We start from the raw sequence: 99656 nt of genomic DNA on the forward strand, positions 1-99656 counted from the left end.
AGTCGTCTGACCCATGACTGACGCTTCAACGGCTGAGGGTATAAATACCCGCCCGAAAGTGAAAGTATAACCGCCAGCAGTCGACGGGGTCGGTTCAGTACCCCCTCGATAAACAGCGGGATCGCTGGCGTCTGTCGGCACTCACTGGCGGACGTCGGCCCTGAGGTCGGCGATCACGTCGAACTCTTCGTTTGTGTCGCCGAGGATCAAGAGGGTGTAGAGCCGCAGGAACGTCTGCAGCGGGACCTGCACGAGCGCCAGGAGCGCAACGAGGAGCGCGACGTACAGCAGCGCGAGCACGACGAGGACGGCACCGACCGCCAGCGAGAGGTGGGCACCGCCGGCGACGAAGGCGATCCCGCCGACGAGAGCGAACGGAATCAACAGGGAGACAGCACCGATACCCATCGCAGTTGCGGCGATGAGGCTGATGGCGATGGTCAGGACGAACGCCACGACGACGTAGACGCCGAACTGTTTCAGCTGGCCGCGGAGGGTCGGCCAGAACCGACGCCAGCCGCCCAGGACGGTGCGGTCTTCGGCCAGCATGACGGGGACGACGAACGCGGTGGTGAACCCGTTGACGAGGGCGACGAGCGTGAAGACGACGATCATGACGGGGACGAGGACGAGGATCGCACCGAGAATCTGTGCCGGGATCGGATCGGTCGGAACCCCGCCGAAAAAGACGACGGCGATGGCCGCACCGACGAGGCCGACGGCCGCGAAGCCGAGCAGGGAGACGCCGAGGCGGAAGCCGAACAACCTGAGTCCGGCCCGCCAGTGGCGGCCGAAGTAGCGCCTGATCTGCACCGCGTCACGGCTGAGCGATTCGACGAAGACGAACTCCATCACGGACCCGATGAACCCGAGGACGAGGCCGAGCAGGATCACGACGCCGATCACGACGCCGATCAGTAGCCAGACGTCGTCGGTCGGGATCGGATCGGGCAGGTCAGAGGGCACCTCGGTCGGTTCGAATCCCTCGTCGCTGGGGCCGGCTTCGGTGTCCGCGAAGTCCGAAGAGGACGTGCCGAAGTTCGCGGGGGATTGCAGTCCGAGACCGCCACCGACGAACAGGACGATGAGGGCCAGGCGGAGCCAGCGCGACCGATCGAACGGGAGAAGGAACGACTTCGTCGCCTCGATGGCGTCACCGACGTTCTCCACGGCGTAGAGAGACATGCCAGACAGTTCACATGCGATACGTAAATACACCCAGTGACAGCTTCTGACTCGGAAACCCTGGCCGCTCAGGACTGCACGTCGGCGACGGCCATCAGCGGGTAGCCGTCCTCCATCTCCATGCGCGCCAGGACCTCGACGCCTTCGTAGTCGATCAGCATCTCGACGTCGAGGAAGCGACCTGTGAGTTCCGTGTACTCGGCCGCGCCGTCGTCGATCGCGGCCGCGAGTTCGTCGGTCAGGACCTCGACGGTCACGGATTCGCAGAACGGTTGATTCTCGATGGACTCCTCCATGGCGCGCGCGAGTGAGTCGGCGCTGTCGGGGCTGACCGGCGTGCCCGCGAACTGGTGGTACAGCGAGCCGAACTTGATGCCCGCCTCGAAACAGGCGGTCTGGGGGTCTGTCGGATCCATGACGGAGGGACGTGGGCGCTTCAGAAAGTCGCTTCCGTTCGACCAACACCCGGCACGGTTTGCCGTGGAACGGTCAGACACGGAACTCCTATACGGAGTGACCGACTCGAGAAGGTATGGACTACGAAGCGCAGCTCGACCGTGCCTACGAGGAACTCCCCGAGCGCACGGCCAGCCAACAGCGGCTCCAGATCCCCGACCCGGAAGTCCAGGAAGACGGTGCGTTCACACGCCTGACGAACCTCAAAGAGATCGCGGACACGCTCTCGCGCGACGCCGAGCACGTCCACCGGTTCGTCCAGCGGGAGTTCGGGACCAACGGCCAGTTCGACGGCGACCGGTCGCGATACAACGGCTCGTTCGACGAGGCCGACTTCGAGGCGGCGCTCGACCGCTACGCCGAAGAGTACGTCATCTGTTCGGAGTGTGGCCTGCCGGACACGAAACTCACCACCGAGGACCGCACGCAGATGCTGCGCTGTGAGGCCTGTGGTGCGTTCCGACCCGTCGAGAAGCGGGCCGGGAGCAGTAGCAAGTCCTCCTCGACGACGACCACGCTCGAAGAGGGCGAGACGTACCAGGTCAAGATCACGGGCATGGGCCGGAAAGGCGACGGCGTCGCCGAGAAAGGCAAGTACCGCATCTTCGTCCCCGGCACCAGCGAGGGCGACGAACTCCAGGTCTACATCGACAACATCAGCGGGACGCTGGCGTTCGCCCGGCCGGTGCAGTAACTGACAACGGATTTGCAGACCGCGAACCGTATCTTACTTACTGACGCCGCGGTTCAGAGTTACCTGAATGGACGACCCGGTTTTGCTCACGGGTGCGGGCGGTAACGTCGGCGAGGCGATCCTCGGAGGCATCGGCGACGAGTACGACTGGCGGCTCATGTTCCACAGCCCACCGGCGGACGAGCCCGACCACGAGTACCTCGTCGGCGACGTCACTGACGACGAGACGGTCCAGGCGGCCGTCGACGGCGTCAGTGCCATCATCCACCTCGCCGGCGACCCGCGCCCCTCCGCACCGTGGAAGAGCGTGCTCTCGAACAACATCGACGGCACCCAGAAGATGTACGAGGCGGCCGTCGAACACGACGTCGAACGGTTCGTGTACGCCTCCTCGAACCACGCCGTCGGCGCCTACGAGACCGACGAGCGCACGCCCGAGATGTACCGCCCCAACGACGAGTTCCGCCTGGACGGAACGGAACTCCCCCGGCCTGGCAACCTCTACGGCGTCTCGAAGGCCACCGGCGAGGTCCTCGGCCGCTACTATCACGACGAACACGGCATCAAAGTCTGTAACGTCCGCATCGGCAACCTCACGGAAGGCCATCCCCCGATCGACTACGAGCGCGGCCAGGCGATGTGGCTCTCCTACCGCGACTGCGCCCACCTCCACGAGTGCACGCTCGAAGCCGACTACGACTTCGAGATCGTCTACGGGATCTCCGACAACGAGCGTAAGTACTACTCGCTTGAACGGGCCAAGGACGTGCTGGGCTACGAGCCCATGGACAACTCCGCCGAGTGGGACGGCGACGAGCGCGTCGACGCGAACTGATTTCTCCGTCCCGGTTACTCGAACAGCCCGTCGACGTCCGCTTCTCGCTGCTCGCGCCGCTGAACGTGTTCCGCCAGCCGCTGGTAGACGATACCGCGATGGGCCGCATCGCGCGCGAAGTCCAGCACGAAGGTGACGAACTCGCTCGTCTCCTGGCCCGCGTCGACGTCGGTTTCGGCGTAGCGAATCGCCTGTTCGACGACCGACTCGTCGTAGTGTCGGTCCTCGGCGTACACCTCGGCAGCGACGGCGGCCGCCTCGAACGACAGCTCCGCGAGTTCCACGACCGCGCCGTCGTGGGTGAGTGCGGGCGGCCCTCCCCGCTCGATCACCTCGGGGTCGTCCCCGAGCGCCCCCAGGAACGATCGGACGGCTGTGAGGTCCACGCCGCGGTACTGCTCGCCGAGGTCGACGAGGTACGCCGCGGCGCTGTCGGCCAGGCCGGTCGCGCCCGCCCAGTTGCGCTCGCTGGCGTGGTGGACGGCGGCGGTGAACTGGATGAGCCCGTGCAGGAACTGCTCGTCGTCGGTGTCCCGTTCCAGACCGAGCCAGTACTCCTCCCAGGCGTCGTGTGCGGCGTGAAAGTCGCCGGCGTTGTAGATCGCCAGTCCCGCCCGGAGGTTCGGCTCCATACGGGCAACCAGGAGCGCCGCCGAGAAATGGATTGGGACTTCCCCGTTAGAGCCGAGTGCGCACGTCCTGTTCGGCACCCGGTAGATCGCAGGGAGGACCCGTCGACACGTGTGAAAATAGATATCTGGGAGCCGGTCCGAGTAGCAAACGTGACGGACAGTCAGGAAGACTCGGGTGGGGAAAACGAGGACTCGACAGTGAGCCGTCGGGACGTACTGCGACGGGCTGCGATCGGGGCAGCAGCGCTGACGGGCGTGGCAGCGGTCGTCGGCGGTACCGAAGCGAAGAGTTGTCTCTCCCTGGCTGGCACCGATGCGCCGGACGACTTTCCGATGATCGAACACGGGAGTACCAGCGGGGACTTCCCAGCGGCCCCCGACGAACTGACGATCTTCGTCCACGGTTGGTTCGAACGCCTCGGCGGTGACGCGACGGGGCAGTCGTATCTCGCGAAGCAGGCGCTCCGCGATGCGGAGTACACCGGCGCAGTCGCCGGCTTCGAGTACGACGGAAACGACCCGTGGTGGTGGGCGGCCAAGGACGACGCCGAAGCGGACGGCCGAACCTTCGCCGACTGGCTCACGACCTACCAGTCCCAGCATCCGGCGACGGACGTCCACGTCATCTGCCACTCGCTCGGCGGGCGCGCATCACTGGCGTGCCTCGACGAGCTCCAACGGGACGACGCGCGCGTGACGTCGCTCTCCTTGCTCGGGGCTGCTGTCGACGCCGGGTCGGTCACCGAGGGCGCGGGGGAAACCGGCGACTGGTACGACGCCGTCGCCGACGGCGCCGACGACGTGTACAACTATCACAGCGCCAACGACGGCATTCTCGAATACGTCTACAGCGTCGGCGAGTTCGGTGACGAAGCGCTCGGCGAGGAAGGCGCCGACGGGACGCCGCCGGACAACTTCACCGACGTCGACGTGACCGACCAGATAGACGACCACTGCGAGTACTTCCAGCCCGACGTCGGCTGTCTCGGCGACGTCGGCAGCCGGCTCTAATCGGCGGGTTCGTCGCGTTTCGTCGTCCACTCGGCCACGCGCGCCAGCACCGTTTCGAGCGTCGTGAGCACCGGATCGACGCCGGGTTCGTCTTCGTACAGGTCAGCCACGATCCCCGTCGACTCGTGGTCGAGGATTGACTCGCGAGCTGCCATTCGATCACGACAGCGTCGTTCGATGTGGGTCACCCTGCTCCGCTCGTGCGCTGTCGCTGTGGCCGTCGCCGCCACCGCATCGAGCAGATCGAGCGCGAGCTGTTCGGTCCGGTCGAGCGTCGCCAGTTCGGCGTCGATGGTCCTGATTCGGTCGACGCGTCGCTCGTGGGCGGTACTCGCGGCATCGACGATGCGCGCCCGCAGCTCCGGGGTCAGCATCGTCGCCCGGCGGACCGTCCGGGCGAGTTGGCTCCCCAATTCCGCGGCGAGGTGAGTCGTGTACGGGTCGTCGTACGCGTCGCGGTAGTGCGGGACGGCCATGACCGTGGTTTCGTACGCACGCCGGACCGCCGCCAGTCCGTCGTCGTCGGGGCGCACGCTCGCCGCACAGGTCGGGTCGGGCGCAACGGTCGCGTGTGCGCCGTCGACGGAGAGCCGTTCGGCGCGCTTGCAGAACTGGTCGAACGCGGCCCGTTCGTCCACGAGTTCGCGACGGACGAGCCGCAACTGCGTTCGGGCTGCGTCGAGCGACGCCGTCGGTGGAATCTGCTGGGCCATCTCACTGCCCCGACGGTGCCATGTCGCCGCCGGACGCTGTCGCGGGTCCCGGCCGCTCGTCCACGAAGGGGAGCTCGGAGAGGAGGCCGCGATCGAGGCAGTCCGCGACGGCCTGCCCGTGTTCCCGCCCCTCGTTCGCGTGTGCGTACGCCTCCTCGAACCCCGCACGGTCGACCAGCGGCACGACGTCGATCGTCGTCCCCCGCGAATCCATCTCGACGTGGAGGAACGACGGCGGGAGCGAACAGATCGCCGGCGCGATGACCTCCCGGACGCCAGCCACGGTTGTGGTTGCCGGCCAGTGGATGTGCCCGGAGATCACGAGTTCGACGCCCCCGTCGGACAACACCGTCGCCAGTTCGCTCGCGTTCCCCATCTGGTAGAAGTCGGCGTTGGCGAACTCACCGGTGTGTTGGTCGGGGTGTGTCAGGTTGTGGTGACAGACGACGACCGGATTCGCGAGCCCTGGCAGGATGGATTCCAGCCAGTCCAACTGGGCCGTCGAAACGTGGCCCGCGTGATCGTCGGTCAGACGGTCGTCCGAGGTCGTCGCCGTGTCGATTCCGACGATATCGACGCCGCCGACGTGCTTGACGAACGGCAGTCGACCGGTCGCGTACGTCTCCGCGAACGTCTCCACGGGCGGCGTCTGGTGACTGTCGAACGCCTTTGGAACGTCGTGGTTGCCCGGCACCGCGACGTGCGGTGCGTCGAGTTCCTTCAGTAACGCGTCGACGCGAGTGAACTCGCGTGGAGCGCCGTCCTTGGTCAGGTCGCCGGCGAACACCACCGCGTCGACGTCGAGGCGATTGGCCTCGGTGATTGCCGTCCGAAGCCGCTGTTCTGTCCGGTGAAGTACCTTCCACGTCCCCGTTCCCCACGGCGTCACGTGTGCATCCGCGAACACCGCAAAACTGGTCGGCGTCGCCGTCTGCGGGCGACGAAGCCGCGCCACTGCCGGCCCCGGCGCACTCCGGTAGAGCATTACACGGTACTGATTCTTACCAGCAAATAAAAATATCGTAATTTTTATATTTTCGGCTACGTTCGGCACTTGGCACCTGCGAGCGGTATTGAGCGCTATTGAGACGACGGGTCACCTACGCTGGCGCCCCCGTGAGCAGCACTGGCAACGTCACGGCGGCCGTCAGACCCGTCGTGCGTGACCGACACCTGGCTCGGCAGCGACTCCGCGAAGGTAAACCGTGCTTCGTAATCGATTTCGACGATCGCCTGGGTACAGGCGTCGCTAGTGGGTACGTCGATCGTCTGGACCGTGACCGACAGGTGGTCGGCCTGTTCGTCGTAGGTCACCTCGCCCAGTTCGGCCGTCGTGCATCCGTCTGCACCGGGGATCGTCCCCGTCACGACGACCTCGGTTTTGTCGGCATCGAAGTCGACCGTCGCGTCGTGTCGCTCGGTGCCGGACCCGGTGTCGGTGACTGTGAACGACTGATTCACGAGGCCGTCCTCGACGGTGGTCGTCGGGTGGTCACCGGAGTCCGTCGTGGTCGTGTCGTCAGTTTCGGTGGTGTCGGTCGAGGGGTCGGTCGGCTGGCTGCCGGGGTCGTCCGAGTCATTCGTGTCGTCGTCGGTGCTGCGGTCACCGGACTGCGTACAGCCGGCGAGCGCGAGCAGGGCAGTCGTGGAGGCGGTTCCCGTCAGGAAACTGCGTCGGCGCATACTCGACGTGTTGGTAGACGTGAAAAAGGACTTTGGGAAGACACAAACGCTCGTTTGACACAGCGGCGACCCGCGAGCGCAGGTGGTCAGCGCGTCTTGACGGACCACTCGCCAGTCTCGTCGACTTCGACGACGGCGTCGAACAGCCCCTTGATCGTCGCGAGCGTCTGCTCGTCGTGGGCGTCGGGATCGAGGTGATAGTGCCCGACGCCGTGCGCGGACTTGACGCGGCCGGTGACGACGTGGAGGAACCGGAAGGCGCGTTTGAGGTCCGCGTACTGGAGGAGCGCAGTCAGCGAGTCGAAACAGAGTCGCGGCCGGTCGACGGCGTCGGCCTCGTAGGCGTACTCCAGGAACTCGCTGAGTTCGATCCCCAGGCCGGTGAGATCGGACGCGTTCTCGATCACCGAGACGGACCAGCGGTCCCCGGCGTCGGGGCTGCCATCCGACGAGAACCGGGGGTCGGCTCGGTCGCCGACGCTGATTACCATTCCGTGTGCAGGGGCAGTGCCAACGTGGGCCTGCCAGTCGTCGATCCATTCGGCCGGCGACTGGCGATAGGAGATGCCCAACACAGTCGCACTGGGAGGGTCCTCACCGGCCAGGAGATCCAGACAGACTCCACTGGTGGAGGTCCCGAACGACGGTTCCATGACGAGGATGTTCGCCGCCCCGCGCAACCGCTCAGAGAGGGAGTTTGTTTCTCGACTTGCGACCGGCTCAGCCATACCACTCATCCGTCACCGGGCAGTATAATATTGCTGATTCAGACAAGAAATTAACCAAAAGCTTGCCAGTGAACGTGAGTAAGTGCAGGCAAGCGAATGTGGCCGGCGAATCGTAACCCCTTTATCTACCACCCCGAAATGGATGAATGAGTCCTGATAGGGTAGTGGACTATCCTCTTGGCTTGCGGAGCCAGGGACCGGAGTTCAAATCTCCGTCAGGACGCTACACTTTCCGAGAACTAACCTGTGAGCGACTTCCATGTCGCTCACTTCGTTCTCGGTTATGCGACTCACGGAGATTTGAGCAGCGAACGAGCGCAGCGAAGTGAGTGAGTTCAAATCTCCGTCAGGACGTTCATTCCTTCGGAATGCTTCGCTTCGCTCAGCATTCGCTCAGTCATCATCGGGCGACTCTGTGAGTCGCCCGATTGTAAGCGAGACCAGAGGTCTCGCCCTATTCACGTCCTGACTTGCCCTACGCTCGCTTCGTCGCCGGCGCGTAGCGCCGGCTGCCAGAGGGACCAAAGGTCCCTCCCTGCTCGCGTAGGACTCCGTCAGGACGTTTCTGCCGACGCAATCCGCCGAGCGACGCTACTGTCGCTCACATCGTTCTCGGCTGTTCCACCGACACGAACAGCCAGTCAGCAACAGCAGTTCACGCTCCTCCCCAACCGCCTGACTCACTACGCTCGTCAGTTGAGCCTTCGCTCGCAGGATTCGCGAAGGCCTCTCGCAACTCCATCGCGGCATGGACGCCGCGACAGCGCGCGCCTCGTCCGGGATCGCGACCGGCCGCATGTTTAAATCGGAGAACGCAGCAGCTACGGGTATGCCTGGCAGGAGAGAGAACACGGAATCGACAGACGGCAGCGGCCCGGAGGAGCGACGACAACGCTTAAGCGGAGCCCAACCTTCCACTTGCACAGACAGATGGGTGCGATAGAGGATATCTACGCGGACGTCGAGGCCGACGACGTTTCTCTCGAGGAGTTCCGTGAGGCCGTCGAGCAGAAGGTCGAGCAGATGGGTGGTCTCGCCGACGAGGAGACGGCGGCGATGCTCCTCGCGCACGAACTCTCCGAGGGCGAGGTCAACGCCATCGCGGACATCGAACCGGGCATGGACGAAGTGAAGTTCATCGCGAAGGTGATGAGCGTCGGCGACCTCCGGACGTTCGAGCGGGACGGCGAGGACGAAGACGGTCGCGTCATCAACGTCGAGGTCGCCGACGAGACCGGCTCGGTGACGCTCTCCTTTTGGGACGAACAGGCAGTGAGCATCGACGAGGGCGAACTCGACGTCGGTCAGGTGCTCCGCATCGCGGGCCGACCGAAAGACGGCTACAACGGGCTGGAAGTGAGCGTCGACAAGGCCGAACCCGACGACGACGAGGAGGTCGACGTCCAGCCGGGCGGCACGACGGCGATCGAGGCGCTGACGCTTGGGCAGTCCGACGTCAACGTCCGCGGGCTCGTCCTCGATACGGAGGGCGTCAGGACCTTCGACCGCGACGACGGCTCCGAGGGGAAGGTCGCGAACCTGGCCATCGGGGACGAATCGGGCCGGGTTCGGGTGACGCTCTGGGACGAGCGCGCGGACAGGGCCGAGGAACTCGATCCGGGCGTGGCCGTCGAGGTCGTCGACGGCTACGTTCGCGACCGCGAGGGCGACCTCGAACTCCACGTCGGCGACCGCGGTGCCGTCGAGGAAGTCGACGACACCGTCGAGTTCACGCCGGAAACCGCACCGATCGACGCGGTCGAGATCGGCCAGACCGTCGACGTCGGCGGCGTGATCCGATCTGCGGACCCGAAGCGGACGTTCGACCGCGACGACGGCTCCGAAGGTCAGGTTCGGAACGTCCGCGTCCAGGACGAAACCGGCGACATCCGCGTGGCACTGTGGGGAGACAAGGCGGACAAGGACATCCAGCCGGGCGACGAGGTGTTCCTGGCGGACGTCGAGATTCAGGACGGCTGGCAGGACGAACTCGAGGCGTCCGCCGGCTGGCGCTCGACCGTCGTCGTCCTGGAAGACGGCGCGTCAGACGCCACGGCAGGGGGCTCGACGGCCGAGAGCGGCGACGGCGCGTCGGCGGACAGTGGCGCCGACACGGGGCTGGATGCGTTCGCCGACGGCGACGGTGCTGGCGGCGGTGCGGCGACAGCGGCGACGACCACACAGGACGACGCCGAGAGCGCGGAGGTCGTCGAGTTCACCGGGACGGTCGTCCAGACGGGCGAGCCGGTCGTATTGGACAACGGAGAGGAAACGATGAGCGTCGAGACGGACGCGACGCTCCAGTTGGGGCAAGAAGTCACAGCACGCGGACGGGTCGACGAGGGTCGCCTGGATGCCGAGGACGTGTTCTAGGGACTCAGCGGGCGCCAACGGCCTCACGGAAAGTCTTAAGAGCGCGACCGCCCCGGTATGGCGTATGAGCGTCGAGCTGCCGTTCGCCCCGGTCGACACGGTCATTCGACGGAACGCAGGGTCCCTTCGGGTGAGTGCAGAGGCGTCCGAGGAACTCGCCCGTCGGATTCAATCGCGAGGTGCGAGTCTCGCCATCGATGCCGCCGAGGAGGCGACGGCGGAGGGACGGAAGACGTTGATGGCCGACGACTTCGGCGTCGCGTCCGTGCCAGACAAGAGCACGCTCGAGCTTCCCATCGCGCCCGTCGACCGCATCGCCCGCCTCGACATCGACGACAGCTATCGGGTGTCGATGGACGCGCGCATCGCCCTGGCAGAGATTCTCGAAGCGTACGCGGACGACGTCGCCGCGGCCGCAGCGACGCTGGCCCACCACGCCGGTCGTCGAACGATCAAGGCCGAAGACATCGAGGCGTACTTCGAACTCGCCCAGTACTTTGAATGAAATTCGGCTATCACGAGGACTGTCTCGAACACACGACGGGCTATCGCCACCCGGAGAGTCCGGACAGGCTCCGCGCGATCCGGCAGTCCCTGGCGAAGAAACACGGCGTCGAGTACGTCGCGGCCGACCCCGCGTCGAAAGCTGCCGTCGATGCGGTCCACACCGACGACTACGTCGAGGACATCAAGGCGTTCTGTGCCGACGGCGGCGGGAACTGGGACGCAGACACCGTCGCCGTCGAGGCCACCTGGGACGCCGCCCTCGCGGCCGCCGGCCAGGCGATCTGGGCGGGCGAGCGCGCGCTCGCAGGTGACGACGGCCGCCAGACGCCGTTCGCGATCGGACGCCCCCCGGGCCATCACGCCGTCGCAGACGACGCGATGGGCTTCTGTTTCATCAACAACGCCGCCGTGGCCGCGCGCCACGCCATCGATCAGGGGGCGGCAGCGCGAGTCGCGATCTTCGACTGGGACGTCCACCACGGCAACGGCATCCAGGACATCTTCTACGACGACGACGACGTGTTCTACACGTCGATCCACGAACAAGGGCTCTACCCCGGCACCGGGAAAGTCGACGAAACCGGCGAGGACGAAGGCGAGGGACGAACGATGAACCTGCCGTTGCCGGCCGGGAGCGGCGACGCCGAGTACCTGACGGCGATCGACGAACTCATCGCACCCGAACTCCGGGCGTTCGATCCCGACCTCGTGCTCGTGAGCGCGGGGTTCGACGCACACCGGCACGACCCGATCTCGCGAATGAGCGTCTCGACCGAGGGGTACGGCGCGATGACGGACCGCTTCCGCGACATCAGCGACGAGATCGGCGCCGGGCTGGGATTCGTACTGGAAGGCGGTTACGGACTGGACACCCTGGCCGAAAGCGTCAGCATGGTCCACGAAGTGTTCGACGGCCGTGAGCCGATGGAACCGGACGACGAGCCGAAAGACCGAGCCATCGCCGTCCTCGACGACGTGCGCGATCAGGGCTTCGGCGAGAAGTAACGCGCCAGGTCCCGCCCGAACGCGGGACAGAGTGCAGTGATCTCCCCACCGACCAGCACCTCGTAGTCGTCTTCGAGTTCCGTCGCGACGTGTGCGCCCAGGCCGACGTCGAACAGCGCTTCGCTCCGAAGGAACTCGACGGCGGTCGCGAACTCGCGTTCGCGTTCGACCACGTAGCGACCGTCCTCGACGAACGGCCCGTACGCGTCCGTCGCCTCGTACTTCTCGTAGAAGCCCGTCGCGTGGTCGCGGACGTGGATCGGCGGACCGTCGTGGCGCTCGATCCGTGGCCGCTCCGGGACGGCGAGTTCGACGAGCAGCACCGCTTCGTCGCCGTCGTCGACGTCGGCAAAAGCCTCGGCGCGGAACACGTCGAAGCCACGGCGGTCGAGTTCGCTCGTCACCCCGTCGAGAGATTTGCGAAGTTGGGGCCAGAGCTGATCCGCGACGATGTCGGGTGCCTCGAACCTGAGTGCGACCGGCGTCGTGCCCCTGTCCTCGACGTACCCGCGGACTGCGTCGGGCGACAGCGGCTCGGGCTCGTCGGGGTCGAAGCGGTCCTCGCGAGGGGCGGCGAGAAAGTCTCGCGCGTAGTGTTGCAGGCGCGCGACGTTCGTCGCCGAGAGCGCGGCGGCGACGTTCCGAGTGGGATCGGTCGGATCGATGACGACCAGCGCGTCGTCAAAGGATTCCGCGCCGTGGGCTTCGGGATCGAGTTCGACCGGTGGATGCCAGTCGGCGGCGGCGTCGAGGAACTCGCGAAAGCCGCCGTGTTCGAGAACGAGCAGCTCCGTGAGATACCCCGAGAAGCCGCGGGTCTTGAGGTTGCTCCCATAGACGCCGATTCCCTTCAGGAACGCCTTGCAGACGCGGACGTCGCCGGCGATCTCGTCGTCTAGCCGCGCCTCCAGATACTCGGTGTGGAAGGGCGTGCGGTCGACGGCCGACTGGATGGCCGTCGCGTCCTCGACGTCGTAACACGGCACCAGATCCACGGTGAACCCCTCGAACTCGCCGACCGTGTACGGATGTTCGGCGTACTCCTCGTGCCCGTCCGGGAGGACCTCGCGACCGATCCGGAGACCGTACTCCTCTAAGCGCTCGCGGTCGAGGTCGTCGGGAAAGCGGACGAACAGGTCCACGTCCCGGTCGCCGGCCAGCCACGTCCCGCGGGCCGTGCTGCCGACGAGCAGCACGTCGGCGTCGACCGGCAACTCGGCGACAGCCGCTTCCGTGCGCTCGGTGAGGCGTTCGGTCGCCGCACGGAGGCGGTCTCGTTCGTCGTCGTCGGGCGTAACGCGCTCACGCACGCTGTCGACGACGGCTGCGAACTCGTCAGTCATACCCGCTCGTTTCCGGTGACCGCGTGAAAGCGTGTCGATGCAGGTCGAAAACGAAAGCCCTTTCAAATAACTCCGGCTACCCAGTAGTGCAGACAAACGGGCCGCCGTAGCTCAGTTGGTAGAGCACCACGCTGTTAACGTGGTTGTCCCAGGTTCGAACCCTGGCGGTGGCGCTTCTCTGATCTCAGTTCCCACGAGCGACGTTGCCGTGATCTCCGCTCGTGCATCCCGATAGGCTAAAGACGAGTGATGCAGAACCACGGCATGCACGGGCCCTTAGCTTAGTCTGGTTAGAGCACCCGGCTCATATCAACTGCTGACCTCGGTCAGAGTTGTGGGACACCGGGCGGTCGGTGGTTCAAATCCGCCAGGGCCCATAGAACCGCGCCGCATTGCGGCGCGTGTGAGATGCTGCACAAGGATTTGAAGCAGGGAGCAGCTTGCTGCGACCGAGGTTCAAAATCCGCCAGGGCCCTCCTGCTGAGGAACAGAACCCAGAGAGACCCATCGAGATGGGAGTATAGAAGGCGTTTAACCCGACAAAACGAGCGATTTGTTACACACCAGGGTCGGAGCGCTGCCGGGACGTGCCAAAGATGACGTTTGCAACGTGATGGTCACTGAGGAGCAGCTGCAGTGACCCCATAACAAATCGAAAGTCGACTATTGGTGTTCGCATGCCAGATGAAACGAACGGCACCGACAGCAGCCTCGATCGACGGAACGTCCTGAAGGGCCTCACTGTAAGTGGCGCGGCGATCGCCGGCTTGAGCGGGCTCTCCGCGAGTTCGGTCGCACAAGAAAGTACGCTTCCGGCACCGTTCTGCGAAGCCGCCTCGTTGCCCCCCGTGCGTCCACCTGGAGGACAGGCGGGTCAGTGTATCAACTGCGTACCGTGTGACAATCCCATCGCCGTCAAGTTGGTTAGCGGCCTTTCCGGCACGTCTTATACCATCGATTCAGATGAGATTCCAGAGAACGCCGAGCACGTCACGTTCAAAGCGGGGCAGAACTGTTTCCTGGGCGAAGTCCCAGAGAATCCAACGGGGGATGTCACGTGGCAACTCGAACAAGACAACGGGCAACCGCCGAAGTTGCAGGACATCAGCAACGCGACGTTCTACACGTGTGGGGGTCAGAACCCGCCGACAGTCGACGACGTGAAGGTTACCTGTGATAAGATTACTTTCACCACCTCGAACATAGAGGACGTTACGACACTGAACGTAGCGGTAAAGTTCTCGGATCAGCCGTCGGATGATCCGCCCGAAGACTTCACCCCGACCTTGGAAAATGGACAGGCAACCGTAAATCTACCAGGTAACCGCGATCCAATACATGTTACAATAACGGATCAAAATGGTCTGATCCTGTTCGACGAGGGAGTGACAGCATCTGACGCACCGTGTGGGGATGCCCCGGCAGTCACCGGTGTCACAGTCAGGTGTGCATCGATCACGATTCAGACCGCGAACATCCAAGAAGGCGAACCGTTGGACGTGACCGTTACCTTCAGCGACGACTCCCAAAAACCGTACACGCCGGAGGTGGACGCCAACGGCGTAGCAGAGGTCACGCTCCCAGGGTATCTCGATCCGGAGTTCCTCGAAGTGCAGTACGACGGGCAGACGCTGTTCGAGGGTTTTGTCGCTGCGGAAGACGCGCCGTGTGCGAAGTGTCCGCCAGACCTCAACATCGCGTTCAAGTACAAGTACGGGACGTGGTGGCCCGACACCTACGACGACATCGGTGAGGAGGTCGACCCCGACGTGTTCTCGATCGACGGAGGCCGGAAGGAAGTGACCATCTGTGGTCCCTTCCCGTTCGCGGTCAGCTACGCGACGCGGACGAAGAAACATCACGACGGCTGCGACGGCGGGAAACATCACGACGGCTGCGGCGACGGAAAACACCACGACAAGAAGAAAAAACACCACGACGACAAAGACGGCCACGACGAGTGGAACAGCTGCGGCGACGGGAAACACCACGAGAAAAAGAAGCGTCACAACGACTGCGACGGGAAGAAGAAACACCACAAGCACCACGACTGCAAGTCGTGTGGCTGCTTCAAGGACTGCGAGGAACAGGAGCCAGTCACCGCCGAAAAAGAAGACGGGCAGTACTGTGCTACGATTTCGGCCACCACGGACGGCAAGAAGAACGGGAAGATCTGCTGGTTCCGCCTGCACTGCCCGGAGAACGACGTCAACGGGTGAGAACCCACGGCACAGACGTCCGCTGGACAGACGTGTCTGAGTCGGCAGCAGCCACACGTCCCCTGACCGGGCCGGGCGCGACGAGGTGGGTTCAGCGGGGAACTTAACGCCGTCCGCGCCCTACTCGGTTCCATGAGCGAAGACCGCTACGAGCAGGCGACGATCGCCGGCGGCTGTTTCTGGTGTATCGAAGCAGCGATGAAGGAACTCGACGGCGTCGTCGCCGCGGTGTCGGGATACACCGGCGGCCACGTCGAGGACCCCAGTTACGAGGCGGTCTGTCGCGGCGAGACCGGGCACGCAGAGGCCGTCCAGGTGACCTACGACCCGGACCGACTCGAATACGCGGACCTGCTGGAGGTGTTTTTCAGCGTCCACACCCCGACGACGAAGGATCGAGAGGGACCGGACGTGGGAAGCCAGTACCGCTCTGCGGTGTACTATCACGACGAGGCCCAGCGCGAGACCGTCGAGCAGTTCGTCGACGAACTCGACCGTTCCGGGGCGTACGACGACCCGATCGTGACGGAAGTCGAGCCGCTGGAGACGTTCTGGGAGGCAGCGGAGTACCATCAGGACTACTTCGAGAAACACCCCAACAAGCCCTACTGTGCGGTCAACGTCCAGCCCAAAGTCGAGAAGGTGCGCCAGAAGTTCGCCGGGAAAGCCGCCGAGTGAGCCTAGCGTCGCCGTGCGAGCAGAGCGAATAGAACCAGCATCGCCGCGAGGGTGACGCCGGCGCTGAACCCGGGGCCGTTCGCGGCCGTGATGGTGTAGGGAGTGAAGCCAGTCGTGGTCCCGGTGGCGCTAGGCCGGCCGTCCGTCGGACCGGGGAACTCGGACGCAGTGGCCGACCGCTCCGATCCGCCGGACGCGGTCGTCGATGTGGTTGGCGCCCGTGTGGTCGTTGCCGGTGGACGGGTCGTCACCGCCGGCGTTCCGGACGTACCGCTCACGTCCACGGTCGCGGAGACGAGCGTACTGCCCGTCCGGTAGGGCCGGTCGGGGCCGCTCCGGTCGAAAATGCGGTCGGTGTCGACGTCGACGTAGGCACTCACGTGGAGCGCGTCCGCCTTGACCGGTTGGCTGAACTGGACGGTCAGTCCGTCGTAGGCCCCGGCCTCGAGGAATCGGTTGCCGACGATCGGGCCGTCGGGACCGCCGGCGCGAACGATCAGGAAGCCGTCATGCGAGAAGTTGGCGCGCTGGAGGCGGATGCGGTCTTTCGTGTCGATCCGATCCGGGACGGAGAGTGACGCGGTGAGATTGGGAATGCGTCCCTCGGCTTTTCCGACGTTCTGGTCGCCGTTCTTGACGACGAACAGGAGGGGGATGCCGTCGGGGGCGTCGACCAGATCGTAGGTGGCGGTGAACGCGGGTTGGTCGCGACCGGTCACGCGGACGGTCTTCGTTCGCTGGAACGGCTCCGCGCCCGTGCCGGTGAGTTCGATTCGCAGTTCCGTCCCGGGTGCGAGCGTCGTGTGTGCACGCACCTGCTGGTCGGGCATCGGGAACAGGACCGGGCTGTTGCCGCTCTCGCCGGCCTCGAAGTCGACGGCGACCGGGAACACCAGGATGCTGGCGTTGGTCGCGTACTCGTCGAGGGCGAACCGGACCTGGTACACGTCACCGGAGTCGATCGGGCGAGTCGCGCCGTCGTCGGGGCGGCCGTTCCGGTTCTTGTCGAGGACGGTGTCGACCGCCGAGAGGTTGACCACCAGTTGGTAGGTGCTGCCGTCGACGTGAGTGACGGCAGTGCTCTCGGGATCGGTCAGCGAGAACACCTTCGGCGTCGTGTCCGACGGCGTGAACGCCTCGGTGCCCGTCAGCGACGCTCGCTCGCCGTCCAGGAGGGAGAAGAACTTGGTCGTCGTCTCGTTGCCGGGCTGGGACCGCACTGCGTCGTCCAGTCCGGGGGCGCTCACCTGCAGGACGAGCGTATCGGACAACGTCACGTGCGAGCGGGCCGTGATCGTCACGTTCCCGTACTCGGCGACGGTGTCTGCGTCCTGCATCGCGTCGAGATGGCTCCCGGGTGCGACGAACACCGTCAGGTTTGCCCCCTCGTCGGCCGCTGTCGCGTCGGTTCCCCCAGCCGTCGTCGGTGCCCCTGCCGCGACCCCGCTGCCCACAGCGAGGGCGAGTCCAGCAAACAGGACCGCCACCACCAGTGTCCGAGCGCGCTGCATCTACCAGTGGTTCCGTAAGCGAACATATGAGTGCTGGGGTAAGAACGATATTCAGACAGGTCAACGCACTGTTCACTCCAGCGTGTGCTCCAGCGCAGCGGTGACGCGGGCTTCGAGCAGTCCGCTGGCGACCAGTGCAGCCACCCGATCGACGTCCGGACTCGGCGGCCGGTCGTCGGTGAGCGGGTCGACGACCTCGCGGACTGCCTCGTAGGCCGCGCCGGTCCCGACGCCGTGAGCGAGATCGTCGTCGACGTACTCGGCGGCCTCGCTGGCACAGAGCAGTTCGATGGCGACGACGGTCAGCGCGTTCTCGACGGCCGTCTCCGCCTCGAACAGCGACTGGGCGCTCATGCTGACGTGGTCCTCCTGGTTGCCGCTGACGGGGACGTTGTCCACGGACGGACGGCCGCGGGTCCGGGCTTCGTCGACCAGCGCGGCAGCGGCGTACTGGGCGAGCATGTAGCCCGAGCGCACGCCGCTGTCGGCCGCGAGAAACGGCGGGAGGTAGTCCTCCTGGACGTGGGGATTGAGCATCCGATCGACTCGGCGCTCACAGATGGCCGCGAGGTCGGCAACTGCCCCGGTGAGGTAGTCGAGCCGGTGAGCCAGCGGCGCGCCGTGGAAGTTGCCGCCGGAGAGCACGGCGACTTCGTCGGTACCGGTGGCGTAGTCGTTGACCTGGTCGCGCGGGTAGATCAGCGGGTTGTCCGTCGCGCTGTTGAGTTCGGTCGCGACGGCCTCGCGGCAGTGGGCGACGGCGTCCCGGACCGCGCCGTGGACCTGCGGGAGACACCGGATGGAGTAGGCGTCCTGGACGCGGTCGCAGTTGCGGTGGGACTCGACGACGTCGGAGTCGGCGGTCACGCGTTTGACGTTGCGGGCGCTCGCAGCCTGCCCGTCGTGCGGTCGAACCGCAGAAATCGCCGCGTCCGAGGACGCCGTCGACCCCATCGTGACCTCCGTGGTGAGCGCGCCGGCCAGATCGGCCATCCGGACGGCCCGCGCGGCGTCGTGAACGACCAGGGCACCGACGCCGCAGGTGAGCTGGGTGCCGTTGATGAGCGCCAGGCCCTCCTTCGGGGCGAGTTCGATCGGGTCGAGCCCGGCAGCGTCGAGGGCCTCGTCGCCTGGCACTCGCTCGGATCCCTCGCCATCGGGCACGTCCGCTTCGCCCTCGCCGATCAAGACGAGTGCCATGTGGGCAAGCGGGGCGAGGTCGCCGCTGGCCCCCAGACTCCCACGGGAGGGCACCACCGGATGGACGCCCTCGTTCAGCAACGTCGTGAGGTGGTCGACGACGACCTCGCGGACGCCCGAGTAGCCTTTGACGAGCGTGTTGCAGCGCGCGACCATCATCGCACGGACCTCCTCGCGGGTCAGTTCGCGCCCGACGCCGGCGGCGTGGCTGCGGACGAGGTTCACCTGGAGGTCGTCCAGGTCGTCCCGGGAGATGCGCTCGGTCACCAGGTCGCCGAAGCCGGTGTTGACGCCGTACACCGCCTCGTCGGTGTCGAGCAGCGATTCGACGCGCTCGCGGGAGGTCCGGACGGCCTCGCGTGCGTCGTCGTCGATCGAGACCGGCGCGTCCTCCCGAGCGACTGCAACCACGTCCGCGATCCCGAGCGTTTCGCCGTCGACGGTCACCTCGTCGGGCAGTCGGTCGTCAGCCGCGGCGTCGCTCACGCCGCTCCCTCCCGGTGGACGAGGGACCCCCGTTTGAGGACCGCGTCGACGACGTTCACGCCGACGTTGTACGGGACGTGGACGTGCGAGGGAGCGTCGAGCACGAGCAGGTCGGCGGGAGCGCCCTCGGTGAGGGTGCCCGTCCCGTCGTCGCGATTCAGCGCCGCTGCGCCCCGGCGCGTCGCCGCGAGCATCGCCTCGGCCGGAGCCATTCCCATGCCGGAACAGCCCAGCGCCACGGCAAAGCCCATGCTCTGTGAGTAGCAGTTCGGATTGCAGTCGGTCGCGATCGCGGGCGGTGCACCGGCGTCGGCGAACACGTCGGGGTCGGCGTAGTCGGCGCCCAGCGAGAACGCGGTCCCGGGAAGGAGGACGGGCGTCACGGCCGCGTCGGCCAGCGCAGCGGCGTCCGCGTCGGTCGCGTGCAGCAGGTGGTCGGCGCTGGCAGCCCCGAGGTCCGCTGCGAGTTGCGCACCGCCGAGTCGCGTGAACTCCTCGGCGTGGACCTTCGGCGTCAGCCCGTGGTCGCGACCGGCTTCGAGGACGCGTCGAGACTGCTCGACGGTGAACACGTCTTCCTCGCAGAACACGTCGCAGAACTCGGCGATCCCCTGGTCGGCGACCGCCGGGAGTTGCTCCTCGACGACCGCAGTGACGTAGTCGTCCACGTCGCGACCGTCTGGGACGGCGTGAGCGCCCATGAACGTCGGGACCACGTCGACCAGGTGCGCGTCGTCAGCGCGTGCGATCACGTCCAGCATTCGCAGTTCCGTCTCGCGATCCAGCCCGTACCCGGATTTCACCTCGACGGTCGTCGTCCCGTGGGCCAGCATGACGTCGAGTTCCCCGAGCAGGTTGTCGAGTAGCGTCTCGTCGCTGGCGTCTCTGACGGCGCGGACCGTTCGGAGGATGCCCCCGCCCTCGGCGAGGATTTCCTGGTAGGTCTTCCCCCGGAGTTTCGCGGCGAACTCGTCGGCGCGGTCGCCGGCGAAGAGCGCGTGCGTGTGCGAATCGACGAAGCCGGGGACGACAGCGCGGCCGTCGGCGTCGATGGCCGTCGCCGCGTTCGCCGGCGGATACTCGCGGGTCACCGCGTCCGTGGGACCGACGGCTGCAACGCGACCGTCGACGACGGCGACGGCTGCGTCCTCGTGAATGTCTGGGTCGGTCGGTCCGGAGGCAGTCACCACCTCGCCCGCGTCGTGGACGACGGCGGTCAGGTCAGTCATCCCCGGCCTCCCAGTCGTCACGGGCAGTGAGGGCAGACAGGAAGTGACCAATTGCACGTGCACCCGCCCGAGCAGTGCGGTCGCCCTCGTCGAGCGGGGGTGCACACTCGACCACCTCGAACCCGGCCACCCGGTCGTCGGTCGCCAGCAGCCGCAGGAGGCGGTACAGTTCCCGTGTGGTGAGCCCACCCGGCGTCGGGGCGCTCACGCCCGGGGCGGCCGCCGCGTCGAGTACGTCCACGTCGAGGCTCAGGTAGATCGCGTCGACGTCGGCCATGGCCTCGCGCAAGCGGTCGGCCGCCATCACGGTGTCCAGTCCCACTTCGTCGGCGGTGACGATGGTGCCACCGCGACTCGTGACGTACTCGGCGTAGGTCGTGCTCGTCTCGAAGTGACGCGCGCCGGCGACGGCGAAGGCGTCGAGACCGGCCTCGTGGAGCTGTCTGTAGGGGGTGCCGCTGGTCGGTTCGCCGCGCACTTCGCGGCAGTCCAGGTGGGCGTCGAAACTCACGACGCCGACCGACCCGCGGTCGAGGAGCGGCGCGACGTTGGCGTAGGTCAGCGAGTTGTCGCCGCCCAGGAACACCGGCAGCGCGCCCCGGTCGTAGACGCGCGCGGCCACGTCTCGAACCGTCTCCTGGACCTCGCTGGAGCGCATGGTCGTCCACTCGCCGGCGATGGCCGCGACGTTACCGAGGTCGCCCACCGAACTGACGGGGCCAGCGTCGAAGTGGTGGGTCTTCATCGCCGCCAGTTCCCGGCGGAGCGCCGACGGCCCCTCGCTGGCGCCCGGCCGTCCGATCACCGCGCCGTCGTACGGTTCGCCGACCAGCACCGCCGTCTCCTCGCTGGCCGTCGTCAGCGTCGCCGGGAAGACCACGTCGCCGAACTGCTCGTCGTTGGGATCGGTCGACGGCCCGTCCCACTCCGGCGGTTGCGTGAACGGGTGGTCCTCCCCGCTCATCGCTCGCGCTCCCGCATCGGAATCGGAACGCCCGACGCCTCGGCTTCGTCGAGTGCGGTCTCGTAGCCGGCGTCGGCGTGCCGGACGACGCCCATCCCGGGATCGGTCGTGAACACCCGGCGCGCTTTCTCGGCGGCCAGGTCCGACCCGTCGAGGACGACGTGGTTGTTCGTGTGCAGCGCGTTTCCGATGCCGACGCCGCCACCGTCGTGGACGCTGACGACGTCCGCGCCGGCCGCGCAGTTCAACAGCGCGTTCAGGATGGGCCAGTCGGCGATGGCGTCCGAACCGTCTTTCATCGCTTCCGTCTCGCGGTTGGGGGAGGCCACGCTCCCCGCGTCGAGGTGGTCGCGGGTGACGACGATCGGTGCCGCGATCTCCCCGTCCGCGACGAGGTCGTTGATGCGCAGGGCGAAGCGAGCGCGTTCGGTGAGACCGTCCGGGTCGTCGGCTGCTCGATAGCCGAGCCAGCAGACCCGCGACGGCAGCCCCTGGAACTCGACCTGCTCCTGTGCGAGGTCGATCCAGCGGTGGAGGGCGTCCTTCTCGGGGAACAGTTCCGTGACGGCCTCGTCGGTCCGGCGGATGTCGTCGGGGTCGCCCGAGAGCGCTACCCAGCGGAACGGTCCTTTCCCCCGGCAGAACAGCGGCCGGACGTACGCGGGGACGAACCCGGGGAAGTCGAACGCGGTCTCCATCCCGCGGTGTTCCCGGACCTGGCCGCGGATGTTGTTGCCGTACTCGAACGCCACCGCGCCCCGTTCCTGAAGGTCGAGGATGGCCTGGACGTGGCGTTCCATCGTGTCCAGCGATTCCGCGACGTACGTCTCGGGGTCTGCTTCGCGGCGGGCGTCCGCCGCCGCGACGGTGTAGCCCGACGGGTAGTACCCCTCTAACTCGTCGTGGGCGCTCGTCTGGTCGGTGACGACGTCGGGGATCTCGTTGCGGTCGACGAGTTCCGCCAGCATGTCCGCGGCGTTCATGTGGACGCCGACGCTGTACGGTTCGCCCCGGTCGGCGTACTCGGCAGCCTGCTGAAGAGCGACCTCCAGGTCGCTCGTTTTGTCCATCAGATAGCCGGTCTCGATGCGGCGGTCGATGCGGTCTTCGTCGACCTCCGCAGCGATGCAGACGCCGTGGTTCATCGTGACGGCGAGGGGTTGGGCACCCCCCATCCCGCCGAGGCCGCCCGTCGCCACGACCCTCCCTTCGAGGGAATTTTCCTCGAACTCCTGACGAGCGAGTTCCGCCAGCGTCTCGAACGTCCCCTGAATGATGCCCTGAGTACCGATGTACGCCCACGAGCCGGCGGTCATCTGGCCGTACATGATGAGGCCCCTCGCTTCGAGCTCGTGGAAGTGGTCCCAGTCGTCCCACTTCCCGACGAGGTTCGAGTTGGCGACGAGGACGCGGGGCGCGCGCTCGTGGGTCTCGAAGCGCCCGACGGGTTTGCCGGACTGGACCAGCAGCGTCTCGGCGTCGCCGAGGTCGCGGAGTTCGGCGAGGATGGCGTCGTAGGCGTCCCAGGAGCGAGCGGCCCGTCCGGTCCCGCCGTACACCACCAGCTCTTCGGGGTTCTCGGCGACCTCGGGGTCGAGGTTGTTGTTCAGCAGCCGGAGGGCCGCTTCCTGCCGCCAGCCCCGACACTCGATGTCGGTCCCCGTCGGCGCACCCCGGTACTCGCGCCACTGCTGGCTGGGTTCACCGACGTCGTGACCCGACTCCCCTGTTTGGTGTGCCATGACGTGCGTTAGGGGACGATCGGACGTAACTGTTGGGCGAGGCCGCTGACGGCCAGGCGTGGCCCCTACTCCGCGTCGAGGCCGTCGAGCAGGTAGCGGGCGCCGGTCTCCGTGGTGGCCAGTGGGACGTCGTGGACGTCACAGACGCGCAGGAGCGCGGAGATGTCCGGTTCGTGGGGCTGTGCGGTCAGCGGGTCGCGGAGGAAGACGATGCCGTCGACGGCGTCGTCGGCGACCTCGCTGGCGATCTGCACGTCGCCACCGAGCGGGCCGGAGGCCTTCCGCTCGACGGTCAGGTCGGTCTCTTCAGTGATCCGCTGACCGGTCGTCCCCGTGCCCAGGAGGTCGTAATCGGCGAGGGTCTCCTCGTACGCCTGGGCCATATCGATGATGTCGGGTTTCCGTTCGTCGTGGGCGATGAGCGCGACGCGCGTCATGGTACACCAGATGTGGCCGTGACACCGTATCCCTTCCGCCGCCGGTGAAAATCAGAATCTGAAACCTCGCCGCGAGCTTTATTCCCGGTGGGTTCGTCTCGCCGGTAGCTGACGTATGGGACGGAGCCGACGGGTTCTCGTGGTGGACCCGGACAGCGAGTGCAGGGAGTCGATAGTGACCGCGCTGGAGTCGCTCGACGAGACGACGGTCGAGACGGTCCAGGCCGACGGGATTCCCAGGGAGGTCACCGGTGACGACAGCCCCGCGTGTCTCGTCACCCGCCACGCGGCCGACGGACCGGACGTGCTGCCGGTGTTCGAGTCGGCCGACCACGACAGCGTCCCCGTGGTCGTCCTGCGCGACCCGGACAGCGAGGAGAGCGCCACCGATCTCCTCGACGCCGGCGCGCGGGAAGTCGTCGAGTACGAGGGAGAGTGGAAGCGCCTCCTTCAACGGAGGGTCGAGCGGGCGCTCGACGACGTGGGTCGACGGTCGGCCCTCGACACCTACGAGACGATCGTCGAGACGATGCGGGAGGGCGCGTTCGTGTTGGACGAGGACGGCGATCGGCTGTTCGTCGACGAGCGGACGAGCGAGGTGCTCGACCGGCCAGCGACCGAGTTGGTCGACGCGTCGGCGGAGAGTTACGCCGAGGCCGGGATCATCGACGAGGGGACGCTCACGCACTACCAGCAGCGCCGCGACGCGGTACTGTCGGGCGACAGCGAGAGCGAACAGATCGAAGTGGAGATGGACCTGCCGACCGCCGAGGAGTCGATCACGGCCGAAACCCGCCTCAGTCGGATCGACCGGAACGGCAGCGACGGGGCGGCCGTCGGCATCACCCGAGACATCTCCGAGCGGAAGGAACTGGAACGGCAGCTCCGAGACAGCGAACTCGCGCTCAGAGAGCTCACCGCGGTCTCCTCGCGGACGGACCTGACCTTCGAGGAGAAGGTCCAGCACGTCCTCGACATCGGCCGCGAGCGGGTCGGCCTCGAATCAGGGTTTCTCGCCGTCATCGACCCGAAAGTGAACCCCGAGCAGGCCGGCTTCCGGATCGTCGTCGACGACGGCAACGACGAGCAGTTCGCCGAGCGAACCGACCAGCCGCTGTCGAAGACGTACTGTCGGAAGACCATCGACGCGCACGGGCCGTTGGCGGTCACCGACGCCACCGAGGAAGGGTGGGAGGACGATCCCGCCTACGAGAAGTACGGACTGGGCTGCTATCTCGGCGGGACGGTGACCGTCGACGGCGAGCTGTACGGGACCCTCTGTTTCGCCGCACGCGAGGCGCGAACGGAGCCGTCCACCGAGAGCGAGCGCCAGTTCGTCGAACTACTCACCCAGTGGGTCAGCTTCGAACTCGAACGCCGCCGGCGCGAACACGAGCTCAGACAGTTGCTCGCCCGGATCAACGGCCTCATCCGCGACGTCATCGAGGTGCTCGTCGAGTCCGCGACCCACACGGAGATCAACGAGCGGGTGTGCGACCAGCTCGCGGCGGTCGACGGCTACGACCTCGCGTGGATCGGCGACGTCGGCGTCAGCGGCGGGTCGCTCGAACCGACCGCGTGGGCCGGCGAGACCGACCTCGACGTGGCCGACCTGTCGCTCCCGCTCGACGCCGACGAACCGGGGCCGAGCGTCCAGGCGCTCCGCGAGGGACGGACGCGACACCAGGAGTTCACCGCCGGTGCCGAGACCGGCGAGTTCGCGGCCGACTCGGAACACGGCCTCCGGGCAGCGATCGCCGTGCCGCTGACCTACAAGGACACCGAGTACGGCGTCATGACGGTCTACACGACCGATCCCGACGCGTTCGACGCACACGAGCAGGCCGTGCTCTCGACGCTGGGCCGCGCCATCGCGAACGCCTACAACGCCATCGAGACCGGGCGCATCCTCGGGACCGACCAGGTCGTCGAACTGCAGTTCACCGTCGGCGACGACGACCTGCTGTTCAACCGGGTCGCCGCCGCCGCGAACTGCCACCTGACCTACGCGGGCTCGGTCTACAAACCGGACGGCGCCCTGCGGCTGTTCGCCGAAGCGTCGGGAGCCGACGCCGAGGCAGTGCTGGCCGCCGCCGAAGAGGCGGGCGTCGAGAGCGCCGCCTGTCTCGCCGACGAGGACGAGCAGTTGTTCGAGTTCATCGTCACCGACGCGTTCGTCGAACTGCTGGCCGACCGCGGGGCAGTGATGCAGGCGTTGACGAGCGAAGCGGGGCAGGCGCGTGTGACGGTCGAACTGCCGGCGAAGGCCAGCGCCCGCGAGTTCTTCGAGTTCGTCGCCGACCGGTACGACGGAACGGACCTCGTCGGCTACCACGAACACGATCGCCCGGTCGAGACCCGCCAGGAGTTCCGGGCGGCGCTCGAAGACCGGTTGACCGACCGCCAGCAGACCGCGCTCCAGTCTGCGGTCCTCAGCGGCTTCTTCGAGTGGCCCCGCCCCGTCTCCGGCGACGAACTCGCCGAGTCGATGGACATCTCGCGCCCGACCTTCCACCAGCACCTCCGCGCGGCCGAGCGGAAGGTCTTCACGGAGTTGTTCGATCCCGAGTGACTCCCGCTGGCCAGCTACCTAACGAGATAGGCATATAGCATATACTGTTCCTCCCGATAACTAGTCGTGCGGTACCCGCCTGCTCGGGCGCTGCGTACCCAAGGCTCCGCTCCACACGCACCGAGTCGGCGACCGCACCGACGCAACGCCACCGTCACGGCGCCACCACACGACCCAGACCACCACACGGCTCCTGCTACCGCACGCCGGACGGACGGTACGAGCGTCTCTCTCGCAACCATCTTCTCAGAATCCCACACGTCGCGAGCGTCCACGCTGGCGAACCGGTCGCTCGATTAGTGCTGGTCGGCCAGATCCGGTTCCGACGCGCTCTGTCTGGTGAGGTCGCGGATCACGCCGGCCGTCCCCTGGTACGCCCCGTCGTCGTCCGCGAGGAGGCGAAACCGGACCTCACACGGGATCGACTCGCCATCGGCGGTCTGGACGTCGAGGGCGAGCGTGCCCACCTCCTGATCGGCGTCGCGGAGTTCGTCGCGCGCAGCGAGGGCGTTTTCGGTGTCCGCCTCGTCGAGGATGAGGCTGGCCGACGAACCCACGAGTTGCTCGCGACCGTACCCGGACAGGTCCGTCATCGCCTCGTTGACGGTCACGAAGCGGAAGTCGTTGTCGAGGACGTAGACGCCGTCGCCGACCGTCTCGACCATTGTCTCGTACTGTTCGAGTTCGCGCTCTCGTTCCTTGCGGTCGGTGACGTCGATCAGGGCACCGAGCAGTGCGGGCTCGCCTTCGTACTCGATGATGCCGCTGTGAACCTCGAAGACGAACTCCGTCCCGTCCTTCCGGACGCCGGTCAGTTCGTACTGCAACTCTCCGACGTCACCCTGCTCGCGGCGGTCGATGTTCTCCCGTAACAGGTCGTGGTCCTCCTCGGCGACGATGTCGAAGGCAGTCATGCCGTCAGTCATCTCCTCGGGCGTGTAGCCGAAGACGCTGGCCGCCTTGGGATTGACGTACTGGATGACGCCGTCCTGGATGATGTAGATCGCAAAGAGGTTCTGCTCGACGACGCGACGGTAGCGCTGTTTCGTCTGCCGGAGTTGGCCCTCGCGTTCCTTCTGTTCGGTGATGTCCGTGATGACGCCCTCCAGAACGGCAGTCCCGTCCGCGGTCGTCTCGACGGCGCGGCCCTGCTCCCAGACCCAGCGGGTCTCCCCCTGTTTCGTCTCGACGCGGTATTCCAGTTTGTACGGCACGCCGTCGTCGACCGCAGCCTGGACCGCCTCCCAGACGGCCTCCTGGTCCTCGGGATGAACGACGTCCTCGCCGTAGGAGACGTCGCCGCTCGTCAACTGGTCGGGCTCGTACCCAGTGACGTCGATCGACCCGTCGCTGACGAACGACATCGGCCAGTGCCGTTCGTTCCGAGCCCGGTAGACGATCCCCGGCAGGTTGCTCATCAGCGTCGAGAGCACCCGCTCGCTCTCTTCGAGCGCGTCGACGGTTCGCTGTTCGCCGACGGCCCGCTCGATTCGGTTGGCCAATAGGGTGTACTGATCGGTGCCGACCTCCTTCTGGAGGTAGTCGGTGACGCCCGCCGAGATCGCTTCGCTGGCGATCTCTTCGCTGCCTTTCCCGGTAAAGAGAATGAAGGGGAGGTCCGGGTGGGTCTCGCGAACGGCTTCGAGGAACTCCAGGCCGTTCATCCGCGGCATGTCGTAGTCACTGACGATGCAATCGACGTCGTCCTCGGCCAGTCGGTCGAGCGCGTCCTGCGCACTGGTTTCGGTCACGACCGAGAGCCGGTCGCCGACCTTCTCTAACCAGACTGCCGACGTTTCGACCAGGGTGGACTCGTCGTCGACGTGAAGGACGCGGATCTGGCGCTCACCAGTCACCGCGACTGGTTCACGATCCACCGGGTCACCCGCCGCGTCGCTCATTGGAGGAGGTTGGACAGGTCTACATATAAATAGTGCTTCAGTTTCGAAGCGGAAGTCGCGCAGAGTTACAGATGTTCGCCCTGGTACGACCCGTCGTAGGTCCCCTCGTGATCGGCACCGGCCAGCACCAACTGCGCGATGCGAGCACCGGGTTCGAGTTCGATCTCGTGGTGGACTTCAAGCAGCCCCTCGCCGCGACCCTCGTAGCCAGCGTCCCAGACGGCCGTATCGAGCATGCAGGAGTTACGTAACAGCGACGAGCGGGGGTAGAGGAAACCGACGTGTTCTTCCGGGATGGCGATGCGCTCGGCGTACCTGACGACGTACCCGCCCGGCTGCAGTCGGTAGAGTTCTCCGTCGTCGGTCTCCGCAGGGGTGAGTTCGCGGCGGTCGCCGATGGTCTTCCCGTCGCGTTCGATGCGGCCAGGACTCGTCTGCTCGAAGACGGCACCCAGCGTGAGGTCGACACCGTTGGGCTGTACCTGTTCGTCCCGGAGGTCGCCGAGTTGCTCGGCCAGAAAGGCCCCGCTTCTGAACATGCCTGGTGAGGTGGCGAGCGTGAGTAAAACACTGCCGGTCCGCGGCGCCTCGCAGGCGCGACGACGCATCCAGTCACCACTAACTGTTTATCTAGTATCTACCGCGTCAAAAAGCTGTCCGTGAAGGACCGAAAACAGGTCAAAGGGATACTAGTACTGTGGGATACAGTGGAATACACTAATTGAATTAACTCGCATGATTTATGGGCACGGACCCGTCACCGTCAGACGTTATGGGACAGACGCTTACTGAGAAGATTCTCGACGATCATCTCGTCGAAGGCGAACTCGAAACCGGTGAGGAGATCGGCATCGAGATCGACCAGGTCCTGACACAGGACACGACTGGCACGCTCGTATGGCTGCAGTTCGAGGCGCTCGGCCTGGACGAAGTCCAGACCGAACTCGCCGCACAGTACTGTGACCACCAGACCTACCAGTTCGACTTCAAGAACACGGACGACCACCGCTTCCTGCGCTCTGCGGCAGGCACGTTCGGTGCGTACTTCTCGCGCCCCGGCAACGGTATCTGCCACAACGTCCACAAGGAGAACTTCGCGGCCCCCGGCAAGACGCTGCTGGGCTCGGACTCCCACACGCCGACCCCCGGCGGGATGGGGCAGCTCGCCATCGGCTCCGGTGGCCTGGACGTCGCCGTCGCCATGGGTGGCGGTGCCTACTACATCGAGATGCCCGAAGTCGTCAACGTGCGTCTCGAAGGCGAACTCCCCGAGTGGGCGACCGCCAAGGACGTCATCCTCGAGATGCTGCGCCGCCTCTCCGTGAAAGGTGGCGTCGGCAAGATCTTCGAGTACACCGGGCCGGGCGTCGAGACGCTCACCGTGCCCGAGCGGACGACCATCACCAACATGGGCACCGAGCTCGGTGCTACCTCCTCGGTCTTCCCGACCGACGAGAAGACCAGAGACTTCCTCGAGCGCGTCGGCCGTGAGGACGAGTACGTCGAGATCGGCCCCGACGAGGACGCCGAGTACGACGACCAGATCACCATCGACCTCTCCGAGCTCGAGCCGCTCATCGCCGAGCCCTCGATGCCCGACAACGTCGTGCCCGTCCGCGAAGTCGAGGGGCAGGACGTCGAGCAGGTCATCGTCGGCTCCTGTACGAACGGCGGCTACGCGGACATCCTCCCGGCAGCGAAGATGCTGGAAGGCCGCGAAGTCGACATGAAGACCGAGATGATCGTCGCACCCGGCTCCAAGCAGGCCTCCGAGATCCTCGCCCGCCAGGGCTGGAGCGCCGAGATGATGGCCGCCGGTGTGAACTTCTCCGAGGCGACGTGCGGTGCCTGTATCGGCATCGGCCACGTGCCCGCCTCCGATTCGGTCTCGCTGCGTACCTTCAACCGCAACTTCGAGGGTCGCTCCGGGATCGAAGACGACAACGTCTACCTCTGTTCGCCCGAGGTTGCCACCGCGGCAGCCATCAAAGGCGAGATCGTCGACCCGCGTGACCTCGCGGACGAACTCGGCGACATGGAGGCACCCGGTCTGGAGCTGCCCGACAAGTTCGACGGCTCCAAGACGGACATCATCGAGCCCGAGGAGGCCGTCGACGACGACCTCGTCAAGGGCCCGAACATCGGCGACGTCCCGCTGAAGGACGAACTCGACGCCGACATCGAAGGGGAAGCGCTCCTGAAGATGGACGACAACATCACGACCGACCACATCATCCCTGCGACCCAGGACATCCTGATGTACCGGTCGAACATCCCGAAGCTCTCCGAGTTCACCCTCTCGCGCGTCGACGACACCTTCGCCGACCGCGCGCTCGACGCCGACGGCGGCTTCCTCGTCGCCGGCGAGAACTACGGCCAGGGCTCCTCGCGTGAGCACGCCGCACTGTGCCCGATGTACCTCGGTATCGAGGGCGTCCTCGCACAGAGCTTCGCCCGCATCCACAAGGCGAACCTGTTCAACTTCGGCATCATCCCGCTCTCGATCGACGCCGACGACTACGAGCAGATCGACCAGGGCGACGACATCGAGATCGTCGACGACGTCGCCGAGGCCGTTCGCTCGGGGCAGGAGGAGTTCACCGTCCGCGTCAACGACGACTGGGAACTCACCGCCACGCTCGACGCCTCCGAGCGCGAACGCGAGATCCTCGCCGACGGCGGGAAGCTCCCCCACACCAAAAAGCAGACCGAAGGCAGCGGCGCCGCGCCCGCCGACGACTAGATCGCTCCGTAACTCTCACGTTTTTTCGACTCGCTCGCCGCGTAGCCGCAGCTTGGCCAGCAGCGCAGTTCGCAGGCGAGTCGTTTCGACAGGACCTGGCGGTCCACTCCAACACCGGCTCGGACTACGGGCCGGGTAGTATCTCACCAGCCGACGCCACGGTGTTACCACTCGTCGATCGGTAGCAGAAAAATGTCCGTGGCCGGTATAACGAAAGAACAGCCGGATTAGGCGACGAAGCCGTTCCAGCCGCAGTCCACACACCCGAGCACTCCCTGCCCGTCGAGGACGCTGCTCTCACACTCGGGGCAGGTCGCCACGTGGCTCGGCACCGCATCGTAGTCCGCCGTTAGTCCGCCAGTCACCGTCTTCGTAGATTTGAGTTTGAGTGCCATCTGGGTCACACCTCCGGTCGGGTTACCACACCTGGCCCCAGACGGGGCCGTTCGACCGTACCTGAAAATTCGGCCCATCCGTATAAAGAGATGCCCGTTTATATACCCCCAAATCGCCAGACGGCAGGTTAGAGTGATGATGACCTAATATGCATAATAATATCACGACCAGTGACAGAACAGAGTCGACTGACGCTGTCGCTGGGCAGGCGTCGTGTTTGTATCAGGAGTGATGGTACGCCACGTTGAGAGTGGTGGCTCGGGTGAATTCCTCGTCACAAGGGGCTCAGAGGGGGTAACTGTTCGTCACGGCCACCAGCGAGAGATAGAGTGCCGTGTCGGAAAAACTCGTCTATCGAATCGGACGGACCGTCACTCGTACGCGAGTTCTTCGTAAATCTCTTCGTGCTCGTCGAGATCCTGTCTTCCGAGGAACCGAATCAGGTATCGCCTGGCCTCCTCGGGTGACAGATCGTCCGGCAGACTGGGTCCGTCGCTCTCAGCAGCCATATCTAGTTGTTACTACGCGAGTCTGAGTCATAATCGTTGGGTTCACCGCGGTTCTGGCTCTCGGACGGGTCGGGCTCGATATCATCCGGGATTCGTTCAGCGTCCATAATTTGTGCTAACCACAACTCGATTGTCGCTTTGTATTCCGGTTCGAGTGGCTCAGTGTGTTCGCGGAGATACGAAAGAACGACTTCTTTCTCGACGTTCGTTTCGTCCGTAGCCAACGTTTTCAGAATCTCCTTGATCTGACGGTCGTACGCGAACTCCAGTCCGTTCAACGCGCAGAAGACACGGACCGACATGAGTGCCGTTCGTTTGTTCCCGTCGACGAACGGATGGTTGACGTCGATGAGACGGAGTAGCTGGAACGCTTTCTCGTGGAACGACTCGGGGACGTGGCCAAAGTGACCCTCACGGATGTGCTCGACGGCGTATTCGATGTCGCCGGTCGAGGCGACGCCAGCCTCAGTATCCTCGTTCGACTCGACGATCAGCTCGTGGATCGCGAGGATGTCGTCTGTAGCGAGGTAGTTGAACGAGTCTGATCCCTCGGCCATCACTCTCGGCTATCGTCGGTAGACGTATCCAAGTACTGATTTCGGAAACTGACTGTTGCTTCCGACGGATCTATTAATAGAACCTGGCTCTCAGAGGGGGTAACTGTTCGTCACTGCCACCAGTCGCAAGTTGCAGTCCGTGGCCCAAAAGCAATCCGTTCTACCCTCTACCTGCAACCGCGTGTGGTCACACCGAAACCGGACTTCACGAAGGTTCGTCGGTCACGTCTATCTGCTACCCAGTCGGAGCAATCTCAGTATTCTTCCACATCAACGACTTTCTTGGTCTCTTCGTGCGTGAGATCTCCATCTGCCGAAACCACCGGCGCATCTAGCTCACGCCCGACGGCGGCGATAAGCGCGTCGAGACCGCCGAGGAACGGACCCTCGGGCCCGACCTCGTTTGCAATCTCACCTGCGAGGACAGCCGTGTGTTCGTCGACAGCGTGTTTCTCGCCCCACGCGAGGTCAGCACGGGCATCCTCCACATCGCCACCCGGGAAGTTCCCTTCCCCGACCAACACCTCGGCGTACGCCGGGACCGGAATCACCCACCGCTCGGAGTCCCCACCTTCGTCCTCGTAGAACTCCTTGGTCGCCACGACGCCGTTGAGGTAGTCGATGAGAAAACTCGCGTCGAGAACCTTCATGCGTCCGGGTCCTCGCCCTCGTCACCGCCCAGTCGCCGCATCCGCGCTTTCCGCTTCTCTTTGGCCTGCTCGCGCTGTTCGCGAACCCGCTCGGCCTTCTCGTCTGACCACCGGCCGAACCCGTCATAGAAGTCCCCGCCTTCTTCCTCTTCGAGAACACGCTCGAGGACATCGTTGTACGACTCACCCTCGTGCCGGCGTCGATCGAGGATACGCTTCACCCGGTCGCTGACTCGAATCTGCTCGTCGGCTGTTGCCATCGTTACGTTGACGTTGGCGTTGACATCGGTTAATTGTTTGCCCGGGCAGCCCCGTTCGGAATCTATTCATACTTCTGTTGACATTGGTCAGCAACCGATACATGTCGAGTATACAACACCTCCACAGAAACCTGTCACTGTTGGGGAAACCGTCGAGACAGCCAATCTATTAATAGAACCTGGCTCTCAGCGGGGGTAACATTTCGTCACTGCCACCAGTCGCAGGTTGCAGACCGTGGCTGAAAAGCAATCCGTTCCGGCACCGCCCCAGACCGCACAAATCAGCGTACCGTGATAAAAAGAGCGTGCTGACTACAGAACGCGTAGTCGGTAGAAACACTTCGGACAGAGGTATGCCTGCTATCGGACGAAACGACTATGCGTAAGACTAACGTATTACTTCTATATGTCTGAAGCAACTACAGGCGGTGACGACGGAGACGAAATCGTCACGGTGAACTTCAAGGCCACCGAGTCGTTCCTCGACGACATCGACGACACGTGGCAGGGCCGTGGCTTCAACAGCCGAAGTGAGTTCATTCGCTATACGCTCCGGGACGCGATCGAATTTCCGACGTTCGACCGCGACGAACTCATCGCACTGCTCAAAGCCGAGGAAGAGGTCCGCGAGGGGGAGACGATGAGTGCTGCCGAGGCACGCGAGCAGTTCGGCACGAACGATGAGTGACGACGGATGGGTGTGGGAACTCTCCTCGACAGCACAGGACGATATCGGTTCACTCGATCCTGCTGAACAGGATCAGATCCTCGACAAACTCGATGAGGTTGTCGACTCGCCGTGGCGTGATCCGCCCGACTACGGTGAACCGCTCCAGAACAGCCCATATAAGAAGATACGAATCGGTGAGTTTCGTCTCTCAGTAACGTTCAAACGGGGCGACCAGCGTCTCGTCGTCGCACGAATCAAACGTCGCGGCGGTGCATACACTGCCGATGATGATTAACCGGTCTCCCGGAATCCCGGATGTGGCCGATATACGCCTTGTATGCAGTACGACCACTGGAACCTGTAACTGTTGGAGAATTCGATAAGACCAACAATCTATTGATAGAAACTGGGGCTCAAAGGGAGTAACTGTTCGTCACGGCCACCAGCCGGAGGTCCCAGTCCGTGGCTGAAAAGCAATCCGTTCCAGAACCGGTCTCAGACCGCAAACCCGGGTATCGTGACAGAAAGACCGCGCTGACTACAGAGGAAACGCTCAGTGGCGGGCCACTGGTAGTGTGACCGCACACTACATTTTTCAAGGATGCTCTCCTTGTTTCGTCTATGAGCAGTGAGGGCGTCGACTCAGAGAGCAAGGTCTCGGGGAACCAGGCGAACATTCCCGCCCGCATCCGTAACGAGTTAGATATCGACGACGGTGACACACTCCGCTGGCACGTCGAGGACGACGGCACGCTTCGCGTTCAGGTCGTCCAACAGCGCAGCGGGACGTTCAGCGACTTCGACGGTTACGAAGGCGATCGGGAGACGAAGGTCACGGCCGAACACGACGCGTGGGGCGTCGACGCCAACTAAATGCCGCGCGCACTCGTCGATACGTCGGTTCTTTTCGCATCGGTGTACCGTCGGGACGAGGCACACGACGACGCCCTTCCCATCCTCACAGGGATCGACTCGGCGGACCTACCGGAAGCAGTGGTCCTCGATTACGTGCTCGCGGAGACGCTGAATGGCTTGACGACGCACGCTGGTCACGACGCCGGTGTCGATTTCCTCGACCGAGTCGAAGAGAACAGGCGCTTTCACATCGACTCCCTGACTGCGGACGCGTTCGCCACGGCGAAAGCGCTCTTCCGGCAGTACGAGCAGTTCTCGTTCGTCGATGCCGCGATTGTCGCGTATATGCAGGCAGACGGGCTCGGATATCTCTACGCGTTCGACGACGACTTCGATGCCGTCGAGGACGTCTACCGTCTCAACACCGCAACCAACCCCTATCGACCAGAGTGACCGTCCGACGACCGAGACACGTCCTGAGTACAGCACGGTCACTGAGACCTGGCACTGCTGGGGAGTCCACCAAGCCACCGATCTACTAATAGAAACTGGGTCTCAGAGGAGGTAGCTGTTCGTCACTGCCACCAGCCGACTGTATGGGACACGCGGCGAAAAGCCCATACATCTCGCCGCCCGCGGTCGGGCCGTCGGCAAGCAGCCGCCTTCATTGTCCTGCGGGACATACCTCCGGAAAATGACAGTCCGACACGACGGGCTCACCGCCGAGTGGCTGGGCTACGCCACCCTCCGGGTCGCCGGCGATGACACCGTCGTCTACATGGACCCCGGCCGCTACGGCGTCCTCACCGGCGAGTGGGAACCCGACGAGGACGGCGTCGGTCACCCACCGAGCCGCGACTATCGCCCGGAGGACGGCGACGTGATCTGCGTGACGCACGTCCACCACTACGACCCGGAGGGCATCGAGCGGGTCGCCAGCGACGACGCCACCATCGTTGCCTTCGAGGGCATCAGCGGTCGCGACGTCGACCGCGACCTCCCGCCGGTCGTCGATCTCCCGTACGACGTGGTCGAAGTGGGTATGAAAGAGAGCCGCACCGTCGACGGCGTGCCATTGTGGACGATCCCGGCGTACAACGAACCCGGCGGCCCGCACACGCGCCCCGACGGGACGCCGTACCATCCGCGGGGGTTCGGCTGCGGCTTCCTCGTCGACGTCGAGGGAACGAGAGTGCTCTGGACGGGCGACACGGACGTGCTGCCGGGACACAAACAGGTCGACGTCTCGCTGTTCTGTCCGCCGATCGGCCAGCGCTTTACGATGAACCGCCACGAGGCCGCCGCGCTCGCGGCCGTGATGGAGCCCGAACTCGTCCTGCCCGTCCACTACAACACGTTTTCGACCCTGGCGGCCGATTCCCGGGCCTTCGCCGCCGACGTGGCCCAGGCCGGGATTCCGGTCGTGCTGGACGAGTCCTGAATCCCGGGGTCAGTCCTGCCACGCCGCCCTGGCGCTGTGTTCGTCGGCGACGGCCCGGACCGCATCGCCGTCGAGCAGGCCGTCCTCGGTGACGACGCCGGCCAGCAGGTCCGGTGGCGTCACGTCGAACAGCGGGACCGACACGTCGAGGTCGGCGTCCCCGTCGTACACGTCGGTGGGGTCGGCGGTCTCGACGTCGACTGCCGAGTCCGGACTGATCTTGTCGCTGGCCGCGACCGCGTAGATCGGGACGTCCTCGTGGGCGCCCGCGAGGGCAGCAGCGCGCGTTCCGACCTTGTTGACGACGCGCCCGTCCGGGAGGACGGTGTCGGCCCCCACGAGCACAGCGTCGTACTCGCCGTTGGCGAGTTCCCACGCCAGCCCGGCGTCCGAAACGAGCGTCACGTCCGCGCCGTCGGCAGCGAGCGCTTCGGCGACGCCGACGCCCTCGCGACCCGGCCGGGACTCCGCGACCAGCACCGCCTCGGGGTCGGCGCGAGCGAGCGCAGTCGAAACGGTCCCCGACCGCGAGAGCGTCGCGATCCGCTGCCCCGCGAGTGTCTCCCCGGCGGCCTCGGCCGCCGCATCGTCAGCCTCCAGCGCGGCGTCGATCGCCTCGTGAGCGGCGTCCTCGACGGCACGAGCCGTGCGGTCCGCGACGGCGGCAGCCATCACCCTGTTGACGCGATTGGCGACGACCGTCATCGTCGGGCGAGCGGCAAGCAGTTCCCCGGCGAGCGACGCGAGCGAGTCCCAGTCGCCCGCGTCGCGGTCGGCGGCCAGCGCAGCCGCGTCCCGGAGGACCTCCAGCGCCCGGACCGAGATGTAGGCCGCGCCGTGCTCGCGGTCGTCGGCCACCGTCTCGACTGACGGCCGGACCCGATCGTAAGAGGTCCAGAGGTCGGGGACGGTCTCGCGGCGCAGCATCTCGGTCGGCGGGACCCACTCGTACTCGGTCGTCTCCTCGTTCGGCGTCACGTCGCGCGTCGCGCAATCGAACAGGTACGGATGGACGACCCAGCGTGTCCCCAGGTCGGCGTCCTCGACGGTGAAGGGGTCGCCGCGGCGCACGAGCGTGACGGCGTCGGCGAGGTCGGCCTCTTCGTCGATCTCCTGGCGGGCGGCCCAGTCAGGGTCGGGCTCGTCCGAACCGGGTTCGGCAGCGTGGCCCGCCACGGCGCCCCACTGGCCCGTGTAGGAGCCGACCTCTCCGCTCCGACGGAACAACAGGACGCGCCCGCGATTGCGCAGGAAGCAGGTGACGACGTGGGTTTCCTCCATGGCGAAGCCTGCGGCCGGTGCGACCAAAAGTCCCGTCCCGAGAGCGCCAGCAGGGACGACTTTTGTAGGTGGCAGCGAAACCACCGGCCATGAACGTCGCGATCATCAGCGACACCCACGTTCCGTCGCGCGCGAACCGCCTTCCGACCTGGGTTCGCGAGCGGGTCCGGGGCGCCGACCACGTCATCCACGCCGGGGACTTCGACGGGATGGACGTCCTGGCGACGATCGAGGACCTCGCCACCTCGTTGACGGCCGTCTCGGGGAACATGGACCGGGGGCTGGGTCTGCCGACGGTCGAGACCGTCGACCTCGGCGGCGTGGAGTTCGTCGTCACGCACGGCACCGGAAGCAAAACCGGGTACGAGGAGCGCGTCGCGACCACCGTCCGCGAGCACGCGGGCGACGGACCGACGGTCGGCGTCTCGGGTCACACCCACGAACTGCTGGACGCGACCGTCGGCGGCGTGCGACTGCTCAATCCGGGGAGCGCGACCGGCGCGGCGCCGGCGACGAGCACGTCGATGCTGACGGCCCACGTCGAGAACGGGGAGCTGTCCGTCACGGTTCACGAGCGGTGACGCGTCGGCAGTGCCGCCGGCTGAGTGAACGGGAGAGAGTGGAGCGTGGCGGGGAAAGGGGGAACCCCGCCGTGGGGGACGTCGCGGCGGGTAGGGGAGCGCCCCGCCGCGAGGGGAACGGATCCGGAGGGGAGTGGTGACCGGAGCCGCAGTGTGGGGGAACGAGAGTGAGCGGTGACCCGATCAGCCCGCAGCGCGACCGAGCGCCGTGTTTCCGGCAGACCGCAGCACGTAACCGACGATGACGACGTCGACCGGCGCCATGAACAGCCCGTAAAACAGCAGGAAGCTGTTCATCGGGGCCAGGAACATGAACGGGAGCAGGATGAACCGGCCGAAAAACAGGATCATCGCCACCTCACCGAGCGCCACCGTCTCGTCGACGGCGGCGACCAGCAGGAACAGATCCATCGGCGCCATCCAGATCAGCGGCAACACGACCGACTGCGTCTGCGTCGTCAGGAACCAGCCCTCGGCCGCGATCAACGCACACGTCGCTACCAGGAGCTTCAGATCGACCTCGGGAACGGCGAGTCGGGATCGAGTTGCGGTTGCCATCGGAGTCACCGTGCACTCGATAGTTCGCCAGTTCCGCCACTTCAATCTATTGTCCACACCTGATATATCCCCCCGCGACAATAGCCGGTCATTTTTATACAGAATATAAAAAGACCCACCCATATTCGGATTTAAGATACCTGAGAGTTACGGCCACAGATGTCCGGGTGTTTATGCCGTCGGCACCTCGGTGCCGGCGCCAGACCGGTCCGTCGAACCCACCGCGCGCACAGATCCGGAAATTGTTGCCTATTTTGGCCGACATTGCTCCTAACGCGGTCCTTTTTGGTGGCCACTCCGCAGTGAGGGTATGGAAGTGTTCGCGGTTCCGGGGCTCCCGGAGGTCGAGGCGGGCGACGACCTGGCCAGTCTCGTCGACGAGCGCGTCCGCCTCCGGTCTGACGACGTCGTCGTCGTGGCGAGTACGGTCGTCTCGAAGGCCGAGGGACGACGAGCGTCGCTCGACGACTTCGCCGCGGGCGACCGGGCCGAGGCCATCGCCGCCCGGCTGGAGCGCGTGACCGGCGAGTCGAAGGACCCGCGGTTCGCCCAGGCCGTGATCGAGGAGAGCGCGGACCTGCTGATGGAGGCTCCGTTCCTGTTGACGCGGACGCGGTTCGGCCACACGACCGTCAACGCGGGCATCGACCGCTCGAACGTGCCTGACGCGGACCTGCTCTTGCTCCCCGAGGACCCGAGCGCGAGCGCCGAAGCGCTCCATCGCGATCTCGGCGTCCCGGTCGTCGTGACGGACACGTCGGGCCGCCCGTTCCGACACGGCCAGCGCGGGGTCGCGCTCGGTTGGGCGGGCATGCCCGCGAGCCGCGACTGGCGGGGCGAACGCGACCGCGACGGTCGCGAACTCGACGTGACCGTCCAGTCAGTGGTCGACGAACTGGCCGCCGCGAGCAACCTCGTCGCCGGCGAGGGTGCGGGCGGAACGCCCGTGACCGTCGTTCGCGACTGGGCGTTCGGCGACCACGCGGGCAGCGACGAACTGTACCGCGACCTGGACGGCGACTTCGTGCAGCAGGCACTCCGCGAGTGGCAGTACCAAGACTCATGAAAGCGATCGAACTCACCCCGGAACATCCAGTCGAAGAGCTCACCGAACTCGCAGTCACGGCAGAGGAGGCGGATTTCGACGCCGTCTTCGCGGCCTGCCACTACTTCAACCGCGACCCGTTCGTGACGCTGTCGCGGATCGCCGACGCGACCGACGAGGTCGCGCTCGGCCCGGCGGCGGCCAACCCCTACGACAGCCATCCGCTGACGCTTGCCTCGCGGGTCGCGACCCTCCAGGAAGTCAGCGACGGCCGCGCGGTCATGGGCGTCGGCCCGGGCGACCGGTCGACGCTCTCCTCGCTCGGCGTCGAGCGCGAGAAGCCGCTCCGCAGAGTACTGGAGACGTTCAAGACCGCCCAGGACCTCTGGGCCGGCGAGTCCGTCGACCTCGACGGCACCTTCACCGCCAACGACGCGGCCCTGGAGTACGAGGTGCCCGGCACGATTCCGGTGTACGTCGGTGCCCAGGGACCGCACATGATACGGATGGCAGCCAAACACGCCGACGGCGTCCTCTACAACGGGTCGCACCCGCGAGACTTCGCGTGGGCGGCCGAGCAGGTCGAGAAAGGCCTGGAGGAACGGCCAGACGAGCGCGGCGAGTTCGACTTCGCGGCCTACGCCAGCGTCAGCGTCGCCGAGGACGAGGAAGCGGCCCGAGAGGCTGCCAGACCGCCGGTCGCGTTCATCGCCGGCGGTGCCGCGCCACCAGTGTTAGATCGACACGATCTGGACAGCGAGCGAGCGACCGAGGTCGGCCAGGCCATCGAAGCCGGCGAGTTCAGCGAGGCGTTCGGACTGGTGACCGAGGAGATGATCGACGCGTTCTGCATCGCTGGGACGCAAACGCAGGTCGAAGAACAGATGGCTGCCGTCCGGGAGTACGTCGACAGCTTCGTCGTCGGGTCGCCGCTCGGACCGGACCTGGCGGACGCGATCAGGCTTGCCGGGCAGGCCCTTCGCTGACCTCGGGCGTCACGAGGTCGACGACTGCCCCGAGCGTGAGGTACGTGAACGCCAGCACGGAGCCGCCGACGAACAGCGACCCGAACAGGATGAGGATGGCGCTCAGGGGGTCCGACAGCGCGATGTTCGTGAACTCGGTGATCATCGTCGTAACGTTGCCGATGAGGTCGACCATACTCGGCGGTTGCGAGCGCTGGTACTTGGTTCTCGTGGTTGCGGGCTGTCCCGCTACCCCTAAGGTCGCGGCCGTTCGAGAACGGCGCATGGACGACGCATCGCTGGACGATTTCATGTCAGACGGCGACGAGTCCGACGCCGGCGACGACCCGGCGGCTGCCGACCCGGGTCCCGACACGACGTCGGACACCGAGGACGACAGTGGGGACGTCCCGGCAGTCGGCGCGGCCGACGTCGACCCGGCGGTCTCGACCTACGCGTGGAGCGACGACGCCGCGACGTGTGGCGCGTGCGGGGAGCCGGTCGAGCGGCGCTGGCGTGACGGGGACCAGCTGGTCTGTGCTGACTGTAAGGACTGGTGAGGACTGGGTCGAGGGGTGCAGTGACCGGGAGCATTAGGTAGTGCAACCCCATTGACTACCCGTGAGTGCAGCTACCAGGTGTGGTGGGACCGGTGGAACCGCCGGTATCGCGTCTCGGTCACTGGTGAGGGGAAAACACTTGTTCCTCGCGCCGACACGTCCGAGCGACCGCCCTCCAGGAGCCAACCCCGCGAGTTAGCCATGACTGATGCAGACACATCGAGCGCCGGAGCCCGAGCCGACGAATCCGTCGAGGAAGCCGGTGCACTGGCCCGCCGCGTCGCAGCGAACGTCGAACAGGTGATCGTCGGCCACCGCGACGAGATCGAACACATCCTGACCGCCCTCCTCGGTCGCGGCCACGTCCTCCTCGAGGACGTACCCGGCGTGGGCAAGACGATGCTCGCGAAGTCCATCGCCGCCTCCTTCGACGGGTCGTTCAAACGCGTCCAGTTCACGCCGGACCTGCTTCCCACCGACATCACCGGCGTCAACGTCTTCAACCAGAAGACACAGGAGTTCGACTTCCGCCCCGGCCCCGTGTTCGCCAACGTCGTGCTGGGCGACGAGATCAACCGGGCGCCCCCGAAGACCCAGAGCGCCCTGCTGGAAGCCATGGAGGAGGAGCAGGTCACCGTCGACGGGGACACCCACGAGATGCCCTCGCCGTTCACGGTGATCGCGACCCAGAACACCGTCGAACGCGACCGGACCTACGAGTTGCCGATGGCGGAGCTCGACCGGTTCATGAAGAAACTCCATCTCGGGTATCCGGGCCAGGACGAGGAGGCGGCGATGCTCGACCGCGTCGTCGGCGACCATCCCATCGAGGAACTCTCGTCGGTCGCGACGCTCGACGACCTCCGAGACGCGCGCGATGCGGTCTCGAACGTCACCGTCGAGAAAGCCGTCCGCGAGTACGTCACCCGGCTGTCGGGCTACACGCGCGAGCACGCTCAACTCGGCGTGAGTCCCCGCGGGTCGATCGCCCTGCTGCGGGCCGCACAGGCCCGCGCAGCGCTGGCCGGTCGCGCCTACGTCGTCCCCGACGACGTCCAGGCGGAAGCGCGGGTCGTCATGCCCCACCGGGTCCAGACGACGACCGCCGAAACCACCGGCCAGGACGTCGTCTCGGCCGCACTGGACACCGTCGCCGTCGAATGACGCTGCGTCCGACAGTCCGCGGCGTCGGGGTCGCCGTGGTCGCCGGCGGCGCCATCGGAATGGCGTCGGCCGCCGGGCCGCGAGCGCTGAACGCCATCGCAGCGCCCGCGCTCGTCGCACTGCTCGCGGGCGCCGTCCAGATCATCCTGGCCGACGTCCCCGACGTCGACCGGTCCGCACCAGCTGCCGGCTTCGCCGGGGAGCGACGAACAGTCACGCTCGACGTCGCGGGCAGCGGCGTCGCGCGGCTCACCGACCGACTTCCCGGCGGCGTCGCAGCCGTCAGTCCCGCAGTGAAAGCGACGTTGCCGGCGACCGTCAGCTACGAGGTCGAACTCCGGTCACGCGGGGAGTGGACGCTCGGGCCGCCCGAAATCGTCATGACCGACGTACTGGGGCTGTTCGTCCGGACGGCGACCCCCGAAGCGACGACGACCGCTCTCGTGTATCCAGACGTGTACGACCTGCGGGGCGACGACGCGTTTGCGGGGCTGTTCACGCACGGAACGTCGAACGACCGGCAGGCGTTCGACAGCATCCGCGAGTACGCGCCGGGCGACCCGTTGCGCGACGTCCACTGGAAGTCGAGCGCCAAGCGCGAAGCCGACGAACTGGTCGTCAAGCAGTTCGTCGCCGAGGAGACGACCGAGGAGTTCCACGTCGTCGCCAGCGCCGCCCCGGGCCACGCCGACGCGATGGCGTCGGGCGCCGCGAGCGTCGCGCTCCTCGGGCTGCAGGCCGGGCTCTCGGTCGCAGTCACCTGTCCCGCCGGCGAGGTCCAGCCCGGACGCGGCGACGCGCATCGCCGCCACGTTCTCGAACTGCTCGCTCGGACCGAGGCCGGCGACGTGCGCAAACAGGCTCGCGAACGCGCGGACGCGGCGGTGACCGCCGACGGCGACGGCGTGATCGTGACGGTCGGCGACCAGGAGCACGCGCTCGACGTCGAACCGGAGCGCCGTCGGACCGCGGTCGCCGATGGGGGTGACCGCCGATGAGTACCGAGACGGGGCCGGAGAGCGTGAGTCAGACAGCCGACGACGAGAGCGCGACCGCGAGCTGGCTCTCGCCGCGTCGATTGGCGCTGGCGTCGGCGGGGACGCTCGTGTTCTCGTTCGTCGTCGCGCTGTACGAGATCATCGAGGTCGTCGGCGAGCCGGACGCGTTCCTGCTGGTCGTCGGCGGGTCGCTGGTCTTTGCAACGTTGCTCTCGCGGGTCCTCCGAGAGGAGATCGCGTTCGTCATCGGGGCGGTGTTGCTCGTCGGGGGCATCTGGTCGTACGCGTCCGCGCTGGGCGTGGACGTGTTCGCGATGCAGGACCCCATCATCAGCGACGTCATGTCGCTGTTGACCGGGCTGTCGGTGCTCCGACTGGAGAAAATCGAGTTGTGGGTGCTGGGCGTGACGCCGGCGCCCGTGTTCCTGACGTGGTACCTGGCGATGCGACGGCGCTACGTGGCGGCCGTCGTCGCCGGCGGCGCGACGCTGACGTTTTTCGTCCTCACCGGTGACGTCGGGACGACCATCGCCCTGTTCGGCGTCCTCGGTGCGGCGGGAACGATCGGCTTCGGCCGGCTCGAACGGTTCGGGGGCGACCACTCCACGACGGACGTGCTGGCCGTCGTCCTCGCCGCGATGGTCGTCCTGACCGTGACCGTCAGCGTCGTTCCGGGCGGATCGGGGCAGCCGTTTCAGCTGTTCGGGAAGGGCGGCGATCGCACGATCGAAGCGAGCCTGATGAACTCGGATCAGCGCCTCACCATTCAGGGGAGCATCGAACTCTCGCCGAAGGCCCGGTTCACCGTCGAGAGCGACGAGCGCGCATACTGGCGCGTCGCCGCCTACAATCGCTACACGGGCGACGGCTGGGTCAGGAGCGGGTCGTCACAGAAGTACCCGGGGCAGTTGCCGAACCCACCGGGACGGTACGAGACGATCGAACAGCGGTACGTCGTCGAGTCCCGGCTCAACGCGATGCCGGCAGCGTGGCGGCCGGTGCGGGTCTCGGAGACGGACAACGCGCGCGTCTCGGCGCTGGCCGGACTCAGGCCGGCGACGCCGTTCACCGCCGGCGACAGCTACCGCGTGACGAGCCGACGACCGGCCCCGACCACGGCCGAACTCGAAGCGGCCGGCGACGACTACCCGGAGGGGCTCGAAGACCGCTACACGCAACTGCCAGCCACCATCCCCGACCGGGTTGACGAGCGCGCCGACCGCATCACGGCGGACGCCGACACTCCCTACGAGGCGGCCACGCGGATCGAACAGCACCTCGAAGACAACAAGGCGTACTCCCTGGACGTCGAGCGGCCGGACGGCAACATCGCCGATTCGTTCCTCTTCGAGATGAACGAGGGGTACTGCACCTACTACGCGACGACGATGGCGACGATGCTGCGCACTCAGGACATTCCGGCGCGGTTCGTCACCGGCTACACGCCCGGGGAGAAGACCGCCGAAGACGAGTACGTGGTGCGCGGCCTGGACTCACACGCCTGGGTCGAGGTCTACTTCCCCGAGATCGGCTGGGTGAAGTTCGACCCGACGCCGGCCGGCCCGCGAAGCGACGCCGAGCAACAGCGCCTCGAGGAGGCGGGCGTCTCCAACGACGCCGACATCGACATCGACGACGAGGACGACGACACCGACACGCCGACCGACACCCCGGATCGACGGACCGCGGACACGCCCACGCCGGCGGGGCCGATCACGCCCACCAGTCCCCCTGGGTGGCAGTCGACCACCCAGTCGGGCGACGATCGGACCACCGAGCCCGAGACGACGGCGCCGGACCGGGAGGACGGCGGGCTCTCGCTCCCGGAGCCGCCGTCACGCGAGCAGTTGGCGCTCGCGCTCGTCGTCGTGGCCGGGCTCGCAGCGGGGGTCCGCCGCACGGGCGCGGCCGAACGGGCGTATCGCGCGGTGTGGCTTCGCTGGCAGCCCCGTTCCGACCCGGCGAGTGACGTCGAGCGCGCGTTCGCGCGCCTCGAGTACGTCCTGGCACGGGAGCATCGGCCGCGGCGGCCCGGCGAAACGCCGCGACAGTACCTCGCGGCGATCGGTGCCGACCCGCGCGTCGAGCAAGTGTACGACTGCTACGAGCGCGCACGCTACGCCGGCGAGACGACCGAGCAGGTCGCCGACCGGGCGGTCGAGCTGGTGAACGAAGTAGTCAGCGACCGGGTCGGACCCTTCGGGAACTGAACACGAAATCCGGTCGTCTCGGCGACGAAACCCGCTGTGGCGTCCGGTCACCCGACAGTATTTAATAGGTAGATTTCGTAGGGTCGGCCTGTAATGTCGGAAGTCTGCTCGACGTGCGGGCTGCCCGAGGAGCTCTGCGTCTGCGAGGACGTCGCGAAAGAGTCCCAGGAGATCAGCATCCGCATCGACGAGCGCCGATACGGGAAAGAGGTAACGGTCATCGAAGGGTTCGACCCCAAGGACGTGGACATGGACAGCCTGTCCTCGGACTTGAAATCGAAGTTCGCCTGCGGGGGAACGGTCGAAGACGACCAAATCGAGCTCCAGGGCAATCACACCGGGCGCGTCGAGGATTTCCTCCGCGAGAAGGGATTCAACGTCGCCTGATCTCTCTGTCTCCCGGCCGACTCGCCGGTCCGGGTATCACCATCTAAACTCAGAACGGAGCCGACGGCCCCTCGTCGGGTTCCGAGTCCGAACCGCCGTCAGCGGTTGCCACGGGGCCGTCCCACGCTTCGAGTCCGCCCGCGAGGCTGACGGCCGTCCCGTCGTCGATACCTTCGTAGGAATTGATGAGCCGAGCGGCCTGAATGCTCGATTTGCCGTGGGGGCACACCGTGACGATGCGGTCGGCGTCCGCGAGCCGGTCGACCTGCGTCGCCAGTTGCTGTAGCGGGAGGTTCTCGCTGTCGGGGATGTGGCCGTGGCGGAACCCGTGGGGCGAGCGGATGTCGACGATGCGGAGGCCGTCCTCGTCGAGGCGATCCTGGAGTTCCTCGCCGGTGATCTCGTCGACCATCAGAGCAGTCCCTCCGCTTTCGCCAGCAGGATTCCCTCGATGGTGGCGTCGTTGGCGGGGTCGCGGCGGGCGACGTCGAGGGCGTCCTCGACGGGGACGGTCGTCACGTCGAGGAACTCGTTGTCGTCCAGGTCGGTCTCGACCGGTTCCAGCCCCTCGGCGAAGACGATGCCGCGGCGGTGCCGGAGGACGCCGGTCGAACACCAGAACTCTTCGAGCAGGGAGACGCCGGCCGCGTCGAAGCCGGTCTCCTCGCGGAGTTCGCGCGCGCCGGCGGTCGTGTAGGACTCGCCGTCCTCGACGATGCCGGCGGGGAGTTCGAGACACTGCTCGCGGATGGTCGGCCGGAACTGGTCGACCATCACGAGGTGGTCGATGCCCTCGCCGCCGTGTACGCCGGGGCCTTCGACGGTCGCGACGACGACGACCGCTGGCGGGAGATCGGCCCAGTAATAGGACTTCTCGGAGCCGTCGGGCTGTTCGACGCGGTCGTAGCCGCCGGTGTACCACCCGGTGTCGTACTCGGCCTCGGATTCGGTGACCGGCCAGTCGTGGTCCGGGGGCGCGCGAGCGGGCTCGCGGTCGGGATCGAACTGTCCGGGGACGCGGTCGGTATCGTCGTCAGTCACGGTTGTTGTGTAATGTCCAGGCGGTAAACCGTATTGTTCTGTCGGACGTAGACGGTGTCACCGTCGACTGCGCTGGTGTTCCGCTGCGTGAGTGCGTCGCGTTCGTCGAACGGCGAGTGGGTGAACGCGCCCTTGATGCCGATCGGCCCCTTCCAGTAGGGGTCCGACTGGCCGGTCTCGTTGGCGGAGGCGTTGGCCAGCGCACCCGTGGTGTAGGGGTACCGGTCCGGCGCCAGGTCGGCACTGTCGATGGCGGTCCGGTTCTCCGCGACGGGCGTGGCGGTGAGATAGTAGGGATCGCCGCTCTTGAGATAGCTCGGGAGGGCACCGAGCGCGAGCAGGAGCGCGACGACGAGCAGGATGCCGAGAACGAAGTTCCGCGTGACGCGGCGCATACTCGCGGTAGGTGTAGCGAGCGGAAAATCGTGCCGAAATCCACCGTCGCCTCAGGCCGTCTCGGTCACGATCTCGCGGTAGACGCTGCCGAACGCCTGGCGGCGGAGCGTGCCGACGGCGGCCGCCTCGCGGTCCTGGAAGGTGGCGGCGACGACGGTCTCGGCGAACGGGACGGCGTGCCAGACGACGTTGTCGACGTTCTCGCTGCCGATCGTCTCGACTTCGAAGTCGGGGTGGTCATCGCACCAGTCGTCGAACTCCTCGCGGGAACCCACCCGAACTTCGAGCAGCGAGGCGAAGATGGCCTCCCGTGCGGTCTCGACGACGGCACCGGTGACGCGGTCGTCGTACTCGTCCTTGTCGAAGTCCATCGCCTTGGCCACCTCACTGACGGTGGTCTGGGCGGTCGGTCCCACTGCCTCGTACCGGTCGCGCGCCGCGTCGGCGGTCGCCGGTGCGAGCAGTCCCTCGGTGTGCATGGCTGGAAGTGGGCGTCGCTGCCGTTACTCGTTTTCGGCTTCGTCCGCATCCTCGAGCATCCGCTCCGTCATTTCGCGGGCGTCTTCGAGGATGCGTTCGGCGTCGGCGTCGAGTTCCCGGCCCCCCTGGGCGCGTTCTCTGGCGTCGGCGGCGAACTGCGGTTCGTCGTCGAACAGCGCACCCGAGCGTTCGTGGGCGGGGTCCCGGCCGTGCTCGTGATCGTGGTCCGTCGCGTCGCCGGACTGCGTCCGGCTGCTCGTCGACCGTCGGTCGACGGTGTCCTCGAACACCTGAGGGTACTCTTTCTCCTCGGCGTGTTCGGTGACGATCGCCGAGAGCGCGTCGGCGTCGCGCTCGCTCCAGTCTGGGGCGTGCTCGTCGAGCCACGCCTCGTGGTCGGCGTCGCCCAGCATCGCTGTGAACGCGAGGTGGTTCGCGAGGTGTTCGGCGTCGGCCTGGGGGTCGTCACACACCGGACAGGCGTATCCCATACTCGCGGGAAGGGTGCGAAAACAGAAATCAGTTGTCAACGGTGAGGTCCGCGAGCATCACGAGGGCATCCTCGCCGTTGTCGTAGTACCGGGGAATCGTCCGGGCGTGCTCGAAGCCGAACGTCTCGTACAGCGAGCGTGCCGTGTCGTTGGACTCCCGCACTTCGAGTTTCACCGAATCGATTCCCTGGGCTGCCAGCACGCCGATCGCCCGCTCCAGCAGCAACGAGCCGATCCCCTCACCGCGGTGGTCGGGATGGACGGCGATGTCTTTGATGTGGCCCAGCGGCCGCCCGTGGTTCGGGACCGCGTCGGCGACCACGTAGCCCGCGATTCCGGGGCCGAGTTCCGCGACGAGAAAACCCGGTTCGTCGACGTAACGCTCGAACGCAGCGAACGGCCACGGTTGCGGGAACGAAGCCTTCTCGATCCGGAAGATCGCCAGCAGGTCAGCCGTTACCGCCGTCCGGACCGTCGGCGAAGCGGGGTCCGACTCGGATGCGGGCGTCGTCACACGCGGGGCTACGACACCCACCCACTAAGCCCCATCGGCCGTTCCACCCCCATCCGGGGTGTGAACTAGCCGAAACGTTGAATATTATCAAGTATGAATATCCGCGTGCACCCTCGTTTCGGGTGCCACCCCCAACACCCCTCTACCCCCGTTTTCCACGCTACGAGCGCTAGCTGTAACTATTCCAGCCACCAGCACGGACAGCGAGAGATCGTCCGAACGGTTCTGTTTTCGTTGTTGATAATCAAAGGGCGGGCGACAGGCGCGGGACTCTCAGAAGAACTGCAGCAGGTCGTCGCGTTGCTGCTCGTGGAGGTGGTCCCGGACGGCGTCGGTGAGCGGCTCGATACTGCCGCGTTTGGCCGTGATGGGAGCGATCGTGTCCTGCCACTGCTTCCAGGGCGGGTAGAGTCCGAGACGGTCACAGAGCTCGTTCAGTCGCTCGTCGCGGTCGTCGACCTTGTCCATCTTGTTGACCGCGACGACGACGGGGATCTCCAGTTCCCGCAGGAAGTGGAACATCTCCACGTCGTGCGGGATCTCGTCGGGACCGGAGTGACGGTCGATGATGTCGATGACCGACTTCCCGTCGACGACGAGGACGGCAGCGAGGATCTTCTCGGCGTGTTCCTCCAGGTAGCGGACGATGTCCGTCTTGATCTCTTCGCGAACGTCGTCGGGGACGCCCGACATGAAACCGAAACCCGGGAGGTCCGTGATGACGAAATCCTCGCTGGTCCAGTCGTAGTGGTTCGGTTGGCGGGTCACGCCGGGGCGCTGGCCGGTATCGAACGTGTGGCCGGTCAGTTCGCGCATCAACGTCGACTTCCCGACGTTGGACCGTCCGACGAGGACGACTTCGGCACTCCGATCCGGCCGCGACTCGAACATGGGCGCGGCTAGGCGACAGCCGCTGATAAGCGTGGCGAGCGGCGGCCGTCGGGCCCCGATCGGCCGAACTAAGCCGGCCTTACCGACGCCACTCCGGGCTTACTGGAGGCCACCGGGGAGTAACCACTCTATAGTTACACGGCTGGCAGGCCTCCAGTCCGGGGATGGCCGCAGCGACTCAGCGACAGTTCCTCCCGATGCCGGCTGCGCTCTCGTCGCGCGCGGCGCGACTTGAGCCGTTCGACTGGTACCGGGAGATGCGAACCGAGGCACCGGTCCGGTACGACGACGACCGTCAAGTCTGGGACGTCTTCAGATACGACGACACGAAGCGGGTACTCGCCGACACCGAGTCGTTCTCCTCGGACGTCGCCAGAGCGGACGTGTTCGAGTTCCCCGACGAGGACCTGTTCAGGCCGCTCCAGCGAAGCATCCTCCGGAGCGACCCGCCCCGTCACACCTGGTTGCGGGACGTCGTCGACGATCAGTTCCAGCCCGGCGCGATCGGCGCGCTCGCACCCCACGTCAGAGAGATCGCCGACGAGTTACTCGACGAGCGGCTGGCCGACGGCGAGATGGACGTCGTCGAGGACCTGGCGTATCCGCTTCCGGTCATCGTCATCGCGGAGTTGCTCGGAGTCCCGGCCGACGACCGCGACCGGTTCAAGCAGTGGTCTGACGTGCTGGTCGCCGACGTCAGCGCCGCCGCCGACCCACAGACGATCATCGAACGCCAGGAGGAGACGATCCGCGAGCTCCGGGCGTACTTCGAGGACCTCATCAAACAGCGCCGCGCGATCCCCGAGGACGATCTGATCACTCACATCGCGACGACCGACCCCGACGGCCACCGCCTGACCGACGAAGACGTCCTGGGGTACTGCATCCTGCTGCTCGTCGCCGGCAACGTCACGACCACAAACCTCATCGGGAACGCCATTCGCTGTTTTGACGAGCGGCCGGAGCTGTACGACGAACTCGCGGCCGACCGGGACGTGCTCGCGGCAGCGATCGAGGAGGTGTTGCGCTACCGGTCGCCGGTTCAGGCGCTCTCGCGCGTGGCGACGACCGACGTGGAACTCCGCGGCGAGACGATCGAAAGTGGGGACCTGGTCGTCACCTGGCTCGGGTCGGCCAACCGCGACGAGTCCCAGTTCGACGACCCCGACGAGTTCCAGCCGGAGCGGCGCCCGAACCAGCACATCGCCTTCGGCCACGGCGTCCACTTCTGTCTGGGGGCCCCGCTAGCTCGGCTCGAAGCTCGCATCAGTCTGGGGCGGCTGCTCGACCGCGCCGAGGGGATCCAGTGCGTCGCCGAGGAGAGGCCCCCGGTGTCGAGTTCCTTCCTCCACGGCGTCGAGCAGTTGCCGATCCGCTTCGAATCGGTCGAGTGATCCCGAGCGGCGGCGCGGAGCGATCGCGGCGTAGTCCCCCACGTATTTGCCGCCGCCGTGCGAGAGGCGAGTGTGCGGCTCCTCCAGGTCACCATTCCGACGGGGAAGCGCGACGCAGTGCTCACCGCGCTCGACGACGAGGGCGTCGACTACGTCGTCACTGACGAGACCAGCGGCCGGGAGTACACCGCCATCGTCTACGCACCGGTGCCGACCCCAGCAGTCGAGCCGATCCTCGAACGGCTTCGGGAGGCCGGCATCGACGAGCAGGCGTACACCGTCGTCATGGAGGCCAGCACGGTCATCTCTCGTCGATTCGAGGAGCTGGAGAGCCACTACGCCGAAGAGGAAGACGAAGACCGCATCGCCCGCGAGGAACTGGAGACGCGAGCCAGCGAACTCGCGCCGACGCTGCGCACCTACGTCGCGATGACGGTCATCAGCGCCGTCATCGCGACGGGGGGACTGTTGCTCGACTCGCCCGCCGTCGTCGTGGGCTCGATGGTCATCGCCCCGCTCATCGGCCCGGCGATGGCCGCCAGCGTCGGAACCGTGATCGACGATCAGGAGCTGTTCGTCAGGGGAGTCAAACTCCAGGTGCTCGGCATGGGCCTCGCCGTCGTCAGTGCCGCCGCGTTCGCTGCGTTCGTCAGATACGCCCACCTCGTTCCACCGGGCATCGAGATCACGTCAGTCCCGGAGATCCAGGAGCGCCTGGCACCGGACTTCCTCTCGCTGGCCATCGCGTTCGGGGCCGGGATCGCGGGGGCGGTAAGTCTCGCGACGGGGATCTCCTCTGCGATCGTCGGCGTGATGATCGCCGTCGCGCTCATCCCGCCGGCCGCGACCGTCGGCATCGGCATCGCCTGGGGACTCCCCATGGTCAGCGTCGGCTCTGGCGTCCTCGCACTGGTCAACGGGCTCTCGATCAACCTCGCCGCGATCGGCGTGCTCTGGTACAACGGCTACCGCCCGGAGCGGTGGTTCCGGTTCGACGAGACGCGCAGTACGATGCTCAAGCGCGTCGCCGTCCTCGTGACCGCCATCGCCGTCCTCTCGCTGTTCCTCGGCGGCGTCACATACAACTCGTACCAGAACGCCGTGACCGAAAACGAGATCCGCGACGACGTGGAGACGGTCCTCGCCGGCACCGAGTCCGCGACGCTCCTATCGACGGAGGTCCAGTTCTCAGATCAGGTGCTGTTGCGACAGCCCGACCGGGTCGTCGTCACCGTCGGCGTCCCCCCGGAGAACGGCGAGCGAGTCAGCGGACTGGCGACCAGGATCGACGCCCGCATCGACCGCACCGTTGGCCGAAACATCGAGACGCAGGTCCGGTACGTGACGACCGAGCAGGGTAACTGAAAACTAGTTCTCGTCGAAGGGGAGTTCCGGCTCGTAGCCGACGGCCTCGACGGCCGCGTCGAGGACGCCCTGGACGTTCTCGCCCTCGGTGACGCTCATGTAGTGGTCGGCGTCGACGTCGCGTGAGCGGTCGCTCTTGTTACAGATCGTCAGCACGGGCACGTCGTCGAACTGCTCGGCGATGGCGTCGCGGAGCTCCAGCTGGGCGTCGAGCGGGAAGCCACACTCGGCGCTGGCGTCGATGAAGACGAGCACCGAGTCGGCGAGGTGTTCGACTGCGCTGACCGCCTGGGACTCGATCTCGTTGCGATCCTCCGGCGGCCGGTCGAGCAGTCCGGGCGTGTCCACGAGCTGGTAGCGGATGTGGTCGCGCTCGATGTGGCCCACCCGGATCTCCGTGGTCGTGAACGGGTAGGATGCCGTCTCGTTGCGCGCGTTCGTGACGTCGTTGACGAACGAGGACTTCCCGACGTTCGGGTAGCCGGCGACGACGATGGTCGGCTCGTCCGGACGGATGTCCGGGACGTCGCGCAGGTCGTCGCGGGCCTCGCTCACGGCCGTGAGGTCGCCCTCGACTTCCTCGACGATGTCGGCGAGACGAGCGAACGCCTGTTTGCGGAGCTTCTTGGCGCCCTCGGCGTCGACGTTCCGGAAGCGGGTCTGGTACTCGTCGCGGATCTCGTCGGCCTTCCGGGAGGCCCAGGTGAGTTCCGAGAGGTGCTGGCGCAGGTCGTCGACGCCCACGATGGCGTCGACGAGTTCGTAGTAGAACGGATCGAGCGTGTCGATGTCGGGCCAGGTCGTGACGACGTTCTCGAGGTTGTCAGAGATGATGTTCGACGCCGTCTGGAGCATCGACTGCTGTGCCTCGTACCCGGATTTCGCTCGCCCCGCGCGGGCCGCCCGGGAGAAGGCCTTGTCGATCAGCTCCTCCGACGTCGGCGTCGTCGGAAGGTCCTCGAGAATCATTTGGTCCTCGTAACAGGGACGGCCATAAAAGGGCGTCCGTTTGGACTCGCCCTGAGAGGGGCCACCGTGCGTGGTCGGCCCACGACCCGCAACCGGGCGGCAACGAGGGTGACAGCGCAGTTTTTCTCCCCAGACGCCCTACGGACGGGTATGACAAACTGGCGCGCCGTCGGCATCGGCTTTCTCGTCAGCATCGTCGCCGGAGTCGTCGCGTTCACGCTGCCCGTCGTTGGCCACATCGGCGCGGGCCTCATCGGCGGGTTCGCGGCGGGCTACGTCGCCGGCGGCGGCATCGGGAACGGCCTCTGGCACGGCCTGCTCGCGGGCGCCATCGGCGGCATCGTCCTCGCGCTGCTGTTCGGCCTGGGCGCCGGCTTCATCGGGACGATCGGTGCCGGCCCCGTCGGCGGCTTCGTCGGCGCGGGCGTGTTCGTCGTCGGCGTCGTCATCGCCGTCGTCCTCGCGCTGGACAGCGCGATCGGCGGTGCCGTCGGGGCGTTGCTCGCGCGGTAGAAAAAAGCGGAAAGCGGAATTATCGCAGCGTCACGGCCACGGGCCGAACTCTTCGGCGGCGGCGTCGACGCGGCCGAGCGCGACGACGTAGGCGGCGACGCGGAGCGTCGAGAGGTCGTGTTCCTCGTAGGCGTCGACGAGGTTCCAGAACTGCTCGACGATGACGTCTTCGAGTTCCTCGTTGACGCGCTGTTCCGTCCAGTGGAAGCGCTGGCGGTTCTGCACCCACTCGAAGTAGGAGACGGTGACACCGCCCGCGTTGGCGAGGATGTCGGGGATCACGATGACGTCTTTCTCGGCGAGCACTTCGTCGGCGTCGGGCGTGATCGGGCCGTTCGCGGCCTCCGAGATCACGTCGGCCTGGACGTCCTCGGCCAGGTCGGCGTCGATGGCGTTGCCCAGCGCGGCGGGCACGAGCAGATCGACGTCCATCGTGAGGAGTTCGTCGTTTGTGATCGCCTCGTCGGCGCCGTGGTAGTCGACGACGCTCCCGGTCTCGCGCTTGAAGTCCTTGACGGCGACCGGATCGAAGCCGTCCTCGCTGTAGATGCCGCCGCTGGAGTCGGAGACGGCGACGACGGTTGCGCCCATCTCGTCGACGAGCTTCGCCGTGATCCACCCGGCGTTCCCGTAGCCCTGGATCGCGACGGTCGCGTCCGCGATGTCCTCGTCGCGGTACTCGAAGGCCTCGCGGGCGGCGAGCACGGTCGAGCGGCCCGTCGCCTCGACGCGACCCTCGCTGCCGCCGTCCTCGATCGCCTTGCCCGTGATGACGCCGGGCTCGGTCGTGTTCTCCAGCGTCTCGTAGGTGTCCTTGATCCAGTTCATCTCCCGCTGGCCAGTGTTGACGTCCGGCGCGGGGATGTCCTTGTCCTCACCGATGAACGGGCGGAGCTCGGTCGCGAACGACCGCGTGACGCGTTCGAGTTCGGTCTCGGAGTACTCGCTCGGGTCGATGACGATGCCGCCTTTCCCGCCGCCGAGCGGGATACCGACGACGGCCGTCTTGTACGCCATCCAGCCGGACAGCGCCTTCACTTCCTGGCGGTTGACGTCCGGGTGGTACCGGATGCCGCCTTTGTACGGCCCGCGGTCACCGTTGAACTGCGACCGGTAGGCACGGAAAATCTCCGTCGAGCCGTCGTCCATCTCCACGGTCAGGTTCGTCTCCAGCACGCGCTCTGGGTTCTTGAGGCGCTGGAGCATGCCGTCCTCGATGTCGACGTACTGTGCCGCGTCGTCGATCTGTTCCTGAAGTGATTCGAATGGGTCGACCTCGTCTGCCATGTTACTACCTGGCAATTTGAACACCCGGGTTAAAAATTAGACGAATCATATGTCATATTCACTCGCGAATACATCATGATTTTGGACGTATGTAAGTCCCTTTGAGACATTATATAATATAATTATGCGGTGTCAGCGGAATGGTCTTATTTTCGTTACTACTTCTCGCGGATAGTATCCGCCAGCGGAACGGTATTGGTCGGACGCGTTGCTCGGAGATGGGGTTGTTGTCAATCAGACACGGGGACGTCGGACGGGCAGGTAGATGAAACGCAGTATCACGGAGTTGATCGTCCGCAGAGCGACCCCTATCGTCGATCGCGCAGTTCCGCTCGCAGCTCTTCCAGATCCATGTCCTTCATCGAGAGCAAGACGAGCATGTGATAGACGATGTCGGCGGCCTCGTGGGCGATCTCCTCGCGGTCGTCGTCCTTGGCAGCGAGGAGGAGTTCCGTCGCTTCCTCGCCGAGTTTCTCCAGCACGGCGTTCTCGCCTTTCTCGTGGGTGAACAGCGAGGCGGTGTAGGAGTCGTCGGGCAGCGTCTCTTTGCGGTCCTCGATGACGGCGAACAGTTCTTCGAGGATGGCGTCGGTGTCGTCCATACCCGCCCCTGCACACTACTGGGCCATGACTTCTTCGCAGGAGCGTCGCGAACCGGCGGTCACAGGGCGGTCGCTCCAGCATCCGCGGCGCCCCCGGCGCCGCGGTTCACGGGACCGAACAGCGAGGGACCGGAGGTCCCTCTGGCAGCCGGACGCAGTCCGGCGACGAAGGGAGGTCCCGCCTGTTTGGTCCACCGGAAGAGCAAGCTCTTCCGAGCTCCCGCTCGCAAGCTCGCGGGAACAGATTTTTTCGAGGGTCACGAGAGCACAGCTCTCGTGAGCAAACCAGAAAACGGAGATTTCTGGTGTGAGTGGTTCGGGCCGCAGGCGCGAACTCGACGAGAAAACGGTGGGTGGTCAGACTTCCATCACTTCGCGAATGTCGTCCAGGTCGTCGAACTCGTCGGGGTCGCGGCCACCCGCCTCGAAGACGTGCTCGGCGATCTCGATGGGGGCGTTCGTTCGCGCCGCGAGCGCCAGGGAATCGCTCGGGCGGGCGTCGACGACGACCCCCTCGCGGGGCGTGGCCAGGTGCAGATCCGCGAGGTACGTCCCGTCGTCGACGTCACTGACGACGACGCGTTCGACGCGGCCGCCGAGTTCCTCCACGATGTCGAGCGTGAGGTCGTGGGTCAGGGGGCGGTCGACGTCCTCCGCGTCCAGTCCGCGAGCGATGCTCGCGGCCTCGTCGAAGCCGATGAAGATAGGGAGGAACTCGGACTCGGCAGCCGTCGTCAGCAGGACGACCGGGACGGGGCCAGTTGGCGTCCCCGCGACCCGGACGCCCTCGATAGACGCGTCCATATCCGGTGCAGGAGATGCGGCGTGAAAAACCCACACCTGTGCGCTCACCTGTCAGCGCGCAGGGACGGCTACGCAGTGACGTGCTCGAAGAAGGCCAGTCCGTGCAGTCGGTGGTCGGTCGTCAGTTCCGGGTGGAAAGAGGTCCCGACGACCGGCCCCTGCTGGACGGCGACGGGACGGCCGTCCCACTCGGCGAGGACCTCGGCCTCGCCCACGTCGTCGATGAGCGGCGCGCGGATGAACACCGCGTGGAACGGGTCGTCGAGCCCCGTCACGTCTAGCGGAGCCTCGAAGCTGTCTTTCTGCCGGCCGAAAGCGTTGCGCTCGACGGAGACGTCCAGCAGGTCCAGCGTCTCGACCCGGTCGTCGTTGGCGTCCGACGAGAGAACGATCAGTCCGGCGCAGGTCGCCAGCACCGGTTTCCCGGCGTCGACGTGGGCCGCGATCTCGGGGGCGATTTCCTCGCGATGGAGAAAGCGGGAGATCGTCGTCGACTCGCCGCCCGGCACCAGGAGCAGATCGCACTCGGGGACGATACCGGCGTGGCGGATCTCGCGGACGTCGGCCTCCTCGTCGTGGGCGCGGGCGGCCGCCCGGATCGCGTCGGCGTGTTCGCTGACGTCGCCCTGAACGGCGACGACGCCTGCCGTGACAGTCATCAGCCGCTGTACGGACGGGAGCGGAAAAACTCCACCGTTTGCCGACGGCTCCCGAACAGCCGGAGCACGCGAGACCAGAAACTCCCCTCAGTCGTCCGCGGGCGTCGGCTCGCCCGACTCGGCGTCAGTCGCCGCCTCGACGTCGGCGTCGTCGTCCTTTGTCGGCGGCGCACTGTACATGATGCCGCGACTGGCGCTGTAGCGTGTCATTATCCCACTGTGTCCGACTCACACACAAAAGGATGCCCCTAAGTCGGATTTATAGAGTATAATGATTATTCGGCATCGGCCGATTACCAGAGTGCATACTGACGGCGAGGAGCCAAAGCGTTAGGTGTGCGCCGGGCTACCTGGGGGACATGGCAGAGAGACGCGACCCGGTCGAGGCGAGAGACGACGGGTCGATGGACCTCTACGAGATTTCGGGCTGGGAGGTCAGGTCGTCGTTCGATCGGTTTGCCGTCTGGTTCTACGGAATGGTGGTGTCCGCGGTCAGATGGGCGGTCATCTCCCTGGCGGTGCTCATCCTCGTCGGCCAGTTCGCGCTCGGTGGGCTCGGCCTGCTGACCGACCCGCGCGTCGGCGCCTTCGTCGTGTTGTCGGTCGTGCCGGCGTTCATCCTGGCGGCGTTCCTCTGGTACGCGGACGTGACGGCCGCCGAACCCCTGGAGGAACTGGTCGCGACCTTCCTGTTGGGCATCCTGTTTGCGGGTTTTGCCGGCGTGTTGAACTCCCAGCTCGGCGGGCTCGCCGCCGGCCTGGGGTCCGGCTTCGGGGCCGTCCCCGTGCTGGGCGTCATCGCCCTGTTTTTCCTGGTCGTCGGACCGGTCGAAGAGACCGTGAAGCTGCTGGCTGTCCGGTTGCACGCCTACCGGTCGGACTCGTTCGACGCGGTCATCGACGGCGCGGTGTACGGCGCCGTCGCCGGCCTCGGCTTCGCCACCATCGAGAACGCCCTCTACATCACCCAGTCCGTCGAGTCGCTGTCGCAGTCGATGAACCTCATCAACGCCGGCGCGGGCATCACGACGGTCCGCGCGCTGGCCGGCCCGGGCCACGTGATCTACTCCGGGTTCGCGGGGTACTACCTCGGACTCGCGAAGTTCAACCAGAAGTACGCCGGCCCGCTCGTCGTCAAGGGGATCACCATCGCCGCGCTCATCCACGCCGTCTACAACACGTCTGCGACGATTCTCGTGCCGGCCCTGACGCAGATCCTCACCGGCGTCTCGGAGTTCGCCGTCTTCCTCGGGTTCGTCATCGTCTACGACGGCCTCTTTGGCTACCTGCTCATCCGGAAGCTCTCGAAGTACAACAGCGCCTACCGCTCGGTGCAAAGCAGCGCCGAGAAAGGGAACACCATCTCCTCCGAGCAGACCGAGTTCGAGTAGCTACTCCTCGAAGCGCTCGGCGTACGGCGTCTGGGCTTCGCCCGCCTCGCTCCCGAGCATCGACTCGACGTACTTGGCGACGACGTCCACCTCGAGGTGGACCGGATCGCCGACGTCCTTCTGCGAGAGCGTCGTCAGTTCGTAGGTCGCGGGGATGATGGCGACGCCGAAATCCTCCGCCGCTCGCGGGCGTTGCCCGCTCGCGCTGTCCGAGGCGCTTCGCGCCTCGCTGGCAAGGTCCGCGATAGTGAGACTGATCCCGTCCACCGTCACCGACCCCTTCTCGACGAGGTAGCGTTCGAGGTCCTCCGGCACCGAGAACCGGAACTCCCAGTCATCTCCGAGTTCTTCGATCCCGGTCACCTCGGCGGTCCCGTCGACGTGGCCCTGGACGAAGTGACCGTCGAAGCGACCGTCGGCCGGCAGCGCCCGCTCGACGTTCACCAGGTCGCCCTCGGTCACGTCGCCGAGGTACGTCCGCTCGATGGTCTCCTGGGAGAGAAAGAGGTCGAACCAGTCCGAGCCGAACTCCTCGACGGTCAGGCAGACGCCGTTGATCGCGATGGACTGCCCGTGATGGAGGTCGTCCAGGTCGGCTTCGACCCGCACGCGGCGGCCGCCCTCGTCGTCGGCCGTGCTCAGCACCTCGCCCGTCTGCTCGACGATTCCGGTAAACATGGACGCCGCTAGGACGTGGGGGGCGAAAGGCGTTGTTCATTCACCGTTGGCGTTCTCGAACAGCGACGAGGACCGGTAGCCGACGACCATCTCGTGGACGAACAGACTGCCGAGGAGGATGGCGGTGACGCCGCCAGCGAGCCACCGACCGGGCTGGGCTGGCGCCATCGACGCAGACAGCCCGAATGCCACCAGCCCGGAGACGAACAGACTGACGCGAACGCGCGTCCGCGGCGAGACGTTGTCGGTCTCGTCACCAGTCGCTGCCAGATACAGCTGGGGCAGGAGGAACGGGATGATCGGGAAGAACAGGACGCTGACGAGCACCCCCAGGGGCGTCCGGAGGCCGACGTCGAGCACGAGCCCGGCGACGAGGAGGAGGAGTACCGAGAGGGCGAGGCCGGTGAGATACACGCGGGTTTCGCGGGAGACCATACGTCTTCGACGCAGTCCCCGGAGAAAAAGACAGTGCAGAGTCACGTGGGGTCGCATCGTTTTTTGCCATCGGCTGTGAAAGCCGGAACGAGATGGGGAAGGGTATCATCGGCACGATCACGATGTTCGGGACCGTCGCGGTCGCCGCGATGATCGGCATGATGGGCGTCGACTTCTTTCTGCAGGGCAAGCACCTCGTCGGCGGCGGCTTCGTCGCCTTCGCCGTCCTGATGGTACTCGTCGAGGAGTACGTCACGACGCCGGGGGACGTCGCTGGCGACGTTGCAGCGACGGTCGTCGGGAAAGTCGCGAAAGAACCGGACGACGACGAACAGTAACTTACTGGGCGGCTAGCGGCTCTTTGGCTTCCGCGAGGAGTTGGTCGATCGACTTCTCGCTGGGTTCGTTTTCCAGGAGGACGTCCACGGGAAGCGTCGGCGCGCCGTCGACCAGCCCTTCGAGCAGGACGAGCCGTTCGCGGGCACGGCTCATCCCGACGTAGAAGACGCGGCGTTCGTTGTCCGTCAGCGTCGGGACGGGGTCGGTGTGTTTGGTGAACTCCTCGACGCCGGGCACGTCGCGGCCCTGCTGTTCGACGGTCGCGGCCATCTGCTCGACGACCTTCTCCGTGAGGTCGGTGGCGACGAACACGTGGTCGGCCTCGCGACCCTTCGCGGAGTGGATCGTGCCGAGGCGAACGCGCGAACTGTCCATCCCCTCGTACTCACCCTGGAAGTACGCGCCGACGGTGCGCTCCTGGAAGTTCGTCACTTTCCGGAGCATGTCGGCGGCCGAGCGCGGGTCCGGCACGAAGGGGGCGTACTCGCGGACGAACTCCGGTTCGACCATGATCTCGGCGAGGTCGTCGAGCTCCGACTCCTCTTTGACCTCGTCGATGGCGTCGAAGAAGTCGTCGCGTTCGCCGGTCCCGAAGGCCGAGTCCGCGAGCATGTCGGCCAGGCGCCGAGCCTGCAGCGCGGTGACCTGTTCGTCCTCGTCCAGCGCCTCGACCGCGCGCACGTACTGGGTGAGCCGATCGGTCCACATCCGCTGGTCGGTCAGACACTGGAACGGGATGCCCTCGCCGATGAACTCGTCCATGAACTGGAACATCTGGTAGCGAGCGCGGAACAGCAGCATGACCGTTCCCTCGGGGTCCTCTTCGATGGTGGCGCGGACGTTGCGCACCAGATCGAGCATCGACGGGCCGCGGACGGCGTTGACCCGGCCGCCCTCCTTGCGGGGTTCGAGGTCTTTCTCCTGGCGCTTGTCGATGTGGCTGATCTCCTTGTTGACGACGTTGAGAATGCGCGACGGGAGACGGTAGGAGTTGGGCAGGATGTTGTCGTCGCTGACGTCCTCGTCCAGCAGGAGGTCCGGATCGGCGCCCTGCCAGGCGTAGACGACCTGGTCGTCGTCGCCCGCGATGAGGATCTTCTTCATGTGGGGTTTCCACTCCTCGTAGACGTCGTACTGCAGGGTCGTGATGTCCTGGAACTCGTCGATCACCAGGTACTCGACGTTCGGGAGCAGCGAGCGCTGCTTGACGCGTTCGAGCATGTCCGCGAACCCGACGAGGCCGTTCTCCCCCTTGTAGCTGCGCCAGGCCCGGATCGCCTCGGGCACGTCGATCCGGTCGTCGTCGGAGGGCCAGGTCGGGGTGTACTTGTTCCCGGTCTGGGCGTTCTCGTCGATCTCGGGCGGCAGGCGCACCTTCTCCTCGTTCCACTGGAAGGGAACGTCGTACCAGTCGGCGACGTCCCGGCGGGTGCGCTGGAGCCACTGGCTGGTCGCGATGACTTTGTTCCCGATGGTCGTCGAGCGGGCGCTTCGGCGGCGCGCCCCCTTGTTCTCGTCCTCGTACTCGACGCCGTACTCGTCACAGAACTCCTCCTTGTCCGACTCGCTGACCACGTCGCCACGCGAGAGGTTCAGCAGCTCGTACGCTTTCGCGTGCATCGTACAGACGTTCCCCCGAAGGGCTCGCGGCGTCGTATCGAGCCGTTCGGCGAGGCGTTCGCGGATCTCGGCGGCCGCTGCACGCGTGTACGAAACGACCAGAATGTCTCTGACGTCGGCTCCCTCGTCCTGTAATCCTTCCACCCGGTCGAGCAGCGCCGTCGTCTTCCCGCTGCCCGGACCACCGAATAGGCGAACCACTTCAGGCGTCGTGTCGGTCATTGGACCACTAATAGTCCTGCTCACCCATAAGCAACGTGGCTTCGAGGCGCAACCCGACGCGGGGTTTCTGCCACGCTCACGGCAACTTCCGCGGGCCGGCGCGTCCACTCACCTGTACAGCGAGAGATACAACATGGCGAACCCGACGATAAACGGGATCGTTTCGGTCATCTGGAGGAAGATCGTCGTCAACGACGAGTCCGCCGCACCGGCCCCGAGCTGGGTGATGACGTTGCTGACCGCCACGCCCATACTGATGAACGCGAAGCCGATGAACGCCGTCTGTAGCTTGTCGGACTGTTTCTTTCGGTACGCCTGGAAACTGATCAGCGTGATGCCGAGCGTCAACCCGAACGTAACGAGACGAAGGAGAATGAGCAGCCCCCGCGCAAGCGCCACCATGTCGACCATGGACGCTATTGATCACTCGTCCAATATAAAGCTACGTCGGACGTTTATTCCGGGTTGAGTTCGTCCCAGAGCTGACTGAACCGGTCCGGAAGGTTCTCCTCGCGGTAGATGCGCACCTTGTACTCGCCTTCTTCCTCCAGGGAGATGACGGTGCTGTCGAAGTTCGACTCGTAGATCTTGTAGTGGTTGCCGTCGTCGGCGACCAGAGTCCGGTCTTTCACGAGCTCGTGTTCTTCGAGGATCTCGATCCGGCGGTAGACGGTCGGAAGCGAGAGATCGCACTCCTCGGCCAGTTCTTTGGCCGAGCGCGGCTCGATGCTGATAGCCGCGAGAATCTCGCGAGCGTGTTCGTCCCCGATCGTATCGAGGACCTGCTCGATACTGCGTTCCTCGGACACTACTAACACGTCAGCGCACCACCGTAAAAAGATATTGCGCACGGTATCACTCCTGAGAAATTGATCGCAATCCGGTGAGTGGACCGGCGTCGACTGGGGGTTCTTTCAGCTCGTGAAAATACCTTTATATACCCATTTTCATTCGCGGAAATCGCGGGGGAGGCATTATGTATGGGTACCAGAGAAGAGTGAGTGTGGATCGAGTCCAAGTGATGTACCATGTCCGGAGATAATGTGAGCACGAGTCCGCTGGTGAACACGCTGATAGAAGAGCTATCGGCCGGCGAAGACGCTGGAATCGACGCACCCTCACCGGATGCTCCGAAGGCCGGTAGCGAGAGCAATCCCGAGCAGGTGTTGTCTTCGGTCATGGAGACGCTTGCAGTCGAGGAGTCGTTCACGTTCGACGACGAGATCGTCAAGCAGAACCTCGACGAGATCCTCATCGCGCTGATCGCGCTGCGAGACGGGACCCACGGAAAAGCACTCATCGACGACCTGTCGCGGCTGTTCGACGCACAGCTGAGTCCAGGCACCGTCTACCCGCGCCTCCACGACATCGAGAACGACGACGTCCTCTCGATGCACGAACTGGTGCGGACCAAAGAGTACTCCGTGGACGACGACGACGCTGCCAGAGAACAGATCGAGCGCGCCATGTACCACCACCTCGCGCTCGGCCTGTTCCTCCACGACTCACTCGACGAGTTGTAACCCCACAGAACCCTACCGAAGCTCTCTCGCGACTGGTATCTCCCCTTCTCTCCCCCAGAGTGTTTCCCTGTCATTTTCCACCCCCACTGATTTCTCACGCGCCGGTTCTCAGCTAGCCAGCGAGCGACTGCAATACCCTCCCTGAGAAGTATCTCAACAGCGAGCGACGACTCCGAAAAAATGCGCGACTGACGGCCGTAGCTACGCTTCTGGTGCCCACCCGCACACCGAGCACTCTGTCGCCCCGTTGTCGTGAAGACCGCCGCACTCCGGACACTGCTTTTTGTTATAGCTTTCGTCCCAACCGACAACCTCAGTTTCGTGCCCGCGGTCGGACAGGAACTCGTCGAAAAGTTCGTCGTTGCTCGGTGCTGACGCCATACATGCTATGGTATAGCACACCACCTTATAGCTTTGTTGGTACGACACACACCTGCCGGCAACCCCGGACCGTCAGGCACTCACCAGTCGTCCGAGCGGCGGTGATGGATTTACAGCCGGCGAGTGCCAACGGGAGACCGATGGTCGAATCGCTGTCGGCTTCGCAGTTACAGGAGAAGCTCAGCCGTGACGAGGACGTACAGGTCGTCGATACGAGAGTGCCGGCCGCCTTCGCCAAGGGACACGTCCCCGGTGCGGAGAACGTCCCGTATCCGGAGCTCGCGGCCCGAATCGCGGACGTCGACTGGGGCGAGGAGATCGTCTTCGTCTGCGAACGCGGCGAAAGCTCGCTGCAGGCCGCTCGCATCCTCGAGTCGTACGAGGGCATCGACGAGGACACCCTGGTCGCCAACCTGACGGACGGGTACGAAGGATGGGACGGCGACCTCGAAACGGAGTGAGGCCACCCGACGGAGTTTGTACGACGCGCGCGTAGGCCACGGTATGAGTTCGCTCGACGACCTCCCCGAGACGGTGCCAGCCCTCACGTGTACGCGCTGTGACGAACCGATCGAGCGCGGATACGTTACCGCGACGCGCGCCGGCGAGACCTATCAAGTCACGGCGGAGACGGCAGTGTGTGACACCTGTGGCTGGGCCGACGTGGGTGCGACGGGGTGTGCGCCGACGCTCTCGGACTTCCAGACCGGTGACCTGCTGGTCCGCGTCGAACGCGGAGACGGCGTTCTCGTTCCGGCGTCGATCACTGACGAGCAGTCGTGAGTACGGTCCTCAGACGTCTGGTGTGTCGTCGGACACCGACGTCTCGTCGGCGCCCGCGAACGCCTGTAGCTGGAGTTCCAGATCGTCGAGCACGGCTTCGGAGATGCGGAGTTCGACCTCCATCGTCTCGCCGCGGTGCTCGCGAGCACGGTTCGTGAACTCGCGTGCGCGCTCGGGCGGCATCGAGAGCGGGAGCCGGACGTTCCCTCGCATCGCTGCCAGATGTGCCGTCAGCAGGCCGGTCATCGCATCGAGCGACACGTCAGCGCGCTCGGCGTCCGTTAGCAGTTCCACGAAGGCCGCTCGGAAGTCGTCGACGTCTTCGATCTCAGTCATCGACGGGTCACTACAGGCAACGGGCGGAAAACCGTACTCCTGTGCGGGCGGTGCGTGCTACCGCTGCGCAGGCTTATATGCACGTAGTACGAAGTTCGAGGGGTGACATTCGATGGGCTTGTTCGAGTCCCTCAGGGAGGCAGTCACGCCAGAACACGAGCAGGCGGCCCGCTATCGGTGCCAGCACTGCCGGCGGCAGTTCGCGTACAGGGCCGATCTCTCCGACCCGACCTGTCCGTACTGTGACGCCGGTGCGCTCGAAGAGATCGACAGACCGTGAAAACCAGAAGGCGGGTTCGTCCGGGTTAGCTCTCCTCGGCGACGTAGCCGCCGGACAGCAGGAACGCGAGGACGGCGATGCTGCCGACGATGACGCGGCCACCAGGGAGCGGATTACTGATGATCTGCAGGAGGAACCCGATCACCAGCGCGCCGAACCCGGCGACGCCGAGGGCGGTCGCCGGATGACTCGACGGCAGCCCCGAGAGCGGCGCGGGCAGGAACTCCGGCATGCCCGAACCGCGCACGTCCGCAGCGACCTCCACCAGCGAAGCGGCGATCAACAGGACGATGCCGGCAGTCATCAGGACTTTAACCATGGTATCCACTCCCGTCGGGCTCCTCGCTGTCGCCGACGATGAAACCGCCGGAGAACAGGAACGCGATGGCCGCGATCACGCCCACGAACATGCGGCCACCCGGGAGCTGGTCGAGCGCCATCAGGACGCCGACGGCGAGTCCGGCCACGCCGGCGACTGCCAGTGCCGTCGCCGGGTGACACGAGGGCAGTCCAGCCAGCGGCGCGGGGAGAAACTCCGGCATGCCCGAACCGCGCACGTCGGCGTACACCTCGACGATCGACGCGACGATGAGCAGCAGGATCGAGAGATCCATGATCACCCGGACCACGAAGCTCTTAACCATGGATGCTCCCCCCCGTTCCTGCGTGCTGTTGCGTGCGAACTCCGACCCCACTCGGCTGCGATCGTGTTACTACTCTCTCCATGGATGATACCCCCATCCTTGATACAATGTGAACGTGTATCGTATTTATGACTGTTGGAATATAACACATATTCTAATAGTAACAATTCTCTGCCGCGTGTGACCGCTGATTCGACCGTCCAGCGAAAGCCGACACCCACGTGGCGTGCTGTCACCGTGCCAGAGACGGGCCGACGAGCACGCCTCAGGAGTCGCGTTCCAGTGCCTCGCGTCGTTGCTCGTATTCCTCGTCGCTCAGGTCGCCACGGGCGTACGCGACGCGCAGTTCCTCCATGGCGCGGTCGGTGGACTCGCTGTTCCCGCTGAGCGTTCGATAGAGCAGGTACGCACCGCCAATCAGCGCGGCGAGGAACGCCAGCCGCATCCCGAGCCAGGCGAGCACCAGCCAGCCGGGAACTGCGCCGCCGTCACCCCACATGCCGTGGCCCCAGCCACCCATCATCGGGCCGCCGCCCATCATCCCGAACCCCATGAAGAGCAGCGGGAGGGCGATGAGGGCACCGAGGACGACGAGCACGATCGTAACGAGTCGCCCGTCAGTTGTCTCAGTAGCCATGATACTCACACCGAGTGTCTGAAACGGTACTGAGAGATACGCGTTCGTACTTCAATGCAGTTCCCCCTCACAGACCGGTGTGCAACGCCGCGCTTACTTTGGATTCGAAACCGTCGATCGAGCAGGGCGCCAGTCAGGTACACCGTCCGGCGTTCAGCGCGCGAGCAGTCGCTGTGTCCCACGTTTTCGGTTCGAAGGCGAAACGTGCAAAATTCTGGCACCGATAGGATCGAAGTGGATGACCACCACACTTACTGTCGAAGGCATGAGTTGCGAACACTGCGAACAAACCGTCACAGAGGCGCTCGAAGCCGTCGACGGCGTCGCGGCGGTCACCGTCGATCACGAAACGGACTCGGCGACAGTCGAGGGAGACGCCGACGTCGAAACGCTGCTGGCGGCCGTCGAGGACGCCGGGTACGACGCCGCGGCCTGAGAGAGCCGTCGTCTCCCGGAGGACTGCAGGAACAGTCGACTTCCAGCAAGCGGGGACACCCGTCGGGAGTCGGAGACCGACGTCTCGCTGCTGGCGCGACCCAGTGGTTTTCCGCGCCCACGGCGTACGTGGGCCGTCGATGTGTCCCCACCAGGCTGACGCTCGCGACGGCCCCAGCGAATCGAGCGGCGTCACGAACTGGCTCCTTCTGGCTGGGAACAGACTCGTCATCGCGGGCGGGCTCGTTCTCCTCGTGTTTCTCTGTCTCGTCGGCGTCGGCGTCACGTTCGGGACCGCCGTCTTCCGCGCGCACAGCCCCGTGTACTTCCTGTTCAGTTCGCTGCTCACCGGCAATCTCACTGTCCTGACGGTCGTGGTCTCGATCAACCAGCTCGTGCTCTCACGGGAGCTCGGCGAGCCGGGTGAGCTCCGAACTCGCATCGAGGAGACGCTGGACTATCGGAGCACCGTGGAGTCGGTGGCGGGAACGCCGGTGAGTCCGTCGTCGCCCGGGAAGTTCCTGCGATTTCTCCACGAGACGATCGCAGAGCAGGGGGAGAAACTCGACGAGCGAGCGACGGCAGCGACCGACAGCGACCTGCAGGACCGGCTGGAGTCGCTGTCGCGGTCGCTCGTCCGAGACGCCCGACGGGTCAACCGAACGCTCGACGACCAGCAGGGTCGAATCTTCGCAGTGGTCGCCGCGACGCTGACGACGAATCACGCCGACCAGATACACGACATCACCGAGATCCAGCGGACGCACGCGGACGCCTTGTCCGAGACCACGCGAACCCAACTGGAGCGGATCGAGCGAACGCTCCTCCAGATCGACGTGGGTCGAAAGTACTTCAAGACCGTCTACGTCCAGAAGGAACTCGCCTATCTCTCACGCATCCTGCTGTACGTCGGCGTGCCCGCCATCGTCGGCAGCGGCTTCGTCCTGTTGCTCTACAACGCCGCGACGACCGCGAACGTCCCGAGTTCGGTACTGGCTCCAGCCGTCGCGGGAGCGTTCGCCCTCGGCGTGACACCGCTGGCGCTCCTCGTCGCGTTCGTCCTCCGACTCGCGTGGGTCGCCCAGCAGACGGCGACGATCGTGCCCTTCACCTCGACGACGGAGTACCGGCCGTAACGCAGGGGACGAGGCTGCGAGCGACGGTCGTGACGATACCCGACGTGTCAGGGAAGCGCGAGCGAAGAACCAACCGACGCGAGCGCGAACGACAGAGACGATGGCCGACACCGAACTCACCGTCGAAGGGTACCTCATGGACGTGGGCTGTATCCGGAAGAACCCGCGGGACGAGCTGGTGGCGAGGGCGCGTGACCACACCCGCGACTGTGCGCTCATGGGCCACTGCGTCGAGAGCGGCTACGGAATCGTCACCGAAGACGACCGGGTAACGGTCCTCGATCCGGACGCCACGCCGCAGGTCGTGACCACCGTGGAGGCGACGGACACCGAGCGCGGGATTCGCCTGCGAGTGACCCGCGAGGAGCGGGACGGACAGATGGAGACGACAGCCGTCGAGGAACTGACGTAACCAGAGCGCACAGCCGGGCGACCACCCACACCGGAAATCCGAGGAGCCAGAACAGCGTCGAAGGGCCTGCACGCGCAGGCAACACCCACTTTCGCGGTTCAGTGTAACGCTTGCAGGACTGCACATGAACACGTGGAGAGTGCTCGCCGTGGGCGTCGCGGCGCTCGTGGCGATCCTCGTCGCAATCCAGCCGCTCTACGTCGTCGCGCTCACGCTCTTCGACTACGGCCAGACGCCCGAGGAACCGTACGTCACGATGCAGACGAAAGACGCGAGCCGGTTCCCCGCGAGCGACCCGGGTCAGTTGAGTGCGTACACTGCACAAGCGGCCAGGCCGTCGGGCTCGAACCTCTCGTACGAGACCGTGGTCCGCGTCCCCGAGAACGACTGGCGGACGGCGCTCGCGGCGTCGCGACTCCGGGCTTCGTCGGACGCAATCATCCTCGCCGGGAACGCGAGTCGCCCGGGCGGGAGCCAGGGAGCCGCGGGGAACGTCTCGACCGTCCGACTGTCAGGTGGGACCCCCGCTGAGTCGGCCGCTGCCATCGCGACGCGCGGGACCGACGACGAGAACGGTCCGACCAACGTGGTCATCGTCGGGAGCGACGACCCGCAGTGGGCGATGCCCGCCGCGGCCTGGAGCGCCTACAGCGGCGATCCGATCCTCTACGCCAGCGAGGACGGGGTTCCGGCAGCGACCCAGCGGGCCATCGAGCAGACCAATGCCTCGCACGCGTACGTCCTCGCGCCGCCGGGGCAGGTCAGCCGGGACGCGCTGTCCGAACTCGACGTCGAGTGGACGCGCGTCGCCGGGTCGACGCCGCAGGACCACGCCGTCGAGGTCGCGAAGTTCCGCGACGAGTCGCGTGACTTCGGCTGGGGCATCGACCAGCGTGACAAGGTCGGCTACTACAACTTCGTGGTCGTGAACCCGGACCGGCCGGGCCACGCCGCGGCCGCCAGCAACCTCCAGTGGGGGAAGGCGGGGCCGCTGTTGCTCGCCCACGAAGATGGGACGCTGCCGGCGATCACCGAGAACTACCTCTGGCGCTCCCAGCCGTCGTGGTTCTCGACCCCCGCCGAAGGGCCGTACAACCACCTCTTCTTCATGGGGACGCTCGACCAGGTCTCCTGGGTGTCCCAGGCACGGAGCGACTACGCCGTCGAGATCACCCCGTACCGACTCCAGGGAGCCGGCATGAGCCCGCTCGACGCCCTCTCTTCGATCTGGGCGGCGTTCGGCATCCTCGGCGCGACGTTCGTGTTCGCCCACTCTCGTCGCCGCATCCCGGAGATGGGGACGTGGACGCGGCTGGTCTGGCCGCTGTTCACGCTCGTGCTCGGTCCGTTCGGGTTGGCGTTCTACTGGTTCGCCTACCGAGGCAGAGAGGTCGTCGAGCGCGACGGGAAACATCGCGTCGTCCGCCCGTACTGGTTGCGGGCGGCGACGGCGACGGCGATGGGCGTCGGGTTCGCCGCGAGCACGATGATCGCGACGGCGTTCCTCCTCACGTTCTTCGGGATGCCGCTCGTGGTGTTCGAGGGACCGCTGTTCGCGCTGGGGAGTTCGATGGTCCTGCTGATGGCCATCGTCTACGTCGTCGCCTTTCTCGTCTCCTGGGTCGTCTTCCACGTCCCCATGTTCGAGGACGCGCTCGGTCTTGACCAGGAGTCTGCCGTCCGGCGGGGCCTGCTTGCCGTCGCGGTGAGCATGACCAGCGTCTCCGTCGGAATGATGGGGTCGATGTGGCTGTTGATGATGCTCAACCTGCCGATGATGCCCGGCGACGACAACATCCTCTGGTACGGCGTGATGGTGTTCTCGACGCTGATCGGCTTCCTGATCGCCTGGCCCGTGAACGGCCTGCTCGTCCGCCGGAACGTCAAACCGGGTGGTGCGCTATGAGCGACGGCAGCCGCAGGAAATTCCTCCGCGATCTGGCCGCGCTCCCGGCGGCCGCGACCCTCGGCGGCGTCGCGCTGGCCCAGTCACAGGACGACCAGCAGACCGGCCCCGAAACCGCGAAGTTCACCGACTGGACCGCCACCACGATGACGACCAGGCTCGCCGGGGCGAACGACTACGAGACCGCGGCCGCGTTCAGCCAGAACGTCTACACCGCCATCAACGAGCACACCAGACCCGGGGCGATCATCCTCGTCAACGACAGCGTCCTCGAAGCCTCGCTCCCCGGCGTCGGTCTCATCCACCACCCCATCGACGGCGCCGTCCTGCTCACCCGGCAGGACTCGCTCCCGGAGGCGACTCGCACCGAGATCGAGCGCGCCCATCCGGAAGGCGTCGGCATGGACAGCAACGTCCAGGTGTATCTCGTCGGGGGCGAGCGCTACATCAGCGACGGCGTCCGCCGCGAGGTCGAGTCCATGGGGATGGAGGTGCGCCGCATCCCGGGGACAACCCCCGTGCGCGTCGCGGCGAACGTCGACCAGTACGTGAGCTCGATGCACGGCAACCACGAGGACGAGGTCCTCGTCGCCAGCGTCGACGCCGCCCGGCGCGCCGTCCCGGTCCAGTCCTGGAACGCCCACGGTGGCGACGGGTTCCTCTACGTGCGCTCGGACTCGATCCCCGAGGAGACGGCCCGACAGCTCGACGCACGGTACGACTACGCCTACATGTACCTCCTCGGCGACGAGGACGCAATCAGCCCCGAGGTTGCAAGCGACCTCGCGCAGTTCGGCCACGTCCAGCGCGTCCCCGGTGCGACGGACCCCTACGCCCTCAGCGCCGCGTGGGCTGGCTACAAGGACATCGGTCGGAACCAGGGCTGGTGGTTCGGCGAGTGGTCCCGATCGATCGGGTGGGGCATCGCCGAAGCCGGCCACAACTTCATCTTCGCGAACCCCGAGCACTGGCAGACCGCCCTCCCCGCCAGCGTCGAGAGCCACCGCGGCAAGCACGGCCCGATGCTCGCGGTCAGACAGGACACCCTCCCGACACCCACCGAAAATTACATGCAGAAGTTCATCCGCCCCGACGAAGGTGCACCGTACGACAGCAAGTACAACCACGGCTGGATCGTCGGCCCACCCGATCAGGTCAGCCGCGGCGTGCAGGCGCGCGTCCACACGCTCCTGCAGGAATCGGGTGAGGGAACGTGAAGCGCGTCGTCGCCGAGTACGAGGACGCGGACGACGCGAGCGCAGCCGAGGCCGACCTCCGGGACGCCGACCTCGAACCCGTGCGGCCCGACGTCGACAACCGGTTTTTCGACCCGGCGGCCCGCCCACCGGAGGCACGTGGGCTCGTCTGGGGCGGCCTCGTCGGCGGAGTCCTCGGCACGGTACTCCTGGGAGCGATGGCCCTCGACTTCCTGTGGCTTCCCCGCCTGAGTCCGATCATGACTGCCAGCCGCCTGACGTTGCTCGTATTCGGCTTCGGCCTCGGCGCCGCCGCCGGCGGCTTCGTCGGCGGCGTCTGGGGAACCTACCAGGACATCCCCGACCCGACCGGCCCGCGCGTGGCCGTCGACGCACCCGACGACCGCGCGAGCGACGCGAAAGAACGCCTCCGAGCGCACGATCCGTCCGCACTCGACGAGGCAGTGACCACGCACAGGTAGTAACTCGACCCGTAGCCCGACAGCGAGGGACCCGAACGACGCCCACGTCGGTCAAATCTTCGAACCGTCGCTGTCGCTCACGAATTAGTCGCGACAAGCAGCGGGCGGCGAGGGATTTGAACCACGCCCACGTCGGTCGCTTCGCTCCCTCGTGGTCTACTTCAAATCCCACGTGACGCTTTCACTCGTCACGTCCGTTCCTCGCAGAAAGCGGGCGGCGAGGGATTTGAACCACCTGAACTTCGCTCCCGAAGGTCGCTCGTTCCGTCGTTCAAATCCCACGTGCCGTTTTCACGGCTCACATTGTTCGCCGGAAAACGGGCGGCGAGGGATTTGAACCCCCGACCATCTGGTCCGGAACCAGGCGTTCTGTCCGCTGAACTAGCCGCCCTCGAATGATTCTAACGGAGGGGCCGGTATAACGATTGTGAACCGCGCGGAACAGATACGGTTGCGGTATCACCAGTATCCGCCGAGCGAAGCGAGGGGATTCACGGGCGCGAACGGAGTGAGCGCCCGCCTTTTTTGGTCCAGATTTTTTGGCCTGCGAGGGACCAGAGGTCCCTCGGGCCGTGCGAACGGGCGCGAAGCGCCCGTGAGCAGACGGGTTTGAGAGCGGCTTCGCCGCTCGAGGACCCCGTGAAAAAAGGTGGGTTAGGGCTGTTCGCCCGTTTCGAGCGTGAACGAGTCGGTCGGGTACGCGGTACAGGTCAGACAGTACCCCTGGTCCATCTCGTCTTCGTTGAGCGTATCGTTGTTGCTGTGGCGGACGTAGTCCTGAGCCGAGCCATCCTCGACGTGGCCGGCACAGGAGAGACAGGAGCCTTCGCGGCAGGCGTACGGCATGTCCCAGCCCTGCTCTTCGCCCATGTCGAGGATGTTCTCGTTGTTCGCGATCTCGATCGTCTCGCCCTCTTTCGCGAACTCGATCTCGTAGACCTCGACCTCGTCGTCCGGAATCGCGTCGGGGTCGAAGCCCGCGTCCTCTTCTTCCTCGCCCTCTTCGAGTTCACCCTCGGTTCCGGCTGCGACGGCGCCCGCCGGGACGCCACCGCCACCGATGGACCGGTTCATCGGCTCGGGGAAGCTCGTCTCGGGAACGCTCGCCGCACGCTTTTCCAGAACCTTCTGGGAGATGTCGTCGTTGGGCTCCCAGCCAGTGCCCTTCGAGTAGTGCATGGCGACCGCGATGAACGTCAGCGCGGCCCCGAGCGCGATACCCACGATTTGCTCAGCCATGTCCGGCGCTACGCAATACTGGTTTAACTAACTGACGTTATCTCCGAGCGACCCCTCACCGCCGCCGCGAGCGCCGATAACGGCGATTCTACGCAGGAGAACTGCCCTACCGACGAGTTTCCACCGGTAACCCGACTCACCGACCCAGGACCGGTCGTTCGACCGCCTACTCCTCCCGGCGCTTGACTTCGTGGCGACCGAAGCCGTACCGCAGCCGGTTGGCCAGCCGCCGAGAGAAGCGTCCCTCCCCGTCGCCGGTCGCCCGCGAGTTGAACCGCTCGGTGAGCGCCTGGTAGATCAGCGGTACCGGCACTTCCTGTTCGAGCGCCTCCTGGACGGTCCAGGTGCCAGTCGAGCCCCCAGCGACGTGGTCGGCCACGTCGCCCAGATCCGAGCCTTCCTCGCGGAACGCTTCCTCGCAGAGTTCCAGCAGCCACGAGCGGATGACGGCACCGTTGTTCCACGTGCGCGCGACGGCTTCCAGATCCAGGTCGAACCGGCCGTTCGCGAGCAGCTCGAAGCCCTCGCCGTAGGCCTGCATCAGCGCGTACTCCACGCCGTTGTGGACCATCTTGACGTAGTGGCCCGACCCCGCCGGCCCCATCCGGTCGTGACCTTCCGGGCCGGTGGCGACGGCGTCGAAGACGGGCGTCAGTTCCTCGTAGGCCCACTCGGGGCCGCCAATCATGAGCGAGAAGCCGAGTTCCGCGCCCGCGGGACCGCCGGAGGTTCCGCAGTCGAGGAAGGCGGCGTCCGTCTGCTCGGCGCGTCGGAGCGAGTCCTGAAAGTTCGAGTTGCCGCCGTCGACGATCACGTCCGAATCGTCCACGTGGGGCGCGAGCTCGTCCAGCGCGGCGTCGACGGGATCGCCCGCGGGAACCATCAGCCAGATGCGCTTGTCGTCGCCGAGCTGGTCGGCGAGGTCCGTGAGGGAGTCGGCGGGGTTCGCGCCCGCGTCCGCCGCGTCCGCGACGGCCTGTTCGTCCACGTCGAAGGCCGTCACGTCGTGACCAGCGTCCATGACGCGGTCGACGACGATGCGGCCCATCCGCCCGAGACCGATAACACCGAGGTGCATACCCGTCAATCCGAGAGCACGGAAGTCAGAGTTGTGGTTTCACCCGGCCGCCCCGGGCGATCACTGCCGCTGGCTTACGCGATGTCGCCGGCGTACACGTTCGCCGTGAACGTGTCCCCGAGGATGTCGACCTCGTGCTGGTCGACCTGCTCGAAGTGCCGTTCGTAGAACGCGTTCCCGACCTCGTTTTCGGCGAGCACCGAGTCTCGCACCCGTTCGATCCCCTGCTCGGCGAGGAAGTCAGTCGCCTCCGCCAGCAGGCGGCTGCCGATCCCTTCGCCCCAGTACTCGGGGTCGACGTACACGCTCACTTCGGCGTCGGCGTCTCCCTCCTCGCCCGGTTCGCCGTTGGCGTAGCCGACCACCTCGTCGTCGTCGGTCGCCACGAACAGTTCCGCCACCGACGAATCGATGACTGACTGCAGCGACTCCTCGGCGTAGCCGCCCTCCAGCATCGCGTTCACTACCTCGTCCCCGAGAACACCCTCGTAGGCCGCGTCCCACGACCGGCGCGCCACCGCCTGGATCGCCCCGACGTCTTCCGGTTTCGCCGTCCGCACCGTGATATTCGACGCCATACCACATAGTAGTTCCACGGCGAGCCAAATCAGTGTGCCCGTGCGTGCCGTGGAAGCGAAAAGTTATACACTCGACCGGGCAAAGCCACGGATATGGGCCTGATGTCGTCGGGAGTACGGTAGCAGGGGACCAGTCGCTCGTCTTTTGGACCCACCGACGACCAGCGCATTCGCAACTATGAGTGAGTTACCCGACAGCTACGACCCGGACAGCGTCGAGCCGAAGTGGCGCGACCAGTGGCAGGAGATGGACGTCTACGAATACGAGGGGAACGGGGACACCGACTACGTGGTGGACACGCCGCCGCCGTACCCGACCGGCAACCTCCACATCGGCAACGCCCTGGGCTGGTGTTACATGGACTTCGCCGCCCGCTATCACCGCCTCCAGGGCGACGACGTGCTCTTCCCACAGGGGTGGGACTGCCACGGGCTGCCGACCGAGGTGAAAGTCGAGGAGAACAACGACATTCACCGGACGGACGTCCCGCGCGACGAGTTCCGCGAGATGTGCATCGAGCACACCGAGGACCAGATCGACGCGATGAAAGAGACGATGCACACGCTCGGGTTCTCCCAGGACTGGAATCACGAGTTCAAGACCATGGATCCCGAGTACTGGGGCACCACCCAGCGCTCGTTCGTCGAGATGGCCGACGACGACATGGTCTACCGCGACGAGCACCCCGTCAACTGGTGTCCCCGCTGTGAGACCGCCATCGCCGACGCCGAAGTCGAGACCGAAGAGGGCATCGACGGCACGCTCTACTACATCACTTTCGCGGGCGCGGACGAAGACACCGAGGACATCGAGATCGCGACCACTCGCCCGGAACTGCTGGCGGCGTGTGTCTCGATGGCCGTCCACCCGGACGACGAGCGCTTCGAGGACCGCATCGGCGACACCTTCGAAGTCCCGCTGTTCGGCCAGGAAGTCGAACTCATCGCCGACGAGGAGTCCGACCCCGACTTCGGGACCGGCGCAGTGATGATCTGTACCTTCGGGGACAAACAGGACGTGACCTGGTGGGCCGAACACGACCTGGACCTCCGGATGGTGTTCACCGAGGACGGCCACCTCAACGAGGACGCCGGCGAGTACGCCGGCCTCACGATCGAGGAAGCCAAAGAAGCGATCGTCGACGAGCTCGACGAGGAGGGGTACCTCAACGACACCGAGCCGACCGAACAGGCCGTCGGGCAGTGCTGGCGATGTGACACGCCCATCGAGATCCTCTCGAAAGAGCAGTGGTTCGTCGAGGTCGACCAGGACGACATCCTGAGCAAGGCCGACCAGGTCGACTGGATTCCCGAGCACATGTACGACCGGCTCGAGGACTGGACCGAGGGCATGGACTGGGACTGGGTCATCTCCCGCCAGCGCGTGTTCGCCACGCCCATCCCCGCGTGGTTCTGCACGAACGAAGACTGCGACCACATCCACGTCGCCGGCCCCGACGAACTCCCAGTCGACCCCACCGACGAGGACCCGGCAGTCGAGGAGTGTCCCGAGTGTGGCGGCGACGAGTGGACCGGCGAGACCGACGTGATGGACACGTGGATGGACTCCTCGATCACGCCGCTGTACGTCCGCGGCTGGCCCGAGGCCGACTTCGAGCCGACCACCCTTCGGGAACAGGGTCACGACATCATCCGCACGTGGGCGTTCTACACCATCCTGCGCGTCTCGGCCATCGAGGACGAGATCCCGTGGGAGGAAGCGCTCATCAACGGGATGGTGTTCGGCGAGGACGGCAACAAGATGTCCAAGTCCCGTGGTAACTTCGTCCAGCCCGAAGAGGCCGTCGAGGAGTACTCCGCCGACGCGTTCCGCCAGGCGATGGCGCTGGGTGGCCAGCCCGGTTCCGACATCCAGTTCCAGTGGAAGGAGGTCAAGTCCGCCTCGAAGTTCGGCACGAAGATCTGGAACATCACCCGCTTCGCCACGGGCCACTTAGACGAGGAGGGCCCGACCGCGGAGGACCCGGCGTACCGCGACGCCGACAAGTGGATCCTCTCGCGGACCTCACAGGTCGCCGACACCGTCGCCGAGCACATGGACGAGTACCGCTTCGACGCCGCGATGCGCGAGCTTCGCGAGTTCATCTGGCACGACCTCGCCGACGACTACCTCGAACTCATCAAGGGCCGCCTGTACGAGGGGCGTCCCGGCGAGCGCAACGCCGCTCGGAAGGCACTGGAGACTGCGCTCACGTCCGCGCTGCGGATGCTCTCGCCCTTTTCACCGTTCCTCACGGAGGAAGCGTACGACGCGATCCCCTCGACGGAGGGGAGCGTCCACGCCGCCGACTGGCCCGAGATCGACATGCACGACGAGGACGCCGAACTCGCTGGCGAACTCATCGCCGACGTGGCCTCGACGATCCGGGGCTGGAAGTCCGACGAGGGCATGGCGCTGAACGCCGAACTCGACAAGGTCGAGGTGTTCCCCGACGAGACGCCCGAGCGGGCCGTCGACACGTACGACCTCTCGGAGGCCGTCAACGCGCCGGTCCACGTGCTGAAGGGCGAGCCGGCCGTGGAACTCGTTCCCGTCGAAGTCGACCCCGACCACAGCGTCATCGGCCCGGAGTTCCGCGACAAGGCCGGTCAGGTCGTCGGCGCGCTCGAAGGAGCCGATCCCGGCGAAATCAAACAGCAGCAACAGCTCGACGGCGAAATCGAACTCGACCTCGGCGACGAAGTGGCCGTGGTTCCGGGTGACGCCGTCGACGTCCGCGAGGAACACCGCGCCGAATCCGGCGAGGAAGTCGAAGTCATCGAGAGCGACCAGGCGACGATCCTGGTCTACGACGAGTAGGCAGAGCCCGGCAGTTGCAGGCCCCGCGTTTTTCCACGTTCGTCGGTTTGTTCCCAGGAGCGCATGCCCCATCAGCACGGAACGCCACACCCACACCACGGGAACCAGCAGTCACAGCGCCAGCAGGCGAACGCTCACACCGGACGCGGAACCCACCGCGGCCACAGCGGCCAGCGACACGTCCAGCAACACACCCGGGAGAACCAGCAGCACGACAGCCGCCAGCAGCAGGCCTCGGGACAGCAACACTGGCAGCAACGCCAACAGCGGCAACCGCGTGGCCACTCCCAGCAACACCAGCAGCAGGGCCAGCAGACCGGTCACGCCGAGGGATTCGGAAGCGAGCCCCAGGGCAACGACCAGCGACGGTCGATCCCCCAGCGCGGCCCCGGTGAACGACGGCAAACCGAGATCCGCTCGACGAAGTCGACGAGCAATCCCCGAGAGGGGAGCCAGCGCGGCGAAGACAGCGTGCAGGGCGTCTCGGGACGGGCCGGCGGCCAGTACGGCGACCTGCACGGCCACCACCGGACCCAGACCCAGCAGGCCGGCTTCCACGCCGAGGACCGGTACGCCGGCGAGGGGATGAGCACGCAGCAACACCGATTCGGAAGCCGCCAGGGGCACGGGACGCGCCGCCGGGACCCGCACCACGGCCAGTAAGCCGCCGCCCTTGTACCCAGGCCGTCGTCTTCTCTCGAGCGAACACCACACGGATCGAGTGACCCTCGTCGTTTTTGTCACGCCGACCGCATCCACGGGTATGGACGAACGCGTACACGCACACGCCGAGACGCTGGTGGACTGGAGCGCCCGCATCGAATCGGGCGACGACGTCGTGCTCCGCGTTTCTGAGGGTGCCCACGACCTGGCAGTCGCCGTCGCCGAGCAACTGGGTGAGCGCGGCGCGAACCTCGTGACGGTCTACGACTCCGCGGAGGTCAGCCGCGCGTATCTCACGGCCCACGACGGGGAGTTCGAGGCCGATCCCGAGTACGAGCGCTCCCTCTATGAACAGGCGGACAGCGTCCTCTCGCTGGGCGGTGGCCGGAACACGACCGCCCTGGCCGACGTCCCGGGAGAGCGACGGCAGGCGGCCGGGAAAGCCCACGAGGGGATTCGCGAGGCGCGACTGGCGACCGACTGGGTCTCGACGGTCCACCCCACCCGTTCGCTCGCCCAGCAGGCCGGCATGGCCTACGAGGAGTACCGGGACTTCGTCTACGACGCCGTCCTCCGGGACTGGGAGTCGCTCGCCGAGGAGATGGGCCGACTCAAGGACATCCTAGACGACGGGGAAGAGGTACGGATCGTCGGCGAGGGAACGGACGTCACGATGTCGATCGCCGACCGGATCGCAGTCAACAGCGCCGCCTCAGTGGCGTACGATTCGCACAACCTTCCCAGCGGCGAGGTGTTCACCGCGCCCGCCGACACCGAAGGCGAGGTCACCTTCGACGTGCCGATGACGATCAACGACCGGCGCGTCCGAGACGTCCACCTCGTCTTCGAGGACGGCGAAGTCGTCGACTACGACGCCCAGCAGGGCGAGGACGTCATCACAGAACTGCTCGACACGGACGCCGGTGCCAAGCGACTCGGCGAACTCGGCATCGGAATGAACCGCGGTATCGACCGTCCCACGGACACGATCCTCTTCGACGAGAAGATGGGCGGCACCGTCCACATGGCGCTCGGCCGCGCCTACGGCGCGAACTTCCCCGAGGGCCACGAGGACGAGCAGAACGAGTCGGCCGTCCACGCCGACCTCATCACCGACATGGGCGAGGGGTCCCGGATGGAAGTCGACGGCGAAGTCGTCCAGCGGGACGGGTCGTTCCGGTGGGAGGAGGGGTTCGGAGGGTAGCGCAGTCGAGCAGCGAGAGACCTCGAAACAACGAACGGCGAGCGAAGCGAGCCGTGAGTAGCGAGGGTGAGCAGCGCGAGCGAGCCCGAGAACCGGTCAAGTGACAGTCGTGGTCGAAAGTGCCGGGGAGCACACGCCAGAACCCACGCGCAGGTGCCGTCGCTCGCGAGCGTAAAGTGTGGCTGAGGGGAGTAAGCCCCCTTCTGTTCGTCCCGGCATTCGGCTGAGCATCCACGCCATCCCCGGAAGCCGGGGTTCGCCGAGCGAGGCTCGACGGCGGTGTCCGGGCTACCTACGGCGCGGACTTGCACCAGTGAGGTTTCGCCGTTCCATCCGTTCTCCGCGGTCCGCGTGCCCAAAGGGCACGGTACGGCGTGGCGGTGAAACCGCCACGCGCGCTCGGTGGGTTAACTCCCCGTCTCTTCGCCGAGTGGCTCGATCCGGGTTCGCGCACCTCATCGCTCACGCGGAGTGGTCTCGTTTCTGTTCCAGAGCCAGCGGTCTCCCGCTCCGGGTTTGCACCCGGTCACCTGCCCGAATGGTGGGGGGACTTTCCTCATGCCCGGTCCGAACGGACCGTAGTGCGGCGTCGACCGCCGATCCGAGCGGGCCAGGCACGGGAGCCAGGCTCCCTCTGCCAGCGACAGCTAGTCACCGACCGGGATTAAGCCGTTCGGTCAGGCGAGCAAAAACGATGGGTAGCGATACCACAGCACATGGAATCTGAAGGGACACGTTGAAACGGCTGGTCGTCATAGAAGTGACAATGCCAGGGGCAGCCGCTGAACTGACGCCGACGGATGGAACCCGAGCCGTGGAACTGGCTCGCAACGCCGTCGAAACGTTCGTCGAAAACGGTGCACGAGAGCAACTGGGCAGCATGCGGGACGCCTTCTACACGCGGACCGGGGCGTTCGTCCGTCTGGAGAAGACCCGCGGACGCGGGCAGCTCCGGGGCTGTGCAGGGAGCTACGACTGGAGCGACCACCTGGGCGAAGCGCTCGTCGACGCCGCCATCGGCGCCGCCAGCGGTGACTCCTGCGGGTCGGCCGTCGACGCCGCCGAACTCGACACGCTGCGGGTCTCGGTCTGTATCGTGGGCAACGTCGTGCTGACCGACGATCCGCTCGCCGACCTCGAACTCGGCCGCCACGGCGTCGCCGTCGAGAACGGGAGCAATCGCGGCTGGCTCTACCCGACGGTCCCAGTCGAGAACGACTGGAGCGAAGCCGAGTACCTCGACCGCGCCAGCCGGAAAGCCGGTCTCCCGCCGACCGCCTGGGAGGACGACGACACGATGGTCACGCTGTTCGAGGGCCGCGTCTTCCGCGAGCGCGACCCCAACGGCGCCGTGCAAGAACTCCGCGTTTAGATCAGCGGCCGAGCGCGACACTCGAACGCAGTTTTTCGCGGACGAACACGACACTCGCGAACTACAGGACTGTCGTCAGAGCTGACAGCACGGCCGGTTGGCGTCGTCAGGGCAGCGAAAAGCAGGTACGCGAAGGGCGTGTGACTCGCCCGAAGCGTCAGCGGGTCGTCCATCGCCACTTCACCCCCGTGGAGCGGGTGCGTCAGTTAGGCCGCCGTGACGTTCGTGGTCTCACCCTCCGTCGTGTTCTCCGGTGCCTGGCCGTCGTCCGGCGACGCGGTCTCGTTGCCAGCGGTTTCCTCGCTGTCGTCGCTCGGCGTCACGTCGCTGACGGCGTCACCGAGCGACCCGTCGAGGTCGCCACCGACGAACTGCCGGATCAGGTCGTGAATCTCCGCGACGTGGTCGGGCACCTGACTCGGTAGATCCGTGGGCGGTCCACGCTTGTCAGCGGCTGCGGCGCCGTGACCGCGGGCAGACGGGTTCGCCGCGGCGTCAGCTCGCTCGTCGCTCGACTGATTCTCGTGGTTCGTCTCGCGATTCGCCGCATCGTCGGCGGCGTCGTTCGCGCCCGCGTCCACGGGAGCGTTCCCCGGGAGCGCGGCGGCTGTTCCTGCAAAGACCAGCAGTGCGGCCAGTGCGACCGCGAGTAGTGTGGTCGATTTCATCGTTGCCTCCACCCGAGTCACAGTGGCGACGCCATCTTGAAGGGGGTAAACCGCAAAGCCGACTTTCGGCAGTTTGAGCGCCAGTTAACCGATTTTAACGTCGATTAAACCGACTTAATCCGGGTGAAACGGCCCGGGAGACAGAACAGGCGGGAGAGCGCGGGTGCGTCACTCGGGCGCGGCGAAGTCGACGCGGTCGGCGTCGGTCAGCGCGCGCTCGCTCGCGTCGTCGATGTCGAACTCGCGGACGATCTCCCCGTCGCGGACGAGGGGTTCGAGGAGTTCCTCGCCGTCGACCGGGCCGTCGCGGTCGGCGAGCCCGACGTGGTGGCCGCCGTCGAGCGTCCGGTAGACCTGCTTCGCGCCCGAGAGTTTGCCTCGCTTGGCCGCGGGTTCGCCGTCGACCTCGACGATGTCCAGCGCGAAGTCGATGGGCTCGGCGTTGCTGACGTAGCCGCCGACGCCGAACCCCTCGACCACGTCCGAGAGGTGGCGCAGTTCCGCGGGGCCGAGACCGCCGCTGGCGAAGATGCCCACGTCCTCGAAGCCGCGGGCGTCGAGTTCCCAGCGCACCTCCTTGATGATGTGGCGGAAGTCGCCCCGGCGCGACCCGGTCGTGTCCAGGCGGACGCTGTCCAGCGCGTCGACGGCTTCGGCCGCGCGAATGGACTCGTCTTTCTCGTCGGAGTAGGTGTCACAGAGGGCGACCCGCGGCACGTCGGGGCCGGCGGCCTCGTCGAACGCCTGCCAGGCGGCCTCCTGGTTACCCCTGCCGAAACAGATCACGAGCGCGTGGGGCATCGTGCCGCTGGCCTCTCGACCCAGTACGTCCCCGGCAGCGACGTGTGAGATGCCGTCGAGCCCGGCGACGAGCGCGCCCCGCTCGACGACCGCCGCGATCGAGGGGTGGACGTGGCGCGCGCCGAAACTCAGTACGAGCGATTCGGGAGCCGCCCGGCGCGCGCGCAGGGCGTTGGTCGCGATGCCGGACGCGTGGGAGAGGAATCCGAGGAGTGCGGTCTCGAAGACGCAGAACTCGCGGTAGCTCCCCTCGATGCGGAGCACCGGCCCCCCGTCGAACAGCTGGCCTTCCCGGAGGGCGTCCACGTCGACGTCGTGGCCTTCCAGCAGGTGTGCGGCGTCTTTGACGCCGGCGAACACCTCGAACTCGCCGGTCGGGAACTGGTCGGCGGTGACTTCCGCGACGACCCGCGGGTTCACGCCCTCGTGGTCGAGTGCCGCGACGGTCCGGTCGAAGTACGCGTCAGTGGCGCGTCCCTCCCGGATCGCGGCCGGCGGGACGATGTCGAAGTCGGTCATACTACACGATTTCAGCCGGCAGCGAAAAAGATGCCCGGTGTACCGCTTGGGCGTCAGTCCGGCGCGTGAACGGCGTCCAGGTCCCCGACGGTCGGCGCGTTGACGACCCGGACGCGGGTCCCCTCGCGAGTCACGCGGAAGGCGTCGCCGAACGGATCCGATTCGGGCAGGACGTACGTGGCGTTTGTCGGCTGGGTCACCGAGCGGTCGGCGAGGATCGCCCGGTAGGCCCCGGCGAACTCTCGGGCGTCAGCACGGGTGTCCCAGGCCGTCTGCCAGACGTAGCCGTAGCGGTCGCCGTTCCGGTAGGGCACCACCGTGTCACCGGCCCACCCCGCCGACAGCGGGTGGTCGTAGTCGTACGTGTCGTGTGTCGTGCGGTTCACCTGCCCGTTGGCCCAGAACGTGGCGTAGATGGCCGCTTCACCCACCGTCTCGCCGACAGGCTCGCGGTCGAACCGCTCCCACTCCCCGTTCGACCGGTCGGGAACCGTGACGGTCCGCGGCCGCTCGTCCGGGTACGCGTCGGGGTGGATCACCTGCTCGCTGCTCGTGGGATACCGGTCGTAGAGGGCGTCGACGCCGGCCCACCCTTCTCGGTCGTGGACGCTCGCGACGAACGACTCGCCGGCAGCGTACGGCGCGTACATGGTCAGGAACACGCCTCTGTCGAACCCGGCCAGATCGTCCTCGGTCCGGTTCGGGCGGGGAAGACAGTCCCAGGACCGCTCACAGCGCTGCTCGTACTGGGCGGCGACGTAGTTGGCGTCGCCCTCGACGACGCCGTTGCGGCCGCGGCGTCGGTCCTGGGTCCGCGGGTACTCGTCGAGACCGAACTGCTGGTCCTGGAGCGCGTGGACGAGTTCGTGGGCCAGCGTCCACCGGTCGACGGTCGGCGTCTCGGCGTCGCTGACGAGCACGATCGCCTCCTCGCCGGGGTCGTAGAACCCACGGACGCTGGCGTCGAAGGTCGCCCCGAACGCGCTGCTGACGGTGGTGTCCTCGCCGACGAGCAACAGCGCTTCCCAGACCTGTTCCCGCCAGTGGTCGGTGCCCGTCTCGTTCTGGCCGCCGTACTGTTCGCGGTACTCGGCGCGGGAGATCACCTCGACGCCGACCGAGCGCTCGAACTCCAGGCCGCGAATCCGCTCGACGCGCGCCATCGTTCGCGCGACGACCGCCTCGCGTTCCCGCTCGGTGAGGCCGTCAGAGGCGTCGACCGAGAGTTCGTCGTCGTACCAGTAGCCGTTCTCCCAGCCCCGCTGGTCGGCCGCGGGGTCTGGGCGAACGTCGGCGGTCGTCGGCGCGTTACACCCCGCCAGGACGAGCAGGCCAGCGAGTCCGACCAGCAGGAGGCGGCGCCCGATCACGGCTCAGGAACCGTCCCTGACGTCGCCGAGGTCGTCGACCGTCGGTGCGTTCACGACGGTGACCGTCGCGCCGTCTCTCGTGACGCGGAACGCGTCCGCGAAGCGGTTCCCGTCGGGAACGGTCCAGGTGTTCGCCCGGTCGGTCCGCTCGCCGCCCCAGTACCGGAGCAGTTGTCGGTAGCCGCTCGCGAACTCGCGGGCGTCACCGGCTGACTCCCACTCGATGCGCCAGACGTACGCCGTCTCGTTGGCGTCGGTGTCGGGGTTGCGATACACGTGCATGCGGTCGCCCTCCCAGCCGCTCGTCACCGAGAGCCCGTAGTCGTACGGGTCAGAGCGGTCGATCTCGCCGCCCTCGACGTTGAGGAACTGTCTGGGCTCGATCACCGGCTGGCCGCGGTCGGCGTAGGCCGTGTACGCGAACATCGCGCTCAGCGCCGACTGCCCCAGCGTCGCGTAATCGGGGCGTTGGCCGTTGGGAGTCTGCGGGTCGGGCCGGACGCGCTCCCAGCCGTTCGTCGCCGAATCCCGCAGTTCGACCGCGACGGGGTCGTCAGCCGGGTCCGTGTAGCGGTCGGGGTAGATGACCTGCTCGGCGCTGGTCGGCGGACTCGCGAACGCGTCGTCGACGGCGCTCCACCCGCCCTGCTCGTACAGGTGTGAGACGAATCCCGGACCGTCGCTGTACGGGAAAAACTCCAGGAAGTAGATACCGAAGTGAAGGTCCGACGACTCCTGGCTACCCGACGAACCGTCGACGCACTCCCATTCCCCACCGCAGCGATCCTCGTAGCGCTGTTGAACGTAGTTGGCTTCGCCCTCGACGACGCCGTTCTGGGCGTTGTATCCGTCCCGGGTGCTCGCCCGCATCGTCGAGAGGTTGTGGCGCTGGTCCTGCAGTGCGTGGACGAGTTCGTGGGCCAGCGTGCCCTCGCCGTCGAGGGTGGGCTGTCCGCCGTCGGCGACGAGCTTGATGGTCCCGTTCTGGGGGTCGTAGTAGCCCAGCACGCTCGCCCCCATGTTCTGGCGCTGGACGGCCAGGGCGTCCCGGCGTTCGCCGACGAAGAACATGGCCTCGAACTTCGCGTTGTCGAAGGTCCGGAACGTCCGGGTGTAGTTGCCCGCCTGAGCGGCCCGGTACTCCTCGCGCGAGATGATCTCGACGGGGACCGACTGGTTGAACTCCGCGTCGCGGATGTATTCGATTCGGGCCATCGACCGCGCGACGACCGCCTCGCGCTCGCTCGCGTTCAGTCCGTCCTCGTTGGTCACGTCGAGAGTCCCGTTGTGCCAGTGACCGTTCTCCCAGCCGACGACGTCCGCGGTCGGGTCCGGGGGCGCCTGCGACCCGCCGAGGAGATTGCAGCCAGAAAGGACGACCAGGACGACGAGCACCAGCCAGGGGGCCTTGCGCATACGCCAGCCAGGAGGCCCGGCGGCAAAAATTGACCGCACTCCGGCGGAGACGGCCCGTCGACCACGAGTCGGGAAACGGTTTTTCCGGGCGGGTCCGTACCCTCGCACATGGAGTTCGACACCGAGACCACGGCGCTGGTGGTAGTGGACATGCAGAACGGCTTCTGCCACCCCGAGGGGAGCCTCTACGCGCCCAAGAGCGAGGGCGCCATCGAGCCCGTCAGCGAACTGGTCGAGCAGGCACGGGATGCGGGCGTGCAGATCGTCTTCACGCGCGACGTCCATCCGCCGGAACAGTTCGAGGACGCGCACTACTACGACGAGTTCGACCGCTGGGGCGAACACGTCGTCGAGGGGTCGTGGGAGGCCGAACTCGTCGACGAACTCGACGTCCGCGACGAGGACCTCGTCGTCGAGAAACACACGTACGACGCCTTCCACGAGACGGAACTCGACGGCTGGCTGTCCGCACGCGGGATCAGGAACCTGCTCTTCTGCGGAACGCTGGCGAACGTCTGCGTGCTGCACACGGCCGGGAGCGCCGGCCTCCGCGACTACCGGCCGGTGCTCGTCGAAGACGCGATCGGAGCGATCGAAGACGACCACAAGGAGTACGCCATAGAACACGCCGACTGGCTGTTCGGCGAGGTCGCGCGGCGCGAAGATCTCGCGTTCGTCTGAACGGACCCGTCAGTTCTCGACGCGGAATACGCCCTGGCCGGTGGCGATCGATTCCATGTTCCCCGTGGCCGTCCGGCTCTCGACGGTGATGGTGGCGATCGCAGACGTCTCCCGCATCTCGACGACTTCCGCGTAGCCGGTGAGGTCGTGGACCGCGTCGTGGAGAAAGTTGACGTTGATGTTCAGCGGTTCCACGAGGTCGTTGACTGGATCGTCGAGCGTCGTCCGGATCGCGAGTTCCCCCGTCTGCTCCATCAGCGTCGTGACGATCCCGTTGTGCACCGTCGGCGGGGTCTCCTCCTCGTCGGTGAACTTCTCGTCGAACGGGATGGTCAGCTTCGATTTGCCGTACTGGATGTTCTGCATCTGCACCCCGAGCCACGAGAGATAGCCGTTCTCGCGCTCGACGGACATGCGTAACATCACCGGCGCGCCCTCGGGAAGATCGTTGGCCATGTGTTGTGTTACCGCTACGATGTCATCTGACTTTTACTCACTGGTAATCATATACGGACTGAGATATTCTCGGAGACGGCGGTCGAACGCCGACGTGTCCGACTCAGTGAGCCACGCAGCAATCCAGCCTCCAACCAGGGGGAGACGGCACGTTGACGCGAGTAATCGGCTGCGTGCTGCAGAAATACGGAGGGGTCTCGCGGCCGTTAGCTCTCGTCACGATGCCCACCGAGAGACGGCGGCCGACCCGCGACAAGTATCGGGAGGCGCAGTTCTTCCTCCAGCGACTAGAGCGGGCCGACGACGGCCACGTTCGCAACGTCCGGAGCCAGACCGACAAAGACGAGTTCCGGTACTACTGCAGTGCCTTCGCCAGCGCAGTCGACGAGATCCACACCCACGTCGAGCGAGTCGACGAAGATCACCCGGCGTTCGAGGAGTGGGCCGCAGACCGGCCGCTCCGCGACCTCCACCAGTTCTTCGCCCAGCGAGCGAACGACGTGATCGACGTCCGGCCGGCCGACCGGCAGGAACCCGACAGCGGCCCCAGAGGGACGACCGGGCTCACCGTCGAATCGACTGTCGGACAGTACTGTCTCGGCGACGACGGGGTGCCGGACACGCTCGCGATGGAGTACGGGAGCGGACGCGACGAGGGCGGACTCTCGGTGACCGACCTGGCCGAGGCGTATCTGGATCACGTCGACGCGTGGCTGGCCGAGCTGGACGCCGAAACCAACGACACCGACGCTCCAGACGAAGGGTAACGCCCCACCGCTCACGCACTGTCTATCGACACCGTCACGTCCTCGCCGACGGCGAAGGACTGCTCCGGACAGACCAGTTTCACGCCGAACGCCTCCCGCGCGAGAAACAGCGAGAGCCCGGTGATCGGCCGGCCGTTGGCGCGAACGGTCACGTCGTCCCAGGCGACCGTCCGGCCCTCCGCGGTCCCGACGCGCTGGCCGGCGAGCGTCACCGGCCCGTCCGCCCCGCCGAGGGCACCCCCGCCGTCGTAGTGGGGCAGGCCGCCGTCGAGGACGCAGTCCCCGCCGTCGACGCCAACGAAGTAGTCGCCCGGTGCAGGGTGTGCCGGCGCGTCGAGGACGGCGTACGTCTCGGCGGTCTCGACGACCGTCCCGTGGCCGTCCCACTGGCAGGGGCGAACGTCCACGTCGACCGCGACGGGGAGCGAACCAGACGCACGGTACGGGTTGGCGTCGGGGTCGCGGAATCCCAGGTGGACGTGGTTGTCGACCCAGGGGGCGAAAAAGCCAGAGCGGACGAGCCGCCCCAGGGAGTCACCGACGGCGACGTGATCGCCGGGTTCGACGGTCGGCTCGACGTGGAGGACGCGAGCGACGTACTCGTCGGTCTCGATCAGGACGAGGTGGTCGTGGGGGCCGGCGTAGGGTTTCGGCGGGGCGTCGACGGTCCGGGTGTCGAGCACCTCGCCGGCGACCGGTGAGGGAGCCGTCCCGTCGCCGTCGGGGTAGAGGTCGATCGCACAGCCGCGGTCGTGGGCCGTGTAGGGGGAGTTGTACAGCGAAACGCGCGGGTAGCGACCGACGACGTCCCCGTCGAGCGTGACTGCCATCGACCCGGCGTTGGCGGGGCGGCCGCTTGAACCTCTCGACCGGCCCGCGAGGACGGCAGCGAACGCGGGTCCCGAGGCGTCAGACCCATATTATCCGGGACCCGAGAGGAAGCCATGCGCGTGGTTCGGGGTCGCGGTGACGACATCGAGGCCGACAGGTCGGTCACCCAGCGACTGCTCGCGTGGGCCGGCACCGCCGGTGAGCCGGCGGTCCGCGTCTGGCGCCCCCACCGACAGGTCGCGTTCGGGCCGCGAGACGCCAACAGCGACGGCTACGAGCAGGCCCGACAAGCCGCAGCGGACCAGGGGTACGCCGTCTCCGAGCGCCAGGTCGGCGGCCGCGCCGTCGCTTACACCGGCGACACCATCGCCTTCGCCCGCATCGAACCCACCGACGACGGCCGCCAGGGCATCGAGGAACGCTACGCCGCCGTGCGCGTGGACATCAGGGACGCCCTCCGGGAACTCGGTGTGGATGCCGACCGCGGCGAACCCGACGAGACGTTCTGCCCGGGGAGCTACTCGCTGCAGGCACCGGGCGGCAAACTCGTCGGCATCGCCCAGCGCGTCACCGGCGACGCGGTGCTGGTGGCCGGCCTGATCGTCGTCGACGGTCACGACGAGATCGCCGACGTGCTCGATCCAGTGTACGACGCGCTCTCGATATCGTTCGACCCGGACACGGTCGGGAGCATCGAGCGCGGCGGCGGGAAAGTCGATCCCGTCGCCATCATCATGCGCGTCGAGGACGCGCTGGTCGGCGACCACCTCGGTACCGTGGAGTGGGTCGACGATCTTGCGACTGTGGAGTGGACCGGTGAGTGAGCGGTCCCGAACGAGAAGTACGTTCTGCCGCTGACGCGGGAGCGCTATCAGCGTTGGCCCTGCGACAAACGTAGTGCACCGTCCGCGAGATTTACCACCCACCCACCCCGAGAGTGGGTATGCTCATTCGGAACGCGACGCTCCCCGACGGACGGGAGCGCGACGTACTCATCGAGGGGGAGACCATCACGGAGATCGGCGAGGACTTAGAGATGCCCGACGCGGCCGACGAGCGGTTCGTCGACGCCAGCGACAAACGCATCATGCCCGGGATGATCGACACCCACGTCCACTTCCGCGAGCCGGGCTACTCCCACAAGGAGACCTGGGAGACCGGCAGCAAGTCCGCGGCCGCGGGCGGCGTGACGACCGTCGTCGACCAGCCCAACACGGACCCGCCGACGATCGACGGGGCGTCGTTCGACCAGAAGGAAGAACTGGCCGAGAAATCCCTCGTCGACTACGGCATCAACGGCGGCGTCACCGAGGAGTGGGTGCCCAGCGCCCTCTTCCAGCGGCCGATGTTCGCGCTCGGGGAAGTCTTCCTCGCCGACTCGACCGGCGACATGGGCATCAGCGTGGAGCTGTTCGCCAGCGCGGTCAAAACCGCCAACCGACAGGACACAGTGGTCACCGTCCACGCCGAGGACGCCAGCGAGTTCGAGCCGGGCTCGAAAGAGCGCGACGACGCGGACGCCTGGAGCGCGTTCCGCACCGCCCGCGCGGAGCCGGCCGCCGTCGAAGCGGCCGCCGAGGTCGCTGACCGACTCGACGCACAGGTCCACATCGCCCACACCTCCACGCCGGAGGGCATCGACACCGCGGCCGAACACGGCCTCACCTGCGAGGTGACGCCCCATCACATGTTCCTCTCGCGGAAGGACCTCCGCGAGCTGGACACGTACGGGCGGATGAACCCGCCGCTGCGCCGCGAGCGCCTCCGCAGGAAGGTGTGGGACCGCGTCGTCGACGGGACGGTCGACATCGTCGCGACCGACCACGCACCCCACACGAAAACGGAGAAAGACGCGAGCATCTGGGACGCGCCGTCGGGCGTGCCCGGCGTCGAGACCGCCCTCCCGCTCCTGCTCGAAGAGGCCCGCCAGGGCAACATCACCTACGAGCGGATCAGGGATCTGACCGCCTCGAACCCGGCCCACATCTTCGACCTCCCGACGAAGGGGCTCGTCAAGGAGGGGATGGACGCCGACCTCGTGCTGTTCGACCCCGATGACAGTCAGGAGATCCACGGCGACGACCTCCACTCCAAATGCGGGTGGACGCCGTTCGAGGGGAAACGGGGCGTGTTCCCGGAGCTGACGCTCGTTCGCGGACAGGTCGTCTACGAGCGCCACGGTCCGGAGACGCTGGTCCTCAAAAGCGAAACCGGAGAGACGGAGTCCGAATCCTTCGGCGGCCCGGTCGGCACCAACGTCCGGACCCTCGACCGCACGGCCGAGGAGTCCGGCGACGCAGAGACCAGCGACGCGGACGCCGAACCGTCACAGGACGAGTGAGCGACGCGCGGGCACGCAGCGGCTCGCAGTAGCCGCCGCTTACCGTCGATACACCCCACTCTTCGGACCATAACTAACCGACCAGCGCGGGGGAGTGTAGGTGATGGTGCGTCACTTGCCGGAAACGCTCTGGTGTAGCGCCAAGCACTACGCCATGCTCCAGCGGGACCGACCGACGGGGCCGGTCGACGAGGACGCGTTCGCGGAGATTCTCGACGCCTACGACGAAGACGAGGTGTTCGTCCACGTCGGCCTGAGCGACGTGAGTTCCGCCTTCGAGGGGAACCCCTACGAGTTCGTCGTCGACCACCTCGACGAACGGTTCGACGCGATCCTCACGCCAGCGTTCACCCAGTCGTTCCGCGATTCGGGGTACTTCCACCGGAAAGAGTCGGAGCCCGAACTCGGCGCGTTCGCCAGTCTCTTCTTCGACGACGCCGACTACCGGACGGCCGATCCCCTCCACTCGATCCAGGTGCGCGGCGATTACCGCTTCGAGAACTGCAACCACCGGGACACCTTCGGCCCCGACGGCTGTTACGCGAAACTCGACGACGACGACGTGCGCATCGTAAACGTCGGGACTCGCTGGCTCATCAGCACCCAGATCCACTACGTCGAGCGCGTCATGGACGTCCCCTACGTCGAGACCGTCGACGTCGAGGGGACGGTCTACCACGGCGGTGGCGACCACGAACAGGTCGCACAGACGACCTACGACAAGAACAAGTACCTCTACTACTGGGACCGGCTGAAACTCATGCGCGATCTGATGACCGACGGCGTCCTCGACCACTACGATCTCAACGGGCTGAAAGTCATCTCCGTCTCCGCCAGAGACCTCCGAACCGCGCTCGAACCGCGGATCGAGGACGATCCGTACTACGTCGTGAAATGAAAGTGGCTAGTCGTCGGCCTCGGCCGTCGTCCCGCTACTGTGGTCCTCGTCGCCTTCGAGTTCCCCGCCGCAGTGAGGGCACTCGTCGTGACGGAGGGCGGCGCTGTGTTCCCGGACCTGGCGCATGACGTCGGAGATGCGATCCTCGGCTTCGAGTTCCTCCTCGACGGAGAGTTCGACACCTTCGACTTCGAGCAGGAACTTCGCGACCTCGGTGGCCTCGTACATCACGTCGTCGAGTTCCTCGGCGGTGAAGAAGTCACACATTGCTCCGTAGAGGAAGGTCGCACCGGCCTGGCGGACCTTCTCCTCGAAGGAGGCGCGGGCCTGGTTGACCGCCTGGGGCGTGTACGTGTCCGTCATGAACGGTACGAGTTCGGGGAGGTTCTCGCCGATCTTGGTCATCTCGACGCCGGTCTCGGTGCGAAAGTCCGCACAGAGGCGGGCGATGGCCCACTCACGAGCGGTGATGTAGGTGCGCTCGCGGAGGAACTCGTTGGCGCGGTCGTACGTTCCGCCCTCGATTTTCTTGAAGCGGTCGTACTTTCGCACCTCTTCCGGAACGTCCGAATCCACTGCCTCGTCGGCAGGGGGAACGTCGGTCGCGACAGAATCGTCCTCGACGTCGTCCGGCGCGTCCGCGGCATCGTTCGTCTCCGGCACCGGGGTATCGGGCATACAGGCCATCTGTACTGCGGGTGAAAAAGCGTATCGGCGGCGTCTGACGCACGGCGGACGGTCGATGGGTAGTGGGTTTTTGGTTCGCGGGTGCAAGGGAGCGTATATGAACGTCTTGCTGGGTATCGACGGCAGCGATGTGTCGTTCGATGCACTCGACGACACGATCGCCCGGACGAACGAGACTGGTGACGACCTCACCGTCGCCATCGTCGACCGGGACGAGGTCGAGCTGGACCCCGACGAGATCGAAACGCGCGTCCGCGATGAGTTGGCTGACGCCGACCTCGATGCACCGATCGAGCGGCTGTCCGGACACCCGGGGAGCGAACTGGTCGAGCTCGCCGACGGCGACGGGTTCGACCGGCTGGTCATCCCCGGCGGAAAGCGAAGCGCCCTCGGGAAGATCCGCCTCGACGAGATGATCGAGTTCGTCCTGCTCAACGCCGAAACCACGGTGACTCTCATCAGATGACAGACCGATTCCCGGACGAGACCGCCGAATCGTTCCCCCGTCCCCCAGCGACGGTCACCGACAGGAACGACCGCGAGATACGGATTCGGATCGCCGACGGGGACGACGTCGACGCGCTGGTCGAGATGTACCTCGAGTTCGACCCCGAGGACCGCGCCCAGGGAATCCCGCCCGTCCGCGAGGAGCCCATTCGCACCTGGCTCGACAACCTGTTCGGAGCCGGCTGTCTGAACCTCGTGGCGCTCCACGACGACGAACCGGTCGGCCACGCGACGCTCGTCCCCGACGTCGAGGACACCTACGAGTTGGCGATCTTCGTCCTCCACACCTACCAGGGCGCCGGCATCGGGACGCTCCTCATCGAGCGCCTGCTCGGCTACGCCCAGGAACAGGACGTCGAGCGCGTCTGGCTGTCCGTCGAGCGCTGGAACGATCCCGCCATCGCGCTGTACAAGAACGTCGGCTTCGAGATGAGCAGCACCGAGAGTTTCGAGTTAGAGATGGGAATCAGACTCTAGACGGAGAGCACGGGCTGGCTGGCGTACATGAGAACGTACTCGGCGGCTTTGCCGAGGACCTCGTCGGGGTCGCCCGAGACGGGCTCGCGCGGAACGACCAGGAAGTCCGCATCGACCTCTTCTGCGGTGTCGAGGACGACGCTGCCCGGGTGGTGAGTGAGCTGTGACGGGCTGAAGCCGAGCGCTTCCGAGTGAGTCAGCGCGACGTCGCTGTCGGCCGCCAGCTCCGTGACGGCGTCCATGAACTCGATGGTTTCGGCGGCGATGGTGTCTTTCTCGACCTCGCCGGCGTGGATGCTTCGGGCGACGGCCTCTTCGAGAACGTACAGTGCGTGCACGCTGGCCTCGTACCGCTCGGCGATAGCAACGGCGTACTCGGCGGCAGTGAGCGACTCCTCGCTCCCGTCGAGGGGGACGAGAACGCGGTCGATCTCCACAGCAGTCATACTGGCTCTTCGCCACGGCAGGGAGAAAAAGCCACCGAGCGGGTCTCGCCGACAACGCACATTTATACGCGCGCCGCCAGTAGGCGCCTCTATGTTTGACACGGTGGTCATCGCGACGGACGGCTCCGAGAGCGCCGAACGATCTATCACCGTCGCGCTCGATCTCGCCACCCAGTTCGACGCGTCGGTCCACGCGCTGTACGTGGTCGACACCGGCGACATCGACGGCTCTCCCGAGTCCGTCCGCGATGAGATGGAGACCGCGCTGACCGAAGCGGGCGAAGAGGCCCTGGCCGCGATCGAAGAACAGAGCGACCGCGAGGTCACCACGGCCGTCCGCGAGGGCCAGCCCACGGCCGAAATCTGCAAGTACGTCGGCGAAGTGGACGCGGACGTCCTCGCCACCGGCACTCGTGGTCGCCACGGAGAGCACTCGTTCCTGCTCGGCAGCGTCGCGGAGGCCGTCGTCCGTCGCTGTCCGGTGCCGGTGCTGACCGTCCGGCAGCTCGACGCCAGCGAGGAACCGGCACCGGAAGCCCGGTGAAACCCAACCGAGTCCTTCATTGAGCCCGGCACGCTGGAAGCCGTATGGACGACTGGCTCATCGACGACGACCGGCTCTCGATCGCCCGGAAGTCGGTCCTCCCCGGGGAGGGCTTTTTCCACCCGGACTCGATCGAGGAAGTACAGGAAGAGCGCGAAACCAAAGAAGCAGTCACGGACACGCCCGCCGTCGTCATCGCCGACCCCGACGCCGACGGCCTGGCCTGCGTCGCCCTGCTCCGAGCCGTCGTGGCCGACGCGGCGCTGGTCCCGGCCGGCCCCCACGACATGGGCGACGCCATCGAGCGCGTCTCCGAGTACGTCGACCCCGACGTGCCCGTCTACATCTGTGACCTCTGTCCCGACTCCGAGGAAGACGTCGCGTTCCTCGAGGTGCTCGCCGAGCGCGCCAGCGACGTGTTCTGGTACGACCACCACCAGTGGAACGAAGAGTTAGGGACGCTCGTCGACGAGCACGTCACCGACCGCGTCGTCGGTGACTCCGAGGAGGAGTGCACCGCCGACGTCGTCGCCCGCTCGCTCGACGCCGAGGTCCCAGCCTACCTCGAAGAGCTGGCGGTCGTCACGCGGGACCACGACCTCTGGCTCCGCGAAGACCCACGGAGCGACGACCTGGCCGACTTCTCCTACTGGGCCGAACCCGAGGAGTACATCGAGGTCGTCGCCGAACACGGCCCGGACCTGCCCCCGGAGATCGAGGAGTTCCTCGCGGAGATGCGCGTCGAGAAGGAGGCGCTCATCGAGAAGGCCATCGACCGGGCGGAGATCCACGAGATCGGCGACTGGACCGTCGGCGTCACCTACGGCCGGTGTTCGCAGAACGAGGTCGCCGAAGCCCTCCGCCAGGACGGCACCGACGCGGCCGTGATCGTCAAGCCCGCCGGAAGCGCCTCCATCCGCGGCACCGAGGAGTTCCAGCGCGCCCACGAGGTCGCCGCGAAAGTCAACGGCGGCGGTCACCCGAAAGCCGCCGGCTGTAAGCCCGACATCTACGACGACATGCTCGACTACGCGCACCACTGGACGACCCGCGGTGCCGTCGCCAAGCAGGTCATCATCGAGGCGTTCCACGACGTCAAGCGGGAGGCACGCGCTGAAGCCGACGAAGAGAAAGCACCGGACACGGAAGAAGAGACCGAACAGTAACGAGACACTTGCGACTTCGGTTTCGGTAAGATACCACGTCGATCCGACTGCAGTCGTGCGGTTTTGGTGTCGAAACCGTTTTTACCACCCGCTCGACATCGAAGGCAGATGAGTGGCCCATCATTTACTCGGACCGTAGCGAATAATCCACGTCTGTTTCTCGCGCTCGTCGCTGTCGTCGGCGTCGGAGCCGTAACGATGCAAGCCGTCGCCGAGCTCGTCCCAGACAGCGGGTCGCTCCAGGCCGGCGTGTTCGTCGCGATGGCACTGGTCGCCGCTGTCTACGTCGGCTCGACACACGAACCGCCAGAAGCAGAGGAGTGACGACTCAGGCGCGGTCGCTGACGAGCCACTTGTCGGAATAGGCAGTGCCGCACTCACAGAGCGCGTAGGCGTGAACCACGTCGCCCTCGGCGTAGATGTCGTCGACCTCCTCGTTCTGTTCCTGAGCGAACCCGAAGATGAAGCGTGGCCAGTGCTCGCCCTCCTCGTCGCGGTCTCGCGGTTCGCTCGACTGTTCCGCGGAACTCCGTTCCGCGCTCTCCGGACACTCGCTTTCGATATCGTCCAGGGTGATCCGTGACTCGGTGTCCATCGCGGAGCCGGCGAGTTGCATCGGATCGACGCCAGTGGCTCGCTGGAACGCGGTTCGTCCCTCCTCACCGGGGAGGACGAGGACGACGCCGTTCTCGACTACTTCACCGGCCTTGGCGAGGCGATCTAGACCGTCGACGGCTGCCTCGTTAAAATAGAGCAGCACGTCGTCCGGGCGGTCCCCGGCGAGGAACTGCTCGCGTTTCTCGTTCATACCTTCTCTCGCCGATGCGCGCACAAAAGGAACGCGACACGAGGCGAACGAGGCGCCAACGAGCGCGCCCCTCGCGGTCACGCCCCGTCGTTCGATCGCTCCGGGTTCACCAGATGAGACAGCGGTTCGTACTTGCCAACGTCGGTCCCGTCGACCAGCACCTCGTCCATCACCGACTGGTGTTCGTGATCGATGTCGTGGAGTGAGTCCTCGAACGCTTCGAACGCGCTGACGACGTCGTCAGCGTCGAGGTACGTGACGAGATACGTGCCGTCGTCGGTGTGTTCGAGAAACACCGTCTCGGCGTTGATCCCCTCGTCCGTGAACGTCTCCATCACCTCGTCCTCGCGGTCGCGGAGTTCCGCCATCCACTCCCGGAGACGGTCGACTTTCCCGGGCTCGACCTCCTGTTTCGTCAGAATGGCTTCTGGCATGGCTGTGAGTGAGACCGGCCGGGTGAAAATCCTTCGATAAGGACAAAAGCGGCGTGAGGCATCCGCGCGAGCGGGAGTGAGCGCGGGTCACTCGGCGCGAGATCAGCGGCCGAGCGCCGAGCAGTTTTTAGTCCACCGTCAGAGCAAGCTCTGACAAGTGCTCACGAGAGCGAAGCTCTCGTGGCATACCAGAAATCTCCGATTTCTGTGGACTCCCGCTCGCAAGCTCGCGGGAACAGGTTTTTGCGATGGGGGTACCCGCAAGGCCGCCGAAGACGGCCGAGGATACCCCCGACGTAAAAAGAGTGGTTAGATAGCCAGGAACGAGTCGACCATGTTCTTCGTGAAGATGGAGATGAGCGAGCCGAGCCACGTGATGATCACGAAGTGCATGTAGGCGTTCAGCTTGTGGCCGCCGTCGGTCTCCCGGATCATCAGCGACGAGAGGAACGCGTTGAACACGATGACGACGATGAGCAGGAACTCGATGAGCGGGATGTTGTAGACGCTGGTGTTGATGATCGACCCGACGTCGAACTGACCCCCGGTGCTGAGGTTGAGGGTCATGTTGGCCAGGATGTTCACGACCTGGAGTCCGATGAAGAACGCGAACGTCGACGCGGCCGAGATACCGTACAGGAGGCCGATGAGCGTGGTAGTCGCCTGGTTTCGCTGCTGACGAAGCTGGAGGACGACGTTCATGTTCGTGGAGATGATCTCACCGAGTTGTTTGGGGCTGCCACCCATCTCGCGGCCGATGAGATACATCTCGGAGAACTTCTGGATGAGGTAGGAGCGACAGTCGGCGGTGAAGTACCGCCAGGCCGCCGTCGGCTCGATCCGCATGTTCAGTCGCTTGTACAGGTTGTCGATGTCTTCGGTCAGTTTCCCGAAGTCCTTCTTCCGGAGGCTCTGGAGCACCATCGAGGAAGTCGCCTGCTTTGCGCCTTCTGCGGAACCGAGTGCGCGGATGAAGCTGGGGAACTCCTCGTCTTTGGCCTTGATTTTGTCCTCGGCGCGGCGCATGTACAGCCCGGGAATGAGGAGGGGCGTGACCGGAACGGCGATGTACAACGGGAGTGGGACCGGCGACATCGGGAGGAGCATCTCCAGCGAGAGGGGGCTCACGCCGAAGAAGCCGCCGATGGAGATGACCGCGAGGAAGATCGTCAACGAGACGCCAGTCGCGAAGGTGGCGATCATCCACTTGTCGAGGTCCGTCGTGATGCCCTCCGGGTGGTACCACAGAGGATCGAACGGTGCCATCGCACGAATGGCGATGTAGAAGCCGGTCTGGACGAAGATGAACATCGCAATGACGGCCCCCACTGTCATCGTCGGGTCGGTCCCCGTGAGGACGGGCAGCACGACCGCGAACACCAGCGCGAACGTCATCGAGAGAATCATCGACAGGTACAGGTCCTTCATCACGTCCAGGTTGTCCAGCGAGCCGCTGTAGACGGTCTCGTAGTTCTGCATCACCTGTTCCTGCTCGGAGACGAGGAAGTCCTCGAGGGACTGCCCGGCACCGAGCGTGTACGCAAGGCGATCGAAGACGTCCGACAGCGCGTCACTGGGGACCTGTTTCGCTCGCCGCCGCAGCGCGTCGTCGAGGCTCTGATTCCAGGCGTCGACCAGCTGGACGATCCGGCGCATCTCGGTGGTGAGCGCGCCGTACTCCTCTTCCTCTGCGAGCGCCCGGAACACTTCCATGCGGTCGATCCGCGTGGTCGCCAGCACGGTCATGTGGGTGACGAGAAGGTGGAGCCGGTTGTTCAGGGCTTTGCGCTCCTGGGAGAGCATCACCTTCGGGTAGAAGACGGCGGTGGCGAATCCCAGAACGCCCAGCAGCGGGATCGGCACACGCACCATGAGCGGGAGGAAGCCCAGGAGGAGAAAGCCGACGATTGTGAACACCAGAAAGCCGATGGACGGCAGGAGGATGAGAAACACGTACCGCCGGATCGGCATGTGCATCCGATGGTAGGACTCGAAGAGATCGCTGAAAAAATCCCCAACTGCGTCCCGCATCTGGCCGGCCGTTGCGTCGGATTCCTGGGATGCCATTCAAATCTCGCGATGGATGTCGAACGGGAGTCCTTCGATACCGTCACGCTGGAAACTGTCGATCATGTCGTCGACTTCGTGATAGCCGAGTATGTCCTCCTGAATGGCTCGTTCGATGATTTTGGCACGGAAATCGAGGTCGTCGTAGATGTCCCGGGTGTCCTCGTACCCGAGCAGCGTCGCGATCTGCTCTTCTAAGACGTAGGAGTTGTTCATCCCCTGGAAGACGATCTCGTCCTCGACAGGGTCCCAGTAGAACGCCTGGCGAGTGACGACGCCGTCCATCTCCTTGGAGTACCCCTCGATCTCCTGAACGGACGTGACGCGACGCAGGACCTGGTCGCCCTGCTTGACACGGTTCTGGAACAGCGCCACGTCGGCGTTGTCCATGAACGTCTCCGGGACGTTGATCGGCTCCCCGGTGAACCGCTGGATCATGGACACGATGTCGGACGCGTGGAACGTCAGCATCACGGGGTGACCGGTCTGTGCGGCCTGGAACGCCATCCGACCCTCTTCACCACGAACCTCACCCACGATGATGTAGTCCGGGCGGGAACGCAGTGCGGCCGCGACCAGGTCGAACATGTCGACGCTGGTCCCTTCGTCTTCACCCTCACGCGTGAGGAGTTGCTGCCAGG

At 66.0% G+C, this 99656-nt stretch carries 115 protein-coding genes, 4 tRNA genes and 1 other RNA gene (1 of these 120 running past the window's edge); 55 read left to right on the forward strand and 65 right to left on the reverse strand.

All coding sequences use genetic code 11. The annotated features are described in order from the left end of the window. The 3 genes from ACFR9U_RS12765 to ACFR9U_RS12775 all read right to left on the reverse strand — a co-directional run. Positions 1 to 15 carry the start of a DUF5790 family protein gene (locus ACFR9U_RS12765; RefSeq protein ID WP_247380541.1) on the reverse strand. Its footprint begins 459 nt before the window's first position, so 15 of the gene's 474 nt are visible here — the first part of the coding sequence; it begins with the start codon at positions 13 to 15; its stop codon lies beyond the left edge, outside the window. Between the two features lie 126 nt (positions 16 to 141). Continuing rightward, entirely contained in the window at positions 142 to 1185 is a 1044-nt protein-coding gene (locus ACFR9U_RS12770) for a DUF7544 domain-containing protein (RefSeq protein WP_247380539.1), read from the reverse strand. A gap of 68 nt (positions 1186 to 1253) precedes the next feature. After that, complete coding sequence (locus ACFR9U_RS12775) at positions 1254 to 1601, reverse strand: dihydroneopterin aldolase family protein (protein ID WP_247380536.1); 348 nt, start codon at positions 1599 to 1601, stop codon at positions 1254 to 1256. Positions 1602 to 1717: 116 nt separating this feature from the next. Here ACFR9U_RS12775 and ACFR9U_RS12780 point away from each other — a divergent pair, with 116 nt between their 5' ends. Both ACFR9U_RS12780 and azf read left to right on the forward strand, forming a co-directional pair. Next, positions 1718 to 2335, forward strand: a complete 618-nt coding sequence (locus ACFR9U_RS12780; protein ID WP_247380534.1) for a translation initiation factor IF-2 subunit beta — start codon at positions 1718 to 1720, stop codon at positions 2333 to 2335. 67 nt (positions 2336 to 2402) lie between these two features. Then, a complete protein-coding gene (azf, locus tag ACFR9U_RS12785; protein WP_247380531.1) occupies positions 2403 to 3170 on the forward strand; it encodes an NAD-dependent glucose-6-phosphate dehydrogenase Azf in 768 nt (255 codons plus the stop codon). A gap of 14 nt (positions 3171 to 3184) precedes the next feature. On the opposite strand, the gene ACFR9U_RS12790 is transcribed toward azf, so the two are convergent. After that, entirely contained in the window at positions 3185 to 3802 is a 618-nt protein-coding gene (locus ACFR9U_RS12790) for a DUF309 domain-containing protein (protein WP_247380530.1), read from the reverse strand. A gap of 150 nt (positions 3803 to 3952) precedes the next feature. Here ACFR9U_RS12790 and ACFR9U_RS12795 point away from each other — a divergent pair, with 150 nt between their 5' ends. Then, positions 3953 to 4813, forward strand: a complete 861-nt coding sequence (locus tag ACFR9U_RS12795; RefSeq protein ID WP_247380529.1) for a lipase family alpha/beta hydrolase — start codon at positions 3953 to 3955, stop codon at positions 4811 to 4813. Here ACFR9U_RS12795 and ACFR9U_RS12800 read toward each other — a convergent pair. The 4 genes from ACFR9U_RS12800 to ACFR9U_RS12815 form a co-directional block, all read right to left on the reverse strand. After that, a complete protein-coding gene (locus ACFR9U_RS12800) occupies positions 4810 to 5526 on the reverse strand; it encodes a DUF7260 family protein (protein ID WP_247380526.1) in 717 nt (238 codons plus the stop codon). The genes ACFR9U_RS12795 and ACFR9U_RS12800 overlap by 4 nt on opposite strands. A 1-nt stretch (position 5527) precedes the next feature. Then, positions 5528 to 6511 carry a metallophosphoesterase family protein gene (locus ACFR9U_RS12805; protein WP_247380524.1) on the reverse strand — a complete coding sequence of 328 codons (984 nt, stop codon included), beginning with the start codon at positions 6509 to 6511 and terminating at the stop codon, positions 5528 to 5530. Between the two features lie 95 nt (positions 6512 to 6606). Beyond that, the gene (locus tag ACFR9U_RS12810; protein ID WP_247380522.1) at positions 6607 to 7209 is read right to left on the reverse strand and encodes a twin-arginine translocation signal domain-containing protein; all 603 of its coding nucleotides are present in this window, start codon (positions 7207 to 7209) and stop codon (positions 6607 to 6609) included. Positions 7210 to 7295: 86 nt separating this feature from the next. Continuing rightward, positions 7296 to 7937 (reverse strand): DUF7504 family protein, encoded by a 642-nt coding sequence (locus tag ACFR9U_RS12815; protein WP_247380520.1) that lies wholly within the window; start codon positions 7935 to 7937, stop codon positions 7296 to 7298. A 150-nt stretch (positions 7938 to 8087) separates the two neighbouring features. On the opposite strand from ACFR9U_RS12815, the gene ACFR9U_RS12820 reads away from it, so the two are divergent. From ACFR9U_RS12820 to ACFR9U_RS12835, 4 genes are all read left to right on the forward strand, one after another. Then, positions 8088 to 8160 (forward strand) — tRNA-Arg (locus ACFR9U_RS12820). Between the two features lie 707 nt (positions 8161 to 8867). Further along, complete coding sequence (locus ACFR9U_RS12825) at positions 8868 to 10310, forward strand: single-stranded DNA binding protein (RefSeq protein WP_247380518.1); 1443 nt, start codon at positions 8868 to 8870, stop codon at positions 10308 to 10310. A gap of 64 nt (positions 10311 to 10374) precedes the next feature. Then, complete coding sequence (locus tag ACFR9U_RS12830) at positions 10375 to 10815, forward strand: histone family protein (RefSeq protein WP_282594368.1); 441 nt, start codon at positions 10375 to 10377, stop codon at positions 10813 to 10815. Next, on the forward strand, positions 10812 to 11822 hold the full coding sequence (locus ACFR9U_RS12835; RefSeq protein WP_247380516.1) for a histone deacetylase family protein: 1011 nt from the start codon (positions 10812 to 10814) through the stop codon (positions 11820 to 11822). Before ACFR9U_RS12830 ends, ACFR9U_RS12835 begins: the two co-directional genes overlap by 4 nt. Here the strand turns inward: ACFR9U_RS12835 and cca are convergent. Then, a complete protein-coding gene (gene cca / locus ACFR9U_RS12840) occupies positions 11801 to 13165 on the reverse strand; it encodes a CCA tRNA nucleotidyltransferase (protein ID WP_247380514.1) in 1365 nt (454 codons plus the stop codon). The two genes, ACFR9U_RS12835 and cca, sit on opposite strands and share 22 nt — an antisense overlap. A gap of 100 nt (positions 13166 to 13265) precedes the next feature. On the opposite strand from cca, the gene ACFR9U_RS12845 reads away from it, so the two are divergent. From ACFR9U_RS12845 to msrA, 4 genes are all read left to right on the forward strand, one after another. Beyond that, positions 13266 to 13338: transfer RNA gene (locus tag ACFR9U_RS12845), tRNA-Asn, on the forward strand. A gap of 97 nt (positions 13339 to 13435) precedes the next feature. Continuing rightward, positions 13436 to 13542 (forward strand) — tRNA-Ile (locus ACFR9U_RS12850). Positions 13543 to 13842: 300 nt separating this feature from the next. Then, complete coding sequence (locus ACFR9U_RS12855; RefSeq protein WP_247380512.1) at positions 13843 to 15384, forward strand: hypothetical protein; 1542 nt, start codon at positions 13843 to 13845, stop codon at positions 15382 to 15384. 132 nt (positions 15385 to 15516) lie between these two features. Continuing rightward, a complete protein-coding gene (msrA, locus tag ACFR9U_RS12860) occupies positions 15517 to 16062 on the forward strand; it encodes a peptide-methionine (S)-S-oxide reductase MsrA (protein WP_247380510.1) in 546 nt (181 codons plus the stop codon). 2 nt (positions 16063 to 16064) lie between these two features. Here msrA and ACFR9U_RS12865 read toward each other — a convergent pair whose 3' ends face one another. The 6 genes from ACFR9U_RS12865 to ACFR9U_RS12890 form a co-directional block, all read right to left on the reverse strand. Beyond that, positions 16065 to 17573: a DUF7282 domain-containing protein gene (locus ACFR9U_RS12865; protein ID WP_247380508.1), complete on the reverse strand. Its 1509-nt coding sequence runs from the start codon at positions 17571 to 17573 to the stop codon at positions 16065 to 16067. Positions 17574 to 17645: 72 nt separating this feature from the next. Further along, complete coding sequence (gene hutH / locus ACFR9U_RS12870) at positions 17646 to 19232, reverse strand: histidine ammonia-lyase (RefSeq protein WP_247380915.1); 1587 nt, start codon at positions 19230 to 19232, stop codon at positions 17646 to 17648. 23 nt (positions 19233 to 19255) lie between these two features. Continuing rightward, entirely contained in the window at positions 19256 to 20488 is a 1233-nt protein-coding gene (gene hutI, locus ACFR9U_RS12875; RefSeq protein WP_247380506.1) for an imidazolonepropionase, read from the reverse strand. Next, positions 20481 to 21452, reverse strand: coding sequence for a formimidoylglutamase (gene hutG, locus ACFR9U_RS12880; RefSeq protein WP_247380505.1), 972 nt, complete (start codon positions 21450 to 21452; stop codon positions 20481 to 20483). Before hutG ends, hutI begins: the two co-directional genes overlap by 8 nt. Next, complete coding sequence (gene hutU, locus ACFR9U_RS12885; protein WP_247380502.1) at positions 21449 to 23194, reverse strand: urocanate hydratase; 1746 nt, start codon at positions 23192 to 23194, stop codon at positions 21449 to 21451. Before hutU ends, hutG begins: the two co-directional genes overlap by 4 nt. Before the next feature lie 65 nt (positions 23195 to 23259). Further along, positions 23260 to 23631 (reverse strand): methylglyoxal synthase, encoded by a 372-nt coding sequence (locus ACFR9U_RS12890; protein WP_247380500.1) that lies wholly within the window; start codon positions 23629 to 23631, stop codon positions 23260 to 23262. Between the two features lie 115 nt (positions 23632 to 23746). Here ACFR9U_RS12890 and ACFR9U_RS12895 point away from each other — a divergent pair, with 115 nt between their 5' ends. Continuing rightward, positions 23747 to 26203 carry a bacterio-opsin activator domain-containing protein gene (locus tag ACFR9U_RS12895; protein WP_247380498.1) on the forward strand — a complete coding sequence of 819 codons (2457 nt, stop codon included), beginning with the start codon at positions 23747 to 23749 and terminating at the stop codon, positions 26201 to 26203. 296 nt (positions 26204 to 26499) lie between these two features. On the opposite strand, the gene ACFR9U_RS12900 is transcribed toward ACFR9U_RS12895, so the two are convergent. Next, positions 26500 to 28104, reverse strand: a complete 1605-nt coding sequence (locus tag ACFR9U_RS12900; RefSeq protein WP_247380497.1) for a hybrid sensor histidine kinase/response regulator — start codon at positions 28102 to 28104, stop codon at positions 26500 to 26502. Positions 28105 to 28169: 65 nt separating this feature from the next. Further along, a complete protein-coding gene (locus ACFR9U_RS12905) occupies positions 28170 to 28712 on the reverse strand; it encodes a deoxyuridine 5'-triphosphate nucleotidohydrolase (RefSeq protein ID WP_282594367.1) in 543 nt (180 codons plus the stop codon). 164 nt (positions 28713 to 28876) lie between these two features. Here ACFR9U_RS12905 and ACFR9U_RS12910 point away from each other — a divergent pair, with 164 nt between their 5' ends. Next, positions 28877 to 30847 (forward strand): aconitate hydratase, encoded by a 1971-nt coding sequence (locus ACFR9U_RS12910; protein WP_247380493.1) that lies wholly within the window; start codon positions 28877 to 28879, stop codon positions 30845 to 30847. Between the two features lie 227 nt (positions 30848 to 31074). On the opposite strand, the gene ACFR9U_RS12915 is transcribed toward ACFR9U_RS12910, so the two are convergent. The 5 genes from ACFR9U_RS12915 to ACFR9U_RS12935 form a co-directional block, all read right to left on the reverse strand. Continuing rightward, on the reverse strand, positions 31075 to 31242 hold the full coding sequence (locus tag ACFR9U_RS12915) for a hypothetical protein (RefSeq protein ID WP_247380491.1): 168 nt from the start codon (positions 31240 to 31242) through the stop codon (positions 31075 to 31077). 372 nt (positions 31243 to 31614) lie between these two features. Next, positions 31615 to 31752, reverse strand: a complete 138-nt coding sequence (locus tag ACFR9U_RS12920) for a hypothetical protein (RefSeq protein WP_247380489.1) — start codon at positions 31750 to 31752, stop codon at positions 31615 to 31617. Between the two features lie 2 nt (positions 31753 to 31754). Further along, entirely contained in the window at positions 31755 to 32309 is a 555-nt protein-coding gene (locus tag ACFR9U_RS12925; RefSeq protein ID WP_247380487.1) for a type II toxin-antitoxin system death-on-curing family toxin, read from the reverse strand. Between the two features lie 254 nt (positions 32310 to 32563). After that, a complete protein-coding gene (locus ACFR9U_RS12930; RefSeq protein WP_247380485.1) occupies positions 32564 to 32959 on the reverse strand; it encodes a PIN domain-containing protein in 396 nt (131 codons plus the stop codon). Next, the gene (locus tag ACFR9U_RS12935; protein WP_247380483.1) at positions 32956 to 33219 is read right to left on the reverse strand and encodes an antitoxin VapB family protein; all 264 of its coding nucleotides are present in this window, start codon (positions 33217 to 33219) and stop codon (positions 32956 to 32958) included. Before ACFR9U_RS12935 ends, ACFR9U_RS12930 begins: the two co-directional genes overlap by 4 nt. Before the next feature lie 406 nt (positions 33220 to 33625). Between ACFR9U_RS12935 and ACFR9U_RS12940 the strand changes: the two genes are divergently transcribed. The 5 genes from ACFR9U_RS12940 to ACFR9U_RS12960 all read left to right on the forward strand — a co-directional run bounded on the left by ACFR9U_RS12940 (position 33626) and on the right by ACFR9U_RS12960 (position 36185). Next, the gene (locus ACFR9U_RS12940; protein ID WP_247380480.1) at positions 33626 to 33907 is read left to right on the forward strand and encodes a ribbon-helix-helix domain-containing protein; all 282 of its coding nucleotides are present in this window, start codon (positions 33626 to 33628) and stop codon (positions 33905 to 33907) included. Then, positions 33900 to 34184 (forward strand): type II toxin-antitoxin system RelE family toxin, encoded by a 285-nt coding sequence (locus tag ACFR9U_RS12945; protein ID WP_247380478.1) that lies wholly within the window; start codon positions 33900 to 33902, stop codon positions 34182 to 34184. Before ACFR9U_RS12940 ends, ACFR9U_RS12945 begins: the two co-directional genes overlap by 8 nt. Positions 34185 to 34510: 326 nt before the next feature. After that, positions 34511 to 34762, forward strand: coding sequence for an AbrB/MazE/SpoVT family DNA-binding domain-containing protein (locus tag ACFR9U_RS12950; RefSeq protein ID WP_247380475.1), 252 nt, complete (start codon positions 34511 to 34513; stop codon positions 34760 to 34762). After that, positions 34763 to 35197: a PIN domain-containing protein gene (locus tag ACFR9U_RS12955; RefSeq protein ID WP_247380473.1), complete on the forward strand. Its 435-nt coding sequence runs from the start codon at positions 34763 to 34765 to the stop codon at positions 35195 to 35197. It begins immediately after the preceding gene. Positions 35198 to 35438: 241 nt separating this feature from the next. Beyond that, positions 35439 to 36185: an MBL fold metallo-hydrolase gene (locus ACFR9U_RS12960; RefSeq protein WP_247380471.1), complete on the forward strand. Its 747-nt coding sequence runs from the start codon at positions 35439 to 35441 to the stop codon at positions 36183 to 36185. A gap of 9 nt (positions 36186 to 36194) precedes the next feature. On the opposite strand, the gene ACFR9U_RS12965 is transcribed toward ACFR9U_RS12960, so the two are convergent. Continuing rightward, the gene (locus tag ACFR9U_RS12965; RefSeq protein ID WP_247380469.1) at positions 36195 to 37466 is read right to left on the reverse strand and encodes an eIF2B alpha/beta/delta subunit family protein; all 1272 of its coding nucleotides are present in this window, start codon (positions 37464 to 37466) and stop codon (positions 36195 to 36197) included. An 89-nt stretch (positions 37467 to 37555) separates the two neighbouring features. Between ACFR9U_RS12965 and ACFR9U_RS12970 the strand changes: the two genes are divergently transcribed. Next, positions 37556 to 38047: a metallophosphoesterase family protein gene (locus tag ACFR9U_RS12970; protein ID WP_247380912.1), complete on the forward strand. Its 492-nt coding sequence runs from the start codon at positions 37556 to 37558 to the stop codon at positions 38045 to 38047. Between the two features lie 183 nt (positions 38048 to 38230). Here ACFR9U_RS12970 and ACFR9U_RS12975 read toward each other — a convergent pair whose 3' ends face one another. Continuing rightward, positions 38231 to 38605, reverse strand: a complete 375-nt coding sequence (locus ACFR9U_RS12975) for a hypothetical protein (protein ID WP_247380468.1) — start codon at positions 38603 to 38605, stop codon at positions 38231 to 38233. Between the two features lie 310 nt (positions 38606 to 38915). Between ACFR9U_RS12975 and ACFR9U_RS12980 the strand changes: the two genes are divergently transcribed. Next, the gene (locus ACFR9U_RS12980) at positions 38916 to 39671 is read left to right on the forward strand and encodes a coenzyme F420-0:L-glutamate ligase (RefSeq protein WP_247380466.1); all 756 of its coding nucleotides are present in this window, start codon (positions 38916 to 38918) and stop codon (positions 39669 to 39671) included. Further along, positions 39668 to 40636, forward strand: a complete 969-nt coding sequence (locus tag ACFR9U_RS12985; RefSeq protein WP_247380464.1) for a 5,10-methylenetetrahydromethanopterin reductase — start codon at positions 39668 to 39670, stop codon at positions 40634 to 40636. The genes ACFR9U_RS12980 and ACFR9U_RS12985 overlap by 4 nt, the downstream gene beginning before the upstream one ends. On the opposite strand, the gene ACFR9U_RS12990 is transcribed toward ACFR9U_RS12985, so the two are convergent. Further along, positions 40608 to 40811 (reverse strand): hypothetical protein, encoded by a 204-nt coding sequence (locus tag ACFR9U_RS12990; RefSeq protein WP_247380462.1) that lies wholly within the window; start codon positions 40809 to 40811, stop codon positions 40608 to 40610. The two genes, ACFR9U_RS12985 and ACFR9U_RS12990, sit on opposite strands and share 29 nt — an antisense overlap. Positions 40812 to 40899: 88 nt before the next feature. On the opposite strand from ACFR9U_RS12990, the gene ACFR9U_RS12995 reads away from it, so the two are divergent. The 5 genes from ACFR9U_RS12995 to yciH all read left to right on the forward strand — a co-directional run bounded on the left by ACFR9U_RS12995 (position 40900) and on the right by yciH (position 45934). Then, on the forward strand, positions 40900 to 41175 hold the full coding sequence (locus ACFR9U_RS12995; RefSeq protein WP_247380460.1) for a DUF7573 domain-containing protein: 276 nt from the start codon (positions 40900 to 40902) through the stop codon (positions 41173 to 41175). A 201-nt stretch (positions 41176 to 41376) separates the two neighbouring features. Beyond that, entirely contained in the window at positions 41377 to 42339 is a 963-nt protein-coding gene (locus tag ACFR9U_RS13000) for an AAA family ATPase (protein WP_247380458.1), read from the forward strand. Continuing rightward, complete coding sequence (locus tag ACFR9U_RS13005; protein ID WP_247380456.1) at positions 42336 to 43337, forward strand: DUF58 domain-containing protein; 1002 nt, start codon at positions 42336 to 42338, stop codon at positions 43335 to 43337. Before ACFR9U_RS13000 ends, ACFR9U_RS13005 begins: the two co-directional genes overlap by 4 nt. Then, positions 43334 to 45547: a transglutaminase TgpA family protein gene (locus ACFR9U_RS13010; RefSeq protein WP_247380454.1), complete on the forward strand. Its 2214-nt coding sequence runs from the start codon at positions 43334 to 43336 to the stop codon at positions 45545 to 45547. The genes ACFR9U_RS13005 and ACFR9U_RS13010 overlap by 4 nt, the downstream gene beginning before the upstream one ends. Positions 45548 to 45640: 93 nt before the next feature. Further along, on the forward strand, positions 45641 to 45934 hold the full coding sequence (yciH, locus tag ACFR9U_RS13015; RefSeq protein ID WP_136716721.1) for a stress response translation initiation inhibitor YciH: 294 nt from the start codon (positions 45641 to 45643) through the stop codon (positions 45932 to 45934). Between the two features lie 49 nt (positions 45935 to 45983). Here yciH and ACFR9U_RS13020 read toward each other — a convergent pair whose 3' ends face one another. The 7 genes from ACFR9U_RS13020 to engB form a co-directional block, all read right to left on the reverse strand. Then, positions 45984 to 46346 carry a rhodanese-like domain-containing protein gene (locus ACFR9U_RS13020; protein ID WP_247380451.1) on the reverse strand — a complete coding sequence of 121 codons (363 nt, stop codon included), beginning with the start codon at positions 46344 to 46346 and terminating at the stop codon, positions 45984 to 45986. Further along, the gene (locus tag ACFR9U_RS13025) at positions 46346 to 46975 is read right to left on the reverse strand and encodes an NUDIX hydrolase (RefSeq protein WP_247380449.1); all 630 of its coding nucleotides are present in this window, start codon (positions 46973 to 46975) and stop codon (positions 46346 to 46348) included. Before ACFR9U_RS13025 ends, ACFR9U_RS13020 begins: the two co-directional genes overlap by 1 nt. After that, positions 46972 to 47370 carry a hypothetical protein gene (locus ACFR9U_RS13030; protein WP_247380447.1) on the reverse strand — a complete coding sequence of 133 codons (399 nt, stop codon included), beginning with the start codon at positions 47368 to 47370 and terminating at the stop codon, positions 46972 to 46974. The genes ACFR9U_RS13025 and ACFR9U_RS13030 overlap by 4 nt, the downstream gene beginning before the upstream one ends. 51 nt (positions 47371 to 47421) lie before the next feature. Next, positions 47422 to 47850 (reverse strand): DUF5809 family protein, encoded by a 429-nt coding sequence (locus tag ACFR9U_RS13035; RefSeq protein ID WP_247380446.1) that lies wholly within the window; start codon positions 47848 to 47850, stop codon positions 47422 to 47424. Between the two features lie 24 nt (positions 47851 to 47874). Next, positions 47875 to 48342 carry a DUF5810 domain-containing protein gene (locus ACFR9U_RS13040; protein WP_247380443.1) on the reverse strand — a complete coding sequence of 156 codons (468 nt, stop codon included), beginning with the start codon at positions 48340 to 48342 and terminating at the stop codon, positions 47875 to 47877. A gap of 28 nt (positions 48343 to 48370) precedes the next feature. Then, entirely contained in the window at positions 48371 to 48856 is a 486-nt protein-coding gene (gene rimI / locus ACFR9U_RS13045; RefSeq protein WP_247380441.1) for a ribosomal protein S18-alanine N-acetyltransferase, read from the reverse strand. A gap of 273 nt (positions 48857 to 49129) precedes the next feature. Further along, a complete protein-coding gene (gene engB, locus ACFR9U_RS13050) occupies positions 49130 to 49747 on the reverse strand; it encodes a GTP-binding protein EngB (protein ID WP_247380439.1) in 618 nt (205 codons plus the stop codon). Between the two features lie 164 nt (positions 49748 to 49911). Between engB and ACFR9U_RS13055 the strand changes: the two genes are divergently transcribed. Together ACFR9U_RS13055 and ACFR9U_RS13060 are read left to right on the forward strand one after the other, a co-directional pair. Continuing rightward, positions 49912 to 51141, forward strand: coding sequence for a cytochrome P450 (locus ACFR9U_RS13055; RefSeq protein ID WP_247380437.1), 1230 nt, complete (start codon positions 49912 to 49914; stop codon positions 51139 to 51141). 72 nt (positions 51142 to 51213) lie between these two features. Beyond that, on the forward strand, positions 51214 to 52506 hold the full coding sequence (locus tag ACFR9U_RS13060; protein ID WP_247380435.1) for a TIGR00341 family protein: 1293 nt from the start codon (positions 51214 to 51216) through the stop codon (positions 52504 to 52506). Positions 52507 to 52509: 3 nt separating this feature from the next. Here the strand turns inward: ACFR9U_RS13060 and ACFR9U_RS13065 are convergent, their stop codons facing one another. Beyond that, positions 52510 to 53475, reverse strand: coding sequence for an NOG1 family protein (locus ACFR9U_RS13065; RefSeq protein ID WP_247380432.1), 966 nt, complete (start codon positions 53473 to 53475; stop codon positions 52510 to 52512). Between the two features lie 150 nt (positions 53476 to 53625). Here ACFR9U_RS13065 and ACFR9U_RS13070 point away from each other — a divergent pair, with 150 nt between their 5' ends. Then, the gene (locus ACFR9U_RS13070; RefSeq protein ID WP_247380431.1) at positions 53626 to 53988 is read left to right on the forward strand and encodes a DUF5518 domain-containing protein; all 363 of its coding nucleotides are present in this window, start codon (positions 53626 to 53628) and stop codon (positions 53986 to 53988) included. Between the two features lie 30 nt (positions 53989 to 54018). Here ACFR9U_RS13070 and ACFR9U_RS13075 read toward each other — a convergent pair whose 3' ends face one another. The 5 genes from ACFR9U_RS13075 to ACFR9U_RS13095 all read right to left on the reverse strand — a co-directional run bounded on the left by ACFR9U_RS13075 (position 54019) and on the right by ACFR9U_RS13095 (position 57550). After that, the gene (locus ACFR9U_RS13075) at positions 54019 to 55275 is read right to left on the reverse strand and encodes a Glu/Leu/Phe/Val family dehydrogenase (protein WP_247380429.1); all 1257 of its coding nucleotides are present in this window, start codon (positions 55273 to 55275) and stop codon (positions 54019 to 54021) included. 308 nt (positions 55276 to 55583) lie between these two features. After that, positions 55584 to 55877, reverse strand: a complete 294-nt coding sequence (gene hisE / locus ACFR9U_RS13080; RefSeq protein ID WP_247380427.1) for a phosphoribosyl-ATP diphosphatase — start codon at positions 55875 to 55877, stop codon at positions 55584 to 55586. A 357-nt stretch (positions 55878 to 56234) separates the two neighbouring features. Then, a complete protein-coding gene (locus ACFR9U_RS13085; protein WP_247380425.1) occupies positions 56235 to 56681 on the reverse strand; it encodes a bifunctional nuclease family protein in 447 nt (148 codons plus the stop codon). Between the two features lie 68 nt (positions 56682 to 56749). Beyond that, on the reverse strand, positions 56750 to 57340 hold the full coding sequence (pdxT, locus tag ACFR9U_RS13090; protein WP_247380423.1) for a pyridoxal 5'-phosphate synthase glutaminase subunit PdxT: 591 nt from the start codon (positions 57338 to 57340) through the stop codon (positions 56750 to 56752). A gap of 87 nt (positions 57341 to 57427) precedes the next feature. After that, on the reverse strand, positions 57428 to 57550 hold the full coding sequence (locus tag ACFR9U_RS13095; RefSeq protein WP_282594366.1) for a hypothetical protein: 123 nt from the start codon (positions 57548 to 57550) through the stop codon (positions 57428 to 57430). Between the two features lie 149 nt (positions 57551 to 57699). On the opposite strand from ACFR9U_RS13095, the gene ACFR9U_RS13100 reads away from it, so the two are divergent. Further along, a complete protein-coding gene (locus ACFR9U_RS13100; RefSeq protein WP_247380421.1) occupies positions 57700 to 58731 on the forward strand; it encodes a PrsW family intramembrane metalloprotease in 1032 nt (343 codons plus the stop codon). On the opposite strand, the gene ACFR9U_RS13105 is transcribed toward ACFR9U_RS13100, so the two are convergent. Both ACFR9U_RS13105 and ACFR9U_RS13110 read right to left on the reverse strand, forming a co-directional pair. Next, positions 58732 to 59409: a riboflavin synthase gene (locus ACFR9U_RS13105; RefSeq protein ID WP_247380419.1), complete on the reverse strand. Its 678-nt coding sequence runs from the start codon at positions 59407 to 59409 to the stop codon at positions 58732 to 58734. Positions 59410 to 59445: 36 nt separating this feature from the next. Further along, positions 59446 to 59844 (reverse strand): hypothetical protein, encoded by a 399-nt coding sequence (locus ACFR9U_RS13110; protein WP_247380417.1) that lies wholly within the window; start codon positions 59842 to 59844, stop codon positions 59446 to 59448. A gap of 92 nt (positions 59845 to 59936) precedes the next feature. Here ACFR9U_RS13110 and ACFR9U_RS13115 point away from each other — a divergent pair, with 92 nt between their 5' ends. Beyond that, the gene (locus tag ACFR9U_RS13115) at positions 59937 to 60182 is read left to right on the forward strand and encodes a DUF7533 family protein (RefSeq protein ID WP_247380416.1); all 246 of its coding nucleotides are present in this window, start codon (positions 59937 to 59939) and stop codon (positions 60180 to 60182) included. Between the two features lies 1 nt (position 60183). On the opposite strand, the gene ACFR9U_RS13120 is transcribed toward ACFR9U_RS13115, so the two are convergent. The 3 genes from ACFR9U_RS13120 to ACFR9U_RS13130 form a co-directional block, all read right to left on the reverse strand. After that, positions 60184 to 62025 carry a UvrD-helicase domain-containing protein gene (locus tag ACFR9U_RS13120; protein ID WP_247380413.1) on the reverse strand — a complete coding sequence of 614 codons (1842 nt, stop codon included), beginning with the start codon at positions 62023 to 62025 and terminating at the stop codon, positions 60184 to 60186. A 108-nt stretch (positions 62026 to 62133) separates the two neighbouring features. After that, positions 62134 to 62436, reverse strand: a complete 303-nt coding sequence (locus ACFR9U_RS13125) for a DUF7521 family protein (RefSeq protein ID WP_247380411.1) — start codon at positions 62434 to 62436, stop codon at positions 62134 to 62136. A gap of 44 nt (positions 62437 to 62480) precedes the next feature. Beyond that, the gene (locus ACFR9U_RS13130; RefSeq protein ID WP_247380409.1) at positions 62481 to 62834 is read right to left on the reverse strand and encodes an ArsR/SmtB family transcription factor; all 354 of its coding nucleotides are present in this window, start codon (positions 62832 to 62834) and stop codon (positions 62481 to 62483) included. 219 nt (positions 62835 to 63053) lie between these two features. Between ACFR9U_RS13130 and ACFR9U_RS13135 the strand changes: the two genes are divergently transcribed. Then, positions 63054 to 63548 carry a helix-turn-helix domain-containing protein gene (locus ACFR9U_RS13135; RefSeq protein WP_247380406.1) on the forward strand — a complete coding sequence of 165 codons (495 nt, stop codon included), beginning with the start codon at positions 63054 to 63056 and terminating at the stop codon, positions 63546 to 63548. A gap of 201 nt (positions 63549 to 63749) precedes the next feature. Here the strand turns inward: ACFR9U_RS13135 and ACFR9U_RS13140 are convergent, their stop codons facing one another. Beyond that, complete coding sequence (locus ACFR9U_RS13140) at positions 63750 to 63929, reverse strand: HVO_0416 family zinc finger protein (protein WP_247380404.1); 180 nt, start codon at positions 63927 to 63929, stop codon at positions 63750 to 63752. Positions 63930 to 64033: 104 nt separating this feature from the next. On the opposite strand from ACFR9U_RS13140, the gene ACFR9U_RS13145 reads away from it, so the two are divergent. After that, positions 64034 to 64390, forward strand: a complete 357-nt coding sequence (locus tag ACFR9U_RS13145; protein WP_247380402.1) for a rhodanese-like domain-containing protein — start codon at positions 64034 to 64036, stop codon at positions 64388 to 64390. 43 nt (positions 64391 to 64433) lie between these two features. Next, positions 64434 to 64712 carry a hypothetical protein gene (locus ACFR9U_RS13150; protein ID WP_247380400.1) on the forward strand — a complete coding sequence of 93 codons (279 nt, stop codon included), beginning with the start codon at positions 64434 to 64436 and terminating at the stop codon, positions 64710 to 64712. A gap of 9 nt (positions 64713 to 64721) precedes the next feature. On the opposite strand, the gene ACFR9U_RS13155 is transcribed toward ACFR9U_RS13150, so the two are convergent. Next, positions 64722 to 65048 carry a hypothetical protein gene (locus ACFR9U_RS13155; protein WP_247380398.1) on the reverse strand — a complete coding sequence of 109 codons (327 nt, stop codon included), beginning with the start codon at positions 65046 to 65048 and terminating at the stop codon, positions 64722 to 64724. Between the two features lie 112 nt (positions 65049 to 65160). On the opposite strand from ACFR9U_RS13155, the gene ACFR9U_RS13160 reads away from it, so the two are divergent. Next, entirely contained in the window at positions 65161 to 65328 is a 168-nt protein-coding gene (locus ACFR9U_RS13160) for a hypothetical protein (protein ID WP_247380396.1), read from the forward strand. Between the two features lie 25 nt (positions 65329 to 65353). Here ACFR9U_RS13160 and ACFR9U_RS13165 read toward each other — a convergent pair whose 3' ends face one another. From ACFR9U_RS13165 to ACFR9U_RS13175, 3 genes are all read right to left on the reverse strand, one after another. Next, complete coding sequence (locus tag ACFR9U_RS13165) at positions 65354 to 65647, reverse strand: hypothetical protein (RefSeq protein WP_247380394.1); 294 nt, start codon at positions 65645 to 65647, stop codon at positions 65354 to 65356. Then, a complete protein-coding gene (locus ACFR9U_RS13170) occupies positions 65640 to 65972 on the reverse strand; it encodes a hypothetical protein (RefSeq protein WP_247380392.1) in 333 nt (110 codons plus the stop codon). The genes ACFR9U_RS13165 and ACFR9U_RS13170 overlap by 8 nt, the downstream gene beginning before the upstream one ends. A 265-nt stretch (positions 65973 to 66237) precedes the next feature. Further along, positions 66238 to 66609 carry an SHOCT domain-containing protein gene (locus tag ACFR9U_RS13175; RefSeq protein ID WP_247380391.1) on the reverse strand — a complete coding sequence of 124 codons (372 nt, stop codon included), beginning with the start codon at positions 66607 to 66609 and terminating at the stop codon, positions 66238 to 66240. Between the two features lie 238 nt (positions 66610 to 66847). Here ACFR9U_RS13175 and ACFR9U_RS13180 point away from each other — a divergent pair, with 238 nt between their 5' ends. The 6 genes from ACFR9U_RS13180 (at position 66848) to ACFR9U_RS13205 (ending at position 72176) form a co-directional block, all read left to right on the forward strand. After that, positions 66848 to 67045, forward strand: a complete 198-nt coding sequence (locus ACFR9U_RS13180; protein ID WP_247380389.1) for a CopZ family metallochaperone — start codon at positions 66848 to 66850, stop codon at positions 67043 to 67045. A gap of 139 nt (positions 67046 to 67184) precedes the next feature. Further along, positions 67185 to 68180 carry a DUF7972 family membrane protein gene (locus ACFR9U_RS13185; protein WP_247380387.1) on the forward strand — a complete coding sequence of 332 codons (996 nt, stop codon included), beginning with the start codon at positions 67185 to 67187 and terminating at the stop codon, positions 68178 to 68180. Positions 68181 to 68280: 100 nt separating this feature from the next. Beyond that, on the forward strand, positions 68281 to 68592 hold the full coding sequence (locus tag ACFR9U_RS13190; protein ID WP_247380386.1) for a hypothetical protein: 312 nt from the start codon (positions 68281 to 68283) through the stop codon (positions 68590 to 68592). Between the two features lie 124 nt (positions 68593 to 68716). After that, positions 68717 to 70498 carry a DUF4396 domain-containing protein gene (locus ACFR9U_RS13195; RefSeq protein ID WP_247380385.1) on the forward strand — a complete coding sequence of 594 codons (1782 nt, stop codon included), beginning with the start codon at positions 68717 to 68719 and terminating at the stop codon, positions 70496 to 70498. Then, positions 70495 to 71715: a cell wall-binding repeat-containing protein gene (locus tag ACFR9U_RS13200; RefSeq protein ID WP_247380383.1), complete on the forward strand. Its 1221-nt coding sequence runs from the start codon at positions 70495 to 70497 to the stop codon at positions 71713 to 71715. Before ACFR9U_RS13195 ends, ACFR9U_RS13200 begins: the two co-directional genes overlap by 4 nt. Beyond that, entirely contained in the window at positions 71712 to 72176 is a 465-nt protein-coding gene (locus ACFR9U_RS13205; RefSeq protein ID WP_247380381.1) for a hypothetical protein, read from the forward strand. Before ACFR9U_RS13200 ends, ACFR9U_RS13205 begins: the two co-directional genes overlap by 4 nt. 318 nt (positions 72177 to 72494) lie before the next feature. Here ACFR9U_RS13205 and ACFR9U_RS13210 read toward each other — a convergent pair. The 4 genes from ACFR9U_RS13210 to ACFR9U_RS13225 all read right to left on the reverse strand — a co-directional run bounded on the left by ACFR9U_RS13210 (position 72495) and on the right by ACFR9U_RS13225 (position 75071). After that, a tRNA-Arg gene (locus ACFR9U_RS13210) sits at positions 72495 to 72567 on the reverse strand. Between the two features lie 263 nt (positions 72568 to 72830). Next, complete coding sequence (locus tag ACFR9U_RS13215) at positions 72831 to 73415, reverse strand: 2Fe-2S iron-sulfur cluster-binding protein (protein ID WP_247380379.1); 585 nt, start codon at positions 73413 to 73415, stop codon at positions 72831 to 72833. A 166-nt stretch (positions 73416 to 73581) separates the two neighbouring features. Then, on the reverse strand, positions 73582 to 74493 hold the full coding sequence (gene gnd / locus ACFR9U_RS13220) for a phosphogluconate dehydrogenase (NAD(+)-dependent, decarboxylating) (RefSeq protein ID WP_247380377.1): 912 nt from the start codon (positions 74491 to 74493) through the stop codon (positions 73582 to 73584). Between the two features lie 74 nt (positions 74494 to 74567). Further along, positions 74568 to 75071, reverse strand: coding sequence for a GNAT family N-acetyltransferase (locus ACFR9U_RS13225; RefSeq protein ID WP_247380375.1), 504 nt, complete (start codon positions 75069 to 75071; stop codon positions 74568 to 74570). Between the two features lie 178 nt (positions 75072 to 75249). Between ACFR9U_RS13225 and ACFR9U_RS13230 the strand changes: the two genes are divergently transcribed. The 3 genes from ACFR9U_RS13230 (at position 75250) to ACFR9U_RS13240 (ending at position 79759) form a co-directional block, all read left to right on the forward strand. After that, positions 75250 to 77892 (forward strand): valine--tRNA ligase, encoded by a 2643-nt coding sequence (locus tag ACFR9U_RS13230; RefSeq protein ID WP_247380373.1) that lies wholly within the window; start codon positions 75250 to 75252, stop codon positions 77890 to 77892. 63 nt (positions 77893 to 77955) lie between these two features. Beyond that, positions 77956 to 78555, forward strand: coding sequence for a hypothetical protein (locus ACFR9U_RS13235; RefSeq protein WP_247380371.1), 600 nt, complete (start codon positions 77956 to 77958; stop codon positions 78553 to 78555). Between the two features lie 100 nt (positions 78556 to 78655). Further along, on the forward strand, positions 78656 to 79759 hold the full coding sequence (locus tag ACFR9U_RS13240) for an aminopeptidase (RefSeq protein WP_247380368.1): 1104 nt from the start codon (positions 78656 to 78658) through the stop codon (positions 79757 to 79759). Positions 79760 to 79939: 180 nt separating this feature from the next. On the opposite strand, the gene rnpB is transcribed toward ACFR9U_RS13240, so the two are convergent. Further along, positions 79940 to 80398, reverse strand: an RNA gene (rnpB, locus tag ACFR9U_RS13245) — RNase P RNA component. A 127-nt stretch (positions 80399 to 80525) separates the two neighbouring features. Between rnpB and ACFR9U_RS13250 the strand changes: the two genes are divergently transcribed. Further along, positions 80526 to 81131 carry a TIGR00296 family protein gene (locus tag ACFR9U_RS13250; RefSeq protein WP_247380367.1) on the forward strand — a complete coding sequence of 202 codons (606 nt, stop codon included), beginning with the start codon at positions 80526 to 80528 and terminating at the stop codon, positions 81129 to 81131. Positions 81132 to 81337: 206 nt separating this feature from the next. On the opposite strand, the gene ACFR9U_RS13255 is transcribed toward ACFR9U_RS13250, so the two are convergent. From ACFR9U_RS13255 to ACFR9U_RS13270, 4 genes are all read right to left on the reverse strand, one after another. After that, entirely contained in the window at positions 81338 to 81799 is a 462-nt protein-coding gene (locus ACFR9U_RS13255) for a hypothetical protein (protein WP_247380365.1), read from the reverse strand. A gap of 168 nt (positions 81800 to 81967) precedes the next feature. Further along, entirely contained in the window at positions 81968 to 83119 is a 1152-nt protein-coding gene (locus ACFR9U_RS13260) for a nicotinate phosphoribosyltransferase (protein WP_247380363.1), read from the reverse strand. A 53-nt stretch (positions 83120 to 83172) separates the two neighbouring features. Next, positions 83173 to 84486, reverse strand: a complete 1314-nt coding sequence (locus ACFR9U_RS13265) for an Hvo_1808 family surface protein (RefSeq protein ID WP_379814513.1) — start codon at positions 84484 to 84486, stop codon at positions 83173 to 83175. Positions 84487 to 84492: 6 nt separating this feature from the next. After that, positions 84493 to 85905, reverse strand: coding sequence for an Hvo_1808 family surface protein (locus tag ACFR9U_RS13270; protein WP_247380359.1), 1413 nt, complete (start codon positions 85903 to 85905; stop codon positions 84493 to 84495). 108 nt (positions 85906 to 86013) lie between these two features. Here ACFR9U_RS13270 and ACFR9U_RS13275 point away from each other — a divergent pair, with 108 nt between their 5' ends. Next, positions 86014 to 86586: a cysteine hydrolase family protein gene (locus ACFR9U_RS13275; RefSeq protein WP_247380357.1), complete on the forward strand. Its 573-nt coding sequence runs from the start codon at positions 86014 to 86016 to the stop codon at positions 86584 to 86586. Between the two features lie 9 nt (positions 86587 to 86595). Here ACFR9U_RS13275 and ACFR9U_RS13280 read toward each other — a convergent pair whose 3' ends face one another. Beyond that, a complete protein-coding gene (locus tag ACFR9U_RS13280; protein WP_247380355.1) occupies positions 86596 to 87042 on the reverse strand; it encodes a PaaI family thioesterase in 447 nt (148 codons plus the stop codon). Between the two features lie 221 nt (positions 87043 to 87263). On the opposite strand from ACFR9U_RS13280, the gene ACFR9U_RS13285 reads away from it, so the two are divergent. Continuing rightward, a complete protein-coding gene (locus tag ACFR9U_RS13285; RefSeq protein WP_247380353.1) occupies positions 87264 to 87809 on the forward strand; it encodes a hypothetical protein in 546 nt (181 codons plus the stop codon). Between the two features lie 11 nt (positions 87810 to 87820). Here the strand turns inward: ACFR9U_RS13285 and ACFR9U_RS13290 are convergent, their stop codons facing one another. Next, the gene (locus ACFR9U_RS13290) at positions 87821 to 88639 is read right to left on the reverse strand and encodes a DUF8155 domain-containing protein (protein ID WP_247380351.1); all 819 of its coding nucleotides are present in this window, start codon (positions 88637 to 88639) and stop codon (positions 87821 to 87823) included. Between the two features lie 114 nt (positions 88640 to 88753). Between ACFR9U_RS13290 and ACFR9U_RS13295 the strand changes: the two genes are divergently transcribed. The 3 genes from ACFR9U_RS13295 to ACFR9U_RS13305 all read left to right on the forward strand — a co-directional run bounded on the left by ACFR9U_RS13295 (position 88754) and on the right by ACFR9U_RS13305 (position 91879). Beyond that, the gene (locus ACFR9U_RS13295; protein ID WP_247380349.1) at positions 88754 to 89464 is read left to right on the forward strand and encodes a lipoate--protein ligase family protein; all 711 of its coding nucleotides are present in this window, start codon (positions 88754 to 88756) and stop codon (positions 89462 to 89464) included. Between the two features lie 119 nt (positions 89465 to 89583). Beyond that, positions 89584 to 90981 carry a dihydroorotase gene (locus tag ACFR9U_RS13300; protein WP_247380347.1) on the forward strand — a complete coding sequence of 466 codons (1398 nt, stop codon included), beginning with the start codon at positions 89584 to 89586 and terminating at the stop codon, positions 90979 to 90981. A gap of 103 nt (positions 90982 to 91084) precedes the next feature. Then, the gene (locus ACFR9U_RS13305) at positions 91085 to 91879 is read left to right on the forward strand and encodes an AAC(3) family N-acetyltransferase (RefSeq protein ID WP_247380345.1); all 795 of its coding nucleotides are present in this window, start codon (positions 91085 to 91087) and stop codon (positions 91877 to 91879) included. Positions 91880 to 91885: 6 nt separating this feature from the next. Here ACFR9U_RS13305 and ACFR9U_RS13310 read toward each other — a convergent pair whose 3' ends face one another. Further along, complete coding sequence (locus ACFR9U_RS13310) at positions 91886 to 92557, reverse strand: DUF5806 family protein (RefSeq protein WP_247380343.1); 672 nt, start codon at positions 92555 to 92557, stop codon at positions 91886 to 91888. Positions 92558 to 92663: 106 nt separating this feature from the next. On the opposite strand from ACFR9U_RS13310, the gene ACFR9U_RS13315 reads away from it, so the two are divergent. Continuing rightward, complete coding sequence (locus ACFR9U_RS13315) at positions 92664 to 93032, forward strand: universal stress protein (RefSeq protein ID WP_247380341.1); 369 nt, start codon at positions 92664 to 92666, stop codon at positions 93030 to 93032. Then, on the forward strand, positions 93029 to 93550 hold the full coding sequence (locus ACFR9U_RS13320; protein WP_247380339.1) for a GNAT family N-acetyltransferase: 522 nt from the start codon (positions 93029 to 93031) through the stop codon (positions 93548 to 93550). The genes ACFR9U_RS13315 and ACFR9U_RS13320 overlap by 4 nt, the downstream gene beginning before the upstream one ends. Here ACFR9U_RS13320 and ACFR9U_RS13325 read toward each other — a convergent pair. Continuing rightward, complete coding sequence (locus tag ACFR9U_RS13325; RefSeq protein WP_247380336.1) at positions 93547 to 93996, reverse strand: universal stress protein; 450 nt, start codon at positions 93994 to 93996, stop codon at positions 93547 to 93549. The two genes, ACFR9U_RS13320 and ACFR9U_RS13325, sit on opposite strands and share 4 nt — an antisense overlap. A gap of 91 nt (positions 93997 to 94087) precedes the next feature. On the opposite strand from ACFR9U_RS13325, the gene ACFR9U_RS13330 reads away from it, so the two are divergent. From ACFR9U_RS13330 to ACFR9U_RS13340, 3 genes are all read left to right on the forward strand, one after another. Next, a complete protein-coding gene (locus ACFR9U_RS13330; RefSeq protein ID WP_247380335.1) occupies positions 94088 to 94540 on the forward strand; it encodes a universal stress protein in 453 nt (150 codons plus the stop codon). Between the two features lie 44 nt (positions 94541 to 94584). Beyond that, positions 94585 to 95706, forward strand: a complete 1122-nt coding sequence (locus tag ACFR9U_RS13335; protein WP_247380333.1) for a DHH family phosphoesterase — start codon at positions 94585 to 94587, stop codon at positions 95704 to 95706. A 108-nt stretch (positions 95707 to 95814) separates the two neighbouring features. Next, complete coding sequence (locus ACFR9U_RS13340; RefSeq protein WP_247380331.1) at positions 95815 to 96030, forward strand: hypothetical protein; 216 nt, start codon at positions 95815 to 95817, stop codon at positions 96028 to 96030. Between the two features lie 4 nt (positions 96031 to 96034). Here the strand turns inward: ACFR9U_RS13340 and ACFR9U_RS13345 are convergent, their stop codons facing one another. From ACFR9U_RS13345 to ACFR9U_RS13360, 4 genes are all read right to left on the reverse strand, one after another. Continuing rightward, a complete protein-coding gene (locus ACFR9U_RS13345) occupies positions 96035 to 96514 on the reverse strand; it encodes a DUF5807 family protein (RefSeq protein ID WP_247380328.1) in 480 nt (159 codons plus the stop codon). A 77-nt stretch (positions 96515 to 96591) separates the two neighbouring features. Next, positions 96592 to 96948 (reverse strand): DUF6176 family protein, encoded by a 357-nt coding sequence (locus tag ACFR9U_RS13350; RefSeq protein WP_247380325.1) that lies wholly within the window; start codon positions 96946 to 96948, stop codon positions 96592 to 96594. A gap of 309 nt (positions 96949 to 97257) precedes the next feature. Next, positions 97258 to 99015 carry an archaellar assembly protein FlaJ gene (flaJ, locus tag ACFR9U_RS13355; protein ID WP_379814482.1) on the reverse strand — a complete coding sequence of 586 codons (1758 nt, stop codon included), beginning with the start codon at positions 99013 to 99015 and terminating at the stop codon, positions 97258 to 97260. Beyond that, a partial coding sequence (locus tag ACFR9U_RS13360; protein WP_379814484.1) for an ATPase, T2SS/T4P/T4SS family occupies positions 99016 to 99656 on the reverse strand: 641 nt, incomplete at its 5' end.

Source organism: Halorientalis brevis, from assembly GCF_042678165.1.
Taxonomy (GTDB): Archaea; Halobacteriota; Halobacteria; order Halobacteriales; family Haloarculaceae; genus Halorientalis; species Halorientalis brevis.

Bases quoted from the DNA above. Each gene is read 5' to 3' on its own strand.
- ACFR9U_RS13125 (WP_247380411.1), bottom strand. From the start codon at position 62,436: ATGGTCGACATGGTGGCGCTTGCGCGGGGGCTGCTCATTCTCCTTCGT.
- ACFR9U_RS13035 (WP_247380446.1), bottom strand. From the start codon at position 47,850: ATGCACACCGAGGGACTGCTCGCACCGGCGACCGCCGACGCGGCGCGC.
- ACFR9U_RS13280 (WP_247380355.1), bottom strand. From the start codon at position 87,042: ATGGCCAACGATCTTCCCGAGGGCGCGCCGGTGATGTTACGCATGTCC.
- ACFR9U_RS13165 (WP_247380394.1), bottom strand. From the start codon at position 65,647: ATGGTTAAAGTCCTGATGACTGCCGGCATCGTCCTGTTGATCGCCGCT.
- ACFR9U_RS12825 (WP_247380518.1), top strand. From the start codon at position 8,868: ATGGGTGCGATAGAGGATATCTACGCGGACGTCGAGGCCGACGACGTT.
- ACFR9U_RS13215 (WP_247380379.1), bottom strand. From the start codon at position 73,415: ATGGCTGAGCAAATCGTGGGTATCGCGCTCGGGGCCGCGCTGACGTTC.
- ACFR9U_RS13145 (WP_247380402.1), top strand. From the start codon at position 64,034: ATGGATTTACAGCCGGCGAGTGCCAACGGGAGACCGATGGTCGAATCG.
- ACFR9U_RS13190 (WP_247380386.1), top strand. From the start codon at position 68,281: ATGGCCGACACCGAACTCACCGTCGAAGGGTACCTCATGGACGTGGGC.
- ACFR9U_RS13070 (WP_247380431.1), top strand. From the start codon at position 53,626: ATGACAAACTGGCGCGCCGTCGGCATCGGCTTTCTCGTCAGCATCGTC.
- ACFR9U_RS13330 (WP_247380335.1), top strand. From the start codon at position 94,088: ATGTTTGACACGGTGGTCATCGCGACGGACGGCTCCGAGAGCGCCGAA.
- ACFR9U_RS13105 (WP_247380419.1), bottom strand. From the start codon at position 59,409: ATGTTTACCGGAATCGTCGAGCAGACGGGCGAGGTGCTGAGCACGGCC.
- hutU (WP_247380502.1), bottom strand. From the start codon at position 23,194: ATGGCACACCAAACAGGGGAGTCGGGTCACGACGTCGGTGAACCCAGC.
- ACFR9U_RS13140 (WP_247380404.1), bottom strand. From the start codon at position 63,929: ATGGCGTCAGCACCGAGCAACGACGAACTTTTCGACGAGTTCCTGTCC.
- ACFR9U_RS12805 (WP_247380524.1), bottom strand. From the start codon at position 6,511: ATGCTCTACCGGAGTGCGCCGGGGCCGGCAGTGGCGCGGCTTCGTCGC.
- gnd (WP_247380377.1), bottom strand. From the start codon at position 74,493: ATGCACCTCGGTGTTATCGGTCTCGGGCGGATGGGCCGCATCGTCGTC.
- ACFR9U_RS13290 (WP_247380351.1), bottom strand. From the start codon at position 88,639: ATGGCAGTCACGCTCGACGGGGACGTCGTCGGTCGCTACCCGCGCGTT.
- ACFR9U_RS12970 (WP_247380912.1), top strand. From the start codon at position 37,556: ATGAACGTCGCGATCATCAGCGACACCCACGTTCCGTCGCGCGCGAAC.
- ACFR9U_RS13100 (WP_247380421.1), top strand. From the start codon at position 57,700: ATGGCAGAGAGACGCGACCCGGTCGAGGCGAGAGACGACGGGTCGATG.
- ACFR9U_RS13010 (WP_247380454.1), top strand. From the start codon at position 43,334: ATGAGTACCGAGACGGGGCCGGAGAGCGTGAGTCAGACAGCCGACGAC.
- ACFR9U_RS12835 (WP_247380516.1), top strand. From the start codon at position 10,812: ATGAAATTCGGCTATCACGAGGACTGTCTCGAACACACGACGGGCTAT.
- ACFR9U_RS13000 (WP_247380458.1), top strand. From the start codon at position 41,377: ATGACTGATGCAGACACATCGAGCGCCGGAGCCCGAGCCGACGAATCC.
- ACFR9U_RS12775 (WP_247380536.1), bottom strand. From the start codon at position 1,601: ATGGATCCGACAGACCCCCAGACCGCCTGTTTCGAGGCGGGCATCAAG.
- ACFR9U_RS13175 (WP_247380391.1), bottom strand. From the start codon at position 66,609: ATGGCTACTGAGACAACTGACGGGCGACTCGTTACGATCGTGCTCGTC.
- ACFR9U_RS13335 (WP_247380333.1), top strand. From the start codon at position 94,585: ATGGACGACTGGCTCATCGACGACGACCGGCTCTCGATCGCCCGGAAG.
- ACFR9U_RS12910 (WP_247380493.1), top strand. From the start codon at position 28,877: ATGGGACAGACGCTTACTGAGAAGATTCTCGACGATCATCTCGTCGAA.
- ACFR9U_RS13020 (WP_247380451.1), bottom strand. From the start codon at position 46,346: ATGGTCGACGAGATCACCGGCGAGGAACTCCAGGATCGCCTCGACGAG.
- ACFR9U_RS13345 (WP_247380328.1), bottom strand. From the start codon at position 96,514: ATGAACGAGAAACGCGAGCAGTTCCTCGCCGGGGACCGCCCGGACGAC.
- ACFR9U_RS13305 (WP_247380345.1), top strand. From the start codon at position 91,085: ATGGTGCGTCACTTGCCGGAAACGCTCTGGTGTAGCGCCAAGCACTAC.
- ACFR9U_RS13160 (WP_247380396.1), top strand. From the start codon at position 65,161: ATGGGCTTGTTCGAGTCCCTCAGGGAGGCAGTCACGCCAGAACACGAG.
- ACFR9U_RS12815 (WP_247380520.1), bottom strand. From the start codon at position 7,937: ATGGCTGAGCCGGTCGCAAGTCGAGAAACAAACTCCCTCTCTGAGCGG.
- ACFR9U_RS13235 (WP_247380371.1), top strand. From the start codon at position 77,956: ATGCCCCATCAGCACGGAACGCCACACCCACACCACGGGAACCAGCAG.
- ACFR9U_RS12980 (WP_247380466.1), top strand. From the start codon at position 38,916: ATGGAAGTGTTCGCGGTTCCGGGGCTCCCGGAGGTCGAGGCGGGCGAC.
- msrA (WP_247380510.1), top strand. From the start codon at position 15,517: ATGAGCGAAGACCGCTACGAGCAGGCGACGATCGCCGGCGGCTGTTTC.
- ACFR9U_RS13170 (WP_247380392.1), bottom strand. From the start codon at position 65,972: ATGGTTAAGAGCTTCGTGGTCCGGGTGATCATGGATCTCTCGATCCTG.
- ACFR9U_RS12905 (WP_282594367.1), bottom strand. From the start codon at position 28,712: ATGCGTCGTCGCGCCTGCGAGGCGCCGCGGACCGGCAGTGTTTTACTC.
- ACFR9U_RS12945 (WP_247380478.1), top strand. From the start codon at position 33,900: ATGAGTGACGACGGATGGGTGTGGGAACTCTCCTCGACAGCACAGGAC.
- ACFR9U_RS13055 (WP_247380437.1), top strand. From the start codon at position 49,912: ATGGCCGCAGCGACTCAGCGACAGTTCCTCCCGATGCCGGCTGCGCTC.
- ACFR9U_RS13275 (WP_247380357.1), top strand. From the start codon at position 86,014: ATGGAGTTCGACACCGAGACCACGGCGCTGGTGGTAGTGGACATGCAG.
- ACFR9U_RS12965 (WP_247380469.1), bottom strand. From the start codon at position 37,466: ATGGAGGAAACCCACGTCGTCACCTGCTTCCTGCGCAATCGCGGGCGC.
- ACFR9U_RS13255 (WP_247380365.1), bottom strand. From the start codon at position 81,799: ATGAAATCGACCACACTACTCGCGGTCGCACTGGCCGCACTGCTGGTC.
- ACFR9U_RS12925 (WP_247380487.1), bottom strand. From the start codon at position 32,309: ATGGCCGAGGGATCAGACTCGTTCAACTACCTCGCTACAGACGACATC.
- ACFR9U_RS13155 (WP_247380398.1), bottom strand. From the start codon at position 65,048: ATGACTGAGATCGAAGACGTCGACGACTTCCGAGCGGCCTTCGTGGAA.
- ACFR9U_RS12990 (WP_247380462.1), bottom strand. From the start codon at position 40,811: ATGGTCGACCTCATCGGCAACGTTACGACGATGATCACCGAGTTCACG.
- ACFR9U_RS13240 (WP_247380368.1), top strand. From the start codon at position 78,656: ATGGACGAACGCGTACACGCACACGCCGAGACGCTGGTGGACTGGAGC.
- ACFR9U_RS13320 (WP_247380339.1), top strand. From the start codon at position 93,029: ATGACAGACCGATTCCCGGACGAGACCGCCGAATCGTTCCCCCGTCCC.
- ACFR9U_RS13150 (WP_247380400.1), top strand. From the start codon at position 64,434: ATGAGTTCGCTCGACGACCTCCCCGAGACGGTGCCAGCCCTCACGTGT.
- ACFR9U_RS13250 (WP_247380367.1), top strand. From the start codon at position 80,526: ATGCCAGGGGCAGCCGCTGAACTGACGCCGACGGATGGAACCCGAGCC.
- ACFR9U_RS12940 (WP_247380480.1), top strand. From the start codon at position 33,626: ATGTCTGAAGCAACTACAGGCGGTGACGACGGAGACGAAATCGTCACG.
- ACFR9U_RS13200 (WP_247380383.1), top strand. From the start codon at position 70,495: ATGAGCGACGGCAGCCGCAGGAAATTCCTCCGCGATCTGGCCGCGCTC.
- ACFR9U_RS12935 (WP_247380483.1), bottom strand. From the start codon at position 33,219: ATGGCAACAGCCGACGAGCAGATTCGAGTCAGCGACCGGGTGAAGCGT.
- ACFR9U_RS13115 (WP_247380416.1), top strand. From the start codon at position 59,937: ATGGGGAAGGGTATCATCGGCACGATCACGATGTTCGGGACCGTCGCG.
- ACFR9U_RS13095 (WP_282594366.1), bottom strand. From the start codon at position 57,550: ATGACACGCTACAGCGCCAGTCGCGGCATCATGTACAGTGCGCCGCCG.
- ACFR9U_RS13225 (WP_247380375.1), bottom strand. From the start codon at position 75,071: ATGGCGTCGAATATCACGGTGCGGACGGCGAAACCGGAAGACGTCGGG.
- ACFR9U_RS12955 (WP_247380473.1), top strand. From the start codon at position 34,763: ATGCCGCGCGCACTCGTCGATACGTCGGTTCTTTTCGCATCGGTGTAC.
- ACFR9U_RS12995 (WP_247380460.1), top strand. From the start codon at position 40,900: ATGGACGACGCATCGCTGGACGATTTCATGTCAGACGGCGACGAGTCC.
- ACFR9U_RS13180 (WP_247380389.1), top strand. From the start codon at position 66,848: ATGACCACCACACTTACTGTCGAAGGCATGAGTTGCGAACACTGCGAA.
- ACFR9U_RS13315 (WP_247380341.1), top strand. From the start codon at position 92,664: ATGAACGTCTTGCTGGGTATCGACGGCAGCGATGTGTCGTTCGATGCA.
- ACFR9U_RS12810 (WP_247380522.1), bottom strand. From the start codon at position 7,209: ATGCGCCGACGCAGTTTCCTGACGGGAACCGCCTCCACGACTGCCCTG.
- ACFR9U_RS13110 (WP_247380417.1), bottom strand. From the start codon at position 59,844: ATGGTCTCCCGCGAAACCCGCGTGTATCTCACCGGCCTCGCCCTCTCG.
- ACFR9U_RS13325 (WP_247380336.1), bottom strand. From the start codon at position 93,996: ATGACTGCTGTGGAGATCGACCGCGTTCTCGTCCCCCTCGACGGGAGC.
- ACFR9U_RS12915 (WP_247380491.1), bottom strand. From the start codon at position 31,242: ATGGCACTCAAACTCAAATCTACGAAGACGGTGACTGGCGGACTAACG.
- ACFR9U_RS12830 (WP_282594368.1), top strand. From the start codon at position 10,375: ATGAGCGTCGAGCTGCCGTTCGCCCCGGTCGACACGGTCATTCGACGG.
- flaJ (WP_379814482.1), bottom strand. From the start codon at position 99,015: ATGGCATCCCAGGAATCCGACGCAACGGCCGGCCAGATGCGGGACGCA.
- ACFR9U_RS13295 (WP_247380349.1), top strand. From the start codon at position 88,754: ATGCGCGTGGTTCGGGGTCGCGGTGACGACATCGAGGCCGACAGGTCG.
- ACFR9U_RS12855 (WP_247380512.1), top strand. From the start codon at position 13,843: ATGCCAGATGAAACGAACGGCACCGACAGCAGCCTCGATCGACGGAAC.
- ACFR9U_RS12930 (WP_247380485.1), bottom strand. From the start codon at position 32,959: ATGAAGGTTCTCGACGCGAGTTTTCTCATCGACTACCTCAACGGCGTC.
- ACFR9U_RS13185 (WP_247380387.1), top strand. From the start codon at position 67,185: ATGTGTCCCCACCAGGCTGACGCTCGCGACGGCCCCAGCGAATCGAGC.
- ACFR9U_RS12890 (WP_247380500.1), bottom strand. From the start codon at position 23,631: ATGACGCGCGTCGCGCTCATCGCCCACGACGAACGGAAACCCGACATC.
- ACFR9U_RS12920 (WP_247380489.1), bottom strand. From the start codon at position 31,752: ATGGCTGCTGAGAGCGACGGACCCAGTCTGCCGGACGATCTGTCACCC.
- ACFR9U_RS12790 (WP_247380530.1), bottom strand. From the start codon at position 3,802: ATGGAGCCGAACCTCCGGGCGGGACTGGCGATCTACAACGCCGGCGAC.
- cca (WP_247380514.1), bottom strand. From the start codon at position 13,165: ATGACTGACGAGTTCGCAGCCGTCGTCGACAGCGTGCGTGAGCGCGTT.
- ACFR9U_RS12780 (WP_247380534.1), top strand. From the start codon at position 1,718: ATGGACTACGAAGCGCAGCTCGACCGTGCCTACGAGGAACTCCCCGAG.
- yciH (WP_136716721.1), top strand. From the start codon at position 45,641: ATGTCGGAAGTCTGCTCGACGTGCGGGCTGCCCGAGGAGCTCTGCGTC.
- ACFR9U_RS13350 (WP_247380325.1), bottom strand. From the start codon at position 96,948: ATGCCAGAAGCCATTCTGACGAAACAGGAGGTCGAGCCCGGGAAAGTC.
- ACFR9U_RS12975 (WP_247380468.1), bottom strand. From the start codon at position 38,605: ATGGCAACCGCAACTCGATCCCGACTCGCCGTTCCCGAGGTCGATCTG.
- ACFR9U_RS13340 (WP_247380331.1), top strand. From the start codon at position 95,815: ATGAGTGGCCCATCATTTACTCGGACCGTAGCGAATAATCCACGTCTG.
- ACFR9U_RS13065 (WP_247380432.1), bottom strand. From the start codon at position 53,475: ATGATTCTCGAGGACCTTCCGACGACGCCGACGTCGGAGGAGCTGATC.
- ACFR9U_RS13030 (WP_247380447.1), bottom strand. From the start codon at position 47,370: ATGCGCCGCGTCACGCGGAACTTCGTTCTCGGCATCCTGCTCGTCGTC.
- ACFR9U_RS12900 (WP_247380497.1), bottom strand. From the start codon at position 28,104: ATGAGCGACGCGGCGGGTGACCCGGTGGATCGTGAACCAGTCGCGGTG.
- ACFR9U_RS12865 (WP_247380508.1), bottom strand. From the start codon at position 17,573: ATGCAGCGCGCTCGGACACTGGTGGTGGCGGTCCTGTTTGCTGGACTC.
- ACFR9U_RS12895 (WP_247380498.1), top strand. From the start codon at position 23,747: ATGGGACGGAGCCGACGGGTTCTCGTGGTGGACCCGGACAGCGAGTGC.
- ACFR9U_RS12950 (WP_247380475.1), top strand. From the start codon at position 34,511: ATGAGCAGTGAGGGCGTCGACTCAGAGAGCAAGGTCTCGGGGAACCAG.
- ACFR9U_RS13230 (WP_247380373.1), top strand. From the start codon at position 75,250: ATGAGTGAGTTACCCGACAGCTACGACCCGGACAGCGTCGAGCCGAAG.
- ACFR9U_RS13085 (WP_247380425.1), bottom strand. From the start codon at position 56,681: ATGGACGCGTCTATCGAGGGCGTCCGGGTCGCGGGGACGCCAACTGGC.
- ACFR9U_RS13300 (WP_247380347.1), top strand. From the start codon at position 89,584: ATGCTCATTCGGAACGCGACGCTCCCCGACGGACGGGAGCGCGACGTA.
- ACFR9U_RS12800 (WP_247380526.1), bottom strand. From the start codon at position 5,526: ATGGCCCAGCAGATTCCACCGACGGCGTCGCTCGACGCAGCCCGAACG.
- ACFR9U_RS12960 (WP_247380471.1), top strand. From the start codon at position 35,439: ATGACAGTCCGACACGACGGGCTCACCGCCGAGTGGCTGGGCTACGCC.
- ACFR9U_RS13260 (WP_247380363.1), bottom strand. From the start codon at position 83,119: ATGACCGACTTCGACATCGTCCCGCCGGCCGCGATCCGGGAGGGACGC.
- azf (WP_247380531.1), top strand. From the start codon at position 2,403: ATGGACGACCCGGTTTTGCTCACGGGTGCGGGCGGTAACGTCGGCGAG.
- ACFR9U_RS12770 (WP_247380539.1), bottom strand. From the start codon at position 1,185: ATGTCTCTCTACGCCGTGGAGAACGTCGGTGACGCCATCGAGGCGACG.
- engB (WP_247380439.1), bottom strand. From the start codon at position 49,747: ATGTTCGAGTCGCGGCCGGATCGGAGTGCCGAAGTCGTCCTCGTCGGA.
- ACFR9U_RS13075 (WP_247380429.1), bottom strand. From the start codon at position 55,275: ATGGCAGACGAGGTCGACCCATTCGAATCACTTCAGGAACAGATCGAC.
- ACFR9U_RS13120 (WP_247380413.1), bottom strand. From the start codon at position 62,025: ATGACCGACACGACGCCTGAAGTGGTTCGCCTATTCGGTGGTCCGGGC.
- hisE (WP_247380427.1), bottom strand. From the start codon at position 55,877: ATGGACGACACCGACGCCATCCTCGAAGAACTGTTCGCCGTCATCGAG.
- ACFR9U_RS13270 (WP_247380359.1), bottom strand. From the start codon at position 85,905: ATGCGCAAGGCCCCCTGGCTGGTGCTCGTCGTCCTGGTCGTCCTTTCT.
- ACFR9U_RS13005 (WP_247380456.1), top strand. From the start codon at position 42,336: ATGACGCTGCGTCCGACAGTCCGCGGCGTCGGGGTCGCCGTGGTCGCC.
- hutI (WP_247380506.1), bottom strand. From the start codon at position 20,488: ATGACTGACCTGACCGCCGTCGTCCACGACGCGGGCGAGGTGGTGACT.
- hutG (WP_247380505.1), bottom strand. From the start codon at position 21,452: ATGAGCGGGGAGGACCACCCGTTCACGCAACCGCCGGAGTGGGACGGG.
- ACFR9U_RS13040 (WP_247380443.1), bottom strand. From the start codon at position 48,342: ATGGGATACGCCTGTCCGGTGTGTGACGACCCCCAGGCCGACGCCGAA.
- ACFR9U_RS13285 (WP_247380353.1), top strand. From the start codon at position 87,264: ATGCCCACCGAGAGACGGCGGCCGACCCGCGACAAGTATCGGGAGGCG.
- ACFR9U_RS13310 (WP_247380343.1), bottom strand. From the start codon at position 92,557: ATGCCCGATACCCCGGTGCCGGAGACGAACGATGCCGCGGACGCGCCG.
- ACFR9U_RS12985 (WP_247380464.1), top strand. From the start codon at position 39,668: ATGAAAGCGATCGAACTCACCCCGGAACATCCAGTCGAAGAGCTCACC.
- ACFR9U_RS13135 (WP_247380406.1), top strand. From the start codon at position 63,054: ATGTCCGGAGATAATGTGAGCACGAGTCCGCTGGTGAACACGCTGATA.
- pdxT (WP_247380423.1), bottom strand. From the start codon at position 57,340: ATGACTGTCACGGCAGGCGTCGTCGCCGTTCAGGGCGACGTCAGCGAA.
- ACFR9U_RS13195 (WP_247380385.1), top strand. From the start codon at position 68,717: ATGAACACGTGGAGAGTGCTCGCCGTGGGCGTCGCGGCGCTCGTGGCG.